The organism is Nocardioides sp. Arc9.136, from assembly GCF_030506255.1.
Taxonomy (GTDB): Bacteria; Actinomycetota; Actinomycetes; order Propionibacteriales; family Nocardioidaceae; genus Nocardioides.
Genome location: NZ_CP113431.1, coordinates 2,817,961 through 2,922,500, shown reverse-complemented (window position 1 = coordinate 2,922,500; position 104,540 = coordinate 2,817,961). Strand labels below are relative to the sequence as shown.

117 protein-coding genes, 1 tRNA gene, 2 rRNA genes and 1 other RNA gene (2 of these 121 only partly in view) are annotated in these 104,540 nt (G+C 72.4%); 42 read left to right on the top strand and 79 right to left on the bottom strand.

The annotated features are described in order from the left end of the window. From OSR43_RS14195 to OSR43_RS14185, 3 genes are all read left to right on the top strand, one after another. A 23S ribosomal RNA gene (locus OSR43_RS14195) occupies positions 1-2,612 on the top strand (it extends 529 nt beyond the left edge of the window). A gap of 157 nt (positions 2,613-2,769) precedes the next feature. Continuing rightward, positions 2,770-2,886: ribosomal RNA gene (gene rrf / locus OSR43_RS14190) — 5S ribosomal RNA — on the top strand. A 101-nt stretch (positions 2,887-2,987) separates the two neighbouring features. After that, entirely contained in the window at positions 2,988-4,043 is a 1,056-nt protein-coding gene (locus tag OSR43_RS14185) for a tetratricopeptide repeat protein (protein ID WP_302267258.1), read from the top strand. 16 nt (positions 4,044-4,059) lie between these two features. Here OSR43_RS14185 and OSR43_RS14180 read toward each other — a convergent pair whose 3' ends face one another. Then, the gene (locus tag OSR43_RS14180; protein ID WP_302267257.1) at positions 4,060-4,587 is read right to left on the bottom strand and encodes a hypothetical protein; all 528 of its coding nucleotides are present in this window, start codon (positions 4,585-4,587) and stop codon (positions 4,060-4,062) included. Positions 4,588-4,706: 119 nt separating this feature from the next. Here OSR43_RS14180 and OSR43_RS14175 point away from each other — a divergent pair, with 119 nt between their 5' ends. Both OSR43_RS14175 and OSR43_RS14170 read left to right on the top strand, forming a co-directional pair. After that, the gene (locus tag OSR43_RS14175; protein ID WP_302267256.1) at positions 4,707-5,546 is read left to right on the top strand and encodes a PP2C family serine/threonine-protein phosphatase; all 840 of its coding nucleotides are present in this window, start codon (positions 4,707-4,709) and stop codon (positions 5,544-5,546) included. Positions 5,547-5,715: 169 nt separating this feature from the next. Next, positions 5,716-6,234: a DUF3145 domain-containing protein gene (locus OSR43_RS14170; protein WP_166196528.1), complete on the top strand. Its 519-nt coding sequence runs from the start codon at positions 5,716-5,718 to the stop codon at positions 6,232-6,234. A 31-nt stretch (positions 6,235-6,265) separates the two neighbouring features. Here the strand turns inward: OSR43_RS14170 and OSR43_RS14165 are convergent, their stop codons facing one another. The 8 genes from OSR43_RS14165 to OSR43_RS14130 form a co-directional block, all read right to left on the bottom strand. Beyond that, complete coding sequence (locus OSR43_RS14165; RefSeq protein ID WP_302267255.1) at positions 6,266-6,697, bottom strand: hypothetical protein; 432 nt, start codon at positions 6,695-6,697, stop codon at positions 6,266-6,268. An 87-nt stretch (positions 6,698-6,784) separates the two neighbouring features. Further along, on the bottom strand, positions 6,785-7,210 hold the full coding sequence (locus tag OSR43_RS14160; RefSeq protein WP_302267254.1) for a hypothetical protein: 426 nt from the start codon (positions 7,208-7,210) through the stop codon (positions 6,785-6,787). A 75-nt stretch (positions 7,211-7,285) separates the two neighbouring features. Further along, positions 7,286-8,725: an acyl-CoA carboxylase subunit beta gene (locus OSR43_RS14155; RefSeq protein ID WP_302267253.1), complete on the bottom strand. Its 1,440-nt coding sequence runs from the start codon at positions 8,723-8,725 to the stop codon at positions 7,286-7,288. After that, a complete protein-coding gene (locus tag OSR43_RS14150) occupies positions 8,722-9,972 on the bottom strand; it encodes a beta-ketoacyl synthase (protein WP_302267252.1) in 1,251 nt (416 codons plus the stop codon). The genes OSR43_RS14155 and OSR43_RS14150 overlap by 4 nt, the downstream gene beginning before the upstream one ends. Positions 9,973-10,047: 75 nt before the next feature. Next, entirely contained in the window at positions 10,048-10,293 is a 246-nt protein-coding gene (locus OSR43_RS14145; RefSeq protein ID WP_302267251.1) for an acyl carrier protein, read from the bottom strand. Positions 10,294-10,375: 82 nt separating this feature from the next. Further along, positions 10,376-11,380 (bottom strand): beta-ketoacyl-ACP synthase III, encoded by a 1,005-nt coding sequence (locus OSR43_RS14140; protein WP_302267250.1) that lies wholly within the window; start codon positions 11,378-11,380, stop codon positions 10,376-10,378. After that, positions 11,380-12,564: an acyltransferase domain-containing protein gene (locus tag OSR43_RS14135; RefSeq protein ID WP_302267249.1), complete on the bottom strand. Its 1,185-nt coding sequence runs from the start codon at positions 12,562-12,564 to the stop codon at positions 11,380-11,382. The genes OSR43_RS14140 and OSR43_RS14135 overlap by 1 nt, the downstream gene beginning before the upstream one ends. Positions 12,565-12,694: 130 nt before the next feature. Next, positions 12,695-13,885, bottom strand: coding sequence for a CdaR family transcriptional regulator (locus tag OSR43_RS14130; protein WP_302267248.1), 1,191 nt, complete (start codon positions 13,883-13,885; stop codon positions 12,695-12,697). A 179-nt stretch (positions 13,886-14,064) separates the two neighbouring features. On the opposite strand from OSR43_RS14130, the gene OSR43_RS14125 reads away from it, so the two are divergent. Then, a complete protein-coding gene (locus tag OSR43_RS14125; RefSeq protein ID WP_302267247.1) occupies positions 14,065-15,015 on the top strand; it encodes an alpha/beta fold hydrolase in 951 nt (316 codons plus the stop codon). A 74-nt stretch (positions 15,016-15,089) separates the two neighbouring features. Here the strand turns inward: OSR43_RS14125 and aceE are convergent, their stop codons facing one another. Further along, entirely contained in the window at positions 15,090-17,882 is a 2,793-nt protein-coding gene (gene aceE, locus OSR43_RS14120) for a pyruvate dehydrogenase (acetyl-transferring), homodimeric type (RefSeq protein WP_302267246.1), read from the bottom strand. A 360-nt stretch (positions 17,883-18,242) separates the two neighbouring features. Here aceE and OSR43_RS14115 point away from each other — a divergent pair, with 360 nt between their 5' ends. The 5 genes from OSR43_RS14115 (at position 18,243) to OSR43_RS14095 (ending at position 22,020) form a co-directional block, all read left to right on the top strand. Then, positions 18,243-18,620 (top strand): DUF3052 domain-containing protein, encoded by a 378-nt coding sequence (locus tag OSR43_RS14115; protein ID WP_302271682.1) that lies wholly within the window; start codon positions 18,243-18,245, stop codon positions 18,618-18,620. Positions 18,621-18,629: 9 nt separating this feature from the next. Further along, complete coding sequence (locus OSR43_RS14110; protein WP_302267245.1) at positions 18,630-20,297, top strand: AMP-binding protein; 1,668 nt, start codon at positions 18,630-18,632, stop codon at positions 20,295-20,297. Further along, positions 20,294-20,758, top strand: a complete 465-nt coding sequence (locus OSR43_RS14105) for a peroxiredoxin (protein ID WP_302267244.1) — start codon at positions 20,294-20,296, stop codon at positions 20,756-20,758. The genes OSR43_RS14110 and OSR43_RS14105 overlap by 4 nt, the downstream gene beginning before the upstream one ends. A 193-nt stretch (positions 20,759-20,951) precedes the next feature. Continuing rightward, positions 20,952-21,026 (top strand) — tRNA-Val (locus OSR43_RS14100). 88 nt (positions 21,027-21,114) lie between these two features. Continuing rightward, positions 21,115-22,020, top strand: coding sequence for a tyrosine-type recombinase/integrase (locus tag OSR43_RS14095; protein ID WP_302267243.1), 906 nt, complete (start codon positions 21,115-21,117; stop codon positions 22,018-22,020). Positions 22,021-22,024: 4 nt separating this feature from the next. Here OSR43_RS14095 and OSR43_RS14090 read toward each other — a convergent pair whose 3' ends face one another. The 3 genes from OSR43_RS14090 to OSR43_RS14080 are packed head-to-tail and all read right to left on the bottom strand — an operon-like array spanning position 22,025 to position 22,765. Beyond that, the gene (locus OSR43_RS14090; protein ID WP_302267242.1) at positions 22,025-22,267 is read right to left on the bottom strand and encodes a WhiB family transcriptional regulator; all 243 of its coding nucleotides are present in this window, start codon (positions 22,265-22,267) and stop codon (positions 22,025-22,027) included. Beyond that, the gene (locus OSR43_RS14085) at positions 22,264-22,554 is read right to left on the bottom strand and encodes a DUF3263 domain-containing protein (protein WP_302267241.1); all 291 of its coding nucleotides are present in this window, start codon (positions 22,552-22,554) and stop codon (positions 22,264-22,266) included. Before OSR43_RS14085 ends, OSR43_RS14090 begins: the two co-directional genes overlap by 4 nt. Before the next feature lie 52 nt (positions 22,555-22,606). Then, on the bottom strand, positions 22,607-22,765 hold the full coding sequence (locus OSR43_RS14080; protein WP_302267240.1) for a hypothetical protein: 159 nt from the start codon (positions 22,763-22,765) through the stop codon (positions 22,607-22,609). A 102-nt stretch (positions 22,766-22,867) separates the two neighbouring features. Here OSR43_RS14080 and OSR43_RS14075 point away from each other — a divergent pair, with 102 nt between their 5' ends. The 3 genes from OSR43_RS14075 (at position 22,868) to OSR43_RS14065 (ending at position 23,942) form a co-directional block, all read left to right on the top strand. Next, positions 22,868-23,065 (top strand): hypothetical protein, encoded by a 198-nt coding sequence (locus OSR43_RS14075; protein ID WP_302267239.1) that lies wholly within the window; start codon positions 22,868-22,870, stop codon positions 23,063-23,065. A gap of 94 nt (positions 23,066-23,159) precedes the next feature. Next, complete coding sequence (locus OSR43_RS14070; RefSeq protein ID WP_302267238.1) at positions 23,160-23,621, top strand: helix-turn-helix domain-containing protein; 462 nt, start codon at positions 23,160-23,162, stop codon at positions 23,619-23,621. A 54-nt stretch (positions 23,622-23,675) separates the two neighbouring features. Next, positions 23,676-23,942, top strand: a complete 267-nt coding sequence (locus OSR43_RS14065) for a hypothetical protein (protein WP_302267237.1) — start codon at positions 23,676-23,678, stop codon at positions 23,940-23,942. Between the two features lie 183 nt (positions 23,943-24,125). Here the strand turns inward: OSR43_RS14065 and OSR43_RS14060 are convergent, their stop codons facing one another. From OSR43_RS14060 to OSR43_RS14025, 8 genes are all read right to left on the bottom strand, one after another. Beyond that, on the bottom strand, positions 24,126-24,428 hold the full coding sequence (locus OSR43_RS14060) for a hypothetical protein (RefSeq protein ID WP_302267236.1): 303 nt from the start codon (positions 24,426-24,428) through the stop codon (positions 24,126-24,128). 226 nt (positions 24,429-24,654) lie between these two features. Beyond that, positions 24,655-24,885, bottom strand: a complete 231-nt coding sequence (locus tag OSR43_RS14055; RefSeq protein WP_302267235.1) for a hypothetical protein — start codon at positions 24,883-24,885, stop codon at positions 24,655-24,657. A gap of 403 nt (positions 24,886-25,288) precedes the next feature. Then, on the bottom strand, positions 25,289-25,480 hold the full coding sequence (locus OSR43_RS14050; RefSeq protein ID WP_302267234.1) for a hypothetical protein: 192 nt from the start codon (positions 25,478-25,480) through the stop codon (positions 25,289-25,291). Next, entirely contained in the window at positions 25,477-26,214 is a 738-nt protein-coding gene (locus OSR43_RS14045; RefSeq protein ID WP_302267233.1) for a hypothetical protein, read from the bottom strand. Before OSR43_RS14045 ends, OSR43_RS14050 begins: the two co-directional genes overlap by 4 nt. After that, positions 26,211-26,927 (bottom strand): N-acetylmuramoyl-L-alanine amidase, encoded by a 717-nt coding sequence (locus OSR43_RS14040; RefSeq protein ID WP_302267232.1) that lies wholly within the window; start codon positions 26,925-26,927, stop codon positions 26,211-26,213. Before OSR43_RS14040 ends, OSR43_RS14045 begins: the two co-directional genes overlap by 4 nt. Positions 26,928-27,008: 81 nt before the next feature. Then, a complete protein-coding gene (locus OSR43_RS14035; protein ID WP_302267231.1) occupies positions 27,009-27,299 on the bottom strand; it encodes a hypothetical protein in 291 nt (96 codons plus the stop codon). Position 27,300: 1 nt separating this feature from the next. Continuing rightward, a complete protein-coding gene (locus OSR43_RS14030; RefSeq protein WP_302267230.1) occupies positions 27,301-27,501 on the bottom strand; it encodes a hypothetical protein in 201 nt (66 codons plus the stop codon). Continuing rightward, positions 27,498-27,800, bottom strand: a complete 303-nt coding sequence (locus tag OSR43_RS14025) for a hypothetical protein (protein ID WP_302267229.1) — start codon at positions 27,798-27,800, stop codon at positions 27,498-27,500. Before OSR43_RS14025 ends, OSR43_RS14030 begins: the two co-directional genes overlap by 4 nt. A 320-nt stretch (positions 27,801-28,120) precedes the next feature. On the opposite strand from OSR43_RS14025, the gene OSR43_RS14020 reads away from it, so the two are divergent. Next, positions 28,121-30,271 (top strand): acyltransferase family protein, encoded by a 2,151-nt coding sequence (locus OSR43_RS14020; RefSeq protein WP_302267228.1) that lies wholly within the window; start codon positions 28,121-28,123, stop codon positions 30,269-30,271. A 2-nt stretch (positions 30,272-30,273) separates the two neighbouring features. Here OSR43_RS14020 and OSR43_RS14015 read toward each other — a convergent pair whose 3' ends face one another. The 17 genes from OSR43_RS14015 to OSR43_RS13935 all read right to left on the bottom strand — a co-directional run bounded on the left by OSR43_RS14015 (position 30,274) and on the right by OSR43_RS13935 (position 48,091). Beyond that, positions 30,274-32,523 (bottom strand): hypothetical protein, encoded by a 2,250-nt coding sequence (locus OSR43_RS14015; protein ID WP_302267226.1) that lies wholly within the window; start codon positions 32,521-32,523, stop codon positions 30,274-30,276. Position 32,524: 1 nt separating this feature from the next. Beyond that, positions 32,525-32,842 carry a hypothetical protein gene (locus OSR43_RS14010; RefSeq protein WP_302267224.1) on the bottom strand — a complete coding sequence of 106 codons (318 nt, stop codon included), beginning with the start codon at positions 32,840-32,842 and terminating at the stop codon, positions 32,525-32,527. A 10-nt stretch (positions 32,843-32,852) separates the two neighbouring features. After that, positions 32,853-35,867 carry a hypothetical protein gene (locus OSR43_RS14005; protein WP_302267223.1) on the bottom strand — a complete coding sequence of 1,005 codons (3,015 nt, stop codon included), beginning with the start codon at positions 35,865-35,867 and terminating at the stop codon, positions 32,853-32,855. A 4-nt stretch (positions 35,868-35,871) separates the two neighbouring features. Further along, entirely contained in the window at positions 35,872-37,230 is a 1,359-nt protein-coding gene (locus tag OSR43_RS14000) for a hypothetical protein (RefSeq protein ID WP_302267222.1), read from the bottom strand. Then, on the bottom strand, positions 37,227-41,057 hold the full coding sequence (locus OSR43_RS13995; RefSeq protein WP_302267221.1) for a phage tail tape measure protein: 3,831 nt from the start codon (positions 41,055-41,057) through the stop codon (positions 37,227-37,229). The genes OSR43_RS14000 and OSR43_RS13995 overlap by 4 nt, the downstream gene beginning before the upstream one ends. A 25-nt stretch (positions 41,058-41,082) precedes the next feature. After that, a complete protein-coding gene (locus OSR43_RS13990; protein ID WP_302267220.1) occupies positions 41,083-41,412 on the bottom strand; it encodes a hypothetical protein in 330 nt (109 codons plus the stop codon). Positions 41,413-41,477: 65 nt separating this feature from the next. Further along, positions 41,478-42,125 (bottom strand): hypothetical protein, encoded by a 648-nt coding sequence (locus OSR43_RS13985; RefSeq protein ID WP_302267218.1) that lies wholly within the window; start codon positions 42,123-42,125, stop codon positions 41,478-41,480. A 114-nt stretch (positions 42,126-42,239) separates the two neighbouring features. Beyond that, positions 42,240-42,776 carry a hypothetical protein gene (locus tag OSR43_RS13980; protein WP_302267217.1) on the bottom strand — a complete coding sequence of 179 codons (537 nt, stop codon included), beginning with the start codon at positions 42,774-42,776 and terminating at the stop codon, positions 42,240-42,242. A gap of 20 nt (positions 42,777-42,796) precedes the next feature. After that, on the bottom strand, positions 42,797-43,111 hold the full coding sequence (locus OSR43_RS13975) for a hypothetical protein (protein ID WP_302267216.1): 315 nt from the start codon (positions 43,109-43,111) through the stop codon (positions 42,797-42,799). 56 nt (positions 43,112-43,167) lie between these two features. Then, positions 43,168-43,662 carry a hypothetical protein gene (locus OSR43_RS13970; protein WP_302267215.1) on the bottom strand — a complete coding sequence of 165 codons (495 nt, stop codon included), beginning with the start codon at positions 43,660-43,662 and terminating at the stop codon, positions 43,168-43,170. Positions 43,663-43,664: 2 nt separating this feature from the next. Further along, positions 43,665-44,033 carry an HK97-gp10 family putative phage morphogenesis protein gene (locus tag OSR43_RS13965; RefSeq protein WP_302267214.1) on the bottom strand — a complete coding sequence of 123 codons (369 nt, stop codon included), beginning with the start codon at positions 44,031-44,033 and terminating at the stop codon, positions 43,665-43,667. 22 nt (positions 44,034-44,055) lie between these two features. Next, positions 44,056-44,490: a DUF6093 family protein gene (locus tag OSR43_RS13960; RefSeq protein ID WP_302267213.1), complete on the bottom strand. Its 435-nt coding sequence runs from the start codon at positions 44,488-44,490 to the stop codon at positions 44,056-44,058. Next, positions 44,490-44,873, bottom strand: a complete 384-nt coding sequence (locus OSR43_RS13955; protein WP_302267211.1) for a hypothetical protein — start codon at positions 44,871-44,873, stop codon at positions 44,490-44,492. The genes OSR43_RS13960 and OSR43_RS13955 overlap by 1 nt, the downstream gene beginning before the upstream one ends. Before the next feature lie 76 nt (positions 44,874-44,949). After that, positions 44,950-45,303, bottom strand: coding sequence for a hypothetical protein (locus OSR43_RS13950; protein ID WP_302267209.1), 354 nt, complete (start codon positions 45,301-45,303; stop codon positions 44,950-44,952). Positions 45,304-45,313: 10 nt separating this feature from the next. Continuing rightward, positions 45,314-46,444: a hypothetical protein gene (locus OSR43_RS13945; protein WP_302267208.1), complete on the bottom strand. Its 1,131-nt coding sequence runs from the start codon at positions 46,442-46,444 to the stop codon at positions 45,314-45,316. Between the two features lie 11 nt (positions 46,445-46,455). Continuing rightward, entirely contained in the window at positions 46,456-46,860 is a 405-nt protein-coding gene (locus tag OSR43_RS13940) for a capsid cement protein (protein WP_302267206.1), read from the bottom strand. 4 nt (positions 46,861-46,864) lie between these two features. Then, a complete protein-coding gene (locus tag OSR43_RS13935) occupies positions 46,865-48,091 on the bottom strand; it encodes a hypothetical protein (protein ID WP_302267205.1) in 1,227 nt (408 codons plus the stop codon). A 181-nt stretch (positions 48,092-48,272) separates the two neighbouring features. Between OSR43_RS13935 and OSR43_RS13930 the strand changes: the two genes are divergently transcribed. Next, positions 48,273-48,464: a hypothetical protein gene (locus tag OSR43_RS13930; protein ID WP_302267203.1), complete on the top strand. Its 192-nt coding sequence runs from the start codon at positions 48,273-48,275 to the stop codon at positions 48,462-48,464. 147 nt (positions 48,465-48,611) lie between these two features. On the opposite strand, the gene OSR43_RS13925 is transcribed toward OSR43_RS13930, so the two are convergent. From OSR43_RS13925 to OSR43_RS13905, 5 genes are all read right to left on the bottom strand, one after another. Further along, complete coding sequence (locus OSR43_RS13925) at positions 48,612-49,682, bottom strand: phage minor head protein (RefSeq protein WP_302267201.1); 1,071 nt, start codon at positions 49,680-49,682, stop codon at positions 48,612-48,614. Positions 49,683-49,914: 232 nt separating this feature from the next. Further along, positions 49,915-51,537, bottom strand: a complete 1,623-nt coding sequence (locus OSR43_RS13920) for a hypothetical protein (protein WP_302267200.1) — start codon at positions 51,535-51,537, stop codon at positions 49,915-49,917. 76 nt (positions 51,538-51,613) lie between these two features. Next, positions 51,614-53,203 carry a phage terminase large subunit gene (gene terL, locus OSR43_RS13915; protein ID WP_302267199.1) on the bottom strand — a complete coding sequence of 530 codons (1,590 nt, stop codon included), beginning with the start codon at positions 53,201-53,203 and terminating at the stop codon, positions 51,614-51,616. A gap of 121 nt (positions 53,204-53,324) precedes the next feature. Next, entirely contained in the window at positions 53,325-54,053 is a 729-nt protein-coding gene (locus OSR43_RS13910; RefSeq protein ID WP_302267198.1) for a hypothetical protein, read from the bottom strand. Beyond that, positions 54,050-55,570 carry a hypothetical protein gene (locus OSR43_RS13905; RefSeq protein ID WP_302267197.1) on the bottom strand — a complete coding sequence of 507 codons (1,521 nt, stop codon included), beginning with the start codon at positions 55,568-55,570 and terminating at the stop codon, positions 54,050-54,052. The genes OSR43_RS13910 and OSR43_RS13905 overlap by 4 nt, the downstream gene beginning before the upstream one ends. 96 nt (positions 55,571-55,666) lie before the next feature. Between OSR43_RS13905 and OSR43_RS13900 the strand changes: the two genes are divergently transcribed. Next, the gene (locus tag OSR43_RS13900) at positions 55,667-56,128 is read left to right on the top strand and encodes a hypothetical protein (protein WP_302267196.1); all 462 of its coding nucleotides are present in this window, start codon (positions 55,667-55,669) and stop codon (positions 56,126-56,128) included. 28 nt (positions 56,129-56,156) lie between these two features. Here the strand turns inward: OSR43_RS13900 and OSR43_RS13895 are convergent, their stop codons facing one another. From OSR43_RS13895 to OSR43_RS13885, 3 genes are all read right to left on the bottom strand, one after another. Beyond that, complete coding sequence (locus OSR43_RS13895) at positions 56,157-56,672, bottom strand: hypothetical protein (RefSeq protein ID WP_302267195.1); 516 nt, start codon at positions 56,670-56,672, stop codon at positions 56,157-56,159. Next, a complete protein-coding gene (locus OSR43_RS13890) occupies positions 56,669-57,163 on the bottom strand; it encodes a hypothetical protein (RefSeq protein ID WP_302267194.1) in 495 nt (164 codons plus the stop codon). Before OSR43_RS13890 ends, OSR43_RS13895 begins: the two co-directional genes overlap by 4 nt. Before the next feature lie 211 nt (positions 57,164-57,374). Further along, on the bottom strand, positions 57,375-57,623 hold the full coding sequence (locus OSR43_RS13885) for a hypothetical protein (RefSeq protein ID WP_302267193.1): 249 nt from the start codon (positions 57,621-57,623) through the stop codon (positions 57,375-57,377). Between the two features lie 51 nt (positions 57,624-57,674). Here OSR43_RS13885 and OSR43_RS13880 point away from each other — a divergent pair, with 51 nt between their 5' ends. Then, positions 57,675-58,067, top strand: coding sequence for a hypothetical protein (locus tag OSR43_RS13880; RefSeq protein WP_302267192.1), 393 nt, complete (start codon positions 57,675-57,677; stop codon positions 58,065-58,067). Positions 58,068-58,071: 4 nt separating this feature from the next. Here the strand turns inward: OSR43_RS13880 and OSR43_RS13875 are convergent, their stop codons facing one another. The 7 genes from OSR43_RS13875 to OSR43_RS13845 all read right to left on the bottom strand — a co-directional run bounded on the left by OSR43_RS13875 (position 58,072) and on the right by OSR43_RS13845 (position 64,245). Next, positions 58,072-58,683, bottom strand: coding sequence for a hypothetical protein (locus OSR43_RS13875; protein WP_302267191.1), 612 nt, complete (start codon positions 58,681-58,683; stop codon positions 58,072-58,074). Positions 58,684-58,938: 255 nt separating this feature from the next. After that, on the bottom strand, positions 58,939-60,531 hold the full coding sequence (locus OSR43_RS13870; RefSeq protein WP_302267190.1) for a DnaB-like helicase N-terminal domain-containing protein: 1,593 nt from the start codon (positions 60,529-60,531) through the stop codon (positions 58,939-58,941). A 193-nt stretch (positions 60,532-60,724) separates the two neighbouring features. Beyond that, on the bottom strand, positions 60,725-61,372 hold the full coding sequence (locus tag OSR43_RS13865) for a hypothetical protein (RefSeq protein ID WP_302267189.1): 648 nt from the start codon (positions 61,370-61,372) through the stop codon (positions 60,725-60,727). Further along, on the bottom strand, positions 61,369-61,752 hold the full coding sequence (locus OSR43_RS13860; RefSeq protein WP_302267188.1) for a hypothetical protein: 384 nt from the start codon (positions 61,750-61,752) through the stop codon (positions 61,369-61,371). The genes OSR43_RS13865 and OSR43_RS13860 overlap by 4 nt, the downstream gene beginning before the upstream one ends. Next, positions 61,749-63,572, bottom strand: coding sequence for a DNA cytosine methyltransferase (locus tag OSR43_RS13855; RefSeq protein ID WP_302267186.1), 1,824 nt, complete (start codon positions 63,570-63,572; stop codon positions 61,749-61,751). The genes OSR43_RS13860 and OSR43_RS13855 overlap by 4 nt, the downstream gene beginning before the upstream one ends. Continuing rightward, complete coding sequence (locus OSR43_RS13850) at positions 63,569-63,763, bottom strand: hypothetical protein (protein ID WP_302267185.1); 195 nt, start codon at positions 63,761-63,763, stop codon at positions 63,569-63,571. The genes OSR43_RS13855 and OSR43_RS13850 overlap by 4 nt, the downstream gene beginning before the upstream one ends. Further along, positions 63,763-64,245, bottom strand: a complete 483-nt coding sequence (locus tag OSR43_RS13845; RefSeq protein ID WP_302267184.1) for a RusA family crossover junction endodeoxyribonuclease — start codon at positions 64,243-64,245, stop codon at positions 63,763-63,765. Before OSR43_RS13845 ends, OSR43_RS13850 begins: the two co-directional genes overlap by 1 nt. 191 nt (positions 64,246-64,436) lie before the next feature. Here OSR43_RS13845 and OSR43_RS13840 point away from each other — a divergent pair, with 191 nt between their 5' ends. Then, positions 64,437-65,114 (top strand): hypothetical protein, encoded by a 678-nt coding sequence (locus tag OSR43_RS13840; RefSeq protein ID WP_302267183.1) that lies wholly within the window; start codon positions 64,437-64,439, stop codon positions 65,112-65,114. Between the two features lie 13 nt (positions 65,115-65,127). Here OSR43_RS13840 and OSR43_RS13835 read toward each other — a convergent pair whose 3' ends face one another. From OSR43_RS13835 to OSR43_RS13790, 10 genes are all read right to left on the bottom strand, one after another. Beyond that, positions 65,128-66,036 (bottom strand): hypothetical protein, encoded by a 909-nt coding sequence (locus OSR43_RS13835; RefSeq protein ID WP_302267182.1) that lies wholly within the window; start codon positions 66,034-66,036, stop codon positions 65,128-65,130. Continuing rightward, entirely contained in the window at positions 66,033-67,259 is a 1,227-nt protein-coding gene (locus OSR43_RS13830) for a hypothetical protein (protein WP_302267181.1), read from the bottom strand. The genes OSR43_RS13835 and OSR43_RS13830 overlap by 4 nt, the downstream gene beginning before the upstream one ends. A 3-nt stretch (positions 67,260-67,262) precedes the next feature. Beyond that, positions 67,263-67,544, bottom strand: coding sequence for a hypothetical protein (locus OSR43_RS13825; RefSeq protein ID WP_302267180.1), 282 nt, complete (start codon positions 67,542-67,544; stop codon positions 67,263-67,265). Then, positions 67,544-68,572, bottom strand: coding sequence for a hypothetical protein (locus OSR43_RS13820; RefSeq protein WP_302267179.1), 1,029 nt, complete (start codon positions 68,570-68,572; stop codon positions 67,544-67,546). Before OSR43_RS13820 ends, OSR43_RS13825 begins: the two co-directional genes overlap by 1 nt. Next, positions 68,569-68,934 carry a hypothetical protein gene (locus OSR43_RS13815; RefSeq protein WP_302267178.1) on the bottom strand — a complete coding sequence of 122 codons (366 nt, stop codon included), beginning with the start codon at positions 68,932-68,934 and terminating at the stop codon, positions 68,569-68,571. Before OSR43_RS13815 ends, OSR43_RS13820 begins: the two co-directional genes overlap by 4 nt. After that, positions 68,931-69,269, bottom strand: coding sequence for a hypothetical protein (locus OSR43_RS13810; protein WP_302267177.1), 339 nt, complete (start codon positions 69,267-69,269; stop codon positions 68,931-68,933). Before OSR43_RS13810 ends, OSR43_RS13815 begins: the two co-directional genes overlap by 4 nt. Next, the gene (locus OSR43_RS13805) at positions 69,266-69,589 is read right to left on the bottom strand and encodes a hypothetical protein (RefSeq protein ID WP_302267176.1); all 324 of its coding nucleotides are present in this window, start codon (positions 69,587-69,589) and stop codon (positions 69,266-69,268) included. The genes OSR43_RS13810 and OSR43_RS13805 overlap by 4 nt, the downstream gene beginning before the upstream one ends. After that, positions 69,586-70,131 carry a hypothetical protein gene (locus tag OSR43_RS13800; protein WP_302267175.1) on the bottom strand — a complete coding sequence of 182 codons (546 nt, stop codon included), beginning with the start codon at positions 70,129-70,131 and terminating at the stop codon, positions 69,586-69,588. The genes OSR43_RS13805 and OSR43_RS13800 overlap by 4 nt, the downstream gene beginning before the upstream one ends. A 76-nt stretch (positions 70,132-70,207) precedes the next feature. Next, positions 70,208-70,453: a hypothetical protein gene (locus tag OSR43_RS13795; protein ID WP_302267174.1), complete on the bottom strand. Its 246-nt coding sequence runs from the start codon at positions 70,451-70,453 to the stop codon at positions 70,208-70,210. Next, a complete protein-coding gene (locus OSR43_RS13790; RefSeq protein WP_302267173.1) occupies positions 70,450-70,761 on the bottom strand; it encodes a helix-turn-helix transcriptional regulator in 312 nt (103 codons plus the stop codon). The genes OSR43_RS13795 and OSR43_RS13790 overlap by 4 nt, the downstream gene beginning before the upstream one ends. Positions 70,762-71,009: 248 nt before the next feature. Here OSR43_RS13790 and OSR43_RS13785 point away from each other — a divergent pair, with 248 nt between their 5' ends. From OSR43_RS13785 to OSR43_RS13755, 7 genes are all read left to right on the top strand, one after another. After that, complete coding sequence (locus OSR43_RS13785; RefSeq protein ID WP_302267172.1) at positions 71,010-71,537, top strand: hypothetical protein; 528 nt, start codon at positions 71,010-71,012, stop codon at positions 71,535-71,537. A gap of 49 nt (positions 71,538-71,586) precedes the next feature. After that, positions 71,587-72,006 carry a hypothetical protein gene (locus OSR43_RS13780; RefSeq protein WP_302267166.1) on the top strand — a complete coding sequence of 140 codons (420 nt, stop codon included), beginning with the start codon at positions 71,587-71,589 and terminating at the stop codon, positions 72,004-72,006. A gap of 9 nt (positions 72,007-72,015) precedes the next feature. Further along, complete coding sequence (locus OSR43_RS13775) at positions 72,016-72,615, top strand: hypothetical protein (protein ID WP_302267165.1); 600 nt, start codon at positions 72,016-72,018, stop codon at positions 72,613-72,615. A 166-nt stretch (positions 72,616-72,781) separates the two neighbouring features. Continuing rightward, the gene (locus tag OSR43_RS13770) at positions 72,782-73,048 is read left to right on the top strand and encodes a hypothetical protein (RefSeq protein WP_302267164.1); all 267 of its coding nucleotides are present in this window, start codon (positions 72,782-72,784) and stop codon (positions 73,046-73,048) included. Between the two features lie 191 nt (positions 73,049-73,239). Continuing rightward, positions 73,240-73,410, top strand: coding sequence for a hypothetical protein (locus tag OSR43_RS13765; RefSeq protein WP_302267163.1), 171 nt, complete (start codon positions 73,240-73,242; stop codon positions 73,408-73,410). Positions 73,411-73,697: 287 nt separating this feature from the next. Beyond that, positions 73,698-74,093: a hypothetical protein gene (locus OSR43_RS13760; RefSeq protein ID WP_302267162.1), complete on the top strand. Its 396-nt coding sequence runs from the start codon at positions 73,698-73,700 to the stop codon at positions 74,091-74,093. A 3-nt stretch (positions 74,094-74,096) separates the two neighbouring features. Further along, positions 74,097-74,972, top strand: a complete 876-nt coding sequence (locus OSR43_RS13755) for a serine/threonine-protein kinase (protein ID WP_302267161.1) — start codon at positions 74,097-74,099, stop codon at positions 74,970-74,972. A gap of 168 nt (positions 74,973-75,140) precedes the next feature. Here the strand turns inward: OSR43_RS13755 and OSR43_RS13750 are convergent, their stop codons facing one another. From OSR43_RS13750 to OSR43_RS13735, 4 genes are read right to left on the bottom strand one after another with little or no spacing between them, the layout of a single operon-like run. After that, entirely contained in the window at positions 75,141-76,469 is a 1,329-nt protein-coding gene (locus OSR43_RS13750) for an MFS transporter (RefSeq protein WP_302267160.1), read from the bottom strand. A gap of 29 nt (positions 76,470-76,498) precedes the next feature. Then, a complete protein-coding gene (locus tag OSR43_RS13745) occupies positions 76,499-77,176 on the bottom strand; it encodes a response regulator transcription factor (protein WP_302267159.1) in 678 nt (225 codons plus the stop codon). Continuing rightward, positions 77,161-78,570 carry a cell wall metabolism sensor histidine kinase WalK gene (locus OSR43_RS13740; RefSeq protein ID WP_302267158.1) on the bottom strand — a complete coding sequence of 470 codons (1,410 nt, stop codon included), beginning with the start codon at positions 78,568-78,570 and terminating at the stop codon, positions 77,161-77,163. The genes OSR43_RS13745 and OSR43_RS13740 overlap by 16 nt, the downstream gene beginning before the upstream one ends. 50 nt (positions 78,571-78,620) lie before the next feature. Continuing rightward, positions 78,621-79,013, bottom strand: coding sequence for a hypothetical protein (locus OSR43_RS13735; protein WP_302267157.1), 393 nt, complete (start codon positions 79,011-79,013; stop codon positions 78,621-78,623). A 125-nt stretch (positions 79,014-79,138) separates the two neighbouring features. On the opposite strand from OSR43_RS13735, the gene OSR43_RS13730 reads away from it, so the two are divergent. Further along, on the top strand, positions 79,139-79,486 hold the full coding sequence (locus tag OSR43_RS13730) for a hypothetical protein (protein WP_302267156.1): 348 nt from the start codon (positions 79,139-79,141) through the stop codon (positions 79,484-79,486). 37 nt (positions 79,487-79,523) lie between these two features. Here OSR43_RS13730 and OSR43_RS13725 read toward each other — a convergent pair whose 3' ends face one another. Continuing rightward, positions 79,524-80,429, bottom strand: a complete 906-nt coding sequence (locus OSR43_RS13725; RefSeq protein WP_302267155.1) for an SDR family oxidoreductase — start codon at positions 80,427-80,429, stop codon at positions 79,524-79,526. Next, positions 80,426-81,541, bottom strand: a complete 1,116-nt coding sequence (locus tag OSR43_RS13720) for a Vms1/Ankzf1 family peptidyl-tRNA hydrolase (protein WP_302267153.1) — start codon at positions 81,539-81,541, stop codon at positions 80,426-80,428. The genes OSR43_RS13725 and OSR43_RS13720 overlap by 4 nt, the downstream gene beginning before the upstream one ends. Positions 81,542-81,648: 107 nt before the next feature. On the opposite strand from OSR43_RS13720, the gene OSR43_RS13715 reads away from it, so the two are divergent. Both OSR43_RS13715 and OSR43_RS13710 read left to right on the top strand, forming a co-directional pair. Continuing rightward, complete coding sequence (locus OSR43_RS13715) at positions 81,649-83,181, top strand: AMP-binding protein (RefSeq protein ID WP_302267152.1); 1,533 nt, start codon at positions 81,649-81,651, stop codon at positions 83,179-83,181. Between the two features lie 47 nt (positions 83,182-83,228). Beyond that, on the top strand, positions 83,229-83,375 hold the full coding sequence (locus tag OSR43_RS13710) for a hypothetical protein (protein ID WP_302267151.1): 147 nt from the start codon (positions 83,229-83,231) through the stop codon (positions 83,373-83,375). A gap of 31 nt (positions 83,376-83,406) precedes the next feature. On the opposite strand, the gene OSR43_RS13705 is transcribed toward OSR43_RS13710, so the two are convergent. Continuing rightward, a complete protein-coding gene (locus tag OSR43_RS13705; RefSeq protein ID WP_302267150.1) occupies positions 83,407-83,715 on the bottom strand; it encodes an antibiotic biosynthesis monooxygenase in 309 nt (102 codons plus the stop codon). Positions 83,716-83,753: 38 nt separating this feature from the next. Between OSR43_RS13705 and OSR43_RS13700 the strand changes: the two genes are divergently transcribed. The 3 genes from OSR43_RS13700 to OSR43_RS13690 all read left to right on the top strand — a co-directional run bounded on the left by OSR43_RS13700 (position 83,754) and on the right by OSR43_RS13690 (position 86,887). Continuing rightward, positions 83,754-84,872 (top strand): Nif3-like dinuclear metal center hexameric protein, encoded by a 1,119-nt coding sequence (locus OSR43_RS13700; RefSeq protein WP_302267149.1) that lies wholly within the window; start codon positions 83,754-83,756, stop codon positions 84,870-84,872. 183 nt (positions 84,873-85,055) lie between these two features. Beyond that, complete coding sequence (locus OSR43_RS13695; protein ID WP_302267148.1) at positions 85,056-85,664, top strand: zinc ribbon domain-containing protein; 609 nt, start codon at positions 85,056-85,058, stop codon at positions 85,662-85,664. Further along, the gene (locus tag OSR43_RS13690; protein WP_302267147.1) at positions 85,661-86,887 is read left to right on the top strand and encodes a bifunctional RNase H/acid phosphatase; all 1,227 of its coding nucleotides are present in this window, start codon (positions 85,661-85,663) and stop codon (positions 86,885-86,887) included. The genes OSR43_RS13695 and OSR43_RS13690 overlap by 4 nt, the downstream gene beginning before the upstream one ends. A 24-nt stretch (positions 86,888-86,911) precedes the next feature. Here the strand turns inward: OSR43_RS13690 and yaaA are convergent, their stop codons facing one another. Continuing rightward, a complete protein-coding gene (gene yaaA, locus OSR43_RS13685) occupies positions 86,912-87,691 on the bottom strand; it encodes a peroxide stress protein YaaA (protein WP_302267145.1) in 780 nt (259 codons plus the stop codon). A gap of 18 nt (positions 87,692-87,709) precedes the next feature. On the opposite strand from yaaA, the gene OSR43_RS13680 reads away from it, so the two are divergent. Then, entirely contained in the window at positions 87,710-89,173 is a 1,464-nt protein-coding gene (locus OSR43_RS13680; protein ID WP_302267144.1) for an RNB domain-containing ribonuclease, read from the top strand. Between the two features lie 81 nt (positions 89,174-89,254). Then, complete coding sequence (locus OSR43_RS13675; RefSeq protein WP_302267143.1) at positions 89,255-90,814, top strand: MXAN_6640 family putative metalloprotease; 1,560 nt, start codon at positions 89,255-89,257, stop codon at positions 90,812-90,814. Between the two features lie 34 nt (positions 90,815-90,848). Here OSR43_RS13675 and OSR43_RS13670 read toward each other — a convergent pair whose 3' ends face one another. Together OSR43_RS13670 and OSR43_RS13665 are read right to left on the bottom strand one after the other, a co-directional pair. After that, positions 90,849-91,454 (bottom strand): hypothetical protein, encoded by a 606-nt coding sequence (locus OSR43_RS13670; RefSeq protein ID WP_302267141.1) that lies wholly within the window; start codon positions 91,452-91,454, stop codon positions 90,849-90,851. Positions 91,455-91,463: 9 nt separating this feature from the next. Beyond that, complete coding sequence (locus OSR43_RS13665) at positions 91,464-92,603, bottom strand: zinc-dependent alcohol dehydrogenase (RefSeq protein ID WP_302267140.1); 1,140 nt, start codon at positions 92,601-92,603, stop codon at positions 91,464-91,466. A 143-nt stretch (positions 92,604-92,746) separates the two neighbouring features. Here OSR43_RS13665 and OSR43_RS13660 point away from each other — a divergent pair, with 143 nt between their 5' ends. Then, positions 92,747-94,828 carry a SpoIIE family protein phosphatase gene (locus OSR43_RS13660; protein WP_302267139.1) on the top strand — a complete coding sequence of 694 codons (2,082 nt, stop codon included), beginning with the start codon at positions 92,747-92,749 and terminating at the stop codon, positions 94,826-94,828. Positions 94,829-95,021: 193 nt separating this feature from the next. On the opposite strand, the gene OSR43_RS13655 is transcribed toward OSR43_RS13660, so the two are convergent. Beyond that, positions 95,022-97,007 (bottom strand): beta-propeller domain-containing protein, encoded by a 1,986-nt coding sequence (locus OSR43_RS13655; protein WP_302267138.1) that lies wholly within the window; start codon positions 97,005-97,007, stop codon positions 95,022-95,024. After that, entirely contained in the window at positions 97,004-97,513 is a 510-nt protein-coding gene (locus OSR43_RS13650; protein WP_302267137.1) for a sigma-70 family RNA polymerase sigma factor, read from the bottom strand. The genes OSR43_RS13655 and OSR43_RS13650 overlap by 4 nt, the downstream gene beginning before the upstream one ends. A 71-nt stretch (positions 97,514-97,584) precedes the next feature. Here OSR43_RS13650 and OSR43_RS13645 point away from each other — a divergent pair, with 71 nt between their 5' ends. Beyond that, positions 97,585-98,535 (top strand): MBL fold metallo-hydrolase, encoded by a 951-nt coding sequence (locus OSR43_RS13645; protein ID WP_302267136.1) that lies wholly within the window; start codon positions 97,585-97,587, stop codon positions 98,533-98,535. Positions 98,536-98,547: 12 nt separating this feature from the next. Here the strand turns inward: OSR43_RS13645 and OSR43_RS13640 are convergent, their stop codons facing one another. Both OSR43_RS13640 and OSR43_RS13635 read right to left on the bottom strand, forming a co-directional pair. After that, complete coding sequence (locus OSR43_RS13640) at positions 98,548-98,751, bottom strand: hypothetical protein (RefSeq protein WP_302267135.1); 204 nt, start codon at positions 98,749-98,751, stop codon at positions 98,548-98,550. A gap of 9 nt (positions 98,752-98,760) precedes the next feature. After that, positions 98,761-99,522, bottom strand: a complete 762-nt coding sequence (locus OSR43_RS13635; RefSeq protein ID WP_302267133.1) for a helix-turn-helix transcriptional regulator — start codon at positions 99,520-99,522, stop codon at positions 98,761-98,763. 126 nt (positions 99,523-99,648) lie between these two features. Here OSR43_RS13635 and OSR43_RS13630 point away from each other — a divergent pair, with 126 nt between their 5' ends. Continuing rightward, positions 99,649-100,011 (top strand): DUF1330 domain-containing protein, encoded by a 363-nt coding sequence (locus OSR43_RS13630; protein WP_302267132.1) that lies wholly within the window; start codon positions 99,649-99,651, stop codon positions 100,009-100,011. 28 nt (positions 100,012-100,039) lie between these two features. Here the strand turns inward: OSR43_RS13630 and rnpB are convergent. Then, positions 100,040-100,441, bottom strand: an RNA gene (gene rnpB / locus OSR43_RS13625) — RNase P RNA component class A. A gap of 56 nt (positions 100,442-100,497) precedes the next feature. Here rnpB and OSR43_RS13620 point away from each other — a divergent pair. After that, positions 100,498-100,938, top strand: coding sequence for a tetratricopeptide repeat protein (locus OSR43_RS13620; protein WP_302267131.1), 441 nt, complete (start codon positions 100,498-100,500; stop codon positions 100,936-100,938). A gap of 3 nt (positions 100,939-100,941) precedes the next feature. Here OSR43_RS13620 and OSR43_RS13615 read toward each other — a convergent pair whose 3' ends face one another. After that, positions 100,942-101,718, bottom strand: coding sequence for a circularly permuted type 2 ATP-grasp protein (locus OSR43_RS13615; RefSeq protein ID WP_302267130.1), 777 nt, complete (start codon positions 101,716-101,718; stop codon positions 100,942-100,944). Between the two features lie 218 nt (positions 101,719-101,936). Here OSR43_RS13615 and OSR43_RS13610 point away from each other — a divergent pair, with 218 nt between their 5' ends. The 4 genes from OSR43_RS13610 to OSR43_RS13595 form a co-directional block, all read left to right on the top strand. After that, entirely contained in the window at positions 101,937-102,155 is a 219-nt protein-coding gene (locus OSR43_RS13610) for a hypothetical protein (protein WP_302267129.1), read from the top strand. Positions 102,156-102,159: 4 nt separating this feature from the next. Beyond that, positions 102,160-102,450 carry a hypothetical protein gene (locus tag OSR43_RS13605; protein WP_302267128.1) on the top strand — a complete coding sequence of 97 codons (291 nt, stop codon included), beginning with the start codon at positions 102,160-102,162 and terminating at the stop codon, positions 102,448-102,450. A 193-nt stretch (positions 102,451-102,643) separates the two neighbouring features. Further along, entirely contained in the window at positions 102,644-103,567 is a 924-nt protein-coding gene (locus OSR43_RS13600) for an ABC transporter permease (RefSeq protein WP_302267127.1), read from the top strand. A 32-nt stretch (positions 103,568-103,599) separates the two neighbouring features. Further along, a protein-coding gene (locus tag OSR43_RS13595) for an ABC transporter substrate-binding protein (RefSeq protein ID WP_302267126.1) crosses the window boundary here: on the top strand, positions 103,600-104,540 show its 5' portion. Its footprint extends 148 nt past the window's final position; only the first 941 of its 1,089 coding nucleotides appear in the window; the start codon lies at positions 103,600-103,602; its stop codon lies off the right edge, out of view.

Here is a 104,540-nt window from a genome sequence, read left to right as displayed (position 1 = left end):
CGATAGCGGACAAGTACCGTGAGGGAAAGGTGAAAAGTACCCCTGGCGGGGAGTGAAATAGTACCTGAAACCGTGTGCCTACAATCCGTCAGAGCCCGGCTGCCCCTTGTGGGTGTTGGGGTGATGGCGTGCCTTTTGAAGAATGAGCCTGCGAGTTTGCGTTGTGTTGCGAGGTTAACCCGTGTGGGGAAGCCGGAGCGAAAGCGAGTCCGAACAGGGCGTTTGAGTAGCACGATCAAGACCCGAAGCGAAGTGATCTATCCATGGGCAGGTTGAAGCGCGGGTAAGACCGCGTGGAGGACCGAACCCACTTAGGTTGAAAACTGAGGGGATGACCTGTGGATAGGGGTGAAAGGCCAATCAAACTTCGTGATAGCTGGTTCTCCCCGAAATGCATTTAGGTGCAGCGTTGCGTGTTTCTTGCCGGAGGTAGAGCACTGGATAGCCGATGGGCCCGACCAGGTTACTGACGTTAGCCAAACTCCGAATGCCGGTAAGTGAGAGCGCAGCAGTGAGACTGCGGGGGATAAGCTCCGTAGTCGAGAGGGAAACAGCCCAGACCATCAGCTAAGGCCCCTAAGCGGTGACTAAGTGGAAAAGGATGTGGAGTCGCATTGACAACCAGGAGGTTGGCTTGGAAGCAGCCACCCTTGAAAGAGTGCGTAATAGCTCACTGGTCAAGTGATTCCGCGCCGACAATGTAGCGGGGCTCAAGTCATCCGCCGAAGCTATGGCATTCATGCGTTAACTAAGCCGCCTTTTGGGTTGGTTCAGGTGTGTGGATGGGTAGGGGAGCGTCGTGTCGCGAGTGAAGCTCCGGGGTGACCCAGGGGTGGACGCGACACGAGTGAGAATGCAGGCATGAGTAGCGAATCACGTGTGAGAAACACGTGCGCCGAATGATCAAGGGTTCCAGGGTCAAGCTAATCTGCCCTGGGTAAGTCGGGACCTAAGGCGAGGCCGACAGGCGTAGTCGATGGACAACGGGTTGATATTCCCGTACCGGCAAAGTAGCGCCCATGACGAACCTGGTGATGCTAACCACCCGAAACCTTGCTTACTGAACCCTTCGGGGGGATGGGGCTTGGCGGAGCGTGGGACCCGAGCTGGTAGTAGTCAAGCGATGGGGTGACGCAGGAAGGCAGCCCAACCACGGCGATGGTTGTCCGTGGCCAAGGATGTAGGGAGCAGTGTAGGTAAATCCGTACTGCTGACTTTGATGTCGATCCTGAGATCTGATGGGGACCCAATTGTGGGGAAGTGGGTGATCCTATGCTGTCGAGAAAAACCTCTAGCGAGCTACGCGCCGCCCGTACCCCAAACCGACTCAGGTGATCAGGTAGAGAATACCAAGGCGATCGAGCGAACCATGGTTAAGGAACTCGGCAAAATGCCCCCGTAACTTCGGGAGAAGGGGGGCCCGATCTGTGATCCCACTTGCTGGGGGAAGCAGTGACGGCCGCAGAGACCAGGCCCAAGCGACTGTTTACTAAAAACACAGGTCCGTGCGAAGTTGTAAGACGATGTATACGGACTGACTCCTGCCCGGTGCTGGAAGGTTAAGGGGACCTGTTAGACGCACTTGTGTGTCGAAGCGGAGAACTTAAGCCCCAGTAAACGGCGGTGGTAACTATAACCATCCTAAGGTAGCGAAATTCCTTGTCGGGTAAGTTCCGACCTGCACGAATGGAGTAACGACTTGGGCGCTGTCTCAACCGTGGACTCGGCGAAATTGCACTACGAGTAAAGATGCTCGTTACGCGCGGCAGGACGGAAAGACCCCGGGACCTTTACTATAGTTTGGTATTGGTGTTTGGTTCGGCTTGTGTAGGATAGGTGGGAGACTGTGAAGCATTCACGCCAGTGAGTGTGGAGTCATCGTTGAAATACCACTCTGGTCGTACTAGATGTCTAACCTAGGTCCGTGATCCGGATCAGGGACAGTGCCTGATGGGTAGTTTAACTGGGGCGGTTGCCTCCTAAAATGTAACGGAGGCGCTCAAAGGTTCCCTCAGCCTGGTTGGCAATCAGGTGGCGAGTGTAAGTGCACAAGGGAGCTTGACTGTGAGACAGACATGTCGAGCAGGGACGAAAGTCGGAACTAGTGATCCGGCGTCGGCATGTGGAAGCGACGTCGCTCAACGGATAAAAGGTACCCCGGGGATAACAGGCTGATCTTCCCCAAGAGTCCATATCGACGGGATGGTTTGGCACCTCGATGTCGGCTCGTCGCATCCTGGGGCTGGAGCAGGTCCCAAGGGTTGGGCTGTTCGCCCATTAAAGCGGCACGCGAGCTGGGTTTAGAACGTCGTGAGACAGTTCGGTCCCTATCCGCCGCGCGCGCAGGAAACTTGAGAAAGGCTGTCCCTAGTACGAGAGGACCGGGATGGACGAACCTCTGGTGTGCCAGTTGTCCCGCCAGGGGCACGGCTGGTTAGCTACGTTCGGAAGTGATAACCGCTGAATGCATCTAAGCGGGAAGCACGTTTCAAGATGAGGTTTCCCACCACTTATGTGGGTAAGGCCCCCAGCAGAACACTGGGTTGATAGGCCGGAGGTGTACAGCAGCAATGCCTAGCCGACCGGTACTAATAGGCCGAGGGCTTGTCCCACAACCACTCAACCAAGACAACAACCACGTTGCACGAGTGCTCGCGTCCACGAATCCAGAACACAGTTCGACCCCACGACAAGTGGGTGCACGACACATGTGAACAGAGGCTTGGCCACACCCGGCTGACAACACGCCAGGGTGTGGACCGCTAGAGTTACGGCGGCCATAGCGAAAGGGAAACACCCGGTCCCATCCCGAACCCGGAAGTTAAGCCTTTCAGCGCCGATGGTACTGCAACCGCGAGGTTGTGGGAGAGTAGGACGCCGCCGGACATACACTCCGTAGAGGCCACCGCAAGGTGGCCTCTACGTGTTTTTCCCGCAATTTCGTGAGGATCGGGCCCGTCCGGGCCAGGAAGTGCAGAGGTGGAGCCGTGGCCGAGGAGCGTCGCAGCCAGCGTCCGTCGCAGGGGACCGGCAGCGGAGGCCGGTCCGGTGGTCCGCGAGGCGGCAAGCCCGCCGGCGGCAAGCCGGCCTCCGGTGGCCGTGGCCGTCCCGACAAGGGCAGTGCCGGTCGTCCCGAGAAGGGCGGCTCCGGCCGCTCCTCGCGGTCGAGCGAGCGCGCCGACCGTTTCGAGCCGGGTGGCGACGAGCGTCGTGACCGCCGCTCGGGCGGTCGTCCGGAGCGGGGCGGTCGCCCCGAGCGCGGTGGACGACCCGAGCGCGGTCGCAGCGAGCGATCCGGCGGCAAGCCCGACTGGAAGCGTCCCGCCGACAAGCAGGTCGACCGCACAGCCGAGCAGGCGCGCTACGACGGTCCCGACCTGCCCGAGGACGTGACCGGCAAGGAGCTCGACCGCTCGATCACGGCCCAGCTCAAGGGTCTTCCGGAGAAGCTCGCGTCCCGTGTCGCCCGGCACCTCGCCGCGGCGGGCATGCTCATCGACGACGACCCGGAGACCGCCTACCAGCACACGTTGGCGGCCCGGGCGCGCGCGCCCCGGCTGGCCGTCGTGCGTGAGGCGGCCGGCGAGGCGGCGTACGCAGCCGGGCACTACGCCGAGGCGCTCGCCGAGCTGCGTGCGGCCAAGCGGATGAACGGCGCGACCGCCTACCTGCCGATCATGGCCGACTGCCACCGCGCCCTCGGCCACCCCGACCAGGCGCTGAAGCTGGCGAAGAGCCCGTCGGTGGCCAACTTCGTCCCCGAGGCGAAGGCCGAGATGACGATCGTCGAGGCCGGTGCGCGTCGGGACATGGGCCAGGTCGACGCGGCGCTGCGCACCCTGGAGCTCGCACCGCTCACGTCGAAGACGCGGGCGTCGTGGGTCGTCCGGCTGCGGTACGCCTACGCCGACACGCTCGAGGCGGCCGGTCGGCTGACCGACGCGCTGGCGTGGTTCCACCGGACGCACGCGATCGACAGCGACGAGATCACGGACGCCGCGGCGCGTGCCGAGGCGCTGGAGAAGCGGATCCCGCAGGACTGAGCGCGAAGGGCCGTGGTCAGCGTCCCAGGACGTTGACCACGGCGTGGTCCACCCCGGCGGGCTGCGTCGCCGCGCGGATGCCGTCCTGGTAGCCGACCCGGATCCGGTCGACGACCACGATGGCCGGCTCGTCCGCTGCCACCTCGACGAGCAGCGAGTCCCCGGGCTCGAGCCGCTGGCCCTCGGGGTCGACCAGCTCGCTGCAGTACGCCGCCGGGTCGGAGGTGACTCCGGGGGAGCCGTCCCGACACAGCAGCGGACGCACGTCGACGTCGGTGTTGGCGGTCACCCGCAGCTTGACGCCGTCGACGCCCAGCGAGCGGTCGGTCGGCGCCGGCGCCATCGCGACGTACACCGGCACCCCGACCGGTGTGGCGGCCTGGCGGGTCTCCTCGCTGGTGGCCAGCTCCCGAGGGTGGGTGGTGTACCACAGCAGGACCGCGAGGAGCGCGACCAGCAGGACCAGCGCCACGGCGGCGCGAACCGCCCATCGGCTCCGTGACACCTCGAGCGCAGCCGAGGTCCGGGGCGGGCTGTCGGACATGGGGCGAGGGTAGGGCACGTCACACCGCGATTGCGGACGAGACACGTCGGGTACAGCTCTCGTGGCCTTGACCCGGTCGGCGGTGGAGGATTCACTACCCGGGGGCTGGAGGAGGAGCGGTGCTGCGGTTCTCGGGTGCAGGGTTCAGCGATGTGGGCCACGTCCGCGACCACAACGAGGACGCCGGCTTCGTCGGCACGACGCTCGGCCTGGTGGCCGACGGGGTCGGCGGCGCCGCCGCGGGCGAGGTCGCCTCGGCGACCGTCGCCAGCGCGGTCGTCGAGACGGTCCTGGGTCCCGCCGGGGACCCGGGTCACGCCCGGACGCCCGAGCAGGTCCTCGTCGCCGGGGCCGACCGGGCGCGGGCCGGCATCCGCCGCGCCATCCAGCGCGACCTCACCCGGCTCGGGATGGCCACGACGCTGACGGTGCTCCTGTGCGACGGGGAGCGGGCAGTGCTGGGACACGTGGGGGACTCCCGCGCCTACCGGCTGCGCTCCGGCGTCCTCGAGCAGCTCTCCACCGACCACACGTACGTCGCGCACCTGGTGGAGTCCGGGCAGCTGGCCCGCGAGGCCGTGCCCCGGCATCCCTGGCGCAACGTGGTGCTGCGGTCGGTCGACGGTGACCCCGCCGACCAGGGGCTCGACCTGCTCCCGGTGCGCCTGCGCGCGGGCGACCGGTACCTGTTGTGCAGCGACGGCCTCACCGACATGGTCGTCGACGAGGTGATCGGCGAGGTCCTCGGTCGTGGTGATCCGGACGCGGCCGGTACCGCACTGGTCGACCACGCGCTCGCGGCCGGCGGCAGGGACAACGTCACCTGCGTGGTGCTCGACGTCGTCGACGTCGACCCCGCAGCGGCCGGTCCGACGGGCCCGGCCGACGGCGTGCGCCTCGGCGCCCTGCTCGACCCGGCCAACGTGGTGGAGCCGAGCAGCCCGGTGCGCTCGGGGTGAGTGCGTCGGCGGGGAGTCCCGACCCGCCGATCGGCCGTGGTGGCTGGTGCTCAGGCGCCTCATGGGTCACAATGGGGGCACAACTACATCGTTGTCACTCGACTGACTTCGACCGACACGAGACCGCTGGGGAAGGCGTAGCTCGCGCCGGAGGAAGAAGGAGGTCACGGTGACCGCACGCACTGCTACCCGCACCGCGACGAGGGGCGTCCTGTACGTCCACTCAGCGCCGTCCGCGCTGTGCCCGCACATCGAGTGGGCCGTCGGTGGTGTGCTGGGTGCTGCCGTCAACGCCGACTGGACCCCCCAGCCGGCGCAGGCAGGCACCTACCGCGCCGAGCTCTCCTGGACCGGCGCACCGGGTTCGGCAGCCGCCATCGCCTCGGCGCTGCGCGGCTGGAACCACCTGCGCTTCGAGGTGACCGAGGAGCCGACCTCCGGCACCGAGGGTGCCCGGTACTCCTACACGCCCGAGCTGGGCGTCTTCCACGCCGTCACCGGCCTGCACGGCGACATCATGATCCCCGAGGACCGGCTCAAGGCCGCCGTGGTCAAGGCCGCTCTCGGGGACACCACGCTGCTGGTCGAGATCGACAAGCTGCTCGGGAAGCCGTGGGACGACGAGCTGGAGACCTTCCGGCACGCCGGCGACGGCGCGCCGGTGCGCTGGCTGCACCAGGTCGTCTGAGCACCCCGGGGCCCTCGGGGGCGGGCGCGGGTCAGCGCTTGCGGTACAGCCGGAAGTGCGACGGCTCGACCCAGCCCTTGTGGATCTCGGTGATGCTCGTCTGCCAGGTCACCCGCATCTTGATGGTGAACCGACCCGGGACCGTCGAGGGCCCGCAGATCGTCCACGACCTCTGGCCCCTCGCCGGGTCCGAGTCCACGTCGATGGCGCCGGAGGCCAGCTTCACGCCCCGGGGGTCGACCAGGAAGATCTCCGCCGCCCAGTCGTCGCTCGGCGGGTCGACGACGTAGTGGTAGTCGTAGCCGTGGCACCCGCTGCGCAGCGGGCGGTCCGGTGCTCCGGTGCTGCCCCAGTCCCGGTGCTCGTACGCCGCGGCCGGCGGCGTCGGTGCCAGCGCGGCGCCGAGGGTGAGCGCGGCGGCGGCGAGGGCGGCCGGGAGCGGGCGGGAGCGGCGGCGCGGCATGGTGACCTCCGGTGACTGTGACTGCGGTCACCTGGTCAACGCGCGCGGGTGGTAGGGGGTTACGTCACCCGCGGTCGCCCGGGCGGGTCACGGTCGCCGGAGCCGGAAGTGGCTGTTGGGGAGTCGGCCCTCCTCCTCGTCCCAGCCGTCCCACACCGACACCTTCGCCTTGATGGTGAACCTGCCGGGGGACGAGGCGACGCCGCACAGCCGGAACCTCAGCCTGCCGGTCGGCTCCTCGCTGTCGCTGAGGAGGTAGGTCGAGGCGATCTTGTGGCCCTTCGGGTCCTTGATCTTCACCTCGACCTCCCAGTCGTCGGTCGGGACGGTGAGGCGGTAGCGGTAGGCGTAGCGCTTGCAGCCGCGCTTCAGCACGCCGTCGGGAGCGGCGGTGCGCCCCCAGTCCGCGCGGACCTCGACCGGTTCCGCCGCCGACGCCTGCCCGACCGGGCCCAGGACGGGCAGGCTGGCGGCGACCAGGGCGGCGGCGAGCAGACGGGCGTGGGGTCGCATGGCCCCATCGTTCCCGACGAGTGGTGAGGGCCACACCCCTCGCGGAGTGTGGCGTGCGCCTCAGCGTCAGGCGGGCTAGAGCGGGATGTTGCCGTGCACGCCGTGGCGGACACCCTCGGCCTGCACCGCCTCGTCGATCGCCCGGGCCAGGGCGGAGCGCGTGAGTGCCGGGTCGACGACCTCGTCGACGACACCGATCTCGACGGCCTTGTCCACGCCGCCGGCGAGCCGCTCGTGCTCGGCGGCCAGCTCGGCCTCGACCTGGGGACGGATCTCGGGTGCGACCTCGGCCAGGCGACGGCGGTGCAGCACCCGGATGGCCGCGACCGCACCCATGACCGCGACCTCGGCGCCGGGCCAGGCGAAGACCCTGGTGGCGCCGAGCGAGCGCGAGTTCATCGCGATGTAGGCACCGCCGTACGTCTTTCGGGTCACCAGGGTGACCCGGGGGACCACGCACTCGCCGAACGCGTGCAGCAGCTTCGCACCGCGGCGCACGACACCGTCCCACTCCTGGCCGACGCCGGGCAGGTAGCCCGGGACGTCGACGAGCACGACGAGCGGGACCCCGAGGGCGTCGCACATCCGCACGAAGCGGCTGGCCTTCTCCGCGGAGAGGGAGTCCAGGCAGCCGCCGAGGCGCAGCGGGTTGTTCGCGACCACGCCGACGGTGCGGCCGCCGAGACGACCGAGGGTGGTGACGATGTTCGGCGCCCACTTGGCGTGCAGCTCGAGCGCCGTGCCCTCGTCGAGCACGGAGGCCACGAGCGGGTGCACGTCGTACGCCCGCTTGCGGGACTCGGGCAGCAGCGCGGCGAGGTCACGGTCCTCGACCTCGGAGACGCGCAGGCTGCCCTGGGCGCCGAGGAGGGTCGCGACGGCCCGCGCGCGGTCGAGCGCCTCGCGCTCGGACTCCGCGAGCACGTGGACGACGCCGGAGCGCCGGCCGTGCGGCTCGGGTCCGCCCAGGCGCAGCATGTCGACGTCCTCGCCGGTGACCGACCGGACCACGTCGGGGCCCGTCACGAAGATCCGGCCCTCGGGACCGAGGATGACGACGTCGGTGAGCGCGGGGCCGTACGCCGCGCCGCCGGCAGCCGGGCCGAGCACGACCGAGATCTGCGGCACGCGGCCGGAGGCCTGCGTCATCACCTTGAAGATCCGTCCGACGGCGTGCAGCGACAGCACGCCCTCGGCGAGACGGGCGCCGCCGGAGTGCCACAGCCCGATGATCGGGACGCCGTCGGTCATCGCTCGGTGGTAGGCGTCGACGACGACCTGGCAGCCCTGGTCGCCCATCGCGCCGCCCATCACGGTGGCGTCGGAGCAGAAGGCCACGACCCGGGTCCCCTCGACGGTGCCGACCGCGGCGACCATGCCGGAGTCGTCGTCGGGGGTGATCAGCTCGAGGGAGTCGGCGTCGAGCAGGGCCCGCAGTCGGGTGACCGGGTGCCGGGGGTCCTGGTCCCGGGGGACCTTGGTGGGCGTCCGCGGGGCCGTCGGCGCTTGCGTCACGAGACGCTCCGGAACGCGATGGCGACGTTGTGGCCGCCGAAGCCGAAGGAGTTGTTGAGGGCGGCGATGTCGCCCTCGGGCAGGTCGCGGACCTTGTCGGCCAGGTCGAGGCCGACGTCCTCGGGGTCCTCGAGGTTGATCGTCGGCGGCACGGTGCGGTGGTGCAGCGCGAGCACGGTGGCGACCGACTCCAGGGCGCCGGCGGCACCGAGGAGGTGCCCGGTCATCGACTTGGTCGAGGTGAGGACCGCGCCGGACGCCGCGTCGCCGAGCGCGTTGCGGATCGCGAGCGCCTCGGCCACGTCGCCCTGGGGCGTCGAGGTGGCGTGGGCGTTGATGTGGGCGACGTCGGCGGGGGAGAGGTCGGCGTCGCGGAGGGCGAACCGCATCGCGCGGGTCGCGCCGGCGCCGACCGGGTCGGGCTGGGCGATGTCGTGGGAGTCGGCGGTGATGCCGGCACCGCCGGCCTCGGCGTACACCCGCGCGCCGCGGGCGGCGGCGTGCTCCTCGGACTCCAGGACGAGGACGGCGGCACCCTCACCGAGCACGAAGCCGTCGCGGCCCTTGTCCCAGGGACGCGAGGCGGCGGCCGGGTCGTCGTTGCGCTTGGACAGCGCCATCATCTGGCCGAAGGCGGCCATCGGCAGGGCATGGACCGCGGCCTCGGTGCCGCCGCAGACGACGATGTCGGCGCGGCCCAGGCGGATCAGGTCGATGCCCAGGGCGATCGCCTCGTTGCCCGAGGCGCACGCCGAGACCGGGGTGTGGACGCCCGACTTGGCACCGAGCGCGAGGCCGATGCCGGCGGCCGGGCCGTTGGGCATGAGCATCGGGATCGCCAGCGGGGAGACGCGGCGCGGTCCCTTGGCGAGCAGGGCGTCGTAGTTGGTCAGCAGCGTGGTGACACCGCCGATGCCCGACGCCATCGCGACCGACAGGCGCTCGGGGTCGATGCCCGCCTCGGCGGCGCTGCCGGTCAGGCCGGCGTCGGCCCAGGCCTCGAGGGCGGCGACCATGGCCAGCTGCCCCGAGCGGTCCATGCGGCGCGCCTTGACCCGGTCGAGGGTCTCGCTCGGCTCGACCGCCACGCGGGCGGCGATGCGGGCGCCGAGCGGCTCGGCCCACTCCTCCTCGAGGGGACGGACGCCCGAGCGGCCCTCGAGCAGGGCGGACCAGGTGGAGGGGACGTCGCCCCCGACCGGGGAGGTGGCTCCCAGACCGGTGACGACGACGCGCGTGGCGGACATGATGGCTGCTCCTCGGGGAGGGGACGTGCGGAGGGGGGGACGGCGCCGGCCGCGACGGGCCGGCGCCGGTCGGGGTCAGGCGGAGGCGCGCTCGATGAAGGCCACGGCGTCACCGACGGTCTTGAGGTTCTTGACCTCGTCGTCGGGGATGGAGACGCCGAACTTCTCCTCGGCAGCGACGACGACCTCGACCATCGACAGCGAGTCGACGTCGAGGTCCTCGACGAACGACTTGTCGAGCTGGACGTCGGCGGCGTCGACGCCCGCGACCTCGTTGACGATCTCGGCGAGGTCGGAGCGGATCTCCTCAGTGGTGGCCATGCTGGTTCCTCTCGGTGGTGGGGTGGTGCTGGGTCTGGGGGTGCTGCGGGGTGGTGCGCTCGTGGGGCCGCGGTCGAGCGGCTCAGGGGACGACGACGACCTGGGCGGCGTACGCCAGGCCGGCACCGAAGGCGACCAGCAGGGCGGTGTCGCCGGACCGGGCGTCGCCCTCGGCGACCATCCGGTCCAAGGCCAGCGGGATCGAGGCGGCCGAGGTGTTGCCCTGCTCGGCGATGTCGCGGGCGATGCGGACGGTGGGGGGCAGCTTCATCGACCGGGCCATGGCGTCGGTGATCCGCATGTTCGCCTGGTGCGGCACGAAGCAGTCGAGCTGGTCGGCGGTGATGCCGGCCCGGTCCAGGGCCTCCTGGGCCACCTTGGCCATCGCGAACGACGCCCAGCGGAAGACCGCGCTGCCCTGCATGGTCAGGTGCGGCATCGCCGGCTCCGCGGCGGCCAGCACGTCACGCCAGTCGTGGCGGGACCGGATCAGGTCGGACTGCTCGCCGTCGGAGCCCCACACGACCGGGCCGATGCCCGGCTCGTCGCTCGGGCCCACCACGGCGGCGCCGGCGCCGTCGGCGAAGATGAACGCCGTGCCGCGGTCGGTCATGTCGGTGATGTCGGAGAGCCGCTCGACGCCGACGACCAGGACGTGCCGGGCGCTCCCGGTCCGGACGAAGTCGGCAGCCATCGCGACGCCGTGGCAGAAGCCCGCGCAGGCGGCCGACACGTCGAACGCCGCGGCCTGGTCGGTGCCGAGCTCGTGGGCGACCAGGGTCGCGACGGCCGGGGTCTGCATCAGGTGGCTGACGGTGGCGACGACGACGCAGTCGATCTGCCCGGCGTCGAGGCCGGCGCGCTCGAGCGCCTGGCGCGCGGCGGCGACCGACATCATCTGGATGGTCTCGTCGTCGGAGGCGAACCGGCGCTGCTTGATGCCCGACCGCTGCTGGATCCACTCGTCGCTGGAGTCGATCGCCTCGACCACCTCGGAGTTGGGGACGACCCGGCGGGGGCGGTAGGCGCCGATGCCGAGGATGCGTGCGTGCTCCGCGCCGGTGGTGGCCCGGATCCGCGCGCCCATCAGGCCGCTCCCTCGGGGTGCAGCCGCAGCAGTGGCTGGCCGGGCGAGACGAGGTCGCCGTCCTCGACGAGCCACTCCACGACCTGGCCGCCGTGGGCGGCGGTGACCGGGATCCGGTCCCGCAGGCTGGCGACGTCGCCGATCGCTGCTCCGGCGGGCAGGACGGCGGAGGCGGCCGCGGCGCCGGCGATGTGGAAGGTGCCCTTGACCGGGGAGACGACCATCCGCCAGGTGGGGGAGGTCTCCATCTCCGAGGACTCGCCGTGCTCCTCGCAGAAGGCCCGGGCCGCGTCGAGCTGGTCGGGGGTCTTGAGCGCGAACGTCGCCACGCCCTTGAGCGCGCGCTTGGCGATGCCGGTCAGCGTGCCCGCCGGCGGCATCTCGAGGATGCCGGTGACACCGAGGTCGGCCATCGTCTCCAGGCACAGGTCCCAGCGCACCGGGCTCGCGATCTGCCCGACGATCCGGCGCAGCACCTCGTTGCCGTCGTGGACGACCTGCCCGTCGCGGTTGGAGATCAGCCGCGTCCGCGGGTCGTGGGTCGAGACCGAGCGGGCCAGGTGCGCGACGTGGTCGACGGCCGGGCGCATGTGCTCGGTGTGGAAGGCGCCCGCGACGCTCAGCGGCATCAGCCGGGCCTTGGCCGGCGCGTCGTCCGCGAGGGCGGCGAGCTGGTCGAGGGTGCCGGCCGCGACGACCTGACCGGGGCCGTTGTCGTTGGCGGCGGTCAGGCCGTGCCGCGCGAGGGCGGCCAGCACCTCGTCCCGGTCGCCGCCGAGGACGGCGGTCATCCCGGTGGGCGTCACGGCCGAGGCGTCGGCCATGGCGTTGCCGCGCTCGCGCACCAGCACCATCGCCTGCTCCGCGGTGATCGCCCGGGCGCCCGCCGCGGCGGTCAGCTCGCCGACGCTGTGGCCGGCGACCGCGCCGATCTTGGCGAAGGCGTCGGCAGGGTGCGGGAACAGCTCGAGCGCGGCGACCAGGCCGGTCGCGACGAGCAGCGGCTGCGCGATCCGGGTGTCGCGGATGGTCTCCGCGTCGGACTCGGTGCCGTGGGCGACCAGGTCGACCCCGGCGACGGTCGCGAGCCACTCGAAGCGCGAGGCGAAGACCGGGTCCTCCAGCCAGGGCCGGAGGAAGCCGGGAGTCTGGGCCCCCTGGCCCGGGGCGACGATGACGAGCACGGGTCCACCCTGCCCCTCCGAGGGGTCCGCGCTCGCCTCCGGCGCCCACGAAATCCGCAGGCCGGTTCTTGTGGGGTTCCCACAAAAGCCGACGTGGCGTCGCAGCTAGTCCCGCGGCCGGTGGAGAGGGCTACTCGACACGGCCGGACTGGCGGCCCAGGACGAGCGCGATCCGCAGGACGAACGCGTCCCGGGGGCGGCTGGGGGAGAAGCCGGTGGTGTCGGTGACCTGGCGCAGGCGGTAGCGGACGGTGTTGGGGTGCACGAAGAGGGCCCGCGCGGTGCCCTCGATCGAAGAGCCCTCGTCGAGGTACGTCGCGAGCGTCTCGACCATCGTCCCGCGGGCGCGCAGCAGCGGGAGGTAGAGCTGCTCGACGAGGTGCCGGCGGGCGTGCCCGTCGCCGGCCAGTGCGCGCTCGGGCAGCAGCTCGATGCTCTGCACCGGCCTCGGCGCACCCGGCCACCCCGCGGCCGCGCGGTGCGCGGAGACGGCGGCGCGTGCGGACACGTGCGCGCCGGCGAGGTCGTCGGCGGCGGGACCCACGACGACGGGTCCCTCCCCGAAGAGGCCGACGACCGACTCGGCGGCCACCCGCGGGTCGGCCACGCCGCCCAGGAGCACCACGAGCCGGTCGCCCTGCACGGCGCACAGCGCCTCCAGGCCCGCGGTCCGCGCCGCGCGGCGTACCTCCTCGGGCAGATCGGCGGCCGCCGTCCGCTCCGGGACCGCCCCGAGGACCACCGCGACGTCGCCGGCGGCGCTCCAGCCCAGCGCGCTGGCCCGGCTCAGCACCGCCTCGTCGGCCTCGGCGCGGAGCACGGCGTCCACGACGAGGGCCTCGAGCCGGGCGTCCCAGGCGCCGCGCACCTCCGCCGCGCGGGCGTAGACCTCCGCGGTCGCGAAGGCGACCTCGCGGGCGTAGCGGAGCACGGCGGCGCGGACCAGGGGCACGTCCTCAGCGCCGAGCAGGCGGTCGATGTCGGACTCGACGACCTCGATCGACAGCCGCACCAGGTCCACCGTCTGCTGGAGGTTGATCACGCCGGCCAGCGCCCTCGGCGCCGCGCCGAACACCGACGCGGCCAGCTCGTTGGCGCCGGGCGCGGGCGTGCCGTCGTCGGCGCGGAACCAGTCGACGAAGCCCCGGATGCCGGCCTGCACGATCAGGCCGACCCAGGAGCGGTCCTGGGCGCTGAGGTCGCGGAACCAGGGCATCTCGGCGTCCATCCGCGCGGTGGCGGCGGTGCTGAGCGCACCGGTGGCCCGCTGCAGCGCATCGGCGGCACGCGAGCGGGGTACTGCGGCTGGAATGCTCGACACGTCCGCAGGCTAGTCCCGCACCGTTGCGCGGGTGGCCGCGGACCGGTCGACCGGGCGAGGCACGACGACGAGGTCGTGCCGGATGCCCAACAAAACAAGGGAAATCCCGCGTTTCCCGGCGCCGGACCCTAGGGTCGGCGGACAGGCACGAGCACGAGCTCCCGCCGGAGGAGTACCAGGTGTCCACAAAGTCCCACGAGGTCCAGCACGTCACGATCCACGGCCACCGCCGGGCGTACGTGAAGGTCGGGTCGGGTCCCGCGCTGCTGCTCCTGCACGGGCTGGGGTGCTCCCACACCACCTGGGCGCCGGTGATCGACCTGCTCGCCCGGCGCTACACCGTCATCGCCCCCGACCTGCTCGGCCACGGGCAGTCGGACAAGCCGCGGGCGGACTACAGCCTCGGCGGGTTCGCCAACGGCATGCGCGACCTGCTGACCGTCCTCGAGGTCGAGCGGGTGACCGTCGTCGGGCACAGCTTCGGCGGCGGGGTGGCGATGCAGTTCGCCTACCAGTTCCCCGAGCGCACCGACCGGCTGGTCCTCGTCGCCTCCGGCGGCCTGGGCCCGGAGGTGACCCCCGCGATCCGCGCGATCACCACCCCGGGGTTCCACCAGGTCATGGGAGTCCTGACGCTCCCCGGCATCCGGCACGCGGGCAAGAAGGGCATGCAGCTGATGACCGCGCTGCCCTCGCGGCACGCGCGGGACCTCGGTGAGATGGCGGAGATCTACGACTCCTTCAAGGACCCGGCCGCGCGCCACGCGATCCGCCACGTCGTGCGCGGCGTCGTGGACTGGAAGGGCCAGGTCGTCACGATGGCCGACCGGGCCTACCTCACCGAGGAGATGCCGATGGCGGTGGTGTGGGGCCGCGACGACACCGTCATCCCGGTGCGCCACGCCGGGCTGGCCGGTGACCTCGCCCCGCGGTCGCGGGTGGAGATCATCCCGAACGCCGGGCACTTCCCGCACAAGGACCACCCCGAGCGGTTCGCCAAGCTGCTCCACGACTTCGTCCGGACCACCCAGCCCTCGACGTACGACCGGGAGCGCGTGCGGACGCTGCTGGTCAACGGCCGCAGCGAGCCGGCGCCGGTCGCCTCGGTCACCGACATCACCAGCGCCTGAGGACGCAGCAGGGCGGTGACCACCGGAGTGGTCACCGCCCTGCCGTCACGCGTCGAGGCTGACGCCCTCGTCCCTCAGGCGTCTCCGCCTTCCTGCTTCACGCCGGCGACGGCGGTGGGGTCGTCGATCCGGTACGTCGCGAACGCCTTCTCGACCTGGGAGCGGTCGACCTGCCCGGCGTCGGCGAGGGCCTGGAGGGCCTGCACGACGACGGACTGGGCGTCGATGTGGAAGTACCGTCGGGCGGCCGGGCGGGTGTCGGCGAAGCCGAACCCGTCGGCACCCAGCACCCGGTAGTCACCGGGCACCCAGCGGGCGATCTGCAGGGGCACGGCCCGCATGAAGTCCGAGACCGCGACGACGGGCCCCTCGACGTCGACCAGCCGCTCCTCGACGTAGGAGCTGCGCGCCTCCTCGCCGGGGTGCAGCAGGTTCCACTCCTCGGCGGCGACGGCGTCGCGGGCCAGCTCGTTCCACGAGGTGACCGACCAGGTGTCGGCCTGGACGCCCCACTCCTCGGCGAGCATCCGCTTCGCGTCCTGGATCCACGGCATGCCGACGCCCGAGCCCATCAGCGTGACCCGCGGGCCCTCGCCCTCGGCGCGCGAGACCTGGTGCATGCCGCGCAGGATGCCCTCGACGTCGACGTCCTCGGGCTCCTTGGGCTGCGGCACCGGCTCGTTGTAGACCGTCAGGTAGAAGATGACGTTCTCGCCGTTGCCCTCGGGCCCGCCGGTGCCGTACATCCGCTCGAGGCCGGAGCGCATGATGTGCGCGACCTCGTAGGCGTAGGCCGGGTCGTAGTGCACGACCGCCGGGTTGGTCACCGCGAGCAGCGGGGAGTGCCCGTCGGCGTGCTGCAGGCCCTCGCCGGTCAGCGTGGTGCGACCGGCGGTGGCGCCGACCAGGAAGCCCCGGGAGAGCTGGTCGGCCATGGCCCAGATCGAGTCGCCGGTCCGCTGGAACCCGAACATCGAGTAGAAGATGTAGAACGGGATCATCGGCTCGCCGTGCGTGGAGTACGCCGAGCCGGCGGCGGTCGCCGAGGCCATCGCGCCGGCCTCGGAGATGCCCTCGTGGAGCATCTGGCCCTGGGTCGACTCCTTGTAGGAGAGCAACATGTTCCGGTCGACCGACTCGTACTGCTGGCCGGAGGGGTTGTAGACCTTCGCGCTCGGGAACATCGCGTCCATGCCGAACGTGCGGTACTCGTCCGGGGCGATCGGCACGATGCGCTTGCCGATCTCGGTGTCCTTCATCCAGTCCTTGAGCAGACGGACGACCGCCATCGTGGTGGCGACGGAGTTCTTGCCCGAGCCCTGCTTGAGCTCGGCGTAGGCCTTGTCACCCGGCAGCGTGAGCGGCTTGGCCCGCACGACGCGCTTGGGCAGCGAGCCGCCGAGCTGGCGACGACGCTCGAGCATGTACTCGATCTCGGGGGAGTCCGCGCCGGGGTGGAAGAACGGCGCGGTGCCGGTCTCCTCGTAGGCCCGCTCGAGGTCGCGGTCGGAGATGGGCAGGTAGAGCCGGTCCCGGAACCGCTTGAGGTCGGCCGGGGTCAGCTTCTTCATCTGGTGGGTGGCGTTCTTGCCCTCCAGCGCGTCGATCGTCCAGCCCTTGATCGTCTTGGCGAGGATCACGGTCGGCTGGCCGACGTGCTTGGTGGCCGAGTCGAACGCGGCGTACACCTTGCGGTAGTCGTGGCCACCGCGCGGCAGCTTCTGGATCTGCTGGTCGCTCATGTGCTCGACCATCGCCCGCAGGCGCGGGTCGCCACCGAAGAAGCTCTCGCGCACGTAGGCGCCGTCCTCGACCGAGTAGGTCTGGAACGCGCCGTCCGGCGTGGTGTTCATCTTGTTGACGAGCACGCCGTCCACGTCGCGGGCCAGCAGCGGGTCCCACTCGCGACCCCAGACGACCTTGATGACGTTCCAGCCGGCGCCACGGAAGTTGGCCTCGAGCTCCTGGATGATCTTCCCGTTGCCCGTGACCGGGCCGTCGAGCTGCTGCAGGTTGCAGTTGATCACCCAGGTGAGGTTGTCGAGCTCCTCGCGTGCCGCGACCCGGATCGCGCCGAGCGACTCGGGCTCGGCCATCTCGCCGTCACCGAGGAACGCCCAGACGTGCTGCTGGCTGGTGTCCTTGATGCCGCGGTTCTGCAGGTAGCGGTTGAACCGCGCCTGGTAGATGGAGTTGATGCCGGTCAGGCCCATGGAGACCGTCGGGAACTCCCAGAAGTCCGACATCAGCCGGGGGTGGGGGTAGGACGGCAGCCCGGCGCCGGGCCCGTGCTGGACCTCCTGGCGGAACCGGTAGAGCTGCTCCTCGTTCAGGCGACCCTCGAGGAACGCGCGGGAGTAGACACCCGGGGAGGCGTGGCCCTGGATGTAGACCTGGTCGCCGCCGCCGGGGTGGTCCTTGCCGCGGAAGAAGTGGTTGAAGCCGACCTCGTAGAGGCTGGCCGAGGACTGGTACGTCGCGATGTGGCCGCCGACCTCGAGGCCCTTGCGGTTCGCGCTGGACACCATGACGGCGGCGTTCCAGCGGATGAACGCGCGGATCCGACGCTCCGCCTCCTCGTCACCGGGGAACCACGGCTCCCGCTCGGGCGGGATGGTGTTGATGTAGTCGGTGCTCCGCAGGGCGGGGACGCCGACCTGCATCTCGCGCGCCCGCTCGAGCAGGCGGAGCATGACGTAGCGCGCGCGCTCGCGTCCGCGCTCGTCCACGAGGGAGTCGAAGGAGTCGAGCCAGTCGTTGGTCTCGTCCGGGTCGATGTCGGGCAGCTGGGTCGGCAGGCCCTCGTGGATCACCGAGGGGGTCGAGCCCTTGCGCGTGCCTGAGCTGGTGGGTGGTTCTCCGGTCACCTCGTCATCGTTGCACGCGGGTGCGAGGGACGGAATTTACCCGTCGGTAGCCAGGCGGCCACGGAGGGCGGGGGCGACCGCTCGTCGGTCGCCGGTCGGCCCTCGGCCGGCCCCGACGCCGACGTCGACGGGGCCGGTGGGCGCCGATCGGGCCGGCGATCGGGGCGGCGCGCGACGTTCCCGCAGGTCGGGACGGCTTGCGCCTCGGCGCGGTCTCCGCTGGACTACTCCCCATCGCCCGCGGAGCGCGGGCGTACCGATCGCGTCTGGAGGACCACGTTGAGCTCGACCGAGGGTGGGGGGACCACCCGGACCGGCGCCGCAGGCGCCGACCAACCCGACACCGGACCTGCGGAGCGACTGGGGTTCACCAAGGGCATGGTCGTCCAAGAGCTCGGGTGGGACAACGACACCGACGACGACCTGCGCGTCTCCATCGAGGACACCATCGACGCCGACATGGTCGACGGTGACTACGGCAACGTCGTGGACGCGGTCCTGCTGTGGTGGCGCCAGGAGGACGGCGACCTGGTCGACGGCCTCGTCGACGCGCTGACCGACCTCGTCGGCGGCGGCGCCATCTGGCTGCTGACCCCGAAGGTCGGCCGCCCGAACTCCGTCGACGCCGCCACCATCGCGGAAGCCGCACCGATCGCCGGGCTCTCCCAGACGACGACCGCCGCGGTGAGCAAGGACTGGGCGGCGACCCGCCTGGTGGCACCCAAGACCCCCGCGTAGGTTCGCCCCGTGCTGCAGACCCTCCTCGGCCGCGCGGCGACCGCGGGCACCGGTGCCAAGGTGCTCGCGTCCTCGGGCATCATCCGGCCCTACCCGCCGGCCGTGCTGGCGCGCCTGGCCAGGACGGTCAAGGACTGGGGGACCGGCCCCGCGGGCGGCTTCGCCAGCCTGGCCGTGCGCTACCCCGACCGGGTGGGCCTCGTCGACGAGCTCGGCGAGCTGACCTTCGGCGAGCTGCACCGCCGCTCGAACGCACTGGCGCGCGCACTGCGTGCCCGTGGCGTCGGCGAGGGCGACGGGGTCGCGGTGATGTGCCGCAACCACCGCGGTTTCATCGACGCGAGCATCGCCGTGGCCAAGCTCGGCGCCGACGTGCTCTACCTCAACACCGCCTTCGCCGGGCCGCAGCTGGTCGACGTGCTGGAGCGCGAGCAGCCGACCGTCGTGGTCCACGACGAGGAGTTCACCGACCTGCTGGCCGCGGTCGACGTCGAGGAGCGGGTGCTGGCCTGGGTCGACGGCGACGGCGACGGTGAAGACGCCACCGGGGGCGTCGCCACCCTCGAGCAGCTCATCGCTGCCGAGGACGACGGCGACCTCGACCCGCCCGACCGGCACGGCCGCACGATCATCCTGACCTCGGGCACGACCGGCACGCCGAAGGGCGCCCCGCGCAGCGAGGCCGGCATCGACGCCGCGATCTCACTGCTGTCGCGGATGCCGCTGCGGCACGGCTGGCGCACCCACATCGCCGCGCCGCTCTTCCACACGTGGGGCTTCGCGCACATGGCGCTGTCGATGCTGCTGGGCTCCACGGTCGTGCTGCGCCGCCGCTTCGACCCCGAGGACTGCCTGCGCACCGTCGAGGAGGAGCGCTGCGACTCGCTGGTGGTGATCCCGGTGTTCCTGCAGCGGATCCTCGGCCTGGAGGAGCAGGTGCTGCAGCGGTACTCCCTCGACACCGTCAAGGTGGTCGCGTCCTCCGGCTCGGCGCTGCCCGGTGACCTGGCGGTCACCTGGATGGACCACTTCGGCGACCACCTCTACAACATCTACGGCTCGACCGAGGTCGCCTACGCCTCGATCGCGACGCCGGTGGACCTGCGCGAGGCCCCCGACTCCGCCGGCCGGCCGCCGTGGGCCACGACCGTCCGCATCTACGACGAGCAGGGCAAGGAGGCGCCCGCGGGCGCCTCGGGCCGGATCTTCGTCGGCAACAGCCTGCTCTTCGAGGGCTACACCGGCGGGGGCGGCAAGGACGTCCTCGACGGGCTGATGGCCACCGGCGACGTCGGCCGGTTCGGGGAGGACGGCCGCCTCTACGTGGAGGGGCGCGACGACGAGATGATCGTCTCCGGCGGGGAGAACGTCTTCCCCAAGGAGGTCGAGGACTGCCTGGCCCGCCACGAGGCCGTGGTCGACGTCGCGGCGATCGGGGTGGACGACCCCGACTACGGCAAGCGGCTGCGGGCGTTCGTGGTGCTGCGCGACGGCGCTGCGGCCGACGAGGACACGCTCAAGGACTGGGTGAAGGCGAACCTCGCGCGCTACAAGGTCCCGAAGGAGATCGTGCTCATCGACGAGCTGCCCCGCAACGCCACCGGCAAAGTCCTCAAGCGTGAGCTGAAGGACCACCCGGGGCCCGGCCAGGACGCCAGCACGGAGGCCGCCGGGTGAGCGGACTCGCGCTCGGGTGCGAGGCGCCCGACTTCACGCTGCGCGACCAGTTCGGCCAGGACGTCACCCTCTCGTCGTACCGCGGCACCAAGGCGGTCGCGATCCTGTTCTTCCCCTACGCCTTCTCCGGGGTGTGCACCGGGGAGCTGACCGGGGTGCGCGACCGGCTGGCCGAGTTCCTGACCTTCGACACCGAGGTGCTGGCGATCTCCTGCGACCCGCTCTACGCGCTCCGGGCGTTCGCCGACAGCGACGGGCTGAACTTCCCGCTGCTCTCCGACTTCTGGCCGCACGGGGAGGTGTCGCGCTCCTACGACGTCCTCAACGAGGCGACCGGTGCGCCCCGGCGCTCGTCGTACGTCGTCGACCGGCAGGGCGTCCTGCGGTGGGCCGTCCACAACCCGACGTCCGAGGGCCGCGACCTCGACGAGCACCTGCGCCAGCTCTCCGCGCACGCCTGACCGGGGCCGCGGTCGCCGTCTAGACCGCCGTCCCGATTTTGCCGCGATCCGCGGACGGGGCTCGTCGCGGACGCGTAGAGTTCTTCTCGTTGAACCGCTGGTGACCCGAGACGCCAGCGGTTCAACTTCCATTTACGGCCCTTTTCACGCGGCCGACCGCCACCGTCTAGTCTGTGGCCGCCCGAGCGGGCACGGGCGTATAGCTCAGCGGTAGAGCACCTCGCTTACAACGAGGTGGTCGGGGGTTCGATCCCCTCTGCGCCCACCATCCGCGTCTGACCAGCGGGAATGTCGGCGGCTTCGAACATAGTGACGAACGCACAGCGTTCGGACACCACCTATCGGAGTCACCCACCATGACCAGCACCGCCGCGCTCGACGCGCTCGTCGCCTCCTGGACGCTCGCCCTCGAGGCCGAGAACAAGTCGCCGCGCACCATCGGCAACTACCTCGAGTCCATGACCCTGTTCGGACGCTGGCTCGTCGACACCAACCGGCCCACCGCGCCCGACCAGATCGACACCTCGACGTGCCGCACCTGGCTCGCCGAGCTCATTGAGACCCGGTCCGCCTCGACCGCCCGCACCCGTTGGAACGGGCTGCGTCACTTCTTCGCGTGGTGCCTCGAGGAGGGGGAGACGACCGTCAACCCGATGGCGCTGGTGAAGGCGCCGGCGCTGCCCGAGAAGCTCGTCGAGTTTCTCACGCCCGACCAGCTCAAGGACGTCATCGCCGCCTGCGAGGGTCCGCTGCTGGTCGACCGCCGCGACCAGGCGCTGATTCTCATGTACGCCGACACCGGCGCCCGACTCTCCGAGCTGGCTACCGCGCACCTCGAGCACCTCGACCTCCGCGAGCGCACGCTGCTGGTCACTGGAAAGGGTCGCCGCGAGCGGATGGTGTCGTTCGGGTCGCGGACCGCGCGGTCGGTCGACCGGTACCTGAGGGTTCGCGGTCGTCAGCCGTACGCCGACGGGCCCTGGCTGTGGCTCTCTGGCAAGGACGGGCGCGCCCTGACCTCGAACGGCATCCAGCAGATGCTCCGGAGGCGTGGGAAACAAGCCGGGATCCCGGGGCTGCACGCGCACATGTTTCGGCACGGGTTCGCCGATGCCTGGCTCCGCGCCGGCGGGTCAGAGGGTGACCTGATGGAGCTGGCCGGCTGGCGGTCGCGGCAGATGCTCACGCGGTACGCCGCGAAGACCCGGGCCGAGCGGGCGCGGGAGGCCTACAAGGGCCGGTCGCCGATGGACAACCTCTGAGAGGTCAGCCGAGGCGGCGGCCGCCGCGGATGCCGAAGGTGTCGCCGCGCTCGACGGCGGCGGCCTGGCACTGCGGCAGCACGGTGCAGCGGCCGCAGACCGCCAGGGCCTCGGCGTCGCGAGGCTGGCGCCCAGGGTGGGTGAAGGTGTCAAGGAGGTCCGGGGTGTCTGCGCACGCGGCGCGGAGCTCCCACTCGTGGTCGGGGTCGAGCGCGCGGAGGACGAACCACTCCCGGATGCTGGTCACCCGAGGTCCTCGTCGAAGCCGAGGCGCCGTGCGGACCGCTGCTCCTGGCGGGCGGTGCGGAGCCGGCGGAGGCGCCTGACGAGGAGCGCGTCGTGCTCGAGCGCCTCGGGCTGGTCGATGACCCAGTTGAGGCGGCGGTAGTAGGTCGTGGAGGTCAGCGCGAACTGCTCGCGGATGGCGGTCTCCTTGGCGCCGGCGTACTTCCACCAGGAGTGCTCGAAGTCGAGCATCATGCGGTCCTCATGGGTGATGCCGGCCGTCGTCGCCGGCTGATCGGGTGCGGTCACGTACCCAATCTTGGGTACGACCACCGACAGTCCGGCGAGCTGCGGGCCGGGGTCAGTCCGCGGTCTGCACGTGCAGGAGGAGGTGCCCCTCGGGGATCCTCGCGCGGACCTGATCCATGGCGGCGTCGTCGTACTCCGGGACCTCGATGGTGAAGCGCTGCGCCTCGGCGGTGGTGTCGTTGGCGGGTCGGTGCGCGGCGAGGATCTTCACGGGCCGAACCGTAACCGGCCATACCGACCTCACCTCCCATCCTTGTCGTTCGACAAGGTGCGTGGTACGATTGACTTGTCAAACGGACCGAAGGAGGTGAACATGGACAAGGACATGAAGAAGGTCGTCAAGGCACTCGAGCAGCAGGGCTTCGAGGTCAGGACGACGAAGAAGATGCACATCGTGGTCTACCGCGACGGCCGCTTCGTCTGCGCCTTCGCTGGCACCCCCAGCGACTGGCGCGGGCTGAAGAACGGCATCGCCGCAGCCCGGCGTGCAGGGTTCCGCTGGCCGCCCTAGGCCGAACGCGGAAGAGGACCGGGGCGCGGATATCGCCCCGGTCCTCGGACCCCGAGTCTGGCACGACAACGACGAAGAGACCGAGGACCGGACCATGGACTTCTACACCGCAACCATCGACGTCAACCGGCGCGAGGAGCTCGCCGGCGACCGCGTCGACGAGCTCCTCGAGCAGCTCGCGACCTACCACGCTGCCATCGGCACCAGCCCCCGCGGCTTCCTCTCCGCGACCATCACGGTGCCCGCGGAGAGCCTTGCCCAGGCGACCACCACCGCGCTCGCGGTCGTGAGCTCCGCGTTCGGTGCCGAGCCGATCGCCTGCACCGTGCTGACCACCGCCGAGCACGACGCCCGCCAGGGGTGGGAGTCGACCCCCGAGGTGGTGTCGGTCAGCGAGGCCGCGACGCTCCTCGGCATCAGTCGGCAGGCGGTGCTGCAGCGCATCGCGGGCAAGTCGCTGCCGGCGACCCGGGTCGGCCGCAGCTGGACCGTCCCGCGTGCGGCGGTCGACGCCATCATCACGGCCGGTGCGGCAGCGGCCCGGGGTCACGAGTAGGAGTGGTCGCGGCGGCGCTGCGCTGGGTCGGCGCTAGGTCCTACGGTCGCGAGCATGGGCGCCTCGAACCGTGACCGGATGGACGTGAGCCGGCCGGTGCCGGTGTGGGTGGACGAGTCGACGGCGTTCCGTGGCCCGGTGGCGCCGGGGATTCTGCTGGAGTGGCGGCAGGTTGAGGGGCACCGCGAGCCGCGGTGGGAGGGCCTGACGACGTTCGCGGTCGGTGGGGGTGAGCTGCCGTGGTCGACGGTGACGAAGTGGGTGCGGGAGGCGTGCCTGTTGCCGATGGAGCCCCGCTTCCCGCCGGGCACGAGCACGTGAGCAAGAGGCGGGCCGCCGCTCGCTCGGTCTCGGGGCGAGGAGCGGCGGCCCGCGGCTCGAGGTGGGTGGGCTTGCTTGGTATCTCCCAGTCCGACCTCGGCTCTGCGGTCGCAGTGTCCACCGGGCGTCGGCTCATACGTCGGCGCCCGGTCGGGCCCTAGGCTCGCGCCCGGCCGCCGCTCGTCACCGGGGGGTCTCGGGCGGCGGTTCCTCGGGACGCCGGACGTCCTCCACACGCAGCCACACCGCGCCGATCTGCAGCCGGGCGTCCATGATCGCGACGAACACGTGGGTCCGGGTCCACCGCTGCGCGCGGCCCTGTAGCCACTCCTCGCCGTCGTGCTCGAACACCACCCGGGCGCGTACCGGCCGCGGCGGCTGATCGGGGATGCCCTCGGCGTGCTTCGTGCCGTCGCCGCGGGTCAGCGGCCAGTCCTGGTTCAGCACCTGCTGGACGCCCTCGATGCGGCGGCGGGACTCAACCACGCCGTCGGGCACCAAGGCTGTAGCCGACCAGCCCGCCGCCGACGGCGCCGGCCAGGATGAGCAGAGTCGCGAGCATGGGCCGAGGGTAGACGGCGAGGTGAGCGCCGCCACTAGACTGCGTGTGTGAATGCCGAGCAGCGGTGGGCCGTTTTTGCGGTCGTGTTCGCACTGCTTGCGGTCGCAGCGCCGACGACTGGTTTGGCCCGCGGTATGGCGGTCTCCGCCCTCATCGCTCTGGCCGCGGTGGCGTTGGCGGGCCGTTCTTCTCGGCTTCGTCGAGGATCGACGCAATCTGCTCCGGGAGCGCGCTGAGCCAACCGGCAATGTCGGATGGTTGAACCCCCGCCCAGTCGACTGCCCAGAGCAGCACGCCGATGAGTCCGAGGATGTCGCCGCGCGTCCACCCTGCGGTGACGCCCCGTAGGCGCTGCCCGAAGGTCGACGACAGCGCTTCCACTGGTGATAGAGGGTCTTCAGGGGACTCCTCAACAATCCGGCGAAGCGTCAGCCGTAGTTCCTCCACCATGTCCCAGCTCCACTGGGGACCAGCGAGCATCTCGATGGCGCCGTCGCGGACGTTGAACGTCCCCTGCAGCCACTCAGTTCGTCCGCCGCAGCGAGGGCATGGGTTACCGCCCCCGCCATGGATGGTGATGTTTGTCGAGTTTTCGACTCGTATACCGCCCGGTTGCTCGACAGTGAGTCCACAGCGCGTACATCGCGACGGAATATCGGGTGCCACGCGCGCACATTAGGCGCCGCGCGCTGATCGTGGCGCGGAATGGCGAAGCCGCCCCGCCCCCGCTGCGTGAGCGGAGACGGGGCGGCGGCCCGGGAGGTGGCGGTCAGGCAGGCGGCGGTCAGGCAGGCGGTGTCTTGGTCGGTACCAGCACCCCCACGATCGCGCCACCGATCAGCCCGGTGGTGCCGACGAGCACGTCGGGGATCGAGCGGGCGGGCTCGGCCGCGGCGAGCCAGATGATCCCACCGAGACAGAGCAGGAAGCCGGCGCCGAGAATGTAGAGCGCGAGGTTGAGGATGGACTGGTTCATCGGTTCTCCTTGCGTCGCGGCCGCGGGGCGGGCCAGAGGGTGTCGAGCAGGGCGGGGTGGTCGGAGCCGACGGCGATGCGTCGGACGCGGCGGGTGGGGATCCACGGCCGGGTGAAGGTCGCCATGATGTGGCGGGCCTGGACGCGCCGGCCGGGCAGCGCAGGCGCGACAGTGCGGATCAGCCGGTTGCTGTCCCCGCCCCCGTTGTCGGCGGCGAGCTGTGCGAGCCGGAGCATGTAGCCGGGCCACAGCACCCACGCGCGCTTCGGGGGCGCGTGGAACGCGACGTCGCGCCACGACCAGCGGTACGGGGTGCCGGGGTCGACGGTGACGCAGGCGACCGCGCCGTAGCGGTCGCGGATGCCGTGCCCGCCGGAGGTGAGCAGCACGAGCTCGGCGTTGCTCAGGGTCGCGCGGTCGCGTTGTGCGGCGAGCAGAGTGCCGGCCCTGGGGCCTCCGCCGGGGACGTCCTCGGTCTCGTCGTGGAAGACGTCCCAGTCCTCGCCGAACCAGGCGGCCCGGACGTCGCCGGCCTCGCACATGCGGATCAGCACGACGTTGTGCCGCTCGGCGGCCTCGAGGGTGCGGTCGACGATCTCGCGCACGGTGTTCGGCCGCTCGCTGACCGAGGCGGCGTTGACGGTCAGGACGTTGGCCTGGCGGGGCCGCTGCTTGCCGGCCGCGCGCCGGCGGGCGAGCACCCGGCGGCGGGTGACGACGCCGCGGGGGTTCACCGGCTCGGCAGCCGGTCGAGGGCGGCCTGGAGCCGACGGCGGCGCTTCGCGGACTTCGCGTGCTTGAGGGCCTCGCGCAGCAGCTGGCGGATCTCCTCGACGCGGGTCGGCTCTGGGTCCGGCTCCTCGGGCCGCTCCTTCGTGACGAGCTCCGCGGCGACGTCGCGGCGGAAGGCGTCCATGTCGAGCAGGCCCGGGTCCCACTTCCCGGTCACCGAGGTCTCGCGGTGCGCGCGCTGGGCCTGGGCGCTGGTGTGGAGCAGCTCGGCGAGCACGGCGCCGGTGGTGACCATGGCGTCGCGCTGTGCGTCGCTCCAGCCCTCGGAGCCGGTGTTCTGGCACTCGACCCCGACGTAGAGCTGGTTCCCGTCGCCGCCTGCGACGGTGCCCGAGGCGCGGGCGGTGCCGGCATGGTTGCCGCGGCCGGCGGCGCAGACGTAGACGGTGCCGTCGCGGCCGATCGAGAGCTGGCACAGCGGGGCGGGCAGGTCGGAGCGGCCGATCTCGGCGAGCCACTCGGCGTAGGCGCGGTCGTCGGCGATCGACTTCGGGTTGGTGTCTTTCGAGCCGGTGTGGTGCCAGAGCACGCCGACGGGGTCGAAGCCGCCGGTCGACGCGGGGCGGCCGCGGGTCTTCCAGCCGGGCACCTCGACGACCTTGAGGTCGGCGGCGCGCAGGGCTCCGGCCAGCTGGGTGAGGTAGCGGTAGGTCATCGGGGTCTCCTCGTGGTCGTGCGGGCAGGACGAAGGGGCCGCCGGACACGAGACGTGCGAGGCGGACGCGGAGTGAGGGGGTCAGCGGCGGTCGGCGTGCTGTGCGCGGCCGAGGACGGCGAGGCGCTGGATGATGCCGATGGCGACCAGGAAGCGGCCGACGAGCACGAGCTCGTCACGCAGCGGGTAGTCGGCGCCGAAGATCGTGCGGACCAGGCCGAGCCCGGAGAGCACGATGATGCCGAGGGTCAGGACCATGACGGACTGCCCGAAGGGGTGGCGCCACCAGGGCTCGGTGAAGCCGAACCAGACGGCGAAGATGACGGCGGCGGTCAGCAGGAACGCCGAGGAGAACAGCAGGGCGACGGCCACGTCATCCCCTTCCGTGGTGGATGCTCAGGAAGAGCTCGGTGAGGTGGTTCTTCTCGCGGATCTCGCTGCGCAGCGAGTCGCTGAGGGCCTCGTACTCGGGGGTCTCTGCGCGTACCCGCTCGAGCTCGGCCTGAGCGCGCTGCCGGGCCCGGGTGGCCTCGGACTCGCGGTCGGGGGTGCGGCGTCGGCGGAACCACTTCATCGCGTCACGTCCTCGTCGGATTGCGACCCCTGCTGAGAGTCCACGCTCGCCCGGACGGCCTGCATGATCGCGAGCACGTTCCGGCCGACCTCGCCCATGTGACTGAGCTGCTTGTCCTTCTCGACGATCTGCGCGTCCTTGAGCCGCGACTCGGCCCGCCACTCGTCGCGGTCGTGGATCGCGTCCTCGTGGGTCCGCCGCGGCACCAATTGGCCGCGCATGATCGCGGTGACGAAGAGGACGACGAGCGCCCAGCCCGAGCCGACCCCTACTTGAGGCAGCACAACAGACCAGTCCACGAGGGCCTCCCGGCATCAGGTTGAGGGCTTCAGACCCGGGGCTCACCGGGCCGCGAGACGATTCGCGCTGGCGCATCGGCCGGCAGCGAGCGGGTACTGCGGGTGTCGTCACGGGTCACCAGCCCGGGTGGGTCCCTGATTCACCTGATCCTGGAGGAGCCAGGGACAGCCGGTGGCCCGGGCGCTAGGTGGAACCCTGGGCCACCGCGCCCGGATCCGATCAGCGCTATCCCGGCCGAGTGACGCGAGGACGGAGCGGGCCGTTGCTCGCGCGGGTAAAGTCCGCGCCGCACACCGGTAGGCAAAGAGACGGGCAGCAGATGGCCTCGCACAGACACCGCGACCACGGTTCCAAGCGCCTCGATATTCAGGGCCTGCGGATGGTGGCCGTTGTGGCCGTTGTCGCCAACCACCTCACGGACTGGCCCTCGGGAGGCTTCGTCGGAGTCGACGTCTTCTTCGTCATCTCCGGCTACCTCATCACCGGGCTGCTGATCCGCGATCTCGGCCGCAGCGGGGTCGGTCTCCATCGCTTCATCGCGGACTTCTACCGCCGGCGGATCAGGCGACTCTTCCCGGCGGCGCTGGTCACAATCGTCGTGACGATCGTGTTCGCCCACATCGCCCTGACCGGCAGTCGTGCCGATGACGTCGGCGTGGACGGGTGGTGGGCAGCCGTGTTCCTCGCGAACTGGCACTTCGCCGAGGTTGGCACTGACTACTTCGCCGGCGCGGGCGAGTCGCCGCTGCAGCACTACTGGTCGCTGTCGGTCGAAGAGCAGTTCTACGTCGTCTGGCCGCTGGCGCTCTTCGCCGTCGCGGCGGTAGCCGGAGCGCGGACGTCCTTGCAGCGGCGACGTGTGGTTGTCCTGGCCGCGTCGACGCTCCTCGTCGGAGCCTCGCTGTGGGTCGCCTTCGGGCAGAGCGCCGACGACCCGACTGGCGCCTACTTCTCCACCGTCACCCGAGGGTGGGAGCTGGGCCTCGGAGCGCTGATGGCGTGTGTGGTGCCCTATATGCGCGGCAACGCCGTCGTGCTGACCGCGATGTCGTGGACGGGCATGGTGGCGATCGGCGTCTCGCTCTTCGTCATCACCGACACCACCACGTTCCCAGCGCCCGGCGCACTTCTGCCATGCCTCGGCGCAGCGCTGGTGATCGCAGCCGTTTCGCCGGACGCCCGAGCCTGGAACGTAGTCTTGACCTCGCGGCCGGCGGTGTTCGTCGGCGACATCTCGTACTCGGTCTACCTGGTGCACTTCCCGGTCATCGTGTTGCTCGCACCGTCGCTCGGTGACGCAGGTTGGTACTACAACATCGCCTGCGTCCTGCTCATTCTCGGGCTCTCGATGGCGCTCTACGGCTTCATCGAGCGACCTGTGCTGGAGTCCAACTGGCTGGCCCCGAAGAAGTCACCGGAGCAAGCCCGAGCTGCCGACTCGACTGCCGACGGGTTCTTCTCGACCCCGGTACACGTGCTTGCAGCAACCACCACCGTCGTCGCCCTAGGCCTGTCCGCAATGGCCCTGTGGCCGGGCAATCAAGACGAGATCCGAGACCGGTACCAGGTCATCAATCGGACGCTGGACGAGCCCGTAGCGCAGGAACTGCCGCCGCAGGCAGCGAGGCTGCAGCGCGAGATCGGTGCAGCACTCGCAGCGACTAGGTGGCCGGACTTGCAACCGTCGATGGAGCAGGAGCTCGAGGCAAACGGCGAGTCCGCCCTCATCTCCCGGTGCGGGCAGATCGAGATGGCCCCGACCGACGAGTGCCTTGCCGGCGACCCGGACGCACGGCGGACCATCGTGGTCGCAGGGGATTCAACCTCGATGGTCTACGGGGAGGCTTTCGAGTCCATCGTCCAGGACGACCTCGACGGCTGGCGGATGCGCTTCGCTGGCACCTACGGGTGCGCCTTCAGCCCGGTTGTCTACGACAACGCCGACAGTCGGCTTGAAGCCGGCTGTGCCGAACACACGGCCGACGTCGTAGCCGAGGTCAAGAAGTTGCGCCCCGAGCTGCTGATTGTCACGAACCAGGCTGTCACGCTGCCGCGGGCGAGTGACGGCGAACCCCAGAGTCCGCGCGACCAGGCCCTGGCGCTGCGGCCCATCCTTGAGGACCTGACCGGGTACGTGGATCACGTCGCTCTGCTGCTGCCGCCACCGGGTGGTCACGAGCCTGTCACCTGCTACCGGCCGGGGGGCAACCCAGCTGCGTGTGCGACGACGGTCCCCGACGACTGGGCGGACAGCCGCGCAGCGTTGACATTCGTCGCCGAGGAGGGGACAGGCGCGTCCGCGATCGACAGCCAGCCCTGGTTCTGCAGCGAAGCCGACTTCTGCCCGGCCTTCGTTGGGGACATGGTCACGATGCGGGACCGCGTGCACGCGACGACGACCTACGTGCATCACATCGAGCCGGCGCTTCTCGAGGGGCTGCGGCGTTCGGGGGCACTGCCTTCTCGCTGAGCTCAGGCCGTGCGGGTGAACTGCAGGAACGACGGCGTCCCGTAGTAGCTGCTCGCTGCGGCGTTCTTCGTCGCCATGAGCAGCCGGACGGTGTGGACGCCGCCGACCGGGACAGCGACGCCGGTGATGGAGTCGAACCGGACGTCGACCCCATTGAAGTAGCCGTCGACGGTGCCGATGGTGACGCCGTCGAGCTGGACGGTGTAGATACCCCGGTTGGTGCCGCGGACGTGGGCGAGCTGCACGGTCCAGGTGCCGGCAGAGAGGTCGACCCTCCAAGAGACTTCGGCGTTCTGCACGCCACCGACCGAGGACCGTTGCATCGACATCGGGTATCCGGCGTCGAACCGCGCGGCGCCCTCGAAGTTCGCGTTGCCGTTGGTCGGGGCGGAGACCGGGATGAACGCCTGCCAGCTCTCGGCCTGGCGTAGGCGCGGAACCCGGCCGGCACTCGAGCGATTGCCGAGCACTGCCCATCCGGCTGGGAACACGGAGTCGGCGAAGTCGAACGCGGTCGAGGGACGCAGGCCAACGGCGTACCCATCGGCAGCAGCCGCGGGGTCGATGACTAGGTCGATGGGCGTCGCTCCGCCCTCCCCGGGGCGAAAGGTGATGTTGTCGAGGACGGTCTGGCGTGCGCCCTTGATCTCGATGGTCTTCGTCTGCGAGGACACGAAGGCGTCGCGCAGGCTGAACGCCCGCGGGCCGCCGTTCTCGTTGCCGATCACGACGGCCTTGTCGCACTTCTCGACGTGGATCTGGGAGAACCACCACTCGGCGGAGGAGCCGGTGATGTTGATGGCGGTGTCGGTGACGCCGCTGGTGCCGACGATCGTGCCGCCAGTCCAGGAAACGCCCGCTCGGAAGTTGACGCCGGTCGGGTCGCCGCCTTCGAAGGGCTTGAGGCAGGTGCCGATGTTGCAGCCGAGGAAGTAGTTCTGGATCGTGTCGGTCGAGACGCCGACGCCGAGGTTGTTGAAGTCGCAGGCGACGAAGCGGTTGTCACCCGCGTTGTCGCGGAGGGTCAGGCCGACCTGGGCGGCGTAGGTGGCGCCGGTGCCTGTGGTGTGGTTGCCACGGATCGTCACGCCGAAGAACTTGCAGCGGAACGAGTTCGAGAGGTCGAGCACCCTGGCGGTGGCGTGCGTCGCCCAGAGGTTGATGCCGTCGAGCTGAACGAAGAGCTTCGAGGCGAGCAGGAGCAGCGTGCCGGAGCCGGTGTACTTGATGGTGGTGCCGCCCGGGCTGGCGACGACGGTCGCCCCCGTGGGCACGGTCCACGGTGTCGCCATCACGATCTCGCCTGCCGGGAGCTCGAGCACGCGCCCGCTGGATGCCGCGACAGCCGCCTCGGAGTTCAGGGTCGCGCTCTGGTCTGACCCGTCCGCGATGGCCCGCGAGACAAGGCGGGTCTTCCCCCCTGTCGAGGCCGTAAGAGTGGACGCGAAGTCGCTCTCCTGGTCGCTCGCGACGGCCGTCATGATGCCGTCGTTCGTCGCCGGCACGGCCTCCACGGCAGCCCGGTGCGCCGCGGTGGTGTCCCGGTCAAGCTCGGCCGCGGCGGCGGCGGACGTCGCGGTGTCCGCAGCGCCGGTGGCCGTGGTGGCGGCCTGCTCCGCGGCGCTCGCGGCGCCTCCGGCGACGGCCACCGCGTCTGCCACCTGCCCGGCGTGGGTCGCGGCGGACTGGGCCGCGCCGGTCGCGGTCTCGGCCGCGCCGGTGGCGACGTCAGCTGCGCCCAGCGCGGCCGTCGCGTCGATGCGGACATCCTCGACGTCGTCGCGGGCGGCCTGTGCCTGCGCAACGTACGTCTGCATCGTGGTCTCGGCGGCGTCGACCTTCTCGTCGAGCAGCGCGACCGCCTCGCCGACTGCAGTCGGCGGCAGGTAGGACACGACGACGCGGTCGGCGAGGTCGGCGTCGCCGGTGAGGAAGAACCAGCCCGAGTCCCAGGTGCCCTGGCCATCGCCGGCGCGGGGGTCGGGGTAGAACACCCGGAGGCGGTACTGCCGGTTCTGCTCGGGCATCACGTCGGGGGAGTCCGTGGTGACGACACCGGCCTGCGTGAACGACCCGTCGGCGGTCAGGGTGAGCGCGGTGACGCCGAGCCGGACGCCCTTGGGGTCGGTGAGGACGAGCGACTCGCCGGGTGCCTGGTTGGTCTCGAGGACCGCGACGGCCTGGCGGCCGGGGATGCGGACGCCGACGAGGTCGGAGAGGTTGCCGGTGAGGGTGCAGGTCTCGACGGGCACGTCAGTCCTCGCTTCCTGCAGCAGGGGCGTCGGCGGGGTCGGGGGCCGGCTCGGGCTGGTCACGGGTGACCAGCAGGGAGAGCTGCTCGTAGGCGTCCTGTGCCTCGGCGAGCTGCGCCTCGAGCTCGCGGACGCGGAGACCCAGCTGTACGGCGCGCTGCTGGTAGTGCATCGCGTGCAGCCCGGGGAGTGCGGCCTCGAGGATGGCCTGCTCCTCCGCGAGGAGCTCGTAGACCGCCGGGTTCACCTCGGGCGGCTGCGCGGCGGCTGGCCCCGAGCTGAGGTCGTCGAGGGCGGGGGTGTCAGCGGTGGTGGACATGGTGGTCCTTTCAGGCGGCGTCGAGGTCGAGGTCAGGGAGCGCGGCGGAGAGGGCCTGGACGAGCGACTCGATGCGCGTCGCCTGGTCGCGGACGGACTCCTCTAGTGCGAGGCGGGCGGCGTGCTCGCGGCGGAGCACGGCCTGGTGGCCGATGGCGGCGAAGGTCGGGTAGTGGAACCCGTCGGGGCGGCCGTCCTCGTCGTAGTCGACAAAGGCGGTGAGGCCGCGGCCGTGCGCTTCCTCGGCGATGTAGCCCAGGCCGAGGCGCTGCTCGGGGTCGTCCTTCATGGCGTACCAGCGGGGGCGCATCGCGAGGACGTCGTCGGGGTCGATCTCGGCGTCTCGGTCGATGTTCTTGTAGCGGGCCGAGGAGACGACCTTCATGAGCTCGCCGTCGTTGCCCATGTAGACGTTGGCGGTGCGGTCGGCCGGCGGGGTACTCGGGCTCGTGGCCTTGACCTTCGCGCCGCTGACGGTGCCGAGTGCGACGACGTCGCCGAGGGTGCCGATGCCGCCCGCCGAGGAGATGCCGCCGCCGACGATGCGGAACCCGCCGTTGTAGACGACGCACTCACCGGGCTGGAAGGTGAAGTAGGTCGAGCCCGAGGGGCCCCACAGCGACATCTTGCCGACCGAGTCGGACATGAACAGGCCGCCGCCGAAGGAACCGTCTTGGCCGTAGAACGCCAGGCCGGCGCCGTACCCGAAGACGTTGGTCAGCGTGCCGCGGCTCTGCCCCTGGCCGGAGTAGACGGTGACGTTGCCGCGGATGTCCACGTTCCCGCTGGCGGCGGAGATCGACACCAGCAGGTTGCCGGCGCTGTCCCAGGCCCTCAGCGTGTTGGAGACCGAGTCGAGCTTGATGCCGCGGTTCGCGTTCGAGCTCGTCTGGATGATCGGGCCGGTGATGGTCTCGCCGTAGATGTTGGTGGCGCGCAGCGCACCGAGCCAGGCGTCGTTGGCGAGGAGCAGTTCGGTGGTGATCGCGTTGGTGTTCAGCTGCGGGGTGTTTACCGCGCCGGGGGAGATCTCGGTCTCGGTGATCTTCGCGACGACGGTGCCGGACACCACCGGGCCCGGTTCGGCCTGCCCATCGGCGTCGGTGGCGATCGCGCGGGCGTAGTAGGTGACGCCGTTCTGGAACGGGGTCCCGTTCGGCAGGGTCCGGGCGATGAAGAAGTCGGACGTGGCGTGCCCGGCCAGGGTGGCCTCGGACTCCAGCAGCGACGCGCTGGTGCCGATGAGGATCTTGTACGTGGTGGGGTCGTAGTTGTCGACCAGGTCCCAGGTGAGCAGCGCGGAGCCGATCCCGCCGCGCCACACCACCGCCGGGGACTCGGCGGGGGGCTGCCCGTCGGAACTGGTGACGGGCTGACCGGTGGTGGGCGGCACGGTCGGCGGCGGGGGCAGCTTGATGAGCGGCGCGGTGGGGTCGGTCTCGCCGCGGAGGAACGAGATCAGCTTGTCCTCGAGGGTCTGGGCGGGGTCGCCCAGCGTGAGGGTCGCGGTGGCGCCCTGGGGTGAGGCGTCGCAGGAGATGCCGGTGACGCGGAGGGCCTCGCCGGTGGACTCGATGCGGGCCAGCGCGCCCGGGCGGAGCTCCCAGGGCTCGACCTTGAGTCCGGTGGTCCGGTCGAGGACGCGGCGGCCGACGGTGGCGGTCGCTGCGCGGGCGGCGGCGGCGAGCTTCTCCAGCAGGTCCTCGCCGGCGGCCTGGGCGGCGTCGGGGGTGGAGTCGCCGAGGTTGATGGGGTCGGCGTCGCGGACCCGGGAGCCGCCAGGCTCGGCGAGCTCGACGACGACGCGGCGCAGGGGGCGGACGCCCTGGAAGCCGTCGGGGGCGGGGTCGGTGTAGAAGACGCTGACCCGGTGGCAGGGCTGCTCGTCGGCGCCGGGCCGGGACACAGCGTCGGGTTCGGTGATGTCGTACCGGACCTCGGTCTCGGGCCACCGGGTCCAGGAGAACTCGTAGCCGCCGCGGCCGCGCGTGCCGAACATCCACACCATGTCCGGGTCGTCCTCGCGGATCGCGGACAGCACGCCGGCGCCGCGGGTCCCTTCGGGCCAGGCGAGCTGGGTGTGGGTTGCCGCGGAGTCGCCGATGATCGCGGCGGCGGGGTCGACCGGGCCGAGCATCCCGCGGCCGACGAGGTCCTCGATGACCGCGCGGGAGGTGAGCGGCGTCAAGGCGTTGACCGGGGTGCCGTAGCGGTCGACGCGGGCGCCGTGGACGGTGGGGGCGGTGATCTTCACCCAGGCCAGGTCGGTGGTGACGTTGGTGGCGGCACCGGTGCGGACGAGGCTGATCGCGATGACGTCGACGCCGGTGGAGAAGTCGACGCCGGCGCGCATCGTCACGGTATGGGTGCCGGCGGGCAGCGCGCGGGTGACGGTGTCGACGAGGTCGCCGTCGTGGTGGGTGGTGATCTGCACCTGGTAGCCCGGGTCGACTGCGCCGGCGGTCAGGGTGAAGGTGATGCCGCCGATGGTCTGGGAGGAGTGCTCGAGGGCCCGGTACTCGATGCCGGTGGCGGAGCCGGGGCCGATGGGGTAGCCCTCGGGGTGGGCGAGGAGCCAGCCGCTGGTCTCGGGGGTGCCGTCGGTGTTGGTCTGGTCGGCGCGTCCGGATGCCACGGACGCGGCGGCGCGGCCCCAGCGGGACGACTCGGCGTCGGCGTACACGAGCGGCTCGACGCGGTCGGAGGCGACGACCATGGACCCGACGGCGACGAGGTCGAATCCTTCGCCGTTGTCGTCGTCGACGCCGCCGGGGTCGGTGCAGTAGCCGTCCCAGATCCCGCGGCTCTGCTGGTCGGTGACGATGAGGCGGGACTGCTCGCCGAGGTTGGGCAGCGCGGAGAGGGGCAGGTTGATCTGGAGGCGGGCGGTCTCGCAGCCGCCAATCGAGGTCCAGGTCAGGGTGGGGGTGCCGGTGACGTGGGCGGTGACGTCGACGTCGAAGGGCCCGTCGGGGGAGGAGTCGAGGAGCCGGTAGGTCAGGCTGCCGTCGGTGCTGGTGGGCATCGGGTCAGACCCCCCACAGGTAGCGCGGTCGGTAGGTGACGGTCACGGCGGTGGTGGAGTTCGGGTCGTCGTGCACTCCGGCCATCGGTGTCGGGTCGAGCGCCTGGGCGACCCAGAGGTGGTTGTCGCGGTGCGGGGAGAGGTGGGGCCAGCCGCCCGCGGCGCCCGGGGCGCGCATGGGTGCCCCGCCGACGGTCATCTCGGCGACCCGGTCCTCGGCGTCGACCAGCGCGGTGACGGGGCCGGTGCCGACGTAGTCGGGGTCCAGCTGCAGCAGGGACGAGTCGGGGTCGACCGGCAGCATGATCAGGTGGTTGTCGAGCCGCAGCTCGCCGCCCGGGGCGACGCGGCGCGCCTCGAGGGTGAGGACGGTCGCCGCGGACACCGGGAGCCTGGTGCCGGCGGCGAGGGGCCACGGCACCTCGCCGACGTCGACCCAGCGCAGCTGCGGGTCGACCTGCACCACTCGCGGAGTGGAGTAGACCCGCGACGACACCCCGGCCGCCGAGATCCGCCACCGCAGGAGCAGCGAGCCGGTGTCGCCTGACCCGGAGAGCCGCAGCAGCGTGCGCCGGCGCCCGCGGGAGGTCCCGGATGGGGCGAACGTCGCCACCGTCGTCCAGTCCGTGAGGGCGCCGGTGGTGGACCGGTACGAGCCGGCCAGGTACGACCCATCGGTCACGGCCGCGGCTACACCGCCGCCCCAGGACGCCGCGGTGGCCACGTCGGGGGCGTCGGCCACGACGGCCACGGCCGGGCCGAGCATCGCGCCGGCCGCCTGCTTCTCCAGCTGCACGACCGCCGGCGCGGCAACCTCCCCGATGACCGGGGGCAGCTCGACCCGCATCGGGTACGTCGCACCGGACGGGCGGTTGGCCACCGTGAACGGGCCCAGGACGAGGGGCTCGCCCACCGCGAACGGGTCGGCCGGCGCTGACAGCGTGGTCGTCCAAGTGTCCGTGCGGGCGGAGTCGACGTAGACCCGGTCTAGCGACAGCGCGGATGGGGCGGCCGCGTAGGTGTGGAACCAGCGCGGCTCTGAGTCCCAGGACATCTGCCACTCGAACCAGTTGTCCTCGCGGGTCAGCTCGCGGGCGACGGCCTCGAGCCGGGCCAGCGCCTGCGGCCGGGCGCCGTCGACGCGCAGGGGCAGCGGCAGCGTCCGCTCACCCCACACGCGGCCGCGTCCGCCCGGCTCGCCGGACAGCTGCGCCATCCCCAGCGAGAACCCGTCGGCCTGCACCCGGGAAGGGTTGTGGGCGATGCCGCGCTCGTTGAGGTCCAGCCGTGTGGCCGACTCGAGCGACGGTGCCTCGCAGAACCGCATCCGGGGCCACCGCGGCCCGACCGACATCTGGGTCACCGGGTCTTCGCCTTCGCCGCCGCGACGCGCTTCTGCTCCACGAAGCCCATCCGGACGCCCTCGCGGGCACCGTCTCGTGCACCCCGCTCGGAACCATCGCGTGCGCCGCGCTGCGTGCCGCGGATCGTGGCCGCCTCGATGAGCTGCTCCTGCCGCTCCAGCTGCCGGGTGAGCAGCTGCTGAGTCGATTCCTGCCGTGCCAACGTCGCCTCCAGCTTCGCGATGTGCTGCCCGGTGTAGGCCTCGGCGGCCCACTGCCCGGCGTTGGCCTGGGCCGACGCGCGACCGTCGAACATCGCCGCGAACGCCTGGATCTCCGCGGTGGTGTCGAGGTCGCGGAGGGTCGCCATGTCGGCGCCGGTGGCGAGCGACCGGAACGCCTCCGAGGCGGTGTCGATGCCGAGCGCCGCGACCGACTGGAGCAGCTGGTTCCGCTCGGCGGTGTCGTTGCGGTCGGCCTCGAGCTGCAGCATCACCGCGGCGAGTCCGCCGCTGGTCTCGATGCCGTCAGGGCCGGTGCGCTTGGTGCCGTAGATGTCGTTGTCGAAGTACCCCGCGACCGACTGGGAGACGTCTTCGGCGGTCGCCCGCCACGTCTCCAGCTCCTCCTCGGTCTCCGCGATCTTCGCGGTGACGCTCTCGAACCGGTCGGCCAGCTTGACGCTCCGCTCGCGGATCTGGTCGAAGCTCTTGGGGACGTCGACGCCGGCCTCGCGGAGCACGCGGCGGAAGTCGGCGTACTCCTCGCTGACCTCGGCGGCGGTCATGCCGGACTCGATGTTGAAGTCGCGGCCGGCCTCGCGTGCGCGGATGGTGGTGGCGCGGCGGGCGTCGGAAAGCGCGTCGCGGGCCTGCTTCAGCTCGGCGCGGGCGATGCGCCGGTCGAGGCCGTCGAGGCGGTTCTTGCCGGTGGCGTTGAGGGACCGGGCGATCTCGCGGACCTCCTTCATGGCCTGGAGGAGCGCGAGGCGGTCCTCGACGGACCGGGAGGCGGAGGAGGTGCCCCGTACGGCGTTGGCGGCGTCCTGCCAGGCGTACTGGGGGGCCTTGGCCGGGCCGCCGTCCGCGAGCTTCCGCGCGCGGATCGCCTCCATGAACCCGAGGCCGTAGTGGTCCACCGCCGCGACCGGCATGACGTACTCGCGGTTCGACAGCAGCGCGGGGACCATGTCGTCGCGCGGGCCGCCGGGGCCGAACACCTGGCCGCCGTCAGCCTTCTTCCGCGGCACGAGACCGCCGAGCGTCGGGTCGTAGCTCGTGCCGCCGCCCATCCCGCGGCCACCGTCGCGACTCCCGCGGGTCTCGTAGACCGTCAGGATCTTCGTGACCGCGACGTCACCGTCGAGCGCGGCGAGCCGGGCCCGCACAGCGGCGATCTTCGCCGAAGCGGCGTCGTCGAGCAGCGCGCGGGCCTCGGCCCGGGTGACCCCGTACTTGTCGATGAGCCCCTGGACGGTCTTGATCCGCCCGGACGCGACGTCGTCGAGCGCCGCCTCGGCGGTCTCGCGGCTCAGCCCGTACTTCTTCAGGAGCCGCTCGATCCTGGCGAGCTCCTTCGCGGCCGGGTCCGCGTCAGCGTCGAGCTCGGCCACGGGCACGCCGCCGACGGTGTTCGTGTACCGGTTGACTTCGTCCTGGCCGCGCTTCCAGGCGCGGTTCGCGCGGCCAATCTCTGCGTCGGTGGCGTCGGCGAGCTGCGCCATCCGCATCGCACCCTCGGGGCCGGCCTCCCGCAGCGCGTCGATGAGACCGCCGCGCAGACCGTTCTCCGCGGCGTCCTCGGCGTTGACCCGGAAGTCGCGGAGCGCGTTGGCCTGCGCCTCGAGCTCGCCGATCCAGTCGCCAAGCGAGACCGAGGAGTCGTTCAGGCTGTCCCCGAGACCGATGAACGCCTCAGCGGTACCGCGGGCGGCTTCCCGAGACGCGGCCATCGCCTCGGTCATCACCGCGACGCCCGGCGCCGCGCTGGTCATCGCGGCGCCGACCTCTTCGGTGCCGTCGGCGGCGAGCCGGGCCTCGGTGTCGGCCCGGCCGAGGGCGTCGCTGTACCCGGGCAGCAGACCGCGCAGCATCTCGGTCTGCTCGCCGTTGAGGCCCTGCGCGTCGGCGAGCTCCTCGAACGCGGCCTGGGCCTGGTCGATCCCGCCGGCCGCCGCGATGTTGGTCAGCGCAGTGTCGAGGGCCTCGATGTCCTGCTTCGCCTCCTTGAGGCGGCGGCCCTCGAGCTGACCGAACGAGGCGACGCCGAGGGCGATGTCGCCGATGCTCTCGCCGATGTTCTTGTCGCCGAGGCGGCCGATGCTGTCGCCGAGGTCGTCGAACTCCCCGCCGAGATCGGTGACCAGGCCGCCCCGGAGGTCCAGGAGGCGGGAGGTGAGGTCGTTGGCGTTCGGCCCGGCGCCCTGCAGCGCGTCCTGCAGGGCCGCGATGCCGGCCACGGCGGTCTGGACGATGGCGAGTGCGGCGGCTGCCTTCGCGACACCGTTGAGGCCGCGGCTGGCGGCCGGGGAGATCTCGGCGACGTCGGCGAGGGACTCACGGACAGCGGTGATGCCGCCGATGACCTTCGTGCCGGCCCAGATCCCGCCGCCGAGGATCGCGGCGACACCGAGCAGCCCGGTCAGCGATCCCTGGACCGGGTCGGGGAGCGCGCCGAAGGCGTCGGCGAGGGTACCGACGACGTTGGCAACGTTCGCAATGATCGGCAGCAGCGAGTCGCCGGCCTCGATGCCGGCGTCGCGGATCTGGTTCCACGCGACCTTCGCCTGGGAGCCGGTGGTCTCGGCGCGCTTGGCGTACTCCTCGATGAGCGCGCGGTTCGCCTCCCACGCAGCACCGGACAGGTCAAGTGCGGTAGTCAGCTCGTCGCCGGCGCCGGCCAGGCGGAGCATGACCTGGAGGTTCTGGGTGCCCTTGATGCCGAGGTCCTCGAGCGTCCCGATGACGTTCCCACCGGAGTCGCTGATCCGGCCGAGACCCTGGAGGAAGGCGTCGAACGCGCGGACCGGGTCGTTGGCCCACTGGTCGGCGAACTCCTGGGCGGACATGCCGGAGACCTGAGCGAAGCCCTGCACCCCGTCGGCGCCCTGCGCGGCGGACTGGTAGATGTTCGCGAAGACCCGCTGGATCGCGCCGCCGCCGAGCTCGGACTCGATGCCGAGGTTCGCCATCGACGAGGCGAGCGCCAGCACGTCGGCCTCGGTGGCACCGACGAGCTTCCCGGCGCCGGAGAGCCGCTGGGCCATGTCGAGGATCTGGCCCTCGGTGGAGGCGCCCTTGTTGCCGAGGTCGACCAGCGTGTTGCCGATCTCGTCGACCTCGTCGGCCGCGGTGCCCATGACGTTCATGAACTGCGCGATCGACGTCGCGGCGCCGTCGGCGGTGAGGTTGGTGGTCTCCCCGAGCATCACCATGGTCTTGGTGAAGTCGGTGATGTCCTCGCGTGCGACACCGAGCTGGCCGGCGGCCTCGGCGGTGGCCGCGATCTCCTGGTGGGTAGCCGGCATCGTCTTCGCCAGCGACCGCAGGTCGGACTCCAGCTGCGCCATCTCGGCGCTGGACCCGTCGACGGTCTTGGTGACGCCGGCCCACTGGGACTCCCAGTCCATGGCGGCCTTGCCGAGGACCGCGAGCGCCGCGGTGGCGCCGAACGCGACCTTGCCGGCCCGGTCGCCGAGCCGGTCCATCGCCTGGGTCTGGCGGCTGGTCGACTTCTCCGCCTGGTCCATGGCGGTGGTCATCTCGCGGCCGAAGTCCTTCGACGCCGCGATGGCCTGGGCGGTGTCCATGGAGAGGCGTACGACGACGGAGCGGGCCTGAGCGGTCACGGCGTACGCCTCCCTTCAAGGGTGGTCAGCTGGGGGTGGTGGTGACGCCGAGCAGGAACGGCGGCAGGTCGGCCGGGCCGATGTCGCGGGCGGCGGCGGGGTAGGTGACCTTGTCGCCGCCGTTCGCGGCAGTGCAGGCGTGGCAGAGGAACCGGTCCTCGGTCTCGTCGTGCTCGTACTGGCCGTCCATCTCGGAGTGCCAGGCACGGGAGCGGGGGTGGCCGCAGAGGCAGAGGTCGTCCTCGTACCGCTGGAGGCTCATGACCAGGGCGCGGTCCTCGGGGGTCCAGGCGGGGGAGTGCACGGCCCGGGTTACGCGGCCGGCGTCGTCGTAGACGTACTCGGTGGACTGCATCCGCAGCCCGCAGAACAGGGTGGGGGGTGTCCCTGCTGTGCGGGCGGCGCGCAGCAGGGAGCGGACTACCGCTGCCCGAGGTTCTGCAAGGCTGCGGGCGAGAAAGGGACGTCGACCCCGCCGTCGGTGTTGACCTTGTGCGCGATCCGGACGAGCTCGCCGACCGCGCGGGGGCCGAGGTTCTTCCGGATGGACTCGACGTCGGCGATGGTCAGGACCGGGTCGATGGCGCACTTCGCGATGAGGCGGGTGTTGTAGCGGGTCATGTCGGGGCGGTCGCCCTTGGGCTTGTGCTGGTCGTTGAAGACGCTGAGGTCGTCGGACGACATGCCCTCGAAGAGGACCCACCGCTTCGAGGCGGCCATCTCGCGCTCGAGCTGCTGGACGCGGTCGCTGAGCGCGCGGGCGCGGGCGGTCGGGGAGATCTCGCCGATGGTGGTCTCGTCGTGCTCGGCGTCGTCGAGGAGGCGGCCCTGGGCGTCGACGATGGTGCGGAGCTCGGACAGTGCGCGGGTGTGGTCGGCCTCGAGGTCGGCGCGGAGGCAGATGCCGGCGTAGTCGCGGGGGCGGCGGGCGGAGGCGAGGAGCTCGTCCATGGTGAGCATGGCGCGGGGCTCGTCGTTCGCGGGCCGGGCGGTGGCCGCGGTGGGCTCGGGGACGGTGCTGCCGATGGCTGCGTCGCTGATGGACTGGTCGAGGTTCTGCTCGGTCACGGTGGGGCTCCTGTCGAGGTGGTGTCGAGGTCGTCGAGGCGGGTGTCGAGGAGGTGGAGGTGGTGGGGGTGGCGGGCGCCTCGACACGCCCGCCACCCCGCTTGGGGGCTGCGGTCAGGGGGTGACGACCGGGCCGACGGTGATGCCCGGGTAGCCCTTCTTGACCTGCAGCGGGATGCGGCGCTTGACGTAGCCGCCGGCGTCGCCGGGACGCTGGGGGTTGTCGGAGCGGACCTCGGCGCCGAACCAGATGTCGTCGGCAGTGGTCCACGGCTCGGACTCGGGCTGGCCGGTCTCGCGCTCGTAGATCCAGAGCGTGGTGCCCTTGACCTTGACGGCGTCGAAGAGGGCGTCCTCGACGGCGTCGGGGGTCCCGTCGATCTCGTCGAAGTACCGGAACACGGTCATGCCGGCCTGGTAGTTCGAGGCGCCGAACTCGGGGGAGTTGCCCTCCTCGCAGACGGCGCGGTCGTTGAAGGTGTCGGAGTCGGTGGGGCCGAAGACCCAGTCGGAGAGCAGGATGCGGCAGCCGGCGCCGGCCGCGCCGCCGATGCCGGCGGCGAGCTCGGCAGCGGTGGGGGCGGCGGGGTTGACCGGCTTCTCGGTGAGGACCGCGATCTTCTTGTGGCCGTCGGCCAGTGAGCGAGGCATGTGGGTGCTCCTTCTCCCCGTCAGGCCGGGGTCTCGGTTGCGGCCGGCGGGGTGCCGGTCGGGTTCTGGGTGGCGGCGAGCGCCTCGGTGATGAGCGCGACGGACTCGGCCTTGGTGGTGGCGCCGGTGAGGTTGATGTCGTGCTCGGCGGCGTAGGCCTCGAGCTGCGCGACCTTCCAGTCGGTGGTGGGGTCGCCGTCGGGGTAGGCCTGGCCGGCGATCTGCCGGGGGGTCTTGCGCAGGCCTCGGCCGAGGACGGGGTGGCCGATGAAGTGCGCTGGGACGCGCTGCTTCAGGCCGGTGGTCTCGGAGTAAGCGGTCACGAATCCGTCCATGACGGGTGCCTCCTCAGGCGGTCGGGGTGGGTGTTCCGGGCCGCCTGGGCGGGCCGTCAGGTGTGCGCGATCGCGCGGTAGAGCAGGGGCGTGTAGAGCCGTGCCGGCTTGGTGCTGGCGTCGGTCAGGACGGGGCCGGGGTCGTAGCCGGCGGGCGGCGCGAGGCGGCCGAACCGCATCCCGCCGGTCGGGGGCGGGGTCCACCGGTTGAGGGCGGTGTCGACGCGGGTGGCGAGTGCCAGGACGTCGTCGATGTCTCCGCCGGCGACGGTGACCTGGAAGGGCGCGTCGAGGTCGACGAAGGTGTCGGCGACGTCGGTGTCGGGGCCGTCGGTGCCGGCGCCGGGGAAGAGCACGATGTAGGGGCGGACGCGGAGGTCGTGGGGACCCTTCGGCTGGGGGTCGGCGGGCGTGTGGCCGGTTCCGGTGCCGATCGTCTGGCCGGGGAGCGCGCGGCCGATCTGGCCGTAGTAGCCGGCCGCGTTGGTGACCGTGGTGAGGCGGGCGGCGATGACGCCGGCGAAGACCCGGCGGTCGATGACGGTGGCCACGCTCAGAGCACCGCCGCTGCGGCCATGGTGGCGAGCGCGTCGGCGTACGCCGGGAGCTGCCGGTCGGCGGCGGGCCCCATGAACGGGGTGCCGGTCTGGGTCGAGGTGCCGTACTCCTGGTAGATGCCGTACTCGGCGGTGGGGCCGATCTCGGCGGACATGGCGCCGAATCGGCCGTCGCCGCTGACGGTGGTGGAGATGGAGTTGCGCAGGTTGCCGGTGTCGACGGGTGCGAGCGCCTTGGCGTCGGCCTCGACGGCGAGCGCGGCGCGCCGGAGGACCGCGGAGCCCTGGGCCCCGATGCGGCCGCCTGCGCCGGCGACTCGGGAGGCGAGCGCCCGGACCTCGGAGGTGTCGAGGGTGAGCGACATGGCGGCCTCCTCGGCGGTCTGGTCAGTCGTTGAGGGTGCAGAACAGGTCGCGCTCGACGAGCTGTGAGCCGCGGACGACGTCGCGGACGGTGAGGGTGCGGCCCTCGAGGAGCGTGTCGCCGGTGCCGGTGACGGTGGCGAGGTCGTCGACGTGGGCGTCGGCGGTCACCGGGACGGTGAGGAGGTAGCCGGCGACGACGGTGGCGTCCTCGGCGGCGGTGGCTTCGCGGGCCTGGGTGGCCTCGGCCTGGATGGAGCAGGCGGCGGCGTAGTACGGCGGGTGGGGGGTGAGCTCGTTCTGTTCGGTGGTGGGGTTCCAGTCGCTGGTGCCGCCGGGGCGGCGGAGCTCGACGGTGGCGGTCCAGGTCTTCGCGACGACGGGTGCGTGTGTGGCTGCCCAGTCGGTCGGGATGACGGGCGTGGCGGGGCGGCCCTGGGCGTGGCGGGGGCGGGGCATCAGCAGGGCCAGGCGGTGCGCTCGGGCCGGTCAACGCCGCCCTCGAGGTCGATGACGTCGAAGTAGTCGCCGTCCGCGGCGTCGTCCTCGCGGTCGGCCTGATCGCGCAGCGCGGCGGCGTGCTTCCGCATGGCGTCGGCGAGCTTCGCGCCGTCGGTGACGACCGACGCGGTCTTCAGCACTTTCGAGGCGAGCGCCTGGTCGGTGGCGTTCACGTCGATCGCCTGCGCGGCCGCGCGCTTCACGCTGCCGCCCTCGAGGGTCAGGAACGCGGCGATCTCGACGTCGGTGAAGACCGCGGTGTCCTCGTCGACGTCGTTGAGGAGGAGCCGGACGAGGCCTTCCGGGGTGGCCGGGTCGTAGTCGAACGTCGGCTCGGGCACGGTGAGCCTCCTCGCTGTGTAGTTCTGGTGCCGGGCGGCCGGCGCGGGGTCTCCGCGCCGGCCACCCGGTGGTGCGTCAGGAGCCGGTCGGGGTCCCGTACTTCTCGCGGAGCGCCTTCTGGCCGAGGGGCTCGCCCTGCTCGTCCTTCAGGTCGTCCTCCGTGGCGCCCTTGGACTTGGCGTACGCCACCCAGTCCTCGGTCGAGGCGTTCCCGGCGGGCTCGCCCTCCGGCTTGGTCGGCGCCGCCGGCGTGCTGCCCGAGGACGAGCTGGCGGCCGAGGTCCGGCCGGACTTCTTCTTCGCACCGGGTGCGAGCTGGTCGGCGCCCCAGTGCTTCGGGACCTGGTAGCCCAGGTCGTTGCCGGCCTCGTCGACCACGTCGACGAAGTCCCTCGTGGTGAGCAGGTGCGTGCCCTTGTTGTCAGCCATCTCGCCCTCCTCAGGCGCCGGTGTTGTCGGAGCCGTAGGTGAGCGTCGGGTCGCCGTGGGCGACGCCCATGATGTGGCGGCCGCGGTACCAGATGGTGTCGTCGTCGAACGACCCCGCGGTGACCACGATGTCCCCGCCGCCGATCGCGCGGCCCTGGTCCGCCTTGTAGCGGAAGTCGGGACGCTCGAAGCCGCGGACGCGGCCGAACCAGAACGGCGAGCGGCGCGCGGTGCCGGGCTTCGGCATCACGATCCACGACTCGCCGAGCTGCTTCTCGTTGGTGACGATGTCGACCTTGCCCCGCAGCGGGTTCGGCTCCTCGCGGTAGCCGCCGTTGCCGTCGGAGACCAGCAGCCGGTCGGCCGCCAGGATCCGCTCGGCCTCCGCCTCGAGCGCGTAGCCCACGACCAGCTGCAGCCGGCCCGACGGGATGATCGCGCCGGTCTTCGGGTCCCGCTTGGTCCGCAGCGACGTGATGACGGTCTGCAGGTTCGTGGGGTTCAGCTTCAGCGTGCCGATGTTGCCGTTGCTCACCTTGAAGAACGAGGTGTTCAGCGCGCCGGTCTCGAGGTTGATCAGCAGCCGCAGGCCGCGGTCGTCCTCGGTGTCGATCGCCATCTGCGGCATCTGGTTCGGGATCAGCATGAGCTGGTCGAGGTCGTCGTTGACCTGCGCCTCGAACGAGAAGCCCCACAGCAGACCGGTCTTCTTGCCCCGGATCGGGTACTCCTCGAGCTCCGGCCCCTGGGCCATCGGGTAGCCGGTCCGCTCGGGGACGTCCTTGAAGACCTGGGAGCCGAGCTCGAGCTGGCTCATGTACTTCGGCTTGAAGTTCGGCAGCGTGGTGGGGGTGAGGAACTTCGGCCACTGCGTGGGCAGCGCGTCGTAGTTCTGCAGCATCTCCCGCTCGATGACGGCGCCGGAGGCGAACTGCGCGAGGTCGCTGGTGGTCAGCGCCTCGTTGAGCTCGAACGCGGCGCGCTTGGAGCCACTGCGGGCGTGGGTCATCAGGGTGGCGACGCCCATGGCGGCCTCCATGAAGCCGGGGCGTGCGGTGAGCCGGCGGCGGTGGGCCTCCGGCGAGGTGCCCGAGGTCTCGGCGGAGATGCTCTCCGCGATCTCGAGAAGAGTGTTCGTCATGGTGGGTCTCCTCAGATCCGGACGAGTCGGACGTTGACGGTGCCGGCGCCGGCGGCCTTGGTGGCGCCGGTGGCGACGCCCCGCTGGATGACGGGGACGGTGTGGCCGAAGAGCGTGTTGCCCTCGGCCGTGGTGGTGAGCGTGAACGGGCCGGCGCCGCTGATGTAGATGGGCGTCTCGGCGGCGTTGACGGCGTCGGCGACGGGCAGCGCGTAGGTGCCGTCGGGGGCGACGGCGGCGTACCCGTCGGGGTGACCGACGCCGCCGTACTGCTTGCCGTTGACGACCTCGGTGCGGTCGGTGTCGGCGACACCGATCTGGCCGCCGACCTTGACGGGGTCGCCGGAGCGGGTGCCGGCCGGGACCGGCAGGGAGAGCGCCGGGCTGGAGCCGGCGAAGACCTGGTTCTTGCTCATGGCGTCACGCGCCCTTCTGCTCGGCGATGCCGAGCACGCTGTCGATGTCGCCCCAGCCGATGCCGGTGGGGGTGCCGGACTCGGTCACGACGACGGTGCCGCCGTGCCCGCGGACCTGGCCGGCGCCGGCGTCGGCCTTCTTCGCGGCCGCGTCGGTGTCGACGAGGGTGGTGAACGCGGCCTCGTCGAGGTCGCCGGACTCGGTGACGGTGACGTCGGCGAGCAGGCCCTTGACCTCGCGGGGGGTGAAGGAGACGCCGGCCTCCTTCGCGCGCGCCTCGACGATCTCGACGGCGCGGTCGGTGCGGGTGCGGACGGCGGCGGCCTCGCGGAGCTCGTCGCGCTCCCGCTCGGCCGTGGTCGCGCGCTCCTCGAGCTGCGCCACCCGGCCGGCTGCCTCGGTGAGGCGTCGGTGCTCCGACTCCTCGATCGAGATGTTGCCCATGGTGTCCTCCTCGGACTCCTCGGTGGTGGGGTTGGTGCTGTCCGGCCGGGTGGCCGGGACGTACTTGGTGACGGGGCGGACCTGCGTCCGCTCGCCCGTGAGGGAGACCGACAGGTCGTCGTCGGCGACGGTGTAGGCCTGCTGCCAGGTGCGGGACGGCTCGTCCTCGCTGGAGGCCTCGAACCAGACGGTCGTCTCGTCGAAGTCGCGGACCCATGCCCAGCGGCGCTCGCTGCCGTACTGGGTGCGGATGGCGTCGGAGAGCTGCTCGCGGCGCTCGTCGGCGGTGGCCTCGGCGATGCCGCGCTGGACGGCGGCCTCGATGACGGCCGACGGGGGTGCGGACTCCAGGACCTGCAGCACCTTCCCGCCGCGGCCGGCGCGGGAGACGAAGTCGACCGAGGAGATGACTGCGACGGACTCGATGAGTTGCCCTCGGCGGCCTTCGGCCTCGCCCTCGACGACGTCGGTCGCGGAGCCGCGGATGGACAGTCCGATGTGCGGGGCGAGGTGCTCGTCGGCGAGAAACTCGCGGTACGGGGCGGTCACGGTGCACTCCGCGATCACGGCCTGCTGGTCGGGGTCCCAGCGGCCGGCCTCGGTGATGACTGCGGCGATGTCGCGGACCGACCGGTTGCCGTGGACGTCGAGGCCGGAGCCGTCCTGGTGGGGGTGGTCGAGGTACATCTGGGTGCCGACGGCGACGAGCTCGGCGGCGGACTCGCAGACCTCGGCGGAGTAGTAGCCGGAGGACCCCCAGCCGGGGGTCATGACCTGGATGGTCATGCGACCGGACTTGCGGTCCGAGGTGGTCGCGGCCTCGGCGAGCTTGACGCTCTCGCGAATTTGCGTATGCACAGCGTGACCTCCCGGTCGCGGGTAGCGTGCGGCGACCCAGCAATCACTGAGAGGCGCATCGATGGCAAAGCGGAAGAAGGGCACAAAGCGGACGATGGGGACGCGGAGCGTGACCCTCACGTTCCAGTTCTCAATCGAGGACGACCGCCGGGTGACTGACCGCAGCTGGGAAGAACTGCAGGACGCAATCGACGAATTCGTGGAAGTCGTCGACACCAAGACGATCTTCACGACGCCGATCGATCAGACGATCATCTACAACCGTGAGGTCGAGGTCCGACCGAGCATGTACTTCGAGTGATTCGCCGAATGGGACGTTGATGGGTGCGGACGACGACGCGGACTGCGTCGAGCACGTGTGGGAGCTGACCGAGATCGGTCTCCACCGCCGCGCCCTCGACATGGGCTTCGAGTGCGGACGGTGCGGGACGCCCCGGTACGAACCGGGTCAGGCAGCGCGCGCGGCGCGGCCGCCGCTGAGCTGAGGCACGGGCGAGACGCCCCAGGAGTCGCGCCACCCGTCGCTGCTGCGGCGCTGCGACCAGGAGTCCATCGGGTACTCCCCGCGGACCCAGGCGTCGTACCGCTTGGGCCCGAGCACGTCGAGCTGCTGCTCGGAGGACAGGCTCTCGAAGCGGTCGCTGGCGTTCGGGCCCAGCGACGGGGGCTCCTCGACGTCGAGGCCAAGCTCGGCCCACGGCTTCACCAGAGGCAGGGCGGTGCAACGGCCCTGCTGGTGGTCGTCGGGCCCGAACTCCTCGACCGGGTGCACCGACCCGTGCTGTGCCCAGCACGACGGGCAGGTGCGGGTGTCGAGCGCGGAGACCCACTGCCAGCCGCGGAGTACGTCGGCCTGGGCCATGCGGCCGAGGCGGGCGCCGGCGCGGTGCGCGTCGAGGGTCTCGGTGCGGGCGATGTTCAGCGCCCGGGACAAGCCGAGGCCGCCGTTGAACGCCTTCTCGGCGCGGCGGACCATCCGCGCGGCGGTCCCACGGGGGTTGGAACCGGACGCGACGCCGCGGATCAGCTCGCGGCGTACGACGTCGAGGGTCTCGGCCGGCAGGGGCTGGAGCAGCGAGGTGATCTGCTGGGTGGACCGCTCGACGATCGCGGTGATCTGCCGCTCGTCGACGCGGGACCAGGAGTCGAGGCCGTCGAGGAGGTCGCTGTCGGGCGGGAGCTGGGAGTCGATGACGGAGGCCTGCGCGTCGCCGGCGGTGTCGACGATCTGGCGGAGGTCGCCGGTGAGGCGGACGCCGGCGGCTGCGGTGAGGGCTTCGAGCTGGTCGGCGACGAGCGCGAGGGCCTTGCGGAGGCGGGTGGAGCGGAGCAGTTGCGCGCGGGTGACGCGGTCGCCGGCGGTGAGCTGCTCGAGGAGCGCGGCGGTGAGGTCGGGCTCGATCTCGTTCCAGGCGTCGACCCAGGCGCGGACGAGGTCGCGGGTCTGGGCGTCGGTGATGGCGCGGACGGCGGCGTTGAGCTGCCGCTGGAGGCGGAGGGTGCGGGCGGTGACGGCCATCAGTCGTCGGCCCGGTCGTACTCGGACTCTCGCCCGGCGGGACCTCGGTAGCCCTGGTCCGCACAGTCGGTGCCGTCGCAGGCGTGGGGTGCGAGGTCGAAGTCGTACCACTGGCCGTAATTCCACGAGACGTCCTCGCCGGCGTCGTAGCAGGACCACTGGTGGGCGACCTCGAGAGTGCAGTGGGCTTCGCGCGGACCGGGCTCGCCGCAGGTGCCCGGTCGTCGCCCGCTCACGGCGCGTTGCTCTCTGCGCCGTCGTCGGCGGGGTCGACCACGCGGGCCGGGTCGTCGCCGCGGCGCGCGCGCTGCACCGCGGCGTCGCCCTGAGATGCCTCGAGGTCGATCCAGTTGCCGTCGTCGTCGGTCATCTCGTCGAGCAGTTCGTCGACGTCGTCCACGCCGAGCGCCGACATCAGCAGCCGCGCGGTCTCGACCGGCGGCATCTTGCCCGTGGAGTCGGCGTTCACGATCGCCTCGACCAGCTTCACCGGGTCCAGGTCGTTCAGGTCCGGCCAGTCGACAACCACGGTCCGCTCGACGTCGCCGGTCAGCGTGATGGTCTCCCGGCCGGTGCGCTGGTCTCGGATCACGGTGCCGCGCAGCGGGCCGCGCGGCGCGCGCACGGCCTGGTCGACGACGTACCCGAGCACCGTCTGCAGCACCGAGGACCACAGGCGCCGGCGGGCGTTCATCTCCAGCACGACTGGCTTGTCCAGCGTCTCCGCGACCGCGCGGGCCCCGGTCACGCCCGGGTCGGCCAGGAGGTCCACGACCGAGACACCGAGCGCCGCGGCGACCATGGACGCGAGCGGACGACCAGAGCCGGAGTCGATCGTGGCGCCCGACTTCGGGATCGCCTCGAGCGAGACGCCCGGGCCGCCAGCAGCGACACCCCCGACGAGTCCCTGCCCAGGATCGGCGCCGCCGACTGGGCGAGGCATCGCGGCCGCGAGCTTCTGCGCAGCGGACCGGGCACGCGACGACTTGTCGCCGGTCAGCCGCCACGCGAACTTCGACAGCGCCTTCACCAGCCGCGCCCAGTCGGTCAGGAACCCCTCGTACGCCCGGGCCCACGGCAGCGCGGCGTACACGTCGGGGATGCCCCACTTCGCGCCCTCGGGACGGTTCACCGACACGTGCAGCATCGGCTGGTCCCACAACACGGGGAGCCCGTCGATGGTGCGCGGCCGGACCGGCGGCCAGTAGCCGAGCGCCGGGTGAAGGACCCGGCGGGTCTCGACCCGGGTCCGGGTGCCGGCGTACCCCTGCTCCACCACGGTGGCGGTGTAGGTGCGGAAGAAGAACCACGTCTCGTCGCGGTCCTCGGGGTTCGCGATCTTGTCGCCGATCTCCTCGAATGGGGTGACGCGGATCTGCACCCGGCCGGTGAGCGGGTCGGGGAACAGGGTGAACACGATGTTGCCCTGCTTGCCGAGGCGCCGCTCGAGGTTCTCCTGCGCCTCCGGGCTGGTGAGCGCGACCTGGTTCGACGGGTCGTCCCAGAACCCCTGGATGACGGCGTTGACGTCCTGGGCGGCGCCGTCGCCGGCGCGGGCGGAGACGTCGAGGCCCTGGCCCCAGACGTAGCCGAGGCGGAGCTGCAGGCCGCGCTTGATCATCGGGGACGCGATGGCCATCACCGAGCAGTTGCGGACGACGGAGGTCAGGCCCTCGCGGGAGAACTCGCGGTCGAGCTCGAGGCCGGCCTGGCGCCAGCCGCGGTCCTCGGCGGCGAGCTCGAGGTCGGACATGCCTTCCTCGAGGACCTCGATGGTCTCGTGGGCGGCAGCGAGCTCGATGGCGAGGCGGTCGTCGGGCCGGGTGGTGGGGGTCTCGGTGATGTCGAGCGTCATCGCGCTCACCCCCTCGGGTCAAGATCGGGCCGTTGCGGCTGCAGAGGGCAAGGTTTGCCCGCGGATGTAACCCGGCTCAGTACGGCGAGATCTGGAAGTCGGCCAGCTCGTCGTCGAGGTCGCCCTCGTCGAAGGTGTCCGACAGCAGCGGAGCGAGCATCAGCCGGTTCAGCGCCTGCGACCCGGTGTCGACCTGGTCGTCGTGCTTCCCGGTCGGGAACGCGGCGTACTCCTCGACCAGGTCCTCGACCCACGCGAACGGCGCATCGTGCTCGTCAGCGAGCAGCGTGGGCGCCGGGACCCAGACGTTGCCGGCCTCGATGAACGGTGACACCGCGGAGAGCCGCGACAGCTTCGACCCGTGCGGCTCTTCCGGGATGATCCCGGGCAGCTCGGTCGAGAGCGAGGAGATGATCGCGGGCCCGTTGGCCTTGTCCTCGACGAGCTTCATGACCGCCTGCGGCCACCGGGCGGACAGCGCCAGCATCCGGGCGCGGGTCTCGGTGAACGACCAGCGGCCGCGGACCTGGTCGAGGAGGTAGGCCCGTGCGCCGCGGCGCATCCACACCTGGCCGACGACGTAGTCCGACCCGGCGGTGTCCTTGAAGGTGAGGTCCCAGGACTGCAGCAGCGCGTCGAACTCCGGCACCCAGCGGGCGCCGCCCTCCAGGTCGAGCCACATCGGCTGCGTGTAGTACTTCCACCAGTCGCGGTGCACGATGTTGCCCTCGGGCGACGAGGGGTTGCCCTGGTACAGCGACTCCCAGTCCCGGGACCCGACCTGGACGCGGATCTGTTCCCAGTCGGTGGCGGTGCGGGGTTCGCCGGTGCGTTCGTCGATGCGGGCCGAGAGCATGTACTCGCCCGGCTGGCGGCCGAGGACGTCGGTCTCGCCCTTGTCGGGGTCGTGGTCGGCCTGGGCGGGGATGTTCACGACGCGCCAGCGGTGGCCGTCGGGGCGCTTGAGGAGCCAGCCGGCGAGGTCGTCCTCGTGCCAGCGGGTGAGGATCACGATGACGGGGGCGCCGGGGGCGAGGCGGGTGGAGAGGGTCGAGGTCCAGTACCGCTGGACCTTCTCGCGGTAGACCTCGGACTCGGCTTCCTCGCGGTTCTTGATCGGGTCGTCGATGACCATGACGTCGGCGGGGCGGCCGGTGATGCCGCCGCCGAGGCCGACGGAGCGGAGGCCACCGCGGTGGCCTTCGAGCTGCCAGTTGGAGACGGAGCCGTTGTCGCGGGCGACGCGGAGGCCGAGGTCGACGGCGCCGTCGACGCCGGTGGAGGAGGTGATCCAGGAGCGGACGTCGCGGCCGAACTCGACGGCGAGGTCCTTGCCGTAGGAGACGGCGACGATGCGGCGGCGCTTGTTCCGCTTGAGCATCCACAGGGCGCCGACCTTGACGCGGGTGGTCTTCCCCTCCTGCGGGGGCATGGTGATGATCAGCCGGTCGCAGCGGCCGGCGTCGACGTCGACGAGGGCCTGGTCGATGGCGTCGAGGGCGGGGGTCTGCTGGGTGTGGGGGTCGAGGTCGCGGGCGAGCTCGCCGGGGGTGGCCCAGGTGCGGGCGTCGGTGATGCCGGCGGGGTCGGGGTCGCGGCCTCGGAGGCCGACGATGCCGTCTTCGAGGAAGTCGATCCAGAGGTCGTCGCGGGTGGCGGTGGTCATGTTCACCCCCGGGCGTGCGAAGACCCCGCGGCCGGTTTCGGGTACGCGAGGTCTGGGGTTGAAGATGACACAGAATCGAGTGGCACGCAACTGCCACCGTCCGAGATGGGACGTGTGACCGTCAGCTGGTCGGGTCGTAGCGCTCCAACTGTCCGCCCGGGACGTAGCGCCAGCGCACGCGGAGATTGTCGAGGAAGGTCCACCCCACGGACATGGGCCGAGGCTCATCGTGGCGACCAGGCAGTCGTCGCAGGGTCGCCTCCAGGGACGCGACTACATCGGGCGTGGCGAGATCGCCTAGGTCGATGTCCCCGAGCACCGGAGTGCGGTGTTCGTAGGTCGCGCCCAGGACCATCGGTCCCTGGCGGGGGACGCCGAAGTAGAACTCGATGCTCAGGTGGTAGACCGGTAGTGGCGACGCGTTGAGCACGCGGATCGGGATGTAGTCGGGCGCTGAGATGCCGTCTTCCATCTGCTGCGGCCCCGTCGACGGCATCCTGACCGTCACGTGCGGCCCGCGCCACATGATGGCGTCGTACGCCCACACAGCGACCTGAGAAGCCTGCGCGCGGCGGCCCTCCTCAGCGCGTTCTTCATCCCGGGCTCGCTCGAGGTTCACCACGCGACGGGTCTGGATGGCGGCGTACGCCGCCGCGAGAAGCGCTGCGAAGGTCGACATGGCCGCGACCCAGTCGGCGAGGGAGCCGGGTTCCGAGCCCAGCAGCCTCCCGGTGGTGATCGCGACCGTGAACACGACCATGCCCGTGAGGAGCAGGCCGACGAGAAGGCGCGTGTCGCCGCGGGGAGGTACGTCGGTCACGGGCGCCATGATGCCGGGGGTCGGCGTCATGCACTCGCCTTCCGGTCGGATGCTTCCCACTCGTCGACGAACTTCGCCACCCGCGCCGGGTGGATCCCCAGCCGCTTCCCAGCCTCGGCCGCAGGCTCACCGGCGTCGACCGCCTCCCGCAGCCGCCGCCGCTGCAGCTCCTCCCGGGCCCGCTCCGCGGCCGCCTGCTCGGCCCGCTCCACCAGCCGCGCCGCCTGCTCCGACACCGACGGCCAGAACACCAGCCGCAGACCCGGCGACCCATGCACACGACCAGCGAACGCCTCCACCAACGCGGCGTGCCCCGGCCGGCCAGCACGGGCCGGCCCGGGTGCCGCCGGCACCTCACGGGCGCCGTCAACCGACACCGCCCACCGGCACACCGACAGCACCTGCCCGCGGTCCATCCACCGCCGCACCGTCGACGGCGCGATCGGGACCTGCGTCATCGTGGTCGCCGCCTCCGCCGCCATCGCGATGTGCGTCCACCCGTCACCCGACGGGCCGGCGGTCAGCAGGTGGCGGCGTACGGCGTTCGCGTACTCGCCGGGGTCGTACTGCTTGCGGCACCCCAGGCACTCCCACGACTGCCCGACCGAGGGGTCCTCGATGCCGCCCTGCCCGGTCTTCGACGTTGCGCAGGCGTCGCAGGGGACCCGGGCCGCGGCCTCCTCGGCCTCGGTCGGCACTCGGCGGGCGGCACGCTGGTCGGCGTACGTCGGGGGCCCCAGCTCGGGGTACGTCGCGTACACCTCGAGGCGGGCTTGGGCGGCGCGGGCCCCGGCGCGCACCTGGCCGAGCGCGACCCGGCCCGGGGTGGCGTGGCGGCACGGCTGCGGCTTGCCCCACCGGCGGACCAGCCGCTCCCCGCACTCGAAGCACGGCACACCACGCTGCGGCTCCTGCTCGTCGTGGAGGATCCCCTCGAGCTGGCGGCGCAGCGCCTGCATGTCGAAGCTGAACGACGGCCAGTCGGGGCCGTCCTTGGCCTGGGCCATCGCGGTGAGGTGGTCGCCGAGGTAGTGGGTGATCGCGGTGACCGGGGACCGGCGGGTGGCCCGCGGGGTGTGGCCGAAGTAGGTGCGCCACTGGTGCTCCCAGCCGAGGAGGGGGAGCAGGACGGGGACGATGTCGTCGTCGGGGTGGTCTTCGGCGAGGAGGTCCTCGCGGTGGCCGTCCTTGGGGGTGCCGAAGCGGGTGTGGAGGTCGTCGTAGCCGGCGCCGGCGCGGGCCATGGCGACGAGGGCGTCGCCGCCGGGGATGCGGGCGGACGGGACGGCGAGGCCGTTGCCGCGGGCGGCGTGCCAGCGGAGGTGGCGGGCGTGGAAGCGGATGTCTTCGAGGTCGGTGCGGACGGCGCCGACGCAGTCGGGGCAGACGAGTTGGCCGGGCTGGGTGTGGTTGCGGGTGCAGTCGACGCAGTGGTCGGCGGGGCAGGGTTCGGTGTCGCCGTCGGTGGTGGTGATGAGGCGGGTCTTGGTGTCGGGGTCGTAGTGGCAGGCCTTCGGCCGACGGTCGGTGGTGTGGTGGTCGGTCATGCTGTCCTCCCTGGTGCGTGAGTCACGACGTTCCTGCGTTGGCGCCTGCGCCAGATCGCCTGCGGCTCGGGAGCCCGGCGACTACGGTCGCTTCGCATGTGGAGCCAGCTCGTCACGCTCGTCCTCGGCTTGCTCACCGTCGCGGTCAGCGCGAACTGGCTGATGGGCCGCGAGACGCGTGCTCTGCACCGGCTCAAGGCGGAAGCCGAACTGCTCGCACTGCTGCCGAAGGATGCCGGCGACGCCGTCCTGCGACGGCACCTGCGCGAGCAGGTGAACCAGTACGTGCGCGAGGCGCAGGCGTTCGAACGCCTGCGTCGGCGGTGGAGGGTGCTCCTGGGCCTGGTGCAGATGATCATGCTGCTCGGCGTCTTCGCGCTCGGGTCGGGGCTGCTGTTCGTCTCCGGTGACGTGGTCTCGCGGACCTGGGCGGGTCGCTTAGTAGCGCTCGGGCTGGTGACGATCTTCCTGGCGGCGCTGTCGGCTGAGGCGCTCAAGGCGTCGGTGAAGCGGAGGGTTGTGGAGCATCGGCCGGCTGGGCCACCGCAGGCTCCTTGAGCGGAACGCGCCGCAGCGAGCTCGGGCGTCACTGGGCGCGCTCCCATCCGGCGTCGGCGAGCAACTGCGCCAGCACCGCCTCGTGCACCAGCGCCCGACCGGTCTCGTCGAACGCGAGGTGCACCCGGGTGAGGGGCACGTCGGTGCCGGGGACGCGCCGCTCCCAGGTGTGCTGGTCGGCCGCCTCGGTAGGGCAGGACGGTAGGTAGCTCGGGGTGCTTTCCTCCGCGTCGACATGCACCCGAGACGCTGCCTGGAGGCCGCCGTGTTCGATCTTTCCCTGCCCATCGACTTCGAGACCTTGGACCTGATCTGGCGGTTCTGCCGAGCCGTCCTCGTGGTCCTGCGCGCCTGTGTCACCTTCGCCATCAGCCGGTGGCGCGCTCGCCGCGCGCCGGTCCTCTCTGGCCCGCTCGACGGCCCGCCCGAGAGCGGCGAGCAGGCCGACTGCCGGGCTTGCCGGGCACCCGCTGAGGTGTAGCTGGGCGGCGCAGGTGGGTCGGGTGGTGCACTCGTCGAGGAGTGCGCGCTGGTCGTCGCTCACGCGATCACCGCCTGCAGCTGGTCGAGCACGTCGGCCGGTGGGGTCCACAGCCCGAGCCGGCCCTTGCACGGGAGCGGCTCAGGCAGGGGCCGCGGGTTCGCGAGTCCGAGGTGGACGACGTCGCGGCGGGTGCGGCCGCCGTGCTCGTCGTACGCCTGCTCGGCCCAGGGCGACTCGCAGCACGCGGGCGCCCACACCCCCGACCCTGAGTCGTTCTCGATCTCCGGCTCGGCCACGTGGACGCCGACCAGGTCGACGACACCGATGATCGCGCCAAGTTCCCAGTCGTCGCACTCGTCGACGTCGTAGTTGGCCGTCTCGTCCCAGGCATCCCGCACCAGTGGTGAGACCAGGCCCCGCTCGCTGACCCGCTGGCCGGCGTGGATGGCGAGCGGCCCGCGGTACGACCACGCCTGGGTGCGGTTCTCGACGTCCTTGCCGCCGTGGACGATCGCCCACGCCCACGGTTGCTGCACCGTCAGCGCCTTCATCGGGAGACCCCCATCGCGGGGAGGTCGCGGTGCTCCCGACTCGAGAAAGTTGCAGGGGTCGTCCTGTAATTCCGGCCGCGAATGCCGCCAAGGTGCGTGCAACTACCTTCTCGAGTCCGGATCCAGTTCCTCCTCGCGCGCGCGTGGGAGGTGACCGTCATGTACCGCGAACTCCTCGAGTCCGTCACCGGCTGGATCTTCTGACCAGCGGTCACCGGGCCACCCCAGCACGGTCGAGCTCGGTGTCTGGCCAGCACGACCGGCACAGCCCGTCGAGCTCAACGAGGCGGACCGGGAAGCCGGCGCGCACGATGCCGCCGCAGGCGACCCGGTACTGCCGGCGGTTCCGCCCCCGAGGGGCGGCGGGCCGGCCGGAGCGGATCCGGTGCACCTTGCCGTGGCGCGCGCCGTCGGCGAGGTGCTCGGCCACCGCGGTTGCAGGCATGTGCAGGTTGGTCATCGGATCTCCTCGCTGAGTGACTGTCGGTGGGCGCGGTTATGGTCCGGGCCCGTGATGCAGACGGTGTTGACGACGCTTGGCGCGGTGGTCGTTGCGCTCATTGCTCGCGGGGGTCGTGAGCGCTGGATACGCGCGACCATCCGGGAGGAGCTCGACCTGCTCGGGCACCGACGCTTGCCAGCGGCGTACCGGGTCGCGCTGCAGAAGAAGGTCGACCGCCGCTTGCAGCGGTACCTGGCCGACCCAGCGGCGGCCTTGGAGACGCGCGTGACGCGCTTGATCGTCGCGCTGCTGATCATCGTCGGGCTAACAGTGACCGTTGCTGCTGGCTCCCTCTCGCCGGCGCAGTCGGTGCTCCTGGGTGTCGGGACCGGCTTCGCGATGAATCTGACCCGCCCAGCGGTCGCGGCTGTCCTTCGACGCCGCGAGCGGTCCAACCTCTGACGCGTCACGAGGGCACCACCTCGCCCGCCACCGCGGCACCCTGCGACCGACGCAGCACCGACAGGAACTCACCCAGCACCGTGTTCCGCTGCTCCGTCGACAACCCACCAGCCTCCAGACCAGCACGCAGCGCACCGAGCACCAGGTCCGCCTGCCCCTGCTGCAGCTCCACCGCCCGGCTGGCGATCCCCAACCGGGCCATGTCCACCAGCAACTGGCGGAGATGACCCAACGCCCGCTCGAACAGCACCACCTCGGCACGCAGCTGCGTCAGGTGCTCACCACCAGCCACGTTCCGCAACTGGGTGACCCGCGAACCGGCCTCGTCGACCAGCTGCTCGAGCGCACCCGCGAGACGACCCAACGCGTCCACCGGGTCTTTCACCGGGACCGCCTGGTCCAACCCGGCCCACAGCTCCCGCACCTTCGCGTCCGCCTGCTTCGTCTGCGCAGCAGCGATGTGCGACGGCGTCGACCCGCCGTGCAGCTTGCAGCAGCCGATCCCCGGGTGCGGCGTACCCCACCCCGCCGGACGGGTGCACGTGCCCTCGCCCTGCTTCTTCGGGGCACCGCAGTACCGGCTGTCATGGCCCCCGTCGTCGGGGGTCCCTGCCATGGGCCCGGTCATCGGGCGCAGCCGAGGGGGAGGTGGGTGGCGAGGGGTCGGGTGGCGCTGTTGGCGAAGCCTCGTCGGGGGGGCGTTCGGACCGGTGTGGGACCGACTGGGGGGACGCAGTGGGTGGGGGGCTCGTTGAGTGGGTCCCCCCGAAGGGAGGGGGGACCGGGGACCCACTCATCTCGCGGTTGCCCGGGACCGGTTCCGGGACCCACTCGGGACCCACTGCGGGACCCACTCGGGGTGGGGGTGTGGTCAGGCCTGGACATGGTCGTCCTCCGTCTGTCGGTACGGGGCGATGGAGTGGTGGAGCTTGGCTCGGCGGGCGCCGTCGATGCGGGCGACGTAGCCCTCAGAGACGAGGACGTTGATGGCGTCGCGGACCCATTCCTTCTTCGAGCCGACGGCGTCGACGATCTCGGTCTGGGTGCACTGGTCGTGGTCCTCGATGTACTTGGAGATGCGCTCCATGAGGACGGTCTTGCGGAACGTGCCGTCGTCGTTCTTCGGGATCTCGTCGCGGCCGATGGACCAGGTGGTGACGTGGGGCTGGGTGGAGTCGAGGGTGAAGGTGCCGGCGTAGCCGCCGCCGGAGGACTTGCGGAGCTCGCCGGTGCGGTCCTTCTCGATGCGGAGGGTGATGCGGCCGATGCCGCCGGGGGTGGGCTGCTGGCGGGCTTCGACGCGGAGGTAGGCGCCGTCGACGGCGCGCTTCTTGGCCGTGCCGCCGATGGCGTAGCCGGTGGTGCGGGCCTCGGCGGACTTGGGGAGGTGGTCGACGGAGATGACGCAGGACCCGGCCTTGGCGGGTGGCATGACGATGGTGCGGAGCGCGGCTGTGATCTCGTCGTTGTCGACGGACTTCACGCCGAGCATGGGGAGAACTTCGCCGAGGGAGTCGATGACGACGACGGCGGGCGCGAGGCGGGTGATCTCGGTGACGGCGGCTCGGAGCTGGTCGGAGTCCTCGGGTTCGTAGTAGCGGAACCGGTCGGGGTCGGCGATCTGGTCGGGGCGGGCGCCGAGGAGGAGGAGCCGGGCTGCGGTGTGGTCTTGGCCGTTGTGGTCGACGTCGATCATGGCGAACGTCTGGCCGGCGTGGAGGGCTTCGACGCCGGCGACTTGGGCGAGCCAGGTCTTGCCGCCTTCGGGGTCTCCGAAGACTCCGTTGTGGCGGCCGGCGTAGAAGAGGGCGGTGCCGTCGGCGCGGCGGCACCAGACGGGTGGGACGGCTGCGGGTGGTTGGCCGCCGAGGACCCAGGTGAGGTCGGCGAGGCCGGTGGAGGTGGTGTGCGTGGTGGGCCCGAACCGCATGGCGGTCTCGTCGAGCCGTTGGAGGGCTTCGCCGAGGTAGGCGTCGACCTGGGTGGCGTCGGCGTTGGTGACGATCTGGTTGAGGCCGGTGGCGAGGTCGGAGACGACGCGGAGTCGTGCGAGGTCGCGGACGATCGTGGCGTAGTGCTCGGCGAGGGCGGGGTTCGCGGTGGTGGTGACGAGGTCTGCGACGGCGCGGATGGCTGCCTGGTCGCGGGTCTTGAGGATGGCGGCGTTGAGGGTGACAGCGTCGGGTGGGACGCCTTGGGCGGCGTGGAGGTCGTGCCAGGTTTCCCAGATGGTGGCGTGGACGGGCCAGTAGAAGTCGGCGGCGTCGATGATCTGGCGGAGGCGGTCGCCGGGGTGGGTGCCGTCGGGGTCTGGGGTGGCGAGGAGCGCGGCGAGGATGGCCTGTTCGGCTGCCTGGTCTTGGGGTGGCCGGCGTCCGATGTTGGGGCGGTCGTAGTCGGGGTCGAACGGCGCCTGGTCGTCGACGGGGTGCAGGTGACGGGATGGTGGTCCGTCGTACGTCACGTGGCTGGTCCCTCGAGGTGGTGTGTCCCGGGCGTCTGCGGTGGCGCCGGGTGGTGCCTGGTGGGTGGTGCTGGGGTGCGCCCGGGGAGCAGGTACGCCTCGCTGGAAAGGTGCAGCGGGTCCCGGCTTGGGGTCCGGGGTGGCGTCCTTCGCGGTGGTCTGGCGGGCCGCGTTGACTCCCCGGGCGCTGGTCTCAGGCGGCTGGGCCGGGGGTGGTGAAGGGGGAGGCGAGGTGGAGGTGGGTGGGGTCTACCTCGCCGTCCTCGTCGCTGTTGGTGTCCTCGTCCGGGTCGTCGTCGGCCGTCGCGGTGTCCTCGTCGAGGTCGGTGTCGTCGTCCGCCTCGTCGTCCGTGTCCCCGTCGTTGTCCGCCGGGTCCTGGTCGGGCTCCTCGAGCATCTGCTGGGTGGAGTGGACGGCGGCCGGCTCGCGCTGACCGCACACGTCGCAGGCCGCGTTGTCGTCGACGGCGAGGCCGGAGGCGAGGTAGGGGTGTGGGCGGAAGCGGGCGCCGGCGGCGAGGACGTCGGCGACCTTCGGCTCGGGCGAGTCGCCTTCGCCGTGAAGTGTGGGGCCGTCGTCGGCGAGGCGGCGCTCGTAGTGGAAGGACCGCATGAGCTCTCGGACGTGCTCGGAAGCCATGCCGTCGGGGGCGACCTCGATGAGACCGATGGAGAGCTGGACCTTCTCCTCGCCGTCGCGGTTCTCGGAGCGGGCATCGGCGGTGAGCTCGACGACGGCGACGATGGTCTTGCCGAGGTTGTCGTGGAGGACGGCTGCGATGTCCTCGGTGATGCCGGTGTTCTTGCAGCCCTTGGCCTTGATGGTGGCGGTGGTCGTCATGCGGCGTTGTCTCCTGTCGAGGTGGCGGTGCGTGGGTGGGCGGTGGTGGCCGGCTGCCGGGCGGCTTCCCCTTCCGTCCCGGCAGCCGACGTGGGTTCCGCCGCGGCGTCGACGCCCTTGCTGGACGCTGCGGCGTAGTTCGTGGGGACGACGCGCACGGGTGCGGGGCGTGCGGGGCACTCGTAGAGGAGGACCCACTCGGTGACGCGGCCCGATCCGGGTACGTGGGCGGAGGCTGCGACGGTGAAACGGCCGATGCCTGTCGGACGAGCGTGTGCTTGAGCGAGGAGCCGGGGCAGCTCTGGGCGGGCCTGCGCGACGAGCTGGGCCATGCCGGCGTGGAGGTCGGTGATGGGCCAGATGGCGCGGAAGCTCGTCATGCGGCACCGCCCAGGGACGCGGCGACGCACGCAATCAGATCGCGGGCGGCGGGCGGGGTGACCGCGTTCCCCGCGAGCTTCACGCGCTCGCGTCGGGTCCCGTCCCAGACGTAGTCGGCGGGGAACGCCATGCCGGCGGCGACCTCGTGGGGCTCGAGCATCCGGAACAGGCAGTCGTCGACCTGCGCCGCGGCGGCCTCGATGTCGCCGGGGGTGATGAGCGACTGGTGACCGGCGGTGGTGAGGGTGCGGAGCGTCTCCGACGCGGGCGTGGTCATCTCGGCGCCGCCGGTGTTGTTGCGGTGGATCAGCGCGTACCGGTCGACGGTCGTGAGGGTGCCGACCGGCTCGTTGACGGGCTGCGCGGACTTGCTGGCGCCGTAGTACGGCACGAGCAGCGCCGCACCCCCGCCGGTCGCCGTCGTCGCCGTCGGCAGTGGTTCCGTGACGGGGTGAGCGCGGTTTGAGTGGTTGTTGGCCTGGATCAGCGCGTGGTGGTTGCCGGACGCGGTGACCGTGGACAGCGGATGGCCCGCCGGCCGGGCGTCGGAACCGCCGCCGCGGAGCTCGGCGATGAACGGTGGTGCGCCGACAACGGCCTTGCTGGTGTCGTTCGCCGTCAGGGTGCTGACCGGCTCGTCGATGCCGCGCACGCGGTAGTCGAAGCGCCGGTCGAGCAGGAAGGCCGGCGGGACGGCGAGCGCGTCGAGGTGTCGGCTGGTCTGCGTGCGGAGCGGCCGGTCGGCGCTGTTGACCCGGTCGCCGGCGCGACCCTCGAGCGGCACGACGAGCGCCTTCGACTCCATCGTGTGGAGCGTCCGCAGGACGTCGTGGGTCGACCAGGTGCGGTAGTAGGCGTTCGGGTCGCTGAACGAGGGGTGCTTCGGGTCGGCGGCGTCGTACTGGTTACCGCCGGAATCCATGTGGAACGGCGACCAGTACCGCGCGATCCCGGCCGCGATCCGGCGGCGGGTCTTGTCCGCGAGCGGCTTCGCTCGGTCGCCGATCCGGGTGCCGGCCAACGACCAGTCGATGGCGGCCGCGGCCGGGAGGTAGCCGGGCTCGACGGTGGTGCCGCAGGTGCCGTGGACGTAGACGTACTGCGAGCGGTACTTGCCGACGGTGCGGGCGTTCTTCCATGCCTGCTGCGACTCGACGACCTCGGTGCAGGTGGGGCACCAGGCGAGCGGGCGGAGGACGGCGTCGATGTTCGGCGCGCGGTTGCCGCGGAGCCAGCACACGATGTAGAGCCGGTCGCGGGACTGCGGCGCCGGGTCGCCGTGCGCCTGGGCGTGCATCGAGTTCAGCGAGACGACCCGGAAGTCGTAGCCGAGGTTCCGCAGGCTCTTCTTCCACAGCGTCCACGCCTCGGCGTACTTCGGGTTCGTGGCGATGTCGACGACGTTCTCGATGACCATCGCGGCGTAGCGGTGGTGCTCGGCGAACCGGAGCACGTCGAACATCAGGAGCCGGGAGCGCTGGACGATCGCGGTCTCCGGGTCTTCGTCGACGAGCTCGGGGTCGAGCAGGTCGAGCAGGTTTGCCTCGACGGAGACCGAGGCGTACTTCCCGCCCGAGGCCTGGGACCACTTCGTGCACTCGGGGGAGGCCCAGAGGATGTCGGTGCGGGGGAAGTAGCGGGGGTCTTCCTCGTGGAGGTCGACCGCGGCGTGGTCGGCGTCGGGGTGGTTGCGGTTGTGGACGTCGACGGCGAGCTGCCAGTGGTTCGCGGCGATGCGGATCTCGACGCCGGGCACCTGGATCGCGCCGGTCGAGGAGCCGCCGCCGCCACAGAAGAGGTCGGTGATGGTGAGCGTCATCGGAGAGCCAACCCGTCGTGCTGGCTGGCTGCGGTGGAGCGAACGTGGCTGCGTTGGTGGTCGACCGCGAGCTGGTCGGCCTCGGAGCGGAGGCCGCGGGTCTCGGAGAGCGCGCACTGGCTGCAGGTGATGAGGTGGCCTGTGCCGGCAGCGACGGCGGTGACGCGGACCTGGGCGAGCTTGGTGGCCATCAGGCGATCTCCTCGATGACGATGTCGACGCCGGCCTGGGGGAGGGCGACCTCGTCCTCGCTGGCGTAGAACTTGCGGGCGCGGACGTCGACGACCTGGGTGTCGTCGGCCCAGACGGCGGCGTCGGTGAGGGCGTCGAAGACGGCGCGCTGGAGCTTGTCGACGTCGCCGCATGCGCGGCCGGGGTAGCGGGGGGCGCTGTCCTTGAGCAGGTGGGCGTTGCGGCCGGTGCGGTAGTGGGAGGGGGGCCGTTCGAAGGTGAATCGGACCCAGACGCGGACGGGGCCGGTGATGGTGTCGTGGTAGCGGCAGGTGTCCTCGGCGACGAGCTTCACCTGGTCGCGCCAGGGGGCGAGGGTGGCGGCGTTGGCGTCGATGAGCGCGGGTCGGCCCTTGCGGGTGACGGCGGTCTTGGAGCCTTGGGGGATGGGGAGGCCGAGGACGCGGATGCCGAGGCGTCCGGGGATGGCGGTGGTGGTCATGGGTGGGTCCGTTCCATGTGACGGGCGAGGGCGCGGTGGCCGCGGGCGCGGTGGCCGCAGGCGGGGTAGGGGCAGCCGGGGCCGGTGAGGACGTCGGCGAGCCAGGCGCGCAGGGATGTCACGGCCGGCCGCCGCCGACGGCGTGGGCGGATTGCGCGACGTTGTCGGAGCGACCGCGTACGGTCCCGGCCGTGACGTTGCGGATGGTGGTCTCAACCCAGCCCCTAGAACCGGCACGCCAGTCGACGCCCGGCTTCTTCACGGGCGACTGGTGGTTGCAGTACGGGCTCGATGGATTTGCTGGGGGCGTCATTGGCGGCCTTGCAGTAGTTGCCACTCTGCTGGTGCAGCGCTGGCAGTTCGCAAGAACGCTTAAGCACGCTCGGCAGCAGCAAGCCACCCAGTTTGAGCACGAGATGCAGATCTCTCGTGCAGCGCTGGCGCATGAACGGGAGCTGTCGAGTGAAGCCCGCGCGCACGAGCGCGCATTGATTGCGAGTACGGAGTTGCGGGAGGCAGTGGCCCGCTTGCACGCGCTCACATCACACGTGCGGCTCCGCAGCCACGCGAGTCGAACGAACGCCGAGTGGGGCGAGATGCTCGCCGACCTGTACAGCGAGATAACCGTGGTGGAAGCCAAGGCGGCTCGGCAATCCAAGCGTCTGTCGGGCGATCTTCTGACGGCGAGCGAGTACTTGATGGCTTCGATCAAGCCCAAACCGGAAGGCGAGGACTTCGAGCTCCCGAAGGCAACCATCCGTCGGGTGGCCACCCACGTGAACGCGCGGTCTTTGGCCTTCCTCCGTACCGAGCCCGGCGTGTACGACACGCTCCCCCCGCTTGACTTCGAAGACGGCCCAGCGAACTGAACATGGGCCGTCGTCACGCTGCACCCGCTGAACCCAGCTGCTGTGCGACCGACGTCTGCACCGGCCACCCTTGGCTGGCCTCGACCGACGCGGCCTCCTCGGACTTCCCGACCTTCCGGAAGAACGACGCCAGCCCGGCCTGCTGCTCGCGCCGCCAGTCCGCCTGGTAGCGGTGCAGCGTCGGCAGCTTCCACCGGGCGATCTCCGGCCAGTCCGCCGCGAGCCGGCCCAGCAGCCGGATGCACGCCAGCGCGTCCGCCGTCGCGTCGTGGGCGCCAGTGTGGACGATCCGGTAGTGCGCGCACAGCGACGTCAGGGTCCGGTCGGTCGACCCGCAACCGCCGCACTTCGTCCTCCCGCCGCGGCAGCCCCCGCAGACGTGGACCCGGTTCTCCTGGTCGCACGCCGTGCCGTCGGGGGCCTTCTTGTAGCACTGCTTGCGGTAGGGGTCGTACTGCTTCTCGATGACCAAGGGGTCGACGACGCCGCGGATCCCGGACGGCCGGGAGGAGAGCGGGTCGATGCCGGCGCGGACGAGCTCGGCCTCGAGCATCGAGAGGTCGAACGCGGCGTTGTGCACGACCAGCGGGGTCTCGATGTGCATGGCGGTGGCGCACTGGGCGGCCATCTCGAAGAGGGCGCCGTCGCGGGCCATGGGCTGGTCGCCGGCGGCGGTGATGCGCATGGCCTCGGCGCCGGCCAGGCGGGCGTGGAGGCGGTCGTTGGTCCAGCCGTGCACGGCGGCTGCCTCGGCGGGGATGTCCATGCCGGGGTCGAGGAGCCAGGAGATGGTGCGGGGTCGTTGGCCGGGGATGCGGTGGACGATGGAGGCGGTGACGAATCGGTCGTTGTCGAAGTCGAGGCCGGTAGTCTCGGTGTCGAAGGCGGTGAGGTTCCCCTCGTGCCACTTCAGGGCGCTCACGCGGCGACCCCCGCGGTGAGCAGGCCCAGGTAGTGCTGCAGCTCCTCGGCCGAGGCGTCGTCGGGGAGCAGCCCGCCCATCCGGGCCTTGAAGTCGTCGACCACGGCCGAGAGACCCATGCCGCGTTCACCGCCGGCCTTGACGGCCTGGTACCAGATCGCGTCGGCGTCCGCGCCGGCCTGGACGTCGGCGCCCGGGTCGGGGAACGGGGTGTCCTCCTCGACGACCTCGGCCTCGTAGGCGCCCTCCTTGTCGGGCTGCGGCTCGGCAGCGGCGGCCGGGGCCGGCTCGGCCGCGGGCGGCTTCACCGCCTGCGCCCGGGCCTTGAACGCGTCGAGGAACGCGGCCGCCTCGGGCGTCGCGCTCGCCGTCGGGCCGACCAGGTTCTGCGCCCGCGCGGCCTCCCAGATCGAAGACAGTGCGTCGAGGGACACGGCCGCCTCGACCTGGCGGTGGTACTCGACGTACGGGTTGACGACCGCGGCCGGCCCACCTGCCGGCAGCGCGGCCGGGCCGGGCACCGGGCCCGCGAGCGCCGGGGTCGCGACGCGGCCACGCCCGGCCATCAGCTCGGACGGGGTCACGTCGATCTCGATGATCGGCACGTGGAAGTGGCGGGTCTGGATCTTCGTCCCGCCGTTCTGCCGGTCGGGGACCTCGGCCTTGCTGGTGCGGGGCTCGAGGGAGACCCAGCCGTTGACGTAGCCGCCGGCGGCCGCGAGGAACTCGGCGGCGTCGGGGAGCTCGACGGCGGCGTTGAAGCCGTGGGTCTCCAGGCGCCACACGCCGATGCCCTCGACGTCGCGGAGGACGACGTTGAGGCGGGTGGTGGGCCGCTTGATGGCCTCCTGGTGGCCGAAGTCCTCGGGGTCGCAGAGCTCGTCGGTGAGGACGTTGGTGTGGCCGTCGCAGCGGTGCTTGCAGCCGCCGCCGGTCCAGTACTCGTACCACTGGGTGACGGGCTGCGGGGGGACCATGATGGGGAGGCGCTTGGAGTCGGTGATGACCTCCCAGGCCTTGGTGCCGCCGCCCTGGGGCTGCCACTCGGCGACTTCGCCGCCGTAGAGCTCGGCGACCTTCTCGAGGAGGGGGCGGGAGTGGGAGGTGAGGCGGAAGCGGTCGAGCTTCTCGGGGCGGGTCTTGCCGTTGCTGGTGGGCACGACCTGGCCGATGCGGATGCGGCCGAGCTCGCGGGCTCGCTTCTGGATGTCGAGGATGGGCATGGGTCAGTCCTTCGTGGTCGGGACTTGGGCGGCCTTCGCCGCTGCGTGGGAGTCGGGAGAGCACGGGTGGGCCTCGACGAAGTGAGCGCGGCAGTAGTGCTCGCAGCAGAAGGCCTTGCCGTGGAACGTGGATGAGCAGCACGGGGTGTGCTCGGGCTGAGCTGGCTTGTCGCAAGTGCCGACGAAGCACACGAGAACCTCGTCGGTGTCGGCCTGGCGGGCGGCGTCGCGCGCTCGGTCGACGGCGCCGCCGAGCGCGGCGAGAAGGTCGGCCTGGGTCTTCATCAGGCCACCGCCCCACGGGCAGCCGGCGGCACCAGCGCCCCACCGATCACCGGGGCATCAGCCCGAGCCGACGCGATCCGCGAGGACCACTCGTCGACCATCTGCGCGTGCCGGAAGTAGGAGTACTCCAGCTCCCCGCACCGCACCGGGTAGAGCCGGTAGCCCTCCGGCCGGAGGTGCAGGATCACGCCCACCTCAGCGGTCGCCGGCATCGGCACCCGCGACCCGTCACGCAGCCACGCGACCTTCGCCTTCCGGTACGCCGACATCTGCAGCCCGGCTTCCGGGTAGACCCCGTGCACGTGACCACCGGACGTGATCCGGTCCCACTCGCCGCCGGTCTTCGTGTCGCCCATCAGGTCGCCGGCCGGGTCGACGACGTACCCGCGGGCGCGGAGCATGTCGCCGATCAGCCCATCCGCGGCGATCGTGTAGTCCAACGTCCCGGCCCAGCCGTGTTCGGCGTTCGCCACCACCATCTCCGAGGCCGTCCACCGCGGACGCCACTCGGCCTCCATGCGGGCGAACTGCTCGATGAACGGCGCGAGCTCCGGCCCGTCGAACGCCCACTCCTGGCCGGCCACCGTGACCGACGCGGGCAGGGGGGTGCCGAGGAGGCGGGACTCGATGATCGCGTGGACCGCGGACCCGACCTCGGCGCGCTCGTCCTTCTTCCGGGTGTGCGCCCGGGTGATCCAGTTCCGCAGCTCGGCGAGCTGCTCGGGCCGGCGCGACGCGGCGACCAGGAGGGGGAGCGCCTCGATGGCGGCGTCGGTGCAGGTGTTCCCGGCCCAGTGGACGAGCGCGGGCTTGGGAACGCCGCCGGAGAGGATGGTGGTGACGGAGCGGAGGCGGTCGCCGGTGGCGTGGTCGGCGTAGTAGCCGTTCCCCTGCCGTGCGGGGATGGGGCCCTTGTCCTTCTTCTTCGGCTGGGCCTTGTGGTCCATCGGTCGGCCGGTGACGACGGGGACGTCGTCGCCGTGGATCCGCAGCGGGCCGGTCATCTCGTGCTCGTCCGGGGCGCTCACGGGATCACGTCCTGCCCGGCCGGGCCCCACACCGGCAGCTGCGGCTCGCCAGGGTGGGCGTGACCGAGGCAGCTGGTGCCGGCGCAGTGCCGGGGCTGGAAGTCGAGCGGGTACGACCGGTGCACGACCCGCGCGGTCGCACGGTGCTTCGGCGTCGGCCGGGCGTCGCCGAACCGGCGCCCCGAGCACCACAGGTCGCGGCCGTCCTTGGTGACCTCGTGGCGGGCGTGGCGGAACGAGCGACCGCAGTAGAAGAGGCCGGCGTCGACGAGGTCGACGAGCGCGTCGTGGTCGTCGGCGACGACGGGGCCGCCGGTGAGGAACGCGTCGGCGGGCACAGCCCAGCGGGTGTCGGTGGTCATCCCAGCACCCCCGCGTCGTGAGCGGCGTCGAGTCGGCAGTCGGTGCAGTCGGCGAGACGGCAGTCGCCGCAGAGCAGCCCGTGGTGGGTGCACTCGGTGACGGCGTGGCCGGGGCAGGTGACGTCGTCGAGGCAGAGGACGAGACCGCAGCCGCCGTGGCACTCGGTGTGGTCGGGGGAGAGGACGCCGGTCGCGCGGGCGAGCGCGACCTGGTCCTCGGCCTGCTCGCGGTGCTTCCGCTCCTGGCGGGCCGGGTCGACGACGTAGACGTAGATCGACATCGCGACGATCGCGCCGGCGATGAGCGCGACGCAGGACCAGTCGTAGGCGCTCATGCCGGCACCGCCTGCAGGGTGGTGCGGGTGGTGACGAGTCGGATGGGGATGAGGCCGGCGAACCGGATGGTCACGGTGATGTGCTCGTGGCGGCGGTTCCCCGAGGGGGCGGTCTCGGTGTCGAGGACCTCGACGAGGGGGGAGGCGAGCCAGGCGTCGAGCGAGTAGTGCGCGATCGCGAGGGAGAAGTAGGGGAGGGCCGACGACGGCGGGGTGATGGCGAGCGGGGTGCCGAGGCCCTGGTCGCGGATGTGCTGGACGAGCGCGACGAGGACGTCGGTGGACTGCCGCTCGATGAGCTGGTCCCGGACGGTGCTCATCGGGTCGGCTCCTCGAGCTCGTCGCCGGTGGCGTAGACGGCCGCGGGGGTGGTGACTTCCCACTGCTCGATGGGCGTGGGGTCCTCGTCCTCGTCGGACGGTGCGGTGTCGGTCAGTAGCGGGGCGCAGCGCCACTCGACAACCTCGCGGGTCTCGGTGCGCTCGGGCTGGGGCTCGATGACCTGCAGGTCGGTGGCGGGGATGGTGACGGTCTCGGTGCGGACAACCACGCGCTCGCAGACCTCGTCGCGGTCGACGACAACCTCGGCGCGGACTCCACCGCCGTACTCCTTGGTGAAGTCGAACAGGTCGCCGCCGCCGTGACGTCGGCCCTTGTCCCAGTGGCCGCCGAGGGACCGGACGACCTGAGCCGCGGTCTCCTTCTGGTTCTGGTCGCCGAAGATGAGCCACTGCGCGACCGGCACGTGGGTGGGAAGCAGGGCGGTGGACCGCTCGATGTCGTCGGCCAAGGCGCGGAGCCCGGCGACCATGGCGGCGCGCTTGCGGTGGTGGGTGTTGGTGGTCTGGTTCGTCTCGGTCATGAGACGCTTCCTCTCGTTCGTGGGGTCCGGTCGCTGCCAGGCGAGATGCCGGACCCTGCGGCTGTTCTGGGCTTGTTCAGGCGATGCGCTTGGCGCGGCGCGACTGCGCCGACTTGAGCGCCAGGCGCTGGTAGTGCGCGCGGCGCGCGGACTCGGCGCGGATCGCGCGCTCGTCGGCCGGGAGCTTCCGCTCGGGGTCGACCTGGTCCTCGAACTTCCGGGCCATCGCGTCCCGCGCGGCCTGGGTCGCAGCCGACCGGTCCTCGGTGTTCGCCCACCGGGTGCGAGCGGCGATCTTCGCGATCTGCTTGCGGTCGCTCACGCTGCACTACCGCCTCGGGAGGCAGTAGCAACAGCGGACGTGCGAACGACCTCGCGGGCCTCGAAGTAGTCCTCCAGGGTCACGTCGAGCGCCTTCGCGATCCGCAGCGCGATGTCCTCGCTGCAGTCCCGGTCGCGACCGGACTCCAGCAGCGACACGTACTGCTGGGTGCACCGACCGAAGACCGCGAGCTGGCCCTGCGTGAGGCCCTTCTCGCGCCGCCGGCGCTTCAGCTTGTTCGGGTCGATGACGTACATCCACACCTCAGGGATCGGCGGCCGAGGCCGGCGTCGGATTCGTGTGCTCATGGTGCGCCTCCTGCATCTCGATTACAACTACAACGCGAGACGGTAGCAACCAGTTGTGAGTTGTACAAGCGATCCGCTGGAATGTCTTCGCAGGTCACGCCCGACCCGCGACGTCCATTGCTACTTGTGACTTGTGCTTACAGCGCTGTCGTTCACGGCACCGCGTTGTACAAGCCAAACGGGAAGGCCCCACCTTGAGCGACGTGAACGAGACGCTCCAGGACCTCATGGAGCGCAGACTCCGAGAGATGGGGAAGCGCCGTGGACGTGGCGAGAACATCAGCCTCCGCGAGGCGTACCAACGCCTGCTCGACTCGACGAACGACCGCAACGCCGAGCGCGTCGAGACGGGCGAGGAGCAGCTCGGCCCGCCGCCGACCTACGAGGTCTTCCGCCGCATCCGCAACGGGCACTCCCGCATCTCCGACGCGACCGCGAGCGCGCTCGCCACCATGCTCGACGTCCCCATCGAGGACGTCTACACCGCCGCCAAGATCCGCCCGCGGCTCGGCCGCTTCACCCTCCCCACCCGCGCCGACCGACTCGACGACCAACAGCGCCAAGTCGTGCTCTCCGTCATAGACGCGATCCTCCAGGCCGGCGAGACCAGCGCCGAGGACGAGCCCAAGGCCACCCGTCCGCGCGCGATCTCGCGCAGCGAGGCGCAGGAAGCTCGGCGCCTCCGAGTGATCGAGCAGGCGCTCCCCGAGGGCCAGGCGGCGTACGACGAGGACGACGACCCGGGCGACGATGACGACCCGCTCAACCACCCCTGAGCCCGCCGGCTCCCGGACCGGTGTCGGCGGCTTTACCTACGGTCGCCGCATGCAGCAGCCGTGGAACCCCTGGCGGGAGCTCTCGAACCGCCCCGAGGTGAAGCTGGAGTGGATCCACCGCGGAAAGCGTGGATGCATCGACTTCACCACCCGCACGATCACCCTCCGCTACTCGATGCCGTTCGAGGAACGTCGCTGCGTCATCGCCCACGAGCTCGTGCACGACGAGCGCGGCGACGTCCCGAGATGGATGAAGCCACGCGAAGAGGCCGCCGTACGCCGGGAGTCCGCGCGCCGGCTCATCACCCTCGACGAGCTCGAGCGTGCGCTGCGCTGGGCGGAGTACATCGAGGACGCCGCCGAGGAGCTCCGCGTCGATGTGCCCACACTCCAGGCGCGGCTCGCCGACCTGACCGAAGACGAACGCGCCCACCTCGAGCGGCAGCTCGAGCACCGCCACCACCACTGAGGGATGCAGATGAAGAAGCTCCTCGCGTCGACGATGCTGGCCGCCGTCGCGCTGACGGCCTGCGGAGGCAGCGATTCCTACACGGAGTCGTCGGGAACGGCGACGTCACCGGCGTCCAGCGAGCCGCCGGCGCCCGAGTCGCAGGCGGCAAGCCCGACACGTGAGCCGTTCGCGCCCGACACCGGCGAGTACGCGCTGGAGGTGGGAGAGACCCGGCGGGGGAGCGTCATGTCGACCACCGTCCTCGAGATCCGCGACCCCTACCCGCCGGAGTACGGCAGTCAGCCCGAACCGGGCGCGCGGTTCATCGGTGTCCGGCTGCGGACCTGCGTGGACAAGGGGGCCGTGCTTGACGACTTCGGCGTCCAGTCGGCCTATGCCGACGACTTCGTCGTCGCAGATGCGCGCAACAACACCTGGCCGAGCGTCGGCCTGTCGATGAGCGACTTCCCGCTGCCGCGCTACCCCGATCTCCGAGAGCTGGGTCCGGGGGACTGTGTGAAGGGCTGGCTCGCGCTGCAGACCCCGACGAAGGTGAAGCCGGTACTCCTTCAGTACGTGCCGGCCGGCGACCACGTAGCCGACTGGCGGTTCCCGACTCGGCGGTGACCACCTAGTTCGATGCACAGTGTTCGCGAAGTCACCGCGTAACCGCAGGTCAGCACAGCGCATAACAGGCCATTCCTTACAACGAGGTGGTCGGGGGTTCGATCCCCTCTGCGCCCACCATCCGCGCGCGCGGCACCGTCGGTGCGCCCGCCTAGCGTCCGGCGGCATGGGCGCGAGCGACCGGGACCGGATGGACACGAGCCGCCCGGTGCCGGTGTGGGTCAACGAGTCGACGGCGTTCCGCGGCCCGGTCGCGCCAGGGATCCTGCTGGAGTGGCGGCAGGTCGCCGGCCACCGGGAGCCCCGGTGGGAGGGCCTGACGACGTTCGCGGTCGGGGGCGGCGAGCTGCCCTGGTCGGTGGTGACGAAGTGGGTGCGGGAGGCGTGCCTGCTGCCGATGGAGCCGCGCTTCCCGCCCGGCGCCCGCACGTGACCCATCCGGACGGCGACCCGCTCCGAACGTCCTCCTGGTGCCCCGGCCGGGGGCCCGTGGGGGGAGTCACCGGCGGGGCGCCTGCGCGGTCCTGGAGCCACCTGCGTCCAGGGCCGCGCCCGGCTTCCACGGCTTGCACGGCGTCCCAGGCGGCCGGTGACGGGTGACCGGCGGCGGCCTACGCTGGGGTCATGCCCGAGTGCGAGTACGGCGAGGACTGCCCGCTGGCTCCCGTCGCGCTGGTGCCCATGGACCCCGTCGACCTGCTGGCGTGCGCCGAGCACGTCGACCAGGCGCTCGCGTGGGAGCCCGAGCTGCTCGTGACCTGGCTGGCCGACGAGGACGCCGCCCGCGCGTCGTGACCGACCGGCGCCGGACGCCCTGCGTGGTGGCCCGCCACCTCCCCGATTCCGGGGATGAGCCGGGGGCCGGACGGTCGTAGCGTCGGAGGTGTTCGGCGTTACCCCATGGCGCCGCTCCTCGCGGGACCCGGGGGTGCCTACCGCTGCTGGCGCCCCCGGGGCCCGGTCGCGCCCCCCCGTCCGGTCAAGGCACTCCATGAGGGCGCTCTCATCCGCGGCTCACGGTGACCTCACTCGCGGGCCGCAGAGTCCTTCTCGTCAGCACGACACCGACGAGAGGACGAGACATGAGCAAGCTGGTGAGGACCGGGGTCCTGGCGGTCGCGGGCGGCGTGAGCGCCGGGCTGATCACCTGGGGAGCGCCCGTGGCGTTCGCCGACGACGAGCGCGACGACCGGGGGACCGCGTTCCAGCGCAAGGACGACAACCCCGACGTCGTGATGACCGTCGACGACGACGATGACGACGACACCAACGACGACACGCGGACGAACACCGGCACCGGGGTGAGCAAGTCGACCCGTGACGGCACCAACAGCCGGTTCACGAACGTCAGCCGCGACCGGGACAAGAGCCGCAGCGACCTGACCCGGGACTGGACGCGGGACGGCGGCGACCGGACCCGCGACTGGAGCAAGAACAAGACGAACGACGCCTCGCGCAACGACACGCGGGGTCGCTGACCGATGGCCCGGGACAGCTGGCACCTGACCGAGGGGGACGCGATCACCCCCGAGCTGACCGCCGTGAAGCTGCTCGGCGGCGGCTCGTCGTACGAGGCGTTCCTCGCCTTCGACGAGATCACCTACGCGCCGGTGGTCGTCAAGGTCGTGCGTCCCGGGCTGGTCGCCGACGCCTCGGCGCTGCGCGGCCTGCGCCGCGAGGTCGAGGCGTTGGCGACCGTCAACCACCCGGTGGTCGTGCGCGGCCTGCGCCACCGGTTCGACGGGGAGCGGCCGCACGTCGTTCTGGAGCAGGTGGACGGCCCGCGGCTGTCGACGCTGGTGCGGCGCTACGGGCCGCTCCAGGAGCAGCAGTACCTGCCGCTGGCCATCGAGGTGGCCTCGGCGCTCCACTACCTGCGCCACCTCGGGTGGACCCACCTGGACATCAAGCCGAGCAACGTGATCATGGGCGCTCCCGCACGGCTGATCGACCTGTCGGTCGCCCGGCGGGTCGGGGACGCCGCGGCGCTCACCTCGCCGATCGGCACCGACGCCTACCTCTCACCGGAGCAGGCCGAGCCGCCGCGCACCGGGACCCCCGGGCACGCCAGCGACGTCTGGGGCCTGGGCGCCACCCTGTTCGAGGCGGTCGCCGGCCACCGCCCCTTCGACCACGGCGACCTCGACGCCCGGGACGTCCGGGACCGCTACCCCCAGGTGTGGGCCGACCCTCGGCCGCTGCCGGACCGGACCCCGCACGAGGTGGTCAAGGTGGTGGCCGCGATGCTCGAGCGCGACCCGGCCCACCGACCGCTGCCGCACGAGGTCGCCGAGGCGCTCGAGCCGGTGCTGGACCGCCTGCCCCGTGCGCGGCTGGCGGGGTTCCGGACGCGCTGAGGGCGTTTTGCTCGACGGCCGCCGGTTCATCCAGGGATGCAGACGACCCGTCGCCTCCCCGGGTGAGCGCATCTGGGGAAGTGGCGGTCCACCAAGGGATGCAGGCGAACCGCCGGGCGGCGCGCTTCCCTGCATCCCTTGATGGACCGACAGCCGGGACAGTCGCGCTCAGGCGTCGCTGAGCGCGTCGCCGGCGCGCTCGGGCAGTCCCCAGGTGGCGGCGGCGGCGACGGCGAAGAACGCCGCGAACACGACGAACAGGCCGGTGGTGCCGGTGCCGGCGTCGAGCAGCCACGGCACCGACAGCGGGGCGAGCACCGAGGCGATCCGTCCGAAGCCGGCAGCCGCGCCGGCGCCGGTCGCGCGGAGGCCGGTGGGGTAGACCTCGGGGGTCACGGCGTACAACGCGCCCCAGGCGCCGAGGTTGAAGAACGACAGCGCCATGCCGGCCGCGATGATCGCGGCCTCGCTGTCGGCGCGCCCGAACAGCACCGCCGAGACGGCCGAGCCCACGAGGAACGTCGAGAGGGTGGCCCGGCGGCCCCAGAGCTCCACCAGCACCGCGGCGGCGGCGTACCCCGGCAGCTGCGCCAGGGTGATGACGAGGGTGAACCCGAAGGACCGCACCAGGTCCATCCCGTCGGCGACCAGCAGGGACGGGATCCAGATGAAGGCGCCGTAGTAGGAGAAGTTCACCCCGAACCAGACGGCCCACAGCGCGGCCGTGCGGCCGGCGTGGGGGCGCTCCCAGACCGCGAGCGGTCCGGGCGTCGCCGGGGGAGCGGCGGTGGTCGCCGGCTCGACGGCGGTCGGCGGTGGGGCCGGGACGCCCGCCGCCGCCTCGAACCGGCGGACGGCCGCCTCCGCCTCCTCGTGCCGTCCGCGACGCTCGAGGAAGCGCACCGACTCCGGCAGGCCGCGCCGCACCACGACGGCGTACGCCGTGGGCAGGGCGCCGATCGCCAGCGCCCACCGCCAGCCGTCGTCGGACTGCGGCACGACGTAGTAGCCGATCAGGGCCGCGACGACCCAGCCCACCGCCCAGAAGGACTCGAGCGCGACGACGACGCGGCCCCGGATGCGGGCGGGGGCGTACTCGCTCACCAGCGTGCTGGCGACGGGGAGCTCCGCGCCGAGGCCGAGGCCGATGAGGAAGCGGAAGACGAGCAGCGCACCGACCGACCAGGACAGCGCGGCGGCGCCGGTCGCGAGCCCGTAGACCAGCAGCGTCATCGCGAAGACCTGGCGCCGGCCGAACCGGTCCGCCAGGAGGCCACCGAGCGTGGCGCCGACGGCCATGCCGACGAAGCCGATGCTGGCGATCCACGACAGGGTCGTGGGACCGAGGTCCCACTGCACGGCCAGCGCCGCCATCACGAAGCTGATCAGGCCGACGTCCATGGCGTCGAGCGCCCAGCCGACGCCGGAGCCGACGACGAGACGACCGTGCTCGCGGGTGAAGGGGAGGGCGTCGAGCCGCTCGCTGCGGGTGGGCACGGGCGGACCGTACCCGGAGGGGCACCGGGTCAGCGCTCGAAGCGGTACCCCATGCCGCGGACCGTGACGATCGTCGCGGCGCCGAGCTTGCGGCGCAGGTAGCCGACGTACACGTCGACGACGTTGGAGCCGGGGTCGAAGTCGAAGCCCCACACGTGGTCGAGCAGCTGCTCGCGGGAGAGCACCTGGCCCGCATTGAGCATGAAGATCTCGGCCAGCGCGAACTCGCGGGCCGAGAGGTCGAGCTCCGCGCCGGCGACCGTCGCGCGACGGGTGCGCAGGTCGAGGCGCACGCCACCGGCCTCGACCGAGTCCCGCGCCGCCGCGCCCGGGCCGGCCTGCTCCTGGGCCTGGCGCAGCCGCAGCCGGATCCGGGCCTGCAGCTCGGCGAAGCGGAACGGCTTGGGCATGTAGTCGTCCGCACCGCCCTCGAGCGCGGTGACGGTGTCGGTCACCGAGTCCCGCGCGGTGAGCACGACGACCGGCATCCGGGAGCCCTGGGCGCGCAGCAGCTCGAGGACCTCCTGGCCGTCCATCCCGGGCAGGCCGAGGTCGAGCACCATCAGGTCGTGGGCGCCCGACAGCGCCTCGTCGAGCCCGGCGCGCCCGTCGTCGACGACGGTGGCCTGGTGGCCGTCGGCCCGCAGGCCCTTGGCGAGGAACGACGCGATGCGGGCCTCGTCCTCCACGATCAGGATGCGGGCCACGGGACCTCCTCGACGACGACGGACCGGGGGAGCGAGACCAGGAAGCGGGCGCCGTGCGGGGGCGTCGGGCTGGCGTCCTCCACGGTGACGGTCCCGCCGTGGGCGGCGACGATCGCCCGGACGATGGAGAGCCCGAGGCCGAACCCCTCGTCGCCCGCAGGCACCCGGCTGCGGCCGAACCGCTCGAAGACCGTCCGGCGGTCCGCCTCCGGGACGCCGGGGCCCGTGTCCCGCACCCACAGCAGCACCCGCCCGGCGTCGTACGACGAGCCGATGCCGACGACGTCCCCGGGTCCGGTGTGCTTGACGGCGTTGTCGGCGAGCTGGAGGAGGGCCTGGGTGAGCCGTTGGCCGTCGACGCGCGCGACGACGTCGGCCGTGCCGTCGAGCCGCCAGTCGCGGTCGCCGAGACCGCGCACCTTGGCGAGCACGTCCTCGGTGAGCTCGCCGAGCGGGACCTCGGTGGGCATGACGAAGTCGGGACGGTCGGACTTGGCCAGCAGGATCAGGTCGCCGACCAGGCGGGCCATCCGGTCGATCTCGTCGAGGAGCAGCGCGCGGGTCTCGGCGACGTCGACCGGGTCGTGGACGTCGAGCAGCTCGAGGTGGCCGCGCAGCACGGTGAGCGGCGTGCGCAGCTCGTGACCGGCGTCGTCGAGGAACCGGCGCTGGTCGGCGAAGGCCGTCTCCAGCCGGTCGAGCATGCCGTTGAGCGTGCGCGTGAGCGCGGTGATGTCGTCGTTGCCCGACTCGGGGATCCGGCGTGACAGGTCGGTCTCGCGGAGCTCGTCCGCGGTCTCCCGCAGGACGCGCAGCGGCGCCAGCAGGCGCCCGGACTGCCACGCGGCCGCCGCCACGACGAGGAACGTCAGCAGGCCTGCGACCACGACGTAGGTCCGCATCGTGTCGAGCAGCTCGGCGCGGTCCTCGTCGAGGTAGACGACCACGAGCAGCGCGCCCCGCCGGTCGTCCTGGCGGACCGGTTGCGCGGCGACCAGCACGCGGCCCTGGGCGGTGTCGACGCGGGTCGAGCCGCCGGCGGTGACCAGGGGGCGCACCGCGGCGAGGAAGTCCGGGTCCCGGTAGAGCGGGTCGTCGCCGGGGAACCGCACCACCGGTCCGTCCCCGACCCAGCCGATGAGCACCTCGTCGTCGTCCGGGACGTTGCGCGAGAGGAACAGGTCGAGCAGCGCCCGGATGGTCGCGAAGGGCTGCCCGGTCGTGGGGTCGATGCCGTCCCCGCGCAGCTTGGCGAACTCGTCGAGCTCCTGCTCCACCTCGTCCACGGTCTGCGCCTGCACCCGCTGGGACTCCACGACGTACACGATCGCCCCGGCGGCGCTGAGCGCCACCAGCACCAGCACGGCCACGGTGGCGGTGATCCGGGCACGCACGGAGAACCCCGTGCGCGGGGCACGGGGTCCGGGCGGAGGCGGTACGCCGTTCAGTCGTCGTCCCCGCCGCCGCGCTCGTCCTCGTCCCGCTCGTCCTCGTCGGGCTCGTCCTCGTCGGGCTCCTGCTCGTCGGGCTCGTCCTCGAGGTCGTCGGGCCGGGGGCTGACGACCGGCACGCCGCCGTCCGAGCCGTCCCCTGACCCGGCCCCGGACCCGCTGCGGTCGCCGGTGCCGTCGTCGTCGGGGCTCGGCGACGCCGACCGGGACGGGCGGGTGCTGAGCGTGGTGCCGGGGGAGGGCGGCGACGAGGGCGCGTCCTCGATGACGATCACCTCGCGCGGGGCGGGGTCGTCGGCGCTGGAGGCGACGAGCGACCCGGCGACGTACCCCCCGACGGGGAGCGCGACGGCGAGGCCGAGGAGGTACTTCCACACCGGGCTCATGGTGCCCACGATCCTGCCGCACGGTGGGTGGTGGATGAGAGGCCCATGAGAGGACTCTCATCGGGATGCCCCCGGTGCCGTCGGGTACCCCGACGGGGACCTGTCCCCGGAACGAAGGAGTCCCCGTGGTTGACGTGCCGCACCACGACCAGCTTCCCCTTCCCGACTACGACCACCTCCCGGTCGGCTCGCTCGAGGGCCGGATCCGCTCGCTCGACGGCGCCGCGCTCGAGGCGGTGCTGGCCTACGAGCAGGCGCACGCGAACCGCGTGCAGGTGGTGCAGCTGCTGGTGAACCGGCTCGCCGCGGTCCGCGACGGCGCCCCGACGTCCGGCGGCTCGCCGCTCGCGGCCACCCCGGAGGCCGGTCAGGCGCCGCAGTCGGGCTCGCAGGACTCCGCGAGCCTCAAGGAGGGCCCGGCGATGAACCCGCCGTCGCAGGGAGTGCCGACGAACCCCGCCCAGCCGCGCTGAGCGGGGCCCGTCCCACGACCCGGCCGGTGGGCGTCCGTCACACGGTGACGGGCTGCCCACCGGTCACGGCGATGACCTCGCCGGTGATGTAGCTGGCGTCCGCGGACGCCAGGAAGACGTACGCCGGCGCGAGCTCCGCCGGCTGGCCCGCCCGCCCGAGCGGCGTCTGCTGGCCGAACGTCTCGACCTTCTCCTCCGGCATGGTGGCCGGGATCAACGGCGTCCAGATCGGACCGGGCGCCACGGAGTTGACCCGGATGCCCTGCTCGCCGAGCTGCGCGGCCAGGCCGCGCGTGAAGTTGGCGATGCCGGCCTTCGTGGTCGCGTAGTCGAGCAGCGGCACGGACGGCGAGGAGGCCTGCACCGAGGAGGTGTTGATGATGGAGGACCCCTCGCGCATGTGCGGCAGCGCCATCTTGCACAGCCAGAACATCGCGTAGAGGTTCGTCTTCATCACCCGGTCGAGCTGCTCGGTGGTGATGTCGGCGATCCCGCCCGGCTGGGACATCTGGTACGCCGCGTTGTTGACCAGCACGTCGACCCGGCCGAGCTCGCGCACGGTGGTGTCGATCAGCTCCCGGCACGCGTCCTCGGAGGTGAGGTCACCCGGGACGGTGATCGCGCGCCGCCCCGCCTCCTCCACGAGACGGGCCGTCTCCCGGCCGTCCTCGTCCTCCTCCTCGAGGTAGGCCAGCACGACGTCGGCGCCCTCGCGGGCGTAGGCGATGGCCACCGCGCGGCCGATGCCGGAGTCGCCGCCGGTGATGACCGCGACCTTGTCCTGGAGCCGGCCGCTCCCGCGGTAGCTCTCCTCGCCGTGGTCGGGCTCCTGGCCCATCTGCCGGGTGACCGAGTCCTCCGACCCGGGCGGCGGCAGCTGCTCGCCCTCGGTGTCGGGCTGGGTGTGAGCGCCGTGCTCGGCGCCGAGGTCCTCGCTGCTCACGACCCGGCCTCCTGGGTCCCGACGCTGGGCTGGTCCCAGCGCAGGAGCGCGGCGACCGGCTCACCGGCCATCGCCTGGTGCGGGCTGACCGCGACCGCGGCGTCGGTGAGGACGGCGGCGGCGACGAGGGCCTGGTCGGCGCGCAGCGGCTGCTGGGGCACGCCGTCGCCGAGGCTGAGGCCCTCGTGCCGGGAGGGGTCGAGCTCGTGCTCGGCGGCCGCGGTCGGGTCGAGCAGGAGGGTGTCGACCTGCCCGCGGACGAAGGCGTCGGCGACGTCGTCGATCCCGGTCGCCACCGACTCGCCGCGGCCGAGGCGCTCGCGGAGCTCGTGGACGACGCCCAGGCGGCGCTGGACGACCTGCTCCATGAGCGCGTCGCGGATGGCCTGCTGCAGCGCCTCGTCGCCGCCGTCCTCGGCGCGCTGGCCGGTGCCGAGCTCGACCACCTCGGCCGCGGTCCCGGCGAGCTTGTCGCGGACCATCCCCTTCGACGTCGGGTCGCCGGCGAGCAGCACGAGCCGGTGGCCGGCGCGGATGTGGGAGGTGACCGCCTCGACGACCTCCTCGGCGCTGTCGCGCCAGGCGTTCTCGGCCCGCAGCTCGTAGTGCTTCTGCGCCCAGCCGCCCACGGAGACCTTGTTGATGTCGTCGGCGCGCTGGTCGTCGACCTCGATGCTCTGCTCCTCCAGTGCGGTCGGCACGTCCGAGACGTGCACCGCGACGTCGCCGCCGGTGTGGTCCACGACCGCCAGCACGAACGAGACGGTGCTGTCGCGGTGCTCGATCCAGGCGGCGAGGTCGGGGAGCGGTCCCCACGTCGCGACCGGCTGGTCGACCTGGACCGAGGCGACCTCCTCGAGCACCACGCCGTCGGCGTTCGCGACCACCAGCCGCCCGACCGGCGCGGGCCGGTCGCCGGGCTCGGAGAGGACGCGGACGACGGTCTCGACGACCGCGTCGTCGGCGCCCTGCTCGCGCAGCTGGTCGCCCGCCGCGCGCACCCGGAGCTCGTGCTCGTGCTCACCGTTCTCGGTGCCGCGGCTGACGTCGACGAAGGCGGTGGCGAAGGGACCGGCCGCCTGCTTGAGCTTGCTGAAGTCGGTGGTGTCCATGGGGCGTCGGTTCCCCGAGACCGGTTCGGAATACCGCCCTGGGCGCGACCCCGGAGGCCTGCCTAGAGTGGCCGGCGTCACGCCGTACCCGCCGCCCAGGAGGTCCCGTGCTCGTCCCCTTCAGCGTCTCCGACTTCATCGACCGGGCCGTGACGGTCTACCCCGACCGCACCGGCGTCGTCGACGAGCCGCAGCAGCCGGCGCCGTCGCTGGGGGAGGTGACCTACCGCGAGCTCGGCGACCTCGCCGCCCGGCAGGCCGCCCACCTCGACGAGCTCGGCATCGGTGTCGGGGAGCGGGTGGCGGTGGTCAGCCACAACAGCGCCCGGCTGCTCGGCTCCTTCTTCGGCGTCGCCGGCTCCGGACGGGTGCTCGTGCCGGTGAACTTCCGGCTGCGCCCCGACGAGGTGCGCTACATCGTCGAGCACTCCGGCGCGCGCGCCCTCTACGTCGACCCCGAGCTCGAGGACGCGCTCGGCGGCGTGGGCGCCGAGCACCGGTTCACCCTCGGGCACGACGAGGACCTGTACGCCGCACCCGGTGCCACGCCCCGGCCGTGGGACCCGGACGAGAACGCCACCGCCTGCATCAACTACACCTCCGGCACGACCGCCCGGCCCAAGGGCGTGCAGATCACCCACCGCAACATCTGGGTCAACGCACTGACCATGGGCCTGCACACCGGGCTGACCGACCGCGACGTCTACCTCCACACGCTTCCCCAGTTCCACGCCAACGGCTGGGGGATGCCGTTCGCGACCACCGGCCTCGGCGTGAAGCAGGTGGTCATCCGCAAGATCGACGGCGCCGAGATCCTCCGGCGGGTGCGCGACCACGGGGTGACGATCATGTGCGCCGCGCCCGCCGTCGTCGCGGCGGTCCTGGACGCCCTGCCCACCTGGGAGGGCGACGTCCCCGGCCGCGACCGGGTCCGGATCGTCGTGGCCGGCGCCCCGCCGCCGACCCGGACCGTCGCACGGGTCGAGGAGGAGCTCGGCTGGGAGTTCATCCAGATCTACGGCCTCACCGAGACCTCGCCGCTGCTGACGGTCAACCGGACGCGGAGCGAGTGGGACGGGCTGTCCACCGACGACCGCGCGGCCAGGCTGGTCCGCGCCGGCGCGCCCGCCCTCGGCGTACGGCTCTCGACAGGTCCCGAGGGCGAGGTGCTCGCCCGGTCGAACGTCGTGATGGACGGCTACTGGGAGCAGCCGGAGGAGAGCGCCACCGCGCTCGCGGACGGGTGGTTCCACACCGGCGACGGCGGCACGATCGGCGAGGACGGCTACCTGACGATCTCGGACCGGAAGAAGGACGTGATCATCACCGGCGGGGAGAACGTCTCCTCCATCGAGGTCGAGGACGTCCTGTTCTCCCACCCCGCGGTCGCCGAGGTCGCCGTGATCGGCGTCCCGAGCGAGAAGTGGGGGGAGACGATCAAGGCCCTGGTCGTCCTCGCCGAGGGCTCCTCCGCCACCGAGGAGGAGCTGATCGCGTGGTGCAAGGACAAGGCCGCCGGCTACAAGGCGCCGACGTCGGTGGAGTTCCGCGAGGAGCTGGCCCGCACCGCGACGGGGAAGCTGCAGAAGTTCAAGCTGCGCGCGCAGTACTGGGAGGGGCAGGGCCGGCAGGTCGGCTGAGCCGGCTGCGGCGGTTCGCCGGGGGCCGCGCGGGGCACCGACGGGTCATGAGCGAGCACAGCGACGAGGTCCCTCCCGCCCTCGACCTCTCGGAGGTGGCCGACGAGCCGGCGGACGAGTCGGTCGCCGAGGAGCAGGACATCGTCGGAGACGGGCCCGGCGGGGACACCGTGCCGGAGGACGACGCCCAGTAGCCGGTAGCCGGCAGCCGGTGGCCGGTACCGGTCAGCCGCGGCCGACGTCGAGGACGACCTCGAACTCCAGGAGCGAGGCGCCGGTGGAGACCGGACCACCTGCGGGGGCGCCGGCGTGGGCGGCGCGGGCGTCACCGTCGCGCCAGGCCTCGAAGGAGGCGTCGTCCTCCCACTGGGTCACCACGAAGTAGCGGTCCTCGCCGGCGACGGGGCGCAGCAGCTGGAAGCCGAGGAAGCCGGGGGTGCCCTCGACGGTGCCGGCCCGGGCGGCGAACCGCTTCTCGAGTTCGGGCCCGGCCTGCGGGGGGACGGCGATGGCGTTGATCTTCACGACGGGCATGCCCCGAGCCTAGGCAGGCTCGGCGATAGCCTGGCCGCGTGCCCACGCTGTCGGACCTCGTCGACCTCCTGCACGCCTGGTACCCGCCGGCCACGGCCGAGGGCTGGGACGCCGTCGGGCTGGTCCACGGCGACCTCGACGCGCCGGTGGCGAAGGTGATGCTCGCCGTCGACCCCACCGAGGTGGTCGCCCGCGAGGCGGCGGAGTGGGGCGCGGACCTGCTGGTCGTCCACCACCCGCTGTTCCTCAAGCCGGTGCACGGGTTCACCACCGCGACCCCCAAGGGACGCACCCTGACCACGCTCGCCCGGGCCGGCTGCGCGCTGCTCGCGGCGCACACCAACGCCGACCAGGCCGTGGGCGGGGTCTCGGAGTCGATGGCGCTGGCGCTCGGGCTGACCGACCTGCGGCCGCTGGTGCCCGCGCCCGCCGAGCCGCTGGACAAGCTCACGGTCTTCACCCCGGCCGACACCGCCGAGGCGGTCCGCACCGCGCTGGCCGAGGCGGGCGCCGGGCGGATCGGCGACTACGACCAGGCCTCGTTCACCAGCCCGGGGGAGGGCCGGTTCCGTCCGCTGCCCGGCGCCGACCCGACGATCGGCGAGGTCGGCCGGCCCGAGGTCGTCGACGAGGTCGGCATCCAGGTCGTCCTGCCGCGCGCGCGACGTACGGCGGTCGTCCGGGCGCTGGTCGAGGCGCACCCCTACGAGGAGCCGGCGTACGACGTCGTGGAGCTCGCCGATCCCGGGACCGCGACGACCGGGACCGGTCGCGTCGGCGACGTCGAGCCGACCACCCTGCGCGGGTTCGCCGAGCGGGTGCGCGACGCGCTGCCCGCGACCGCCCACGGCGTGCGCGTGGGTGGGGACCCCGACCGGGAGGTGCGTCGCGTGGCGCTGTGCGGCGGCGCGGGCGACTTCCTGCTCGACCGGGTGCGGGGCAGCGACGTCGACGTCTACGTCACCAGCGACCTGCGTCACCACCCGGCGGGGGAGTTCCTGGAGCACGGCGGGCCCGCGCTCGTCGACGTGGCCCACTGGGCGGCGGAGTGGACCTGGCTGCCGGTGCTCGAGAGGCGGCTGACCGAGGCGCTGGGCGGTACGGTGAGCACCCGCGTCAGCACCACGTCCACCGACCCGTGGACGTTCCGCGCCTGACCGGACCGCAGCACCCATCCATCTGAACACGCACGAGGGAGTACTCCGCTGAAAGCCGACCCCGCCGCCCAGCTCGCGCTGCTCGAGGTCCAGGAAATCGACGCCCGCGTCGACCAGCTGCGCCACCAGCGGACGCACCTGCCCCAGCTCGCCGAGATCGCCGAGCTCGAGGCCAGCCGGAAGGTGGTCGACGACCAGGCCCGCGACGCGCGCATCGTCGTCGACGACCTGACCGCGGACCAGGCGAAGGTCGACGCCGACGTCGAGGCCGTCCGCACGCGCCGTACCCGCGACCGCGACCGGATGGACCAGGGGCTGATCACCAACCCCAAGGACCTCGAGCGGATGCAGCGCGAGCTGGAGTCGCTCGAGCGGCGGATCGGGTCCCTCGAGGACGACGAGCTCGAGGTGATGGAGAAGCTCGAGGAGGCCCAGCGCGCGCTGGCCCACCTCGAGGAGCAGCTCGCCGCCCACGACGAGCGCCTCGCCGCGCTGGTCGCCGAGCGCGACCAGCGGTTCGCCGAGATCGACGCCGAGCTCGCCACCGTCGAGGGCGGTCGCGGCGCCAAGGCCGAGGGCCTCCCCGCGGACCTGCTGGCGCTCTACGACAAGCTGCGCGCCGCCAAGGGCGGCGTCGGGGCGGCCGAGCTCCGCGCGCGCCAGTGCGGCGGGTGCCGGCTGACCCTCGACAACGCCGAGCTCTCCGTGATCGCCCGCACGCCCGCGGACCAGGTCGTGCGCTGCGAGGAGTGCTCGCGGATCCTCGTGCGCACCTCCGAGTCGGGGCTGTGAGCCGCTTCCGCTCGGTCGTCATCGAGGCCGACGGCGGCTCGCGGGGCAACCCCGGCCCCGCGGCGTACGGCGCGGTGCTCAAGGACGCCACGACCGGCGAGGTCATCGCCGAGGACGGGACGACGATCGGGCGCGCGACCAACAACGTCGCGGAGTACTCCGGCCTGATCGCCGGCCTCGAGCTGGCCGCCGCCCACGCCCCGGGCGCCGAGGTGGAGGTCCGGATGGACTCCAAGCTCGTCGTCGAGCAGATGTCGGGCCGGTGGCGGATCAAGCACCCCGACATGCAGCCGCTGGCCCGCGAGGCGACGCGGCTGGCGCCGCCGGGCACGACGTACACCTGGGTGCCGCGCGCGCAGAACGCGCACGCCGACCGGCTCGCCAACGAGGCGCTCGACGGCAAGCGCTCCGGCGTGACGGTCGCCGGGCCGCAGGGCGGGGACGTGCCTGACGAGGACTCCCTGATCGAGGAGATCGAGAGCCCCGACGCCGCGGCCGCCGGCGACCCGCCCGCCTCGATCCAGTCCCAGGCCCGGGGCTGGTCCGCCCGCACCGGAGCCCCCACGACCCTGGTGCTCGTCCGGCACGGCGTCACCGCGCACACCAAGGAGAAGCGGTTCTCCGGCGGGCTCGCCAGCGCCAACCCCGGGCTCAGCGACGAGGGGCGGGCGCAGGTCCGCGCGACCGCCCGCTGGCTGCAGCCGATGGCCGAGCGGGTCGACGCCGTCGTCGCGAGTCCGGTACGCCGCACCCGGGAGTCCGCCGAGATCGTCGCGGAGGTCCTGGGCCGTCCGCTGGTGGAGGAGCCGGGCTTCGCCGAGATGGAGTTCGGCAGCTGGGACGGGCTCACCTTCGGCGAGGTCGCCGAGCAGGACAAGGCCGGGCTCGACGCCTGGCTCGGCTCGCTGGACGTGCCGGCCGGTGGCGGGGAGTCCTTCCGCGCGGTCGAGGAGCGGGTGCTCGCCGGGCTGGGGCGGGTGCTGGCCGACCACGCCGGCCGCACCGTCGTGGTCGTCAGCCACGTGACCCCGATCAAGACGCTCGTCGCGCACGCGGTCGACGCGCCGCTGGACGCGGTCTTCCGGATGGAGCTGACGCCGGCCTCGGTGACCGTGCTGTCGTTCTTCCCGGCCGAGGAGGACGGGGAGCGGCGCGCGTCGATGCGGCTGTTCAACGCGCTGCCCCCGGGCGACGACGTCTTCGCCGACCTCGGCCGCTGGTAGGTCCCGGCGGCGGCCGGCCGCGGGCTACAGCTCGCGGACGACCACGTCGAGCTGCGTGCCCCTGGCGGTCGGCTCGCCCACCTCGACGGTCCACCCGAGGTCGGTGAGCACCTCCGCCAGGGCGGCCGGCGTCCGCGGGTCGCGGCCGTCCTCCAAGAGGGCGCGGACGATGCGGCCCTTGGTGGCCTTGTTGAAGTGGCTCACCACCTTGCGGGTGCCGCCGACCTCGTGCAGCACCCGCACGGTGGCGGTGCGCGCCGCGAGGCTGGGGTCGGGGCGCCAGAAGGCGACGTACATCGTGCTGCGCAGGTCCACCAGCAGCCCGCGCCCGAGCGCGTCGGTGACCGCGGGGCCGAGGGCCTCGCGCCACACGCCGGCGACCGGTCCGACGCCGGGGAGGGACGCGTCGCCGGAGAGGCGGTACGCCGGGATCCGGTCGCCGAGGCGCACCAGCCCGAAGAGGCTCGAGACCACCGCGACGCGAGAGGCCGCCCGCCGCTTGGCCGCCGGGCTGAGCGTCGTGGCCCCGAGGGCGTCGTACACGACACCGGCGTAGACCCGGTCGGCGCGCGCGGTCGCCGCGTCGCGGAGCATGGCGTTGCGCTCGACCAGGTCGATCTGGGAGGGGCCGAGGTCGAGCACGGTCGCGGCCTCCGCGGCGTTGCCGGAGCAGAGCCCGACCAGGGCCGCGAGCACGCGCTCGCGGGCCTCGGTCAGCACCGGGGAGGAGAGGGCGGCCAGGTCGAGCGGCGCGCCTCGGCGGGGGGCGGTCTTGCCCTCGCTCGGCGGGAGCAGGATCAGCACCGGCCTAAGGTACGAGGCATGCCGAGCAACCGCGTGGTCCGGGTCCGCACGAGGCAGGACGGGGTGGCCGCCGCGCGGCTGCGAGCAGGGATCGAGGAGGTGCGCGAGGAGCTGGGGGTCACCCCCGACTTCCCGCCCGAGGTCGAGGAGGCCGCCGCCCGTGCCGCCGCCGCGCCCCGGCTGCCGGACCTCGACCGCACCGACTTGCCCTTCCTCACCATCGACCCCGAGGGCTCGATGGACCTCGACCAGGCGCTGCACATCGAGCGCGCCGACGGCGCCGAGGGCGGGTACGTCGTGCACTACGCGATCGCGGACCTGCACGCCTTCGTCAGCCCCGGCGACCCGGTCGACCTCGAGTCGCACCGCCGCGGCGAGACGCTCTACGGGGCGGACTCCAAGATCCCGCTGCACCCGAAGGTGATCTCCGAGGACGCCGGCTCCCTGCTGCCCGACCGGGTCCGCCCGGCGCTGCTGTGGACGATCCGGGTCGACGCCGAGGGGGAGGGCACGGCCGTGCACGTCGAGCGCGCGCTGGTGCGCTCGCGCCGCCGGCTGTCCTACGACGAGGCGCAGGCCGCCCTCGACGCCGGCACCGCCGAGGAGGTGCTGGTGCTGCTCGGCGAGGTCGGCCGGCTGCGGCTGGCGCGCGAGGCCGCCCGCGGCGGGGTCTCGCTGCCGCTGCCGGAGCAGGACATCGTCATCGACGGCGACCGTTGGCACCTCGAGCTGCGGCGGCTGCTGCCGGTGGAGGAGTGGAACGCGCAGATCTCCCTGCTGACCGGCTTCGCCGCGGCGTCGCTGATGGTCTACGCCCGGGTCGGCCTGCTCCGCACCCTCCCGCCGCCGGACCCGCGCGACGTCCAGCGGCTGCACCGCACGGCCCGGGCGCTCGGGATCGAGTGGCCCGCCGAGCAGCTCTACCCCGACTTCATCCGGTCCCTGGACCCCGAGCTCCCGCACCACGCCGCGATGGTGGTGGCCTGCACCCGGCTGCTGCGCGGGAGCGGCTACGTCGCGCTCGACGGCGAGGTGCCCGAGCAGCCGCTGCACGCGGCGCTGGCCTCGGAGTACGCCCACGTGACCGCCCCGCTGCGTCGCCTGGGGGACCGGTACGCCGGCGAGGTCTGCCTGGCGCTCTGCGCCGGCACCGAGGTGCCCGGGTGGGTGCGCGAGCGGCTCCCCGACCTGCCCGCGACGCTGCAGGCCTCCGGCCAGCGCGGCAACCGCTACCAGCGCGCGGTGGTCGACCTGGTCGAGGCCGGGGTGCTGGCTCCGCTGGTCGGCCAGGTCTTCGCGGGCGTGGTCGTCGACGTCGAGGACGACGACCCGCGCAAGGGCGACGTCGCCGTCGACGAGCACGCCGTGGAGGCACGGGTGACCGCGACGGGCGACCTGCCGCTCGGGACCGACGTGCGCGTGCGCCTGGTGACCGCCGACGTCGCGACCCGGAAGGTCGCCTTCGAGCTGGTCGAGGGCTGAACCACTCTCCGGGGGTCCCCGGCCTGTGGCAGGCTCACCGGCCTGGGCGTCGGTGACGCCCGTCACACTCCCGGAGGACCCGTGCTCCCTCGACTCCACGCCCGGATCGTCGCCGCCGTCCTCGCGCTCGGGGTGGTGGTCGTCCTCCTGTCGGCCGCCCCGGTCCTCGCCCGGGCGGATCGGCCGGCGGGTCCCGCGGGGCGGCTCCCCGGCGACCCGGCGGCGCGGGTCGCGCTCGCCGCGGCCCGGGGTGCGCTCGCCGGGGACGGTCGCGAGGTCACCCTGGCCCTGCGCGACCTCGCGCTGCGCCGCGGCGGCCTGGTCGGGAGGGAGCGGGAGGAGGCCGACCGGATCCTCGCGCGGCCCACCGACGGCCCGCTGGACCCCGACGGCTACGGGCTGCTCGCCGACCCGCAGCGCACGTGCACGGTGGTCTGCCTGCACTGGGTCGAGCGGGGCGTGGACGCGGTGCCCACCGCGGACGCCGACGCCGACGGCCTGCCCGACCACGTCGAGCAGGCGCTCGCGGTGCTGACCCGCGTGCACCGCACCTACGTCCGCGCCGGCTACCGCGCCCCGAAGGCCGACGGAGCGCTGGGCGGCGACCGCCGGCCCGACGTCTACCTGGTCGACATCGGCGACCAGGCGGTCTACGGCTACTGCACCACCGACGAGCTCCTGCGGCCCGGTGGTCCCTACGACGCGTGGGCCTACTGCGTGCTCGACAACGACTACGACCCCGCGCAGTTCCCGCAGGGCACCCCGCTCGGCAACCTCCGGGTGACCGCCGCGCACGAGTACTTCCACGCCGTGCAGTACGGCTACGACGCCGCGGAGGACCCGTGGCTGCTCGAGGCCACCGCGACCTGGGCCGAGGACGAGCTCTACGACGCCGTCGACGACAACCTGCAGTACCTCCGCCGGTCGCCGCTCAGCCAGCCGGCGGTCCCCGTCGACGCCGGTGGCTTCACCAGCTACGGCGGCTGGGTGCTCTTCCGCCACCTCACCGAGCGGTTCCGCACGGCCGGGGGCGGGCTGCCGACGTTCGTGCGGGACGTGTGGCGCCAGGCCGACTCGAGACGCGGTGCGCCGGACCGCTGGTCGGTCCAGGCGATCGGGCGGGTGCTGCAGCAGCGGGGCACGACCCTGCGCGGTGCGTTCGCCCGCTTCGCCGCGGCCAATCGCCACCCCCGCGCGACGTACGACGAGGGGCGGGCCAACGACTACCCGCACGCGCCGCTGGCTGACCGGGCGGTGCTCGGCGCCGGTCGGACGACGGGCTGGGGCTCGATGCGGTTGGACCACCTCACCTCCGGGACCGTGCGGCTGAGCCCGCGCGCGGGCCTGCGGGGCGCCTGGCGGGTGCGGCTGCAGCTCGACCTGCCGCCGCCCGCCGCGGGCGCGGCGGCGGTGGTGACCACGAAGGTGCGCGGCCGGCCGGCCACCACGCGGCTCGTGCGCACCGACCGGCGGGGCCGGGCGGCGCTGCGGGCACCGCTCGGGGCGGCCACGTGGGTCGAGGTGACGCTGGCGAACGGCAGCGGCCGGTACCGCTGCTGGCAGGCCACCGACCTCGCCTGCATGGGGACGCCGGTCGACGACGGTGCCGTCTTCCGGTGGCGGGCGACGGCCACCCGGTAGCCGCCGCCCGGCGGACGCGGGACCGGACGCGGGGTCAGCCGCGGGCCGCGGCCCTCGCCAACCGGCGCACGGCCCAGGCGGCGCCGAGCGCCCCGGCGACCCAGGGTGCGCCGTTGACGACGGGGTCGACGGCCTGGTGGCGGATGTCGGAGCGGCCGGCGCCGAAGCGCGACCGACCGTGCGACACCTCGGCGCGGATCCCGGTCTCGGTGACCGGGTTGTCGGGGCGGAGCGTCGCGAACGACCGCACGACGTTCTCGGCCACGTCGACCCGGTCGGCGGCGAGGAGCAGCAGCCAGTGCGCGGCCTTGCCCTCGCTGTGCCGGCGGTAGGCGTAGCGCCGCACTGCCCCGGACAGGCCGTGCAGCGGCTGGGCGGTGCCGAAGACGGGGGTCAGCATGCCGTGCTCGATCGAGCGCTCCCGCTCGCCGTGCTCGGGCTGCCGCTCGGGCAGGTCCCAACGGGCGCCGGTCTCCGCGGCGACCTCGCGCGGGTACGACGGCCGGTCCGCCGGGTCCAGGTCGGCGCCCCAGCCGGGGATGCGCGCGCGCAGCTGCTCAGGGGTCTCGGGGAGCGGCGGCTTGCGGCGGGTGTAGACGGGCGGGTGCTCGCTGCGCCCGAGGTCCTCGGTGTGGTCCACGACCCCTCCTCAGCTCGCGTCCGGGATGATGACCGGCTTGATGCAGCCGTCGAGCTTGGCCGAGAACAGGTGGTAGGCCTCGGCGATGTGCTCGAGCGGGATGCGGTGCGTGACGATGTCGCTGGGCTTGAAGTAGCCGGCCCGGATGTGCTCGAGCAGGCGCGGCCACTGCCGCTTGACCGGGCACTGGTTCATCCGCAGGGTCAACCCCTTGTTCAGCGCGTCGCCGAACTTCACCGAGCTGAACATCGGGCCGTAGGCGCCCATCACCGAGATGACCCCGCCCTTGCGCGCCCCGTCGATGGCCCAGTTCAGCGCGACCGGCGAGCCGCCCTGCAGCTTGAACCGGGCCGAGGTCAGGTGCTGGGTCATGTTGCCGTCCGCCTCCGCGCCCACGGCGTCGATGACCGCGTCGAAGCCGAGGTGGTCGGTCTGCTTCTTCATCTCCAGCACGATGTCGTCGACCTCGTTGAAGTTGATGGTCTCGGCGTGCGCGAAGGTGCGGGCCTTCTCGAGGCGCTCGGGCAGCTGGTCGATGACCACCACCCGGCCGGCCCCCATCAGCCAGGCGCTGCGCGCGGCGTACAGCCCGATCGGGCCGGCCCCCAGCACCGCCACCGTGTCGCCCTCGCCGATCTCGGCCAGCTGGGCGCCGAAGTAGGCGGTCGCCAGCGCGTCGGTCATCAGCAGGGCGTCCTCGTCGTCGAGCCAGTCCGGGATGACCGAGGGGCCGACGTCGGCGAACGGCACCCGGACCCGTTCGGCCTGCCCGCCGTCGTACCCGCCGGTCGTGTGGGAGTAGCCGTAGATCGCCCCCACGGCGGTGGCGTTCGGGTTGACGTTGTGGCAGTTGGAGTAGAGGCCGCGGGCGCAGAAGAAGCAGGAGCCGCAGAAGATGTTGAACGGCACCATCACCTTGTCGCCGACCTGCAGGTTCTGCACCGACGAGCCGACCTCCTCGACCACGCCGATGAACTCGTGGCCGAACGTGTGGCCGACCCGGGTGTCCGGCATCATCCCGTGGTACAGGTGCAGGTCGGAGCCGCAGATCGCGGCCCGGGTCACCCGGACGACGGCGTCGTTGGGGTGCTCGATGCGTGGGTCGGGCTTCTCCTCCACGCGGACGCGGTAGGGGCCGCGGTAGACCATCGCTCGCACGGTGTCGCTCCCGTCGGGACGAAGGGCTGTGGGCGGCGGAGTACCCAGCGGCGTCGGGACGCAGACCGCGGACGGTGCCCGGCCACTTGGGGGATTCGGCCCACCGCGCACCAGCGCCGTGGGACCATCGGACGTTGACGAGTCCCGGGAGCGGTCTGGTGGAGATGCGGTCGAGCACGACCGGGGGGTCTCCGACCCCCGCCCCCGACGAGGTGCACCCCTCGGTCCGCTGGGGCCGAGCGGTCGCCGCGAGCGGCATCGGCGCCTTCGACTGGGACCTCGTGACCGGGGAGCTCCGGTGGGACGACCGCCTGCTCGAGCTGTTCGGGGTCGAGCCCGAGGCGTTCTCCGGGACCATCGCGGCCTTCGAGGCCGTCGTCCACCCCGACGACCGCGCGCGGGTGGACGCCGCGCAGCGGACCGCCATCTCGACCTGCGGCGACTACGCCGCGGAGTACCGCGTCGTCCTGCCCGACGGGCTCACCCGGTGGGTGGTCGCCCGGGGGCGCGCGCTCGCCGGGCCGGACGGAGCGGCGGTGCGGCTGCTGGGGGCCGCCTTCGACAACACCGTGGTGCAGGACGGCGAGGCGCGCGTCCAGCGCGTGCTCGAGGCGATGCCGACGGCGTTCTTCCACCTCGACCAGCAGTGGCGCTTCACCTACGCCAACCGGGTCGCGCACGAGCTGCTCGGCGCGGTCACCCAGGAGCTGGTCGGCGGGGTGATCTGGGAGCTGTTCCCGGCGGCGGTCGGCAGCGAGTTCGAGCGGCACTACCGCGGCGTCGCCGAGAGCGGCGAGCCGGTGTCCTTCGACGCCTACTACCCGCCGCCCCTGGACGCCTGGTACGAGGTCCGCGCCTGGCCGACCCCGGACGGCATCTCGGTCTACTTCAACGACGTCACGGACCGGCACGCGGCCCAGCAGCTGCTCGCGCGGGACAGCCGGCGCACGGCGATGATCGCCGCGGTCTCGGAGTCCCTGACCGGCACGCTGGACCCCGAGGTCGGTGTCAGCCGGCTCGCGCAGGTGCTCGTCCCGGAGGTCGCCGACTGGTGCGTCGTCACGCTGGTCTCGGAGACGGCCCGCGGTGACTGGCGCGAGCGGCTGCGCGACGTCGGGTGGTGGCACTCCGACCCCGCCCGCCGGCCCGACCTGGACCGGTACGCCGCGCTGCGGGTCTCCTCCCTCACCGACGCCTCCTTCGTGGCTCGTGCCCTCTCGACCGACGCCCCGATGCTCGTCGGGTCCGGGGCGACGGCCGCCATCGAGCGCGTCCTGGTCCCGGGGGAGGCGCGGGAGCTCGTGCAGGGGTTGCTGCCGGAGTCGGCGGTGGTCGTCCCGCTGCACGGCCGCGGGCGCACCGTGGGCCTCCTGACGCTCTTCCGGGGCGCGGACCGGCCGACGTTCGACGGTGACGACCTGGAGCTGGTGCGCGAGGTGGCCGTCCGGGCCGGGGTGCACGTCGACAACGCCCGCCTGTACGCCGAGCAGCGTGACCTCGCCGCCGCCCTGCAGCGCAGCATGATGACGGCGCCGCCGCAGTCGGAGGAGCTCGACCTGGTCGTGCGCTACGAGGCAGCGGCGCAGGCCGCGCAGGTGGGCGGCGACTGGTACGACGCGTTCCGCCAGCGCGACGGCTCCATGGTCGTCGTCATCGGTGACGTCGTCGGCCACGACGTCGCGGCCGCGGCCGCGATGGGCCAGATCCGCAGCCTCCTGCGGGGCATCGCGGTGCACACCGGCGACGGTCCGGCCGCGGTGCTGCACGGGGTCGACGAGGCCATCGAGGTGCTCGACCTCGCCACCACCGCCACCGCGGCGGTCGTGCGCCTCGAGCGGGGCAGCGAGCCGGGGACCACCCGGGTCCGCTGGTCCAACGCCGGCCACCCGCCGCCCGCGGTCGTCGACCACGCCGGCGAGGTGCACTTCCTGGCCGGGGACGAACCCGGGCTGCTCCTGGGGCTCCAGCCCGACCCGGGCCGGGAGGAGTCGGTCGTCGAGCTGCCGCACGGGTCGACCCTGCTGCTCTACACCGACGGCCTCGTCGAGCGGCGCGACCAGTCGATCGACGTCGGGCTGAAGCTGCTCGCGGACCGGCTGGCCGACCTGGCCGGCGAGGGCCACGACCTGGAGACGTTCTGCGACGAGCTGCTCCACCAGATGCTGCCCGGCAGGCGCGAGGACGACGTCGCGCTGGTCGCGGTCCACCTGCGCTGAGCCGCCCACGGGGGCCGCGCAGCCGGCACCGGTCCCCGACGCCCGGACGGCGCGACCCGAGGACCCCATGCCGGCCCCCGAGCCGCGCCTGTGCGGAGCACCGCAGAAGGGTGACGCTTCACCCTGGCTGGTGTGTCCGACCCCTGCCCCATAGCCCCGTGGCAGCGGACGAAACCCACCCGTAAGAGCGGTCTCACCCAGCGGACGGTCCGAGGGGCAGGAACGAGGCGTCGTCGTCGGTCACCAGCACGACCCGGTCGCCGGCCAGCGGGACCAGGCGCACGGCGTCGACGTCGTCCCCGCGCTCGGCGAGGACCATCCGGTTGCTCATCCGGCCCTCGGCCAGCCGCAGGACCGAGACGTACCCGGCCCGGCCGCGGCGGACCACGGTGACCACGGTGCGCCGTCCCGGCACCCAGGTCAGCTGCCGCGGGTCGGCGGTCGCCCCGGCCCAGGAGCCGGCGGGGTAGTCGACGGTGTCCAGGCGGCGTACGTCGGTCAGGTCGGTGACGTCGAAGAGCCCCACCTGCGCGCCCCAGCCGGTCCGTCCGTCCCACGCGGGCACCGGGCCCTCGCCCACACCGAGCAGCCGGCGCTCGCCGAGGGGGTGGAGGTAGGAGCTGAAGCCGGGGATCTTGAGCTCGCCGAGCAGCCTGGGGGCGCGCGGGTCGCCCAGGTCGACGGTGAACAGCGGGTCGACCTGCCGGAAGGTCACGAGGACGGCCAGGTCGTCGAACCAGCGGACCGCCGTCAGGTCCTCGCCGGGCGCGATCCCCTCGAGCCGCCCGACCTCGAGCAGCTCGTCACCCTCGCGCCGCAGCGTCACCACGGCGTTGGCGGTGCCGACCTCGGACGTGGGGGACAGCGCCAGCCGCAGGACGCCGTCGGCCTCGTCCATCGACCAGCGGTCACGCACGGCGCCGTCGACGCGACCCGCGCCGGCGTACCGGGTGCGGATCCCGTCGAGCTCGAGGTCGAAGACCTGCGTCGTGCCGTCGACTGCCGGCCCGACCGTCCGGCTCGTGCAGGTGGCGCACCCCGAGGGATCGACGGTCCCGCCGGTGGTGGCGAGGAAGAGGTGGTCGGTCGAGGAGTACGTCGTGGAGGCGTCGGCGGCGATCGCGGTCACGTCCCAGGCGCCGACGTCGCTGCCGGTGAAGCCGAGCACCGTGGTGGTACCCAGGGGCGCGGTGGCGCTCGGGACGGCGACGTCGGCGCAGTCGGAGAGCTGCTCCTCGGGTCCGCGGTCGAGCGAGGCACGGGGGAGCCAGTCGGCGATCGTCGTGTCCGCGACCACCGCGCGGTTGCGCCGGGTCGCCTCCGCCTGGCTGATGCCGCGGCGGCGGCCCGGCTGCACGAAGGGCAGGTCGGGCAGGCCGGTCGAGACGACCAGGCGCACGTCGTCCCCGTGCTGGCGGGCGGTCACCACAGGGGAGGTCAGGTCGACCCGGCTCCGCAGCTCCATCGCGGCCGGGTCGGCGACGTCGACGCTCAGCAGCCGGTCCTCTCCGACCACGACCACGGTGTCGCCGGCGAGCAGGATCTCCGCGTCGGGCATGCCGGTCAGCGCCACCGAGGCGATCCGCTCGACGTCGGGCCCGCTCACGTCGTACGACGTCAGGCGGCCGTCGGCGACCCGGTAGAGCACCTCGCCGTCGGTCTTGACCACGTCCGGCTCGTCGACCCCCGCCTCCTGCACGTTGGTCCCGGTGTCGCTGCTGGTCGACCGGGTGACCTTGGCCTGGTCGGGGGCGTAGGCGTTGCGCTGCATGGCGCCGCCGAAGCCGCCGCGAGGGATGGCGCCGTCGGCCCCCAGCCCGACGAGGTACGGCAAGCCGTCCCAGCCCCACGGGCCGACGAGCTCCCGGCCGGCGTCGACGTAGTGCTCGAGCAGCGCCTCGCAGGAGCCGGCCGCGACCAGCGCGCCCGAGAACGTCGCGGGTCCCGTGGCGGCCCCGCCGTACGGCCGGTCGCCGGGCTCGCCCGGCCCGTCCCCGCCGGTCACGTGCGTGCCCGCGACGAAGGCCGCGGCGAGGGCGCCGAGCGCGAGCACCGTGCCGGTCGGGCGCAGCAGGGCACGGCGTCGGCCGCCGCGCTCGGCCCGTGCGGCGCGGAGGATGCGGTCGGTGGGCGCGGGGCCGACGGGGAGGTCGTCCCAGAGGCGCTCGAGGTCGGTCACGGGGCGTTCCTCCCGGTCAGGTCGGCGAGGTGGTGGTCGGTGGCGAGCTGGGCGAGGGCCCGGGACAGGCGGCTCTTGACGGTGCCGGGGGCGACGTCGAGCGCGGCGGCGGTCTGGGCCTCGGTGAGCTGGACGAAGTAGCGCAGCACCACGACGTCGCGGTTGACCTTGCTCAGCCCGTCCAGCGCCCGGTGCACCGCGTCGGTCACCTCGACCGCGAGGTGGGGGTCGTGCCCCTCGGCCCGGCCCTGCGGCACGTCGGCGTGCGAGCGCTCCCGGCGCCACGGCCGGCGGTGGCTGTCCCGGACGGTGTTGACGAGCATCCGGTAGACGTAGGCCTCCCGGTTGTCGGCCCCGGTCACCTTGGCCCACGACCGGTAGCACTTGACGAGGGTCGCCTGCGCGGCGTCCTCCGCGTCGGGCAGCGCGCACCCGAGGAAGACGGCCGCCCGCACCAGCGTCGGCCATGCCCCGTCGGTGTACGCCGCGAACTCCGTCTCGTCCATCACGCGTACGACGCGGCCCGGCGGGCACGGGGTTCCCTCCGGCCGGCACGAGATCGCACTAGCGTGCCCGCGTGCGCCTCAAGCCCGGACGACCCGACCTGCACCGGCACGCCTCCCGCCACGACGTGGCGCCCGCGGAGGCGGGAGCGCTGGGGGTGACCTTCCTCGGGGTGTCGACGCTGCTGGTCTCCGACGGGGCCTCGGCGGTGATGACCGACGGGTTCTTCTCCCGACCCGGGCTGCTGCGAGTGGCGCTGGGGCGGATCGCCCCCTCGCCGGGCCGGATCGACGCGGCGCTGGCCCGCGCCCTCGGCGACGCCGGCGTGGCCGGGCTGGACGCGGTCGTCCCGGTGCACAGCCACTACGACCACGCCCTCGACTCCGCCGTCGTCGCGGCGCGCACCGGCGCCCCGCTGCTCGGCGGCGCCTCGACCGCGAACGTCGGCCGCGGGGGCGGGCTGGCCGAGGACCGCGTCCGCACGGTCGCCTCCGGGGACGTCGTCGGGTGCGGCGCGTTCACGCTGACGTTCGTCGCCTCGGCGCACTGCCCGCCGGACCGCTACCCCGGCACCATCGACGCGCCGCTCGTGCCGCCGGCGCGCACCGCGGCGTACCGCTGCGGCGAGGCGTGGTCCCTCCTGGTCGGGCACGGGCCGAGCGGCCGGACCGCGCTGGTGCAGGGGAGCGCGGGGTACGTCGCCGGCTCGCTCGCCGGGCACCGCGCCGAGGTCGCCTACCTCGGGGTCGGCCAGCTCGGCGTGCAGCCGGAGCCGTACCTCGAGGAGTACTGGGAGCACACCGTGCGCGCCGTCGGTGCGCGCCGCGTCGTGCTCACCCACTGGGACGACTTCTTCCGGCCCCTGGACCGGCCGCTGCGCGCGCTGCCGTACGCCGGGGACGACCTCGACGCCACCATCCGCATCCTCGACCGGCTCGCCACCGCGGACGGCGTCACCGTCCACCTGCCGACCCTGTGGCGTCGCGAGGACCCCTGGTCGGGGCTGCCCGGGCTGCCCGGCTGAGCCCTCGCGGTCTCAGGCGGCGGGCGCCTTCTCGCAGTACAGCGAGACCACCATGTCGCCGGAGAGGTCCGGGAACCCCGTGGTGTGGCTGAGCACCGACCAACCCTCGTCGAGCATCGTCAGGACGCTGTCGGGCAGCTCGAAGGCGGTCGCGGCACCCGCGGTGGGCATCTCGGCCGCGGTGATGCGGACCAGGACGAGTCGGCGTTCGGTCATGGCGCGAGCCTACGGACGACCCTGGAGGAACCCGCGGGTCGCCTCGTCCGCGGGGTAGAAGGCCTCGATCGCCAGCTCCGAGAGGGTCACCTCCCGCGGGGTGCCGAAGACCGTGGTGGTGGAGATCAGCGACAGCACCGCCTCCGTCCCGACGCGCAGCCGCAGCGGCACGACGAGCGACGACGAGGGCGCCGGGGCCGTCCGCCCGTCACGCGCCAGCTCGAGCAGCGCGGCGATCGCCGCCTCCCCGCTCGCCTCGTGCTCACGGCGCAGGCGCTCGGCGAGGTGCGCACGCCACTCGGCGAGGTTGAGGATCCTGGGCGCGAGTCCGCGCGGGTGCAGCGAGAGCCGGATGACGTTGACGGGCGGGGCGAGCAGCTCCTCGTCGAGGTCGCCCAGCAGCGCGTAGAGCGCGTCGTTGGCGGTGACCAGGTCCCACTGCCGGTCCACCACGAGCGCCGGGTAGGGCTGGTGGGCCCGCAGGATCGCCTCGAGGGCCGCGTTGGCCTCCGCCATCGGCGGGTCCCCGAGCCGGTGCTCGGGGTGGGCGGGTGCGTGCCCGGCGGCGAGGAGGACGCGGTTCTGCTCGCGCAGCGGCACGTCGAGGTGCGAGCAGAGGCGGAGGACCATCGCGGCGGTCGGCCGGCTCCGCCCGGTCTCGATCCAGCTCAGGTGCCTCGAGGACACCTCCGCGCGGTCCGCCAGGCCGAGCTGGGAGAGGCGGCGGCGCACCCGCCACTCGCGGATCAGGGTTCCGGCCGGGGCGTCCACCCTCGGGACGCTAGCGGCGGTGCGCCGGCGCCGCCATGACCTCCGAGGTCATCGACGCGACCACCTCCGGCGCGCTGTGATCGGGCTCCGATGCACCACCCGAACCCTCACTCCCGGAGGAACCACATGAACACCACCCAGACCGACCCCCGCGCCGCGAAGGCCTACGCCGTCGCCTACCTCCGTGACGTCAACGTCGGGCCGGCGATCGTCGACTACCTGCAGCGCATCGACGCCTCGATGGCGCCCTTCGGGGGAAGGTTCCTCGTGCACGGCGGCGCGCTCACCCCGCTCGAGGGCGCCTGGGACGGGGACCTCGTGGTCCTGGAGTTCCCCGACGTCGAGGCCGCCCGCCGGTGGTACGACTCGCCCGCCTACCGGGCGATCCTCCCGCTGCGCACCGAGAACTCGCACTCGATCGCCTGCGTGGTCCAGGGCGTGGCCGAGGGCTACCGGGCCACCGACAAGCTCGCCGAGCTCGCGGTCTGACGTCGTCGGGCCGGCGTTCGGGGTGGTGCGGACGGGCTGGCCTGTAGGCCGGGTTCTGTCCCCGGGCCCCTCGCGGGGCACCGGGGGGCGACCATCCATCTACGAGCGCCGTTGCCGACGCCCTCCAGCGGTCTACCCGTGCACTCGGGCGGGCAGCCCTCGAACGTGCACGCGTCGCGGGCGGACCCGCGACTTCTTGACCTTGCTCCGGGTGGGGTTTGCCGAGCCGACCTGGTCACCCAGGTCGCTGGTGGTCTCTTGCACCACCGTTTCACCCTTGCCGCCCGGCCGGAGCCGGGAGGCGGTCTGTTCTCTGTGGCACTTTCCCGCGGGTCACCCCGGGTGGGTGTTACCCACCACCCTGCCCTGTGGAGCCCGGACCTTCCTCGCCGCACCCCGAGGGGTGCGCCGCGGTCGCCCGGCCAGCCCGTCCGCGGCCCAAGGATCGCACACCCCGGCCGCCGCCACCCGACGTAGGTTGGAGCCATGGAGGAGCCCGAGGAGCTGAAGGCGCCGCCGCTGGTCTTCCCCGGCCAGCGCGGCCACGAGTCCGCCTACCGCACCGCGCACGACCTGCTCGCCCGCCGCGCGCCGGTGGAGGCGCTCGACGTCATCGAGCCGGCGCTGGAGCAGGAGCCGGGGAACACCGGGCTGCGGTCGCTGCGGGCGTGGGCGTTCCTGCTGCGTGCGCAGCTGGGCCGCGCCGAGGAGGAGCTGGCGTCGCTCGTCGCGGAGAACCCCGACGACGACTGGGCACGCCACGCGCTGGGACGTGCCCTCGAGCGCCAGGCGCGGCTCGCCGAGGCGCTGCCGCACCTGCGGCTCGCGGCCGCGATGAGCGGGGACCCCGAGCACGAGGTCGCCGTCCTGCGCGTCGAGCGACGGCTGGCCGAGACCGGCCAGCGGTCCTACGACGACCTCACCTGAGGCTCACGCCAGGCGGGTGACGTCCACCTCCACCGACATCCGCGCGCTCCAGGTGCCCGGGGTGCCCGGGGTGGTCGGGGTGCCCGGCGTGGTCGGCCCGCCCGGGCTCCTGCTCGGTGGCGGCCAGCTCGACGGCGGTCGGCCCGGCGAGGACCCAGGTGTCCTTGGCCCCCACCGCGCGAGGAGTTCACGCTCGCCCTCCGCGAGCGCGACCCGGGTCAGGCCCCCGGGCAGGACCCACACCCGGCTGCCGTCGTTGACCGCGAACGGCCGCAGGTCGACGTGGCGCGGCCCGAGCTCGCCGTCGACGAAGGTCGGCACGGTCGAGAGCTGGACGACCGGCTGGGCGATCCACGCCCATGGGTCGGCGAGCACCTCGCGGCGCAGCTCGTCGAGCTCGGCGCGGGTCGCCTGGGGGCCGATGACGATGCCCTTGCCGCCCGAGCCGTCGACCGGCTCGAGCACGAGCTCGTCGAGCCGGTCGAGCAACTCGTCGGCGTGCTCAGGCTCGCCCATCCGCCACGTGTCGACGTTGCGCAGCACCGGTTCCTCGCCGAGGTGGTAGCGGATGATGTCGGGCATGTAGCTGTAGACCAGCTTGTCGTCGGCGACGCCGTTGCCCACGGCGTTGGCGAGCGTGACGTTGCCGGCCCGGGCGGCGTCGATCAGCCCGGGGCACCCGAGCGCGGAGTCGGCGCGGAAGTGCACCGGGTCGAGGAACTCGTCGTCGATGCGCCGGTAGACCACGTGGACCGGCTCGAAGCCCTTCGTGGTCCGCATCAGCACCCGGCCCCAGGTCGGGGGTGGTCATCGTGCGCAGCGAGCTGCTGAGGCGCTGGTACGGCGGCCGCAGCTCCTCGCCGTCGAACATCTCGTCGTACGCCGGGCCACTGGAGGTGTAGCCCTCGAACATCGCCTCCATGGCGGACATGCACCCACAACCGTGTGTCGCCGGTGTTGCGGCGCTGTGACCCGGGACCGCGGGGTACTTTCACCGCATGAGCGAGCCCGAGGAGTACTGGTTCTGCGTCAAGCACCACCGCGTCGAGACCACGGACAACCTCTGCCCGAGCCGGCACCGGCTGGGCCCTTACCCCTCGGCGGCCGAGGCGGAGCGCGCGCTGGAGAAGACCCAGGAGCGCAACGAGGCGTGGGACAACGACCCCGACTGGAACGACGACGCGCCCGCGGACGGCGCCGAGCCCGGTCGGGACTGACCGGTTGGCCCGCCGCCGCAAGGTCCGCCCGCAGAACCCGAACGCCGTCTCGCCCCAGCCCTTCATCGGCATGGGGCTGGTCGTCGTCGCGTTCTTCCCGTACGCCGCGAGCGGGCTGCTCGCCCCCTGGTGGGCCGTCGTGCTGCTCGTCGCCGTGTGGCTGGCCTTCCTGGTGCTGGCCTGTGCCTGGTGGACGCCGCACCCCGGCCGGCTGCCCTGGCTGGGCGGCACCGCGCTCGTGCTGTGGTTCGCGGTGATGAACGCCGGCGGCGCGTTCCTCGGCTGGACCGCCTGACCGCCTGACCGCCTGACCGCCCGGCCCCGCGCCGCGGCCCGGCAGGACCGACGCGCCCGACACATGCCGACGCGCGTGGGCGGCTCGTCTGGACCTCCCTAAAGTCGATCGAGTTGATGTGTTTAGATGTGCACGCACCTCCGGGGGTGTCTCACGTCCGAACCGTTCCGTCGACCGGAGGAGTCCACGCACGATGGCGCAGACCCAGGCCGCTGCCGCGAGCACCAGTGCGACCACCCGTGCGACCGCCGTCGTGGATGCCGCCGACCCTGGCCCGGCCCCCTCCGGGCCGGGTCCGCGCGAGGTTCGCCGCCGGCAGCGCCTGCGGCGGCTCGCCCTCCACACGACCTCGCTGGCCGTGCTGGTGCTCGGCTGGTGGCTGGTGACCCGCGCCGGGCTGGTGCGGCCCCTCTACCTGCCCTCGCCGGGTGCCGTGTGGGACGCGCTCGTCCGGGCGAACACCGACCACCCGATCAGCCCGGGCTCGGAGCGGGTGGTGCGCGGTGAGCAGAACTACTACCTCTGGGAGCACCTGCTCGCCAGCCTGCAGCGGATCGCCGTCGGCGTCGGGGGAGGCGTCCTGCTCGGCGTCCCGCTCGGCCTGCTGATGGGCACGACCTGGCTGGGGACGCTGCTGGAGCCGTACCTCAACTTCCTCCGCTCGCTGCCGCCGCTGGCCTACATCGGCCTGCTCATCGTGTGGTTCGGCATCGGCGACACCAGCAAGATCTGGCTGCTGTTCCTGGCCGCCTTCCCGCCGATTGCGATGTCGACGATCAGCGGGGTGCGCGGGGTCCGCGAGGACCAGGTGAACGCGGTCCGCTCGCTGGGTGCCTCCCGCCGGCAGGTGCTGTCCGCGGTGGTGCTCCCGGCGACGCTCCCGGAGGTGCTCACCGGCGTCCGGGTGGCGACCGGGTTCGCGTGGACCACGGTCGTCGCCGCCGAGATCGCCAACGGCATCCCCGGCATCGGCGGCCTGGCCTACCTGGCCGGCGAGCAGCTGCAGAGCGCGCTCGTCATCGCCTGCATCGTCGTGATCGGCCTCGCGGCGATCGCCCTCGACCTCGGCCTGAAGTCCCTCGAGAGAGTCCTTGTCCCGTGGCGGGGCAAGGCATGAGACGTCCGTCCGCGGACGCTGAAGGAGCAGATGTGAAGACTCGACCCAGGCGGAGCGCCACGGCGCTCACGACCGCGGCCCTGGCCGGCGCGCTGGCCCTGTCCCTGACCGGGTGCGTGGAGTCCGGGCGCAGCAGCAGCGCCGCCACCGCCTCCGAGCCGTCGGACTGCCCGTGGGAGGCCGACGACTCGGTGACCACCACCGCGCGGATCGCCTGGCAGGCGATCCCGAACGCGGACGTCGTGGTCAAGGACCTCGGCCTCCTCGAGGCGTGCATGCCGAACGCGGAGATCACGTGGGTGCAGGCCGCCTCGGGCGGGGACGTGGTGAAGTACTACGGCTCCGGCGACGTCGACCTCGGCCTGATGGGCTCCTCGCCGGCGACGATCGCCTCCTCCGAGCCCGTCGTGCGCGACGTCGACATCGCGGTCGTCTGGATCCACGACGTCATCGGCGACGCGGAGTCGCTGGTCGTGAAGGACCCCGCGGTCACCGGGCTCGAGGACCTCCGGGGCGGGAGGATCGGCGTGCCGTTCAGCAGCACCGCCCACTACTCGCTCCTCCAGGCGCTGACCGAGGCCGGCCTCGACCCCGCCACGGACGTCGAGGTGGTCAACCTCGACCCGGAGAAGATGCCGGGGGCCTGGCAGGGCGACCAGATCGACGCCGCCTGGGTCTGGGACCCGGTGCAGACCCAGCTGCTCGAGGACGGCGGCACCCGCCTGCTCTCCAGTGCCGACACCGCGAAGGCGGGCCGCCCGACGTTCGACGTCGGCACCGCGGACCGCGGCTTCGTCGCGGAGAACCCCGCGTTCATGGAGCAGTGGGCCAAGGCGCAGGACCACGCGGTCGGGCTGGTCAAGGACGACCCGTCCACCGCGGCCGAGTCGGTCGCGGCCGTCCTGGGCATCGACCCGGCGGACGCCGAGAAGCAGTTCGCGGGCCTGTCCTACCTCACCGCGCAGGAGCAGGT

What these genes read in the sequence shown, in the direction of transcription:
- OSR43_RS13600 (WP_302267127.1), top strand. Translation starts at nt 102,644, where the DNA reads ATGGCGCAGACCCAGGCCGCTGCCGCGAGCACCAGTGCGACCACCCGT.
- OSR43_RS13965 (WP_302267214.1), bottom strand. Translation starts at nt 44,033, where the DNA reads ATGTCGCTCACCCTCGACACCTCCGAGGTCCGGGCGCTCGCCTCCCGA.
- OSR43_RS13935 (WP_302267205.1), bottom strand. Translation starts at nt 48,091, where the DNA reads ATGACCATCCAGGTCATGACCCCCGGCTGGGGGTCCTCCGGCTACTAC.
- OSR43_RS14145 (WP_302267251.1), bottom strand. Translation starts at nt 10,293, where the DNA reads ATGGCCACCACTGAGGAGATCCGCTCCGACCTCGCCGAGATCGTCAAC.
- OSR43_RS13790 (WP_302267173.1), bottom strand. Translation starts at nt 70,761, where the DNA reads ATGAGCACACGAATCCGACGCCGGCCTCGGCCGCCGATCCCTGAGGTG.
- OSR43_RS13815 (WP_302267178.1), bottom strand. Translation starts at nt 68,934, where the DNA reads ATGACCACCGACACCCGCTGGGCTGTGCCCGCCGACGCGTTCCTCACC.
- OSR43_RS14095 (WP_302267243.1), top strand. Translation starts at nt 21,115, where the DNA reads ATGACCAGCACCGCCGCGCTCGACGCGCTCGTCGCCTCCTGGACGCTC.
- OSR43_RS13760 (WP_302267162.1), top strand. Translation starts at nt 73,698, where the DNA reads ATGAGCAAGCTGGTGAGGACCGGGGTCCTGGCGGTCGCGGGCGGCGTG.
- OSR43_RS13665 (WP_302267140.1), bottom strand. Translation starts at nt 92,603, where the DNA reads ATGGTCTACCGCGGCCCCTACCGCGTCCGCGTGGAGGAGAAGCCCGAC.
- OSR43_RS13850 (WP_302267185.1), bottom strand. Translation starts at nt 63,763, where the DNA reads ATGGCCACCAAGCTCGCCCAGGTCCGCGTCACCGCCGTCGCTGCCGGC.
- OSR43_RS13920 (WP_302267200.1), bottom strand. Translation starts at nt 51,537, where the DNA reads ATGACGCTCGACATCACCGAGACCCCCACCACCCGGCCCGACGACCGC.
- OSR43_RS13620 (WP_302267131.1), top strand. Translation starts at nt 100,498, where the DNA reads ATGGAGGAGCCCGAGGAGCTGAAGGCGCCGCCGCTGGTCTTCCCCGGC.
- OSR43_RS13775 (WP_302267165.1), top strand. Translation starts at nt 72,016, where the DNA reads ATGAAGAAGCTCCTCGCGTCGACGATGCTGGCCGCCGTCGCGCTGACG.
- OSR43_RS13770 (WP_302267164.1), top strand. Translation starts at nt 72,782, where the DNA reads ATGGGCGCGAGCGACCGGGACCGGATGGACACGAGCCGCCCGGTGCCG.
- OSR43_RS13720 (WP_302267153.1), bottom strand. Translation starts at nt 81,541, where the DNA reads ATGGACACCACCGACTTCAGCAAGCTCAAGCAGGCGGCCGGTCCCTTC.
- OSR43_RS13830 (WP_302267181.1), bottom strand. Translation starts at nt 67,259, where the DNA reads ATGCCCATCCTCGACATCCAGAAGCGAGCCCGCGAGCTCGGCCGCATC.
- OSR43_RS13885 (WP_302267193.1), bottom strand. Translation starts at nt 57,623, where the DNA reads ATGACCAACCTGCACATGCCTGCAACCGCGGTGGCCGAGCACCTCGCC.
- OSR43_RS13950 (WP_302267209.1), bottom strand. Translation starts at nt 45,303, where the DNA reads ATGGCTGACAACAAGGGCACGCACCTGCTCACCACGAGGGACTTCGTC.
- OSR43_RS14180 (WP_302267257.1), bottom strand. Translation starts at nt 4,587, where the DNA reads ATGTCCGACAGCCCGCCCCGGACCTCGGCTGCGCTCGAGGTGTCACGG.
- OSR43_RS14070 (WP_302267238.1), top strand. Translation starts at nt 23,160, where the DNA reads ATGGACTTCTACACCGCAACCATCGACGTCAACCGGCGCGAGGAGCTC.
- OSR43_RS13630 (WP_302267132.1), top strand. Translation starts at nt 99,649, where the DNA reads ATGAACACCACCCAGACCGACCCCCGCGCCGCGAAGGCCTACGCCGTC.
- OSR43_RS13860 (WP_302267188.1), bottom strand. Translation starts at nt 61,752, where the DNA reads ATGACGAGCTTCCGCGCCATCTGGCCCATCACCGACCTCCACGCCGGC.
- OSR43_RS13925 (WP_302267201.1), bottom strand. Translation starts at nt 49,682, where the DNA reads ATGGCCGTCACCGCCCGCACCCTCCGCCTCCAGCGGCAGCTCAACGCC.
- OSR43_RS13785 (WP_302267172.1), top strand. Translation starts at nt 71,010, where the DNA reads ATGGGGAAGCGCCGTGGACGTGGCGAGAACATCAGCCTCCGCGAGGCG.
- OSR43_RS13940 (WP_302267206.1), bottom strand. Translation starts at nt 46,860, where the DNA reads ATGAGCAAGAACCAGGTCTTCGCCGGCTCCAGCCCGGCGCTCTCCCTG.
- OSR43_RS14005 (WP_302267223.1), bottom strand. Translation starts at nt 35,867, where the DNA reads ATGCCCACCAGCACCGACGGCAGCCTGACCTACCGGCTCCTCGACTCC.
- OSR43_RS14165 (WP_302267255.1), bottom strand. Translation starts at nt 6,697, where the DNA reads ATGCCGCGCCGCCGCTCCCGCCCGCTCCCGGCCGCCCTCGCCGCCGCC.
- OSR43_RS13615 (WP_302267130.1), bottom strand. Translation starts at nt 101,718, where the DNA reads ATGCGGACCACGAAGGGCTTCGAGCCGGTCCACGTGGTCTACCGGCGC.
- OSR43_RS13865 (WP_302267189.1), bottom strand. Translation starts at nt 61,372, where the DNA reads ATGACGACCACCGCCACCATCAAGGCCAAGGGCTGCAAGAACACCGGC.
- OSR43_RS14050 (WP_302267234.1), bottom strand. Translation starts at nt 25,480, where the DNA reads ATGAACCAGTCCATCCTCAACCTCGCGCTCTACATTCTCGGCGCCGGC.
- OSR43_RS13810 (WP_302267177.1), bottom strand. Translation starts at nt 69,269, where the DNA reads ATGAGCGCCTACGACTGGTCCTGCGTCGCGCTCATCGCCGGCGCGATC.
- OSR43_RS13975 (WP_302267216.1), bottom strand. Translation starts at nt 43,111, where the DNA reads ATGGACGGATTCGTGACCGCTTACTCCGAGACCACCGGCCTGAAGCAG.
- OSR43_RS13800 (WP_302267175.1), bottom strand. Translation starts at nt 70,131, where the DNA reads ATGACCGAGACGAACCAGACCACCAACACCCACCACCGCAAGCGCGCC.
- OSR43_RS13945 (WP_302267208.1), bottom strand. Translation starts at nt 46,444, where the DNA reads ATGACGAACACTCTTCTCGAGATCGCGGAGAGCATCTCCGCCGAGACC.
- OSR43_RS13755 (WP_302267161.1), top strand. Translation starts at nt 74,097, where the DNA reads ATGGCCCGGGACAGCTGGCACCTGACCGAGGGGGACGCGATCACCCCC.
- OSR43_RS13990 (WP_302267220.1), bottom strand. Translation starts at nt 41,412, where the DNA reads ATGCAGTCCACCGAGTACGTCTACGACGACGCCGGCCGCGTAACCCGG.
- OSR43_RS13765 (WP_302267163.1), top strand. Translation starts at nt 73,240, where the DNA reads ATGCCCGAGTGCGAGTACGGCGAGGACTGCCCGCTGGCTCCCGTCGCG.
- OSR43_RS13910 (WP_302267198.1), bottom strand. Translation starts at nt 54,053, where the DNA reads ATGACGCCGACCCCCGGCATCATGGCGCCCGTGACCGACGTACCTCCC.
- OSR43_RS13735 (WP_302267157.1), bottom strand. Translation starts at nt 79,013, where the DNA reads ATGAGCCCGGTGTGGAAGTACCTCCTCGGCCTCGCCGTCGCGCTCCCC.
- OSR43_RS13960 (WP_302267213.1), bottom strand. Translation starts at nt 44,490, where the DNA reads ATGCCCCGCCCCCGCCACGCCCAGGGCCGCCCCGCCACGCCCGTCATC.
- OSR43_RS13825 (WP_302267180.1), bottom strand. Translation starts at nt 67,544, where the DNA reads ATGAAGACCCAGGCCGACCTTCTCGCCGCGCTCGGCGGCGCCGTCGAC.
- OSR43_RS13805 (WP_302267176.1), bottom strand. Translation starts at nt 69,589, where the DNA reads ATGAGCACCGTCCGGGACCAGCTCATCGAGCGGCAGTCCACCGACGTC.
- OSR43_RS14160 (WP_302267254.1), bottom strand. Translation starts at nt 7,210, where the DNA reads ATGCGACCCCACGCCCGTCTGCTCGCCGCCGCCCTGGTCGCCGCCAGC.
- OSR43_RS13845 (WP_302267184.1), bottom strand. Translation starts at nt 64,245, where the DNA reads ATGACCACCACCGCCATCCCCGGACGCCTCGGCATCCGCGTCCTCGGC.
- OSR43_RS14020 (WP_302267228.1), top strand. Translation starts at nt 28,121, where the DNA reads ATGGCCTCGCACAGACACCGCGACCACGGTTCCAAGCGCCTCGATATT.
- OSR43_RS13875 (WP_302267191.1), bottom strand. Translation starts at nt 58,683, where the DNA reads ATGGCAGGGACCCCCGACGACGGGGGCCATGACAGCCGGTACTGCGGT.
- OSR43_RS13780 (WP_302267166.1), top strand. Translation starts at nt 71,587, where the DNA reads ATGCAGCAGCCGTGGAACCCCTGGCGGGAGCTCTCGAACCGCCCCGAG.
- OSR43_RS13980 (WP_302267217.1), bottom strand. Translation starts at nt 42,776, where the DNA reads ATGCCTCGCTCACTGGCCGACGGCCACAAGAAGATCGCGGTCCTCACC.
- OSR43_RS14010 (WP_302267224.1), bottom strand. Translation starts at nt 32,842, where the DNA reads ATGTCCACCACCGCTGACACCCCCGCCCTCGACGACCTCAGCTCGGGG.
- OSR43_RS13710 (WP_302267151.1), top strand. Translation starts at nt 83,229, where the DNA reads ATGAGCGAGCACAGCGACGAGGTCCCTCCCGCCCTCGACCTCTCGGAG.
- OSR43_RS14040 (WP_302267232.1), bottom strand. Translation starts at nt 26,927, where the DNA reads ATGACCTACCGCTACCTCACCCAGCTGGCCGGAGCCCTGCGCGCCGCC.
- OSR43_RS13890 (WP_302267194.1), bottom strand. Translation starts at nt 57,163, where the DNA reads ATGAAGGCGCTGACGGTGCAGCAACCGTGGGCGTGGGCGATCGTCCAC.
- OSR43_RS13610 (WP_302267129.1), top strand. Translation starts at nt 101,937, where the DNA reads ATGAGCGAGCCCGAGGAGTACTGGTTCTGCGTCAAGCACCACCGCGTC.
- OSR43_RS14075 (WP_302267239.1), top strand. Translation starts at nt 22,868, where the DNA reads ATGGACAAGGACATGAAGAAGGTCGTCAAGGCACTCGAGCAGCAGGGC.
- OSR43_RS13900 (WP_302267196.1), top strand. Translation starts at nt 55,667, where the DNA reads ATGTGGAGCCAGCTCGTCACGCTCGTCCTCGGCTTGCTCACCGTCGCG.
- OSR43_RS14030 (WP_302267230.1), bottom strand. Translation starts at nt 27,501, where the DNA reads ATGAAGTGGTTCCGCCGACGCCGCACCCCCGACCGCGAGTCCGAGGCC.
- OSR43_RS13705 (WP_302267150.1), bottom strand. Translation starts at nt 83,715, where the DNA reads ATGCCCGTCGTGAAGATCAACGCCATCGCCGTCCCCCCGCAGGCCGGG.
- OSR43_RS14150 (WP_302267252.1), bottom strand. Translation starts at nt 9,972, where the DNA reads ATGTCCGCCACGCGCGTCGTCGTCACCGGTCTGGGAGCCACCTCCCCG.
- OSR43_RS13680 (WP_302267144.1), top strand. Translation starts at nt 87,710, where the DNA reads ATGCCGAGCAACCGCGTGGTCCGGGTCCGCACGAGGCAGGACGGGGTG.
- terL (WP_302267199.1), bottom strand. Translation starts at nt 53,203, where the DNA reads ATGACCACCGCCACCCGCGACGACCTCTGGATCGACTTCCTCGAAGAC.
- OSR43_RS13650 (WP_302267137.1), bottom strand. Translation starts at nt 97,513, where the DNA reads ATGGACGAGACGGAGTTCGCGGCGTACACCGACGGGGCATGGCCGACG.
- OSR43_RS14140 (WP_302267250.1), bottom strand. Translation starts at nt 11,380, where the DNA reads ATGGGCGCGCGGATCCGGGCCACCACCGGCGCGGAGCACGCACGCATC.
- OSR43_RS14065 (WP_302267237.1), top strand. Translation starts at nt 23,676, where the DNA reads ATGGGCGCCTCGAACCGTGACCGGATGGACGTGAGCCGGCCGGTGCCG.
- OSR43_RS13640 (WP_302267135.1), bottom strand. Translation starts at nt 98,751, where the DNA reads ATGACCGAACGCCGACTCGTCCTGGTCCGCATCACCGCGGCCGAGATG.
- OSR43_RS13905 (WP_302267197.1), bottom strand. Translation starts at nt 55,570, where the DNA reads ATGACCGACCACCACACCACCGACCGTCGGCCGAAGGCCTGCCACTAC.
- OSR43_RS13855 (WP_302267186.1), bottom strand. Translation starts at nt 63,572, where the DNA reads ATGACGCTCACCATCACCGACCTCTTCTGTGGCGGCGGCGGCTCCTCG.